This is a genomic window from Bacillus sp. EB106-06-01-XG163, from assembly GCF_058791615.1.
Window position 1 is genome coordinate 115,343 of the sequence record NZ_JBYTDS010000008.1, and the last position, 92,532, is coordinate 207,874.

Consider the following 92,532-nt stretch of genomic DNA (forward strand, 5'->3'; position numbering starts at 1 on the left):
TTGCTCCTGTTCTGTCCCCATCAATGTACGCTTCGGGTCTCTCCACTCATCAGAAGGCGGCTTATTCCCGTCGCCGTTGGCCTGATCATCTCTGTACTGTCTTGTATCAAGCACATTGAACGATGCTAAATTGCCATAAGAAAATTGCCTGTACAGCCGCATATCAGGACCGTTCGGCAATGACATGCGCCTGAGCGGCATGTGTTCATAATAAGCCTGATAAGCTGCGGCCCTCCTGAGCACAAACGCTTCAACGGATTGGCCTTTTTCAGGGATAATATTGGCATAATTGTTTTCCACCTCATGATCGTCCCACGTCACGACCCACGGAAATGCGGCGTGGGCGGCTTTCAGATTGGCATCAGAGCGGTATTGGGCATGACGGTTGCGGTAATCTGACAGTGTATACACTTCAGCGCTGCTGTGCGTCCTGACATTTCCCGTTTTTGACACATATTCGTTCGGTCCGTATTCATAAATGTAATCTCCGAGATGGAACACGAGATCAAGCTTTTCCTTCGCCATATGTTTATACGCCGTATAATAGCCGTGTTCATACTGCTGGCATGAGGCAAATGCAAACGTCATGGCGGATACGTCAGCACCGGGAGCTGGCAGCGTTTTCGTCCGGCCGACGGGACTGAGCTCATGCCCGCTTTTAAACCGGTAATAGTACACTTTATTGGGCTTGAGCCCGTCCGCCTCGACATGGACGGAGTGTCCGAGATTCGGCTTGGCCATTTCCGTTCCGCGTTTGACGATGTGACGAAAATGTTCATCAGCGGCGATTTCCCATTTTACCGGCACGGCCTGCTTCGGCATGCCGCCCCCATTCAGCGGGTCAGGGGCAAGACGCGTCCAGAGAATGACGCTGTCAGACAGTGGGTCGCCGGAAGCTACGCCGAGGGTGAACGGATAGTTTGAAAATTTCGGAGCGGCATTCACTTCAAACGCGCCGATGGATTGCGCGATCGCTAACCCGAGGGAAAGACCGGCGATTTTCCCGGCGCCCTGTATAAATGCGCGGCGGTCAAACGTATTGTTCTGAAAGCTTTTGTTCTCCAATTCCTTGATCCATTCATCTAAACGGCCGTCATGTGTCATGTCAGTTCCCCTTTCGTCTCATTGATCGCCCTTATTATAAAAAAGAAATGTTAAACCGCTATGAAGAAGTGTGAAGGGTTTGTAAGGCTGAAAAATGGACGGCGGGAGACATTTTTCACATTGTTTCGACAAACCTTGCCCCGCCGGGAGAAAACCCCCTCTGTTTCTTTTTGGCTTGTCATCCGTCAAGCGAACTTTTTTCCTATTTTTCTTCACAAGAAATTAAAAAAACACCGTTCATTCTCAGAACGGTGCGCCCGGGATTAAAATGTATTGTACACGTTTTCGCACGTCTCACCTGTCGGCTGATAGAAGCAGTGGGATTTGAATCTCGCGACAAACGGCTGATCATACCAAGTCGGCGGGCAGTTTCCCGGCGGCTTAAAATACCACAGACTGAACTTAGCCGGCCAAAACCGTTCTCCGTTAATCGTCCGGCGGGCAAGCCTCCGCTCGGATTCACGCGGTCTCTGGTAAAAGTATCCGTGAGTCACCGCTTCAAACGCGTGCGGCTGAAACACCATCTGCCTGATGGTGCGCAGGCCTTTAAAATCAGAACAATTCGCCCGCACCCGATTGATTCCCACATTGCCGACCAAAAGCATTCCCTGCTTCCCTTCGCCTTCCGCTTCCGCCCTGAGCAGCCTTGCCATTAGATCCAGATCGGCGCTCGACGCTTTTACGACTGCCATCATGACACCTCCCGTATTTTCTCCCTTCATCATATTCAGCCGCGGCCCAGTGATGACAGACAAAAGCCAGAAAACAAATGTTCACGAAAAAAGGGTTTATATTTCACGTTATGAGGAAACATACTAACATGATTTCCATAAGGAGGAATTCGCATGGAACACATTAAAGCGCTTGCCATCAAAGGCATTATGACCATCATTATTCTGTATCTGATACTCGGCTTAGGTTTTCGCTTTACATTCGGCGACGTGCTGCTGATGACCATTGTGCTGGGAGCCGTTTCTTACTTTACGGGCGACCTGTACGTGCTGCCGAGATGGAATAACATCACGGCGGCGTCCGCTGATTTCGGAATCGCGTTTCTTGTTGTCTGGCTGATGGGAATGCCGCTGTCCATGGGCATTTCCGGAGGAAGACTGGCGTTTGCCGCTCTTATTTCCGCCGTCATCATCGCCGTCGGAGAATATTTTTTCCATATCTATCTGATGAGAAAAGACTTGGGCGGGTCCCGTTTTTTAGAACCCCGGTCCGAATAACGTAAAAAAGGCCGGATAAAAGCCCCTTTAAAGGGGGCTTTTTATTTGTAAAGTATAAACGCTTTATACATCTTGATATAACTGATAAACCCTTTTCAGCCTTTCTTCGAGCTGTTCAAAATGAACAAAGCGGGCTTCTCTCAGAAACTCAGTCCCATCAATGAACAAAAGAAGCACGGGAACTGTGAAGACTGAAAATCTGCCGGCCACCTCTTCTACCTCGTCAGCATTGATATGCCCCAATTTGATATTCGGAAACTGATCCAATACTTTTCTGAGCTGCGGCAGAACAGCGTGACATACTGTACAGGCGGGTCTTGAAATGTAGATAAAACTGAATTGATGCTGTTTAATAAAATTCTCGATAGAATCTAATGAATGTAATTCTGCCATCTCTTTCAACAAAACCCTCCTCCAATCGGCTCGTCTTTCATGACCAAGCTCATCAATACGCGTACATTCACTATACACATTTATATTGAACATATCCGCTTTTTTGCTATTCAGAGCACCTGAACGTTGTGCTTAAAAATAAAAGAACAGTTACCGCTTTTCAGTAACTGTTCTTAGATAATTATATTAAAAATGCAAAGCGTACGCCCCTGAACCGATGAGTGCAACTCCGATGGAGACTGCAATCAGCACCAAGTTATATTCAAAACCGCCGGCACCGTTGGCAAATCCTTTCGCTCCATGGACTTTTACGATGGCACCTAACATAATAATCGTTATAATAGCAGCTCCGAGCGGGAGGAAAACACCTAAAATAAATAGAATTCCGCTTGCGAGTTCCCCGAGACCTGATAAAGCGGCCGCGGCATTACCTGGTTTAACTCCAATTGACTCGAACCATTGTCCGGTTCCTTTAATTCCGTATCCGCCAAACCAGCCGAATAATTTTTGTGATCCATAAAACAGAAACACCACACCAATCATGATTCGAATAAGTAATAGTCCTGCATCTTCCATTTTTATCTCTCCTTATTTTTCATATTATATGATGTCTGCAAGGCAGCTGTTTACCAACAGTCGCTTCCAGCAAACATCTGTTAAATGTATGTCTTTTTATTTTTCTTCATGCTTCACGTTCATCTATCAATCAATCTAATTCTCTCACTTCAAACGGCAGCAGCCCTTGTTCAATTTGTGCCCGGTGCGGTTCATACTGCTCAGGGAGCATCAGTTTTCCGCCCATTGTTTCTTGTGACTCATCATGGGCAAAGCCCGGCGGATCAGTTGCGATCTCAAATAAGATTTCCCCATGTTCTCTGAAGTAAACCGCATTAAAATAGTTTCTATCCTGAACAGGAGTCACACCATATCCGTGCGCAGCAATGAACCTTTGCCAATCTAATTGATCTTCGTCATCCTGAGCCCGCCAAGCGATGTGATGGACCGTGCCGGCACCCATTTGCCCGCGGCCGATAGGCGTTAACTTAAGGTCAATCACATTTCCGATATCACCGGCAGAACGATAACGAACGAAGTCTCCTTCTTTACCGACTCGCTCAAGCCCCATGATGTTTTCTAGCAATTCACCTGTTTTTTCAGGCTGTGCTGATAACAGGGTTGCACCGCCAAAGCCTTTAATGGCAACATCCGGGGTTACATCTCCGAAAGTCCACGTATTGGCCTCCCCTGCTTCTCTTTCCACGATTTCTAAATGCAGGCCATGCGGGTCATCAAATTCTATATATTGTTCTCCAAAACGCTCGATTTTTGTGTATGGAATGTTGAACTTTTCAAGTCTCTTTTCCCAAAACGCCATGGCACCCTTCGGCACGACGTAAGATGTCACGCCAACCTGTCCGTCTCCAATGATGCCTTGGCGGGCGCCCGCCCACGGAAAGAATGTGATGATTGTTCCCGGCTTCCCGCCTTCATCCCCAAAATAAAGGTGATACGTACCCGGATCATCAAAATTGACCGTTTGCTTGACCAATCGCAGCCCCAGCACTCCAGCGTAGAAATCAGCATTCTCTTGAGGGTGACCGACAATTGCTGTAATATGATGGATGCCCATCGTTTTTTTCGCCATTTTTATTTGCTCCTTTACAAATAGTTAAATATACTCCACAAACTCATTCACAGGCTTTCGGTAGCCGCGCGGCCTTCTGCTTTCTATTTTTTCTTTCCCGATTGTAATCATCATGACGACCTCAAATTGATCATCTATCTTCAAAATCTGTTTCACGGCTTCAGCATCAAACCCTATCATCGGACAGGTGTCCCAGCCTTTTTCCTTAGCACTCAGCATAAACATCATCGCAGAAAGTGAAGCATTTCTTATCGCCTCATCTCTCTTAAATGGTTCTCCTCTGTTATCATAAAACGAAACGGTGTCTTGAACCATGTGATCATACTCTTGTTTATTTAATACCCCCAGCATCTTCAATCCTTCATAGATGTCAGCCGCTTGCTGATATGCCTGCTTATCCCCTAAAACCAAAAGAACAGCTGATGAGCTAAACACTTTATATTGTCCGTTTGCGGCCTGCTTCAGCTTTTCTTTTACATCCGGGTCAAGAACCGTCACATATTTTGTGTGCTGCAAATTAAAAGCTGATGGAGCCAACGCAACCAATTCAAACATTTCGTTGAGTTCATCTCTTGTGATTGGATGTTCTGGAAGAAAGTTGCTTGCAGATCTTCTTTCATTCACTAGCTGTACAAATTCAGCCATTTCCCTCTACCCCCTTTATCTCGAATTCGAGATATTATAGTATAAAAAATCAAATAACATATGATCAAAAAACGAAACGTTCTCGTGATTCAAACGATCGGCAGGTTCTTATCCTGCACTCTAAATTATATTATCTTGAATTAAAAAATCTTGAATTCGAGATAATAATAAAAGATAAATACTCAAATGTCAACAGTTCATTTTAAAATTCAGCGCCATTTTGTCTGTGTACTGTTTAGCCCTGCTCCAACTTTTTTTCTGTCACCTTATTTATTAGTAAACAGGAAACAACCTTGCTATAGACCCACTCGAAACTGAATTGGTACGATAAGCAAAGTGATTACACAAGAAAGGATACGGAGAGCGAATCAAAAGCGCCTCTATTTTTTTGTGCAGTTTTATAGGAGGAAAAAATGACAAGTGAAAGAGAACAAATAAGCAAAAAAGTTGCTTTGATTGCATTGATAGCCAATCTGATCTTAATGGCAGGAAAGATCTTTTTTGGACTGATAGGCGATAGTGAAGCAGTTTTTGCCGACGGTATACATTCTGCAGCGGATGTCGCGGCTTCAATTGCTGTCCTGGCCGTCATCGGCATTTCTAATAAGCCGCCCGATCAAGACCATCCTTTCGGGCATGGCAAAGCTGAGGTCATCAGCGAAGCGATTGTAGGAATCATATTAGTGCTCGTTTCCGTGTATATTCTGATAGAAGCGATTTCGTCCTTTGTTGAAGGTCCAAGCATCCCGCAATACAGCGCATTGTTTGCGGCTCTGATATCCTACGCGGCTAAGCAGATCTTATATCGTTATTCGATCAAACAAGGGGAAAAATGGAACAGTAAAGCGATTATAGCGATTGCATACGATCATAAAGGCGATATCGTTGCCTCTCTTGCCGCTTTTATCGGCGTCCTATTGGCGATTATCGGGAACACACGCGGATGGTCCTATCTGTTGTACGCCGATGCAATTGCCAGTGTCATCGTGGCGTACCTTATTTTTAAGATTTCAATGGAATTAATCAGGCCGTCTGTTGACGTTCTCATGGAAAAAAGTGTTGATCCCGAACTGATAGAGGAATATAAAGCCGTTATTTTGCACTGCCCTCAAGTCAAACGGCTCGATAAAATCCGAGCAAGAGAACACGGCCACTATAAATTGCTTGATGTCCGGTTATCTTTGGATCATGATTTGACGATTAAGCAGGGACACGATATTGCCCGCGAAATCCGAAATGAAATCCAAAGACACTTTTCAGATGTTGAAGAAGTGCTCATCCATGTGAATCCTTATTTTGAAGAATGAAAAAGCAGCTTGTAGAGAAAATGATGTTTTTCTACAAGCTTTTTTGTTTTGTGCTGTTTCTTTACATATTCATTTGATTTCAGGTGCAGAAAAAGCACTCCCACATGCCTAGCCTTGCTTGGCTGGGTATGTGGCAATCTTCAACATCATTTTGAATAAGATCAGCGGATCAAGTGAGGGATGGCCTTTATTTTCGCTGCAGTAAGGTGTGACCTTTTCAACGATGAAAGAGAAGTCTATGTATTTATCAATTTTTCGAAGAAGGTGATCCTCTTCGACGAGTTGGTCAAACAGAACGAATTCGGCTGTGTTTCGAGAAAAATTTCTTGTGTGGAACATGAGAAAGACACCGTTTTTTCAGTCTTTCTTTTATTTTATGACAAGGGAAACATAAAGGCTGTCGAGATTTTCTCGACAGCCTGAAGGCCGGATAACGGCCTTTTTCGTTTGATTTCACTGATCAATATGCTTTCTGATAAAATGCAGCAGCGTGTTTCCTTGAGCGGTCAATATGACGCCCTTCGCGCCGCACTTCGGACAGGGCGTCCCTTCCTTCTCCTGGCCGGTTCCTTCACAATGCGGACACGTGAGCTCAAGATCGTCGGTTGCGATCACCATGAATATCCCTCCTTTTTTGATTGTCTGTCCGTCTCCAGTCACTTTCCATGGCCATCACCTCCTTAACAATACAAAAAAACCCCGTCCATCAAAGGACGAGGTTTTCGCGGTGCCACCTTTATTAACGGCTGATAAGTTATTCTCTCAAAAAGTACAGAAACACACGGTTTCAATACTCCTTTCTTGATAACGGGGAAGAATCCCGGCACCGCCTACTGTCATTTCAGCGCAGCAATTCAGAAGCCCATTCGGCACCGGACGGGGATCGGTTCACAGCGGCCACCGACTCTCTGAACCCCGCGCGCTGATGCGTACTTACTCTTCCTCAGCATTGTTAATCCGTTCTTTTATTTTAAAATGTATCATACGCTGTCATCCGGCGGAAGTCAATAACCTTTCGGATCGGACAGACCGAGCATGTCCCGCGCCATTTGCATATGCTCCTCTTGCCCCGTCTGAAGCGCGAACTTCGCCGTTTTGTTTCTTTTTCTCCTAATATCACTTGATAAAGGACAAAATCCTTGGCCGGATCAGCAACCTTTGCCTCCGTCCAATCGAGGAGACCCGTCACACGCTGATTTTCGCCGATCAAAATATGCGGAGGATGCAAGTCGCCATGGATCAGCACGGAAAAATCAGGCCAGTACGAGCTGTCATTTATCCACGTTTGCCATCTTTTCCAAAGCCAGCTTACCGGCTGCCTCCGCTGACAAATTTTGATCCTTCGCGTAAATCTTTCGCCTCCAAAAAGAAGACGTGAATGAATTTTTTCATATTCACTTTAACCGGAGAAAGCGGCACGGTTTCCTTAGCCTGCATTTCTTTCATTCTCTTGCTGACAGCGGGGAAATCAAAGAATTTCGAGGCGTAATATTCAAATTTGGGGTTTGAAAAATCAGTTGTGCCCAATGAAGCGAAATGGTTTAACGAATGAATGACGGCCCTTCTGATCCGCTGTTCCGAGGCTTTGATTTCCCTGTTAACCTCGGCTTGTGCCGCCGCAGGCCCCAGCTTCCGGATGGCGACGTTTGTAAACATCTGCTTTAAAGACGGGATGTTTCTTTCCGCCTGTTCATCCTCAAATAAATAGTGAAGGACGGCCATGAGGTCATGCGCCCCGCTTTCTCCCACGATGCCTAATTCCGATAAAAGAAATTTTCCTGTTTCTTTGATTGATTTCTCGTGCATCCCCCCCGGCCCGCTTTTTTTCGGCTCATTCCGCTGAATAAGACGGCTTAACGAGTGTTGGATGTCGCCGATCGAGGTTTCCAGTTCAATCCGCTCTTTTACTTTTCGCAAAACGGTGACAATCTCGATTTTGTTGATCGGTTTGTGGATAAAGTATTCGATGCCGAGAGAATAAGCTTCTCCCACCATTTCCTTTGCCTCCACCTGCGATATCATCACCGCTTTTCCGTTGTACGATCCCTGAAGATGCCGGATCGTCTCAATCCCGTCCCGACCCGGCATCAGCAGATCAATTAATAAAATATCGACTTGTTTAAAATGGAGATAATGCCCTTCAATCTGGCTTCCGTCCTCTGCCTCACCGACGACTTCGCCTAAATCCTCGTCCTCGATCATCTGTTTTAAAATGGAACGGATCGCCCGGTCATCATCAGCTATAAAAAAACGCATATTATGAGTTCATCCTTTCTGCAATCAAATGCTTCACCGGCAGTTTAATCGTAAATATGACGCCTTTTGGCTTGTTATGAAAGGAAATGTCTCCGTCAAGTTCAGTTACGATTTCCTTCACGTAAGTAAGCCCGATGCCCGTTGAAGGTGTGCCGAATTCATCGTATTTGGATGTAAACCCGGGATCATAAACGACCTCTCCGATTTTTTCCGGAATGCCGGGACCGTCATCTTCCGCCTGAAATTCAGCCTTTTCTCCTTCCGCCCTGCGCAGCGCGAGGCGGATCTCACCCCTCTCACCCATGGCTTCGACGGCATTGGCGGTCAGGTTATTTAAGATCGACAGGACGGTAAAGACGTGATAATCGGGATGCTCTCCTTCAATCACGCTCCGGAATTGAATGTCCTTGCCTAAAGATTCGGCGTATTTTTCATTGATTCGGATGACGATGCCGACCAGAGCGGCGGCATTCATGTAATCCCGGAATCTCTCATTGGAAATCAGCTTCGACAAACCGGCGAATATTCGCTGATTGTCTTTTTTCACTTCATGAATTTCTCCCGCAAGTCGCAGCATTCGGCTCCCGAGCTCCCGGTCGTTCCCGCTCATTTCCCGATATAGCTGATAGGATTCTTTCGTCACATGCTCCGTCGTTTTCAGCGTTTTTTTCAAATGAATCGTTTCTTCATATAAGTTGGACACAATCATCAGCATGTGCTCATGCTGCTTTCTCGTTTGTTTTTCCCTGACCTGAGATTCGTGCAGCTTCATCACGTTGAAAAAACTCAGCACAATAAATGTGTGAGAAACAGCGATAACCGCAATATCCGCCAGCTTGTCCGGCATCATAATCTGCCGGCCGCCGGAAAACTGAACCGTCATTTCAACGGCATCGGACGCAATTTCAATGAGAAAACCGAGAAACCCGATCATCAGCGGCCGATCCCAAAAAAGCCTGACCTTCAGCACATAAAACAAGCAGGCATATGTAAAGTAAAAAAAGAAACTGGGATATTGGCTGAAAAAAACCTCCGTAAAGCCGGCATGCTCTCCTCCCCAGCACGCCAGGCCGATCCGGAATGCCACAACGGCTGCACCTGTCAACAGCCCTGACAATACTGCCGGCACATGCCGAAGCAGCAGCAGAAAAAAGAAAAAAGCCGGGGCGCCGAAGCTGATCCGATATACCTCATTCAGGGGGTAAAATTTCAGTTCCCCCGCCAGCGGCACGGTGATCAGCATAAGGGCGAAAAGATAGCCGTCTTTTTTCAGTAAATAGTCGAGCCTGATCATAATCACTTCCTTCTTCTGTCTATTTTGAACAAGACCGATACAGTCCGCAAATTTCTTTAGACCCGAATGGCGGGACGCTCCGGCTGATTTATAAATCTATCGGCTTATTTTAAGAATGATTTTGTCGTATTTTGTATGATTCTGTAGATGTCATTATACATTAACATGGAACACGCTATTTTTGAAAACGTTTTCCAAGACCGGGTTCCGCTTCGGACAGGCTTGCAATAGAGGAGGAATGTTATGAAAGATATGGTCAGAGAGCGCCTTGAAAAAGAGGAACTGGCTTCACTTTTACAAGATTGGGTCGAGCATTACCGACCGTTTTCCGTCAATGGAAAAAGCGCAAATTATATACCCGCCCTCGGAGAAATCAACGACTCTCAGCTGGGCATTTGCATATTAGAGCCGCATGGCTCAATGATTCATGCCGGTGAATGGAATGTCCCGTTCACATTGCAGAGCATCTCAAAAGTCATCAGCTTTATTGCCGCCTGCATGAACAGAGGCATTTCTTACGTGCTGGATCGTGTGGACGTGGAACCGACGGGTGATGCGTTTAATTCTATCATCCGGCTTGAAATCCATAAACCCGGGAAGCCCTTCAACCCGATGATCAATGCCGGCGCCATTACCGTCGCCTCGCTGCTTCCGGGTGAAACGGCGCATGATAAATTAGAATATCTCTTTTCCGTTTTTGAAAAATTAATAGGAAAACGCCCTCACATTCACGAGGAGGTCTTCCGTTCTGAATGGCAGACCGCGCATCGGAACCGAGCGCTCGCCTACTATTTAAAAGAAACGAACTTTCTCGAGGCGGATGTGGAAGAAACGCTTGAAGTGTATTTAAAGCAGTGCGCCATGGAGGGTACAACCGAGGACATCGCTTTAATCGGATTGATACTTGCGCATGACGGATACCATCCGATCCGACGGGAACAGGTCATTCCGAAAGATGTCGCAAAACTCGCCAAAGCCCTGATGCTGACGTGCGGAATGTACAATGCGTCAGGAAAATATGCGGCTTTCGTCGGCGTCCCGGCCAAAAGCGGGGTATCCGGCGGCATTATGGCATTGGTTCCCCCAAGCGCCAGAAGAGAACAGCCTTTTCATAACGGCTGCGGCATCGGCATTTACGGTCCGGCCATTGATGAATACGGCAACAGCCTGACCGGCGGCATGCTGCTGAAACATATCGCACAGGAGTGGGAGCTCAGTATTTTTTAATCAAACGAACCAAGAGGTGATTGGATGCAGGAATTCCTTGAAAATGTAATCGGCTCGGCAAATGATTTTTTATGGTCAAAACTGTTAATCGTACTGCTTCTTTCTCTGGGACTGTTTTTTACGTTCAGATCAAAGGGTCTGCAAGTCCGCATGCTGAAGGAAATGATCCGGGTTTTGAAGGAAGGCGCGGCCGCCCGGACAAAAAACACCATTTCCCCGTTTCAGGCATTTTGCATCAGTATGGCGGCGCGTGTCGGAACCGGGAATATTACCGGAATCGCCATTGCGATCGCACTCGGCGGTCCGGGCGCTATTTTCTGGATGTGGATTATCGCAGTCATCGGTTCGGCTTCAAGCTTTGTTGAAAGCACGCTGGCCCAAATTTATAAAGTAAAAGATCAAAACGGATTCCGCGGAGGCCCGGCCTATTACATGGAAAAGGGCCTGAAGAAACGCTGGATGGGCGCGCTGTTCGCCGTATTAATCACACTGTCATTCGGGGTTGTTTTTAATTCCGTTCAATCCAATACGATCAGCGTCGCCTTTCAAAACGCATTCGGCACCAGCCGGCTTACATTGGGCATTATTTTAATCGTGGTTTTCGGCGGCGTAATCTTCGGCGGCGTCAAACGAATTGCGAAAATGGCGGAATACATCGTAGTCGTCTTGGCCGTTTTATATATCGGTGTCGCTTTCTTTGTCATTCTGACGAACATCACCCAATTGCCCGGCGTTCTGTCGCTAATCGTAAAAAATGCGTTCGGCATTGATCAGGCAGCGGGCGGCGCTTTAGGTGCGGCCTTGATGCAAGGTGTAAGACGCGGGATTTTCTCAAATGAAGCGGGTATGGGAAGCGCTCCGAACGCGGCGGCGACAGCTACGACGAGCCACCCGGTGAAACAGGGGCTCATTCAGGCATTCGGCGTCCTGACGGATACGCTCGTCATTTGTACAAGCACGGCGCTTATCATTTTATTTTCAGACGCGTATCACCAGCCGGGACTGAGCGGCATCGCGCTTTCTCAGGCCGCCTTGAGCGATCATGTCGGCGCATGGGCGTCAGGTTTCCTTGCCGTCTTAATGCTTTTGTTCGGCTTCAGCGCTCTGATGGGCAACTATTATTACGGAGAAACCAATATCGGATTTTTAAGCCAGAACAAAAAATGGCTGTTCATTTACCGCATCTGCGTGCTCGGAATGGTACTGTTCGGCTGTATTTCCAAAGTCCAGCTTGTGTGGGATATGGCTGACTTGTTCATGGGCTTAATGGTGGTCGTGAACTTAATCGCGATTTTCCTTCTGTCGAAAAAAGCGTTTGCCGCTTTGAGCGATTATGTCCGGCAAAAGAAAGCCGGAAAGGACCCCGCCTTTTACAGAGATGTACTCCCTGATGATGACGGGATCGACTGCTGGGAGTATTCAGACATCGCGAAAAGTGCGAAAGGCAAACACATTTCCTAAACAAAAGGTGTTCGGGCAGCGTCCTGAACACCTTTTTTCTGCCGGTTCATTGACAAAGAGAATAGCGTCCATTACCCTTTTTATATATTTTCAGTAAAGTCAGAAAGGAAGGCCTATGAATCCCATTACACAAATATTAAATGAACACCCGGTTATGATCATAGACGGCGCGATGGCAACCGAGCTTGAGCGGATGGGCTGTGATTTACATGATGATCTGTGGTCGGCCAAAATTCTTTTGGAGAGACCAGAACTGATCAAACAGGTGCATGCAGAATATTTTGCCGCCGGCGCTGATTGCGCGATCACCGCCAGTTATCAATCGACAATCGAAGGATTTGCAGCGCGCGGCATCCCGGAAACCGATGCGATACGTCTCATTCAGACATCTGTTGAACTTGCCGCACAAGCACGCGATGAATTTTGGGCGCATGAAGAAAACCGTTTACACCGGCCCAAACCTTTGGTCGCCGCTTCTATCGGGCCTTACGGCGCGAGCCTCGCTGACGGCTCAGAATATCGCGGGCATTACGGACTGACGGAGGATGAGCTGATCAGCTTTCACCGCCCCCGGATGAAAGCCCTCATAGAATCCGGCGCCGATCTTTTGGCCTGTGAGACCATTCCGTGCCTGTCAGAAGCAAAAGCGATCACAAGGCTGCTGGAGGAATTCCCCGGCACTTATGCATGGATCAGCTTCAGCGCCAAAGACGGACGGCATATCAGCGAAGGCACGCCAATTTCCGAATGCGCGGCCCTGCTTGACTCCTGCAGCCAAATCGCAGCGATCGGCATCAACTGCACACCGATTGAACATATTCCGCCGTTGATAGAAGAAATCAAACGGTCAGCATCCAAACCGATTATCGCCTATCCGAACTCCGGCGAACAATATGACCCGGTGACAAAAACCTGGAAAGGCGCAGCGTGCGAAAACCATTTCGGAAAAAGCGCGCAAGGCTGGTACGAAAACGGCGTGAGCATGATCGGAGGCTGCTGCCGGACGAAACCTGCGGACATTCAGGCCATTGCCGATTGGGCCAAGACCTTAAAAACAACTTGACTAATCGGAATAGTTTGTATATTCTATTCAAAAAGCCGGTTCGCCGGAATCTCGTGCCGTTCGCCGGCATGAGATTTTTTATTAGAACGGCCTTCGCAGAAAGTTGGAAAACAATGAACAACAAGAACGAGACGAATTTTCAGAGAAGTATGAAAAGCAGACACCTCTTTATGCTATCACTCGGAGGTGTGATCGGAACGGGGCTGTTTTTAAGCTCTGGGTATACCATTCATCAGGCGGGTCCGGCGGGCACCATTTTCGCTTACCTTTTGGGCGCGGGCATCGTCTATCTTGTCATGCTTTGCCTTGGTGAACTGTCAGTGGCCATGCCGGTGACGGGCGCATTCCACACCTATGCGAAGACCTATATCGGGCCGGCGACAGGCTTTACGGTCGCATGGCTGTACTGGCTGACGTGGGCGGTGGCGCTGGGCTCTGAATTCACGGCGGCCGGGCTTTTCATGCAGCGCTGGTTCCCGCATACTTCGGTTTGGATGTGGAGTGCGGTATTCGCTCTTTTCATCTTTTTATTAAACGCCTTCTCCGTGAAATTTTTTGCTGAATCGGAGTTTTGGTTCTCAAGTATTAAAGTCTTAGCCATCTTACTGTTTATTTTATTGGGCGGAGCGGCGATGTTCGGCATCGTCCCGATGAAAAGCGGTGAGGCCGCACCTATGCTGTCGAACTTTACGGATGGCGGCAGCCTTTTTCCAAATGGCTTTTTCCCGATACTGATGACGATGCTTTCAGTAAACTTTGCTTTTTCAGGGACGGAGTTGATCGGAATCGCCGCAGGGGAAAGCGCCGATCCGGAAAAAACCGTTCCGCGCGCCATTAAGACTACAGTCTGGCGGCTGGCGCTTTTCTTTATCGGAACGATTTTTGTGCTGTCAGGGATGATCTCCAGCAAGGAAGCCGGTGTGATTGAAAGCCCGTTCGTCACGGTATTTGACAGAGTCGGCGTGCCTTATGCGGCCGATCTGATGAATTTCGTCATTTTAACGGCGCTTCTGTCTGCGGCCAATTCAGGGCTGTACGCGTCATCACGCATGCTGTGGTCCCTGTCTAAAGAAGGGGAGCTTCATCCCGCCTTTGCCAGGCTGACCTCTAAAGGCATTCCTTTTAACGCTCTGATCTTCAGTATGATCGGCGGCATTCTGTCGTTGTTGTCAAGCGTATTTGCAGCGGATACAGTCTATCTTGTTCTCGTCTCCGTCTCAGGATTTGCGGTAGTGGCTGTGTGGATGAGCATCGCCGCATCGCAATTTTTGTTCCGAAGACGGTTTCTTACAGAAGGGCACCAGCTTTCAGACTTGAAATACAGGACGCCGGGATATCCGGCCGTACCGATAGCGGCCTTTCTCCTGTGCCTCGCCTCCTGTATCGGCATCGCTTTTGATCCGAACCAGGCCATCGCCCTTTATTGCGGAATTGCATTTATGGCCGTTTGCTACACCGCTTATTACTTGAAAAACCGGAAAAGCAGAGCCCGCGTGCAAGCCGTAAAATCCCAATAACCAAAAAAAGAACCCTGCAGCGCAAGGGTTCTTTTTTCATTTATACTTCAACCACCCATCTGAACGAATCCCGCACCTTCCCGACTTGGATGCCGGCAATCGTTTCATAGAGCCTTTCTGACACTTCACCGATCAAACCGTTATTCAGTTCAATCGTTGCTCCGTGAATGTGCAGCGCGCCGACCGGCGAGATGACGGCCGCGGTTCCTGTACCGAATACCTCTGACACCTCGCCTCTCATCGCAGCCTCATAGATGTCATCAATGGCGACCTGTTCTTCCCTGACGCGGATGCCCCAGCTTTTTAACAGCTCTATCACAGATGCGCGTGTGATGCCCCCGAGAATGCTTCCGTTTAACGCCGGCGTTACGGCCTCTCCGTTTATGATGAAAAAGATATTCATACTCCCTACCTCTTCGGCATATTTCTTTTCCACCCCATCGAGCCAAAGCACCTGATCATACCCCAGTTCTTCGGCTTTCCGCTGAGCCTGTAAGCTGGCCGCATAATTTCCGGACGTTTTGACGTCGCCCACTCCGCCGGTGACGGCACGCACATACTCATCCTCCACATAAATCCGGATCGGTTTCAGCTGATCGCCGTAATACGAACCGACAGGCGTCAGAACAACCATGAACTTGTAACGCTTTGACGGCCGGACGCCTAAAGAAGGCTCAGTCGCAATTACAAACGGACGGATATATAAAGAGGTTCCTTTTTCTATCGGTATCCATTCCTGCTCCAGCTCCACCAATTGTATCAATGCCTCCAGCGCCAGCTTCTCGTCAAGAGGCGGCATGCTCATCCGCCGTAACGATTTATTCAGCCGTTTTATATTTTGGTCAGGACGGAACATCAACACCCGTCCGTCTTCTGACCTGTAAGCCTTCAGCCCTTCAAATACGGCCTGCCCGTAATGGAAAACCGATGCGGAAGGGTCAAGGCGGACCGGTTCATAAGGGGTGATTCTCGGATCATGCCACCCTCTCTCCTCTTCGTAATCCATGACAAACATGTAATCAGTGAAGTACTTGCCAAACCCCAATGAAGCGGAGTCCGGTTTTTCTTTTCTTGCTGTGACCTTACGTCTTTCAATGAGTTGATTCAACAAAAGCACACCTTTCTTTTAATTGTTCAAATTTTCAGTCTTTTATAAGCTGCCTGTTTTCTCTGCCTGAATCGTGTATGCACAGATATATGAGGATGCAGTTGACCGTATCATATCAAATATACCACTTATAAGAGGATAATTATCAAAATTTTTGATATTTTCAAGCGAAAATCTAACTTTATTTTATTCTGCTTGATTTTTTTCAATGAGGACTTTCTGTCATATTAAATGATTGCGCTTACATAATGTAAAGCAATCCTTTCTTTCGCACAGTCAATAATGTGACAAATTTATGGCGAATAGGAAGGTGGTTGCCGCCTGCTTCACGAATTACGTATGAAATGCGCAAGTAAAAGGGGGATTCGCTTGAAAAAATTTATCGCATTCCAGATTTTGATCGCTTTAGCCATCGGAGCATTGATCGGCCACTTCTTCCCGGATTTCGGGATGGCGCTGCGGCCCGTCGGAGACGGATTTATCCGCCTGATTAAAATGATTGTCGTGCCGATCGTGTTTTCGACCATTGTTATCGGAGCCGCCGGCAGCGGCAGTATGAAAAAGATGGGCAGTCTCGGCATCAAAACGATTATTTGGTTTGAAGTGATTACGACGCTTGTTCTGGCGCTCGGTCTGTTATTGGCGAACGTGCTGAAGCCGGGAGTCGGACTTAACCTCTCTCATCTTGCTAAAAAAGATATTCACGAGCTTTCCGGCTATACGGAAAAAGTAGTCGACCTGAAACAAATGCTTCTTGATATTATCCCCGTTAACATCATTGACGTCATGGCGAAAAACGATCTTCTCGCCGTCATTTTTTTCGCGATTTTATTCGGTGTTGCCGCAGCCGGCATCGGCAAAGCCTCCGCACCTGTCATGAGTTTCTTCGAATCCACGGCAAATATTATGTTCAAGCTGACGCAAATGGTAATGGTCACCGCTCCGATCGGCGTTCTCGCCCTGATGGCCGCCTCTGTCGGGCAATTCGGAATCGCGCTTTTGCTTCCGATGCTGAAGCTGATCGGCACTGTGTTCCTCGGGCTGTTCCTGATACTCTTCGTTCTGTTTCCGATCGTGGGGCTTATCTTTAAAATCAAATACTTTGAAGTGCTGAAAATGATTTGGGATCTGTTTTTGATCGCTTTCTCCACGACAAGCACAGAAACCATTCTGCCTCAGCTGATGGATCGGATGGAGAAATACGGCTGTCCGAAGCGGGTCGTCTCCTTTGTGGTTCCGTCAGGTTTATCGCTGAACTGTGACGGCTCAAGCCTCTATTTATCGGTGTCCTGTATTTTTCTGGCGCAGGCGTTTCATGTGGAGATGCCGCTTTCTCAGCAGCTTCTGATGATGCTTGTGCTCGTCATGACAAGCAAAGGCATTGCCGCCGTCCCGTCAGGCTCACTCGTCGTGCTTCTGGCGACAGCGAATGCCGTCGGTCTCCCCGCGGAAGGCGTCGCCATCATTGCCGGTGTCGACCGCGTCATGGACATGGCGAGAACCGGCGTTAACGTGCCCGGCCATGCGGTCGCCTGCATCGTCGTGTCCAAGTGGGAAAAAGCATTCAAATATAAAGGACCCGTCACGGCAGACCAGACCGCCCGGACAGAAAGTATGTAAACACAAAAAAGACCACCTTATTGGTGGTCTTTTCTATTAATCAATCGCCGCATGATCCTCTTGTTCAATCAAAGCAAGGCGTTCATTGATTTCTTCCTGAGTCATTTCGTGCTCTTTCACATACATGTTGCGTTCGTTCGTACGGCATTCGTGACTGCAGCTGCGCATGTATTTGTATTCATTCTCAGGTGTGCAGATCATTTTTTTATTACATGCCGGATTTGCGCAGTTCACATAACGCTCGCACGGCTCGCCCGTGAAATAATCTTTTCCGATGATAACGTGCTCTACACGGTTGACCGGTACGCTGATTCTTTCGTCAAACACGTAGCACTGTCCGTCCCACAGTTGCCCTTTCACTTCAGGATCTTTACCGTAAGTGACGATACCGCCGTCAAGCTGGGACACGTCTTCAAAGCCCTTCTTCAGCAGCCAGCCGGAAAATTTTTCACAGCGTACGCCGCCTGTGCAGTACGTGAGGATTTTTTTGCCTTCAAGCATGTCTTTATGCTCTTCAATCCAGTCCGGCAGCTCACGGAACGCCTCAATATCAGGTCTGACCGCTCCGCGGAAATGACCGAGGTCATACTCATAGTCATTTCTGGCGTCGATCACGATCGTGTCAGGATCCTGCATTTGCTCATAAAAGTCTTTCGGTTTCAAATGCTTGCCCGTCGTGACATTCGGATCAACATCATCTTCGAGACGAAGCGTCACCAATTCTTTTTTATGGCGCACAAACATTTTGCGGAATGCATGTCCGTCAGCCTCGTCAATTTTGATCGGCATGTCGGCAAAGCGCGGATCAGCTTTCAGTGCATTCATGTATTGATCCGTCTGTTCAACCGTTCCGGACACCGTACCGTTAATGCCTTCCTCAGAAATCAAAATACGGCCTAACAGACCGAGCTCCTTACAAAACTTCAAATGCTGAGCCGTGAACTCCTCAGGCTCATCAATCTTTACATATTTATAATAAAGTAAAACTCTATATTGTTTTTCCATGATTTATACACCCTGTTCAATTATATTAATGATCGCACACTCTACTATATCATACAGGAAAACGGGCGAAAGATGAACATTTCCGTCCGTACTCTTTCTTCCAGTCACGCTTCGCCTTTTAAAACCTGCTGAAAATAAAACCGATACGTATTGCGCAAAAAGGTCTCAAGCGAAAGGCCGGCCGCGGTCTGATACTTGCCGATAATAAACGGAAAACGGTCACGGCCTTTTGCCCGCAAAAGATCGGCGCTGTCTTCAGCCAGTTCTGAGATGAGCGCCTCAACAACAGGCCGGCATGCGTCCCGCACGGCTTCAAGAATTTGCTGATCCCCTGTATGCTGGTACTGTTCTATCAGCTTTGCCAAATCCTTTTCTTCCATAATGTTCACTTCCTTACACCATATAAAAAAGAGGAGCAGCTTTTATAAAGCGGACGCCTCCTCCTGTGACTCCGCATAACCGATGATCTGACCGACCTGTAATTCACGGCCTTCAGTCAGGTTATCCGAAGGGGTAAACATATCTTTCTCGAATACTAAAATAACGGTCGATCCAAATGAAAAATAGCCCAGCTCTTCCCCCGTCTCAAGCCTGTTTCCGGTGTTTGTCTGAACGATCGAGTTAATATTCATCGCACCTACCGGAATCATGAGCATCTGCTGGTCAGCACGGGTCAGCTCGTACACATAACGGTAATTTTTTGAGAGCACGTCTTTCCCGTACTTTAACCCCATCGTATTAACGGGATAGGAGCGTTTCCCCAGCTCGGCCAGCTTCTGATACGTGCAGCTGACAGGAGAATGGAAGCGGTGGTAATGTCTCGGGCTCAGGTAAAGCACGGCAAAACACCCGCCGTTATACTTGTGATCGGCGCTTTTAAACCCCGTCAGTTCGGCGAACGAATAATCCTTCCCTTTTACCATGAAAGTTTGATTGGGTTTAATCATGCCAACCGTCTGAACGACACCGTCCACCGGGCTGACGATGGCGTTCTTCTCTTTTGCCACGGGGCGGAGATTTAAATTAATATCACGAATGAAAAATGACGCCAATGAATCAAAGTCAGAAGCCGTGCGTTCCGTTTCATTCCAGTTGATGCGATAGTGTTTGGAAAACAGCGGAATCATCGGCTTGCTCAGTTTCGATTCACAGAAGTTTTTAATGAGATAAGACGTCAATCGATTATTAGTCAGTTCAATCAATGAACGGTAAAGAACTTTAGCGGCAGTATTAAACATTGATTACTCCTATGAATTTTCCTATAGTAATAAAAATAAAACACCATAAAAACGCTCCGATGGCGGCGAAGCATAAGTAGGTTTTGAATTCCATTCTGCCGATTCCGGAAAAGTAGCAGGTCACGTGTCTGATGCCGGGGATGAAATAACCTAAAATAATGGTGTACGGCCCGTACTTCTTCATCCACCTGTCTACTTTCTCCATCCTCTTTTCCTTCAGGCCGACCCATTTCCCGAACTTATTAATAAACGGCCGGCCGGCTTTTCTGCCGATGAAGTAGCTGATAATCATCCCCAGGAGCGCTCCGATAAAGCTGATCAGAATGGAGAGCCCGTAATTCAGCACGTTTAAATGAGCGAAGTAGCCCACAAGCGTCATCATGACTTCATCCGGAATAGGCAATCCGATAATACCGAGTGTCAGCATAAGAAAAATCGCGATATATCCGTAATCGGATATTAATTGCTGAACTAATTCCATCTTCTGCTCTCCAGGTTTTCAGGCGCCTGTTTTTTAAAGTGCGGAAATTTAATGTTGCTGACCATTAAATAACCGAGCGCGATCGTTCCCGCCCCCAGAAGAAAAGCGTTATTGATAAAGCTCAAAATGACAAGACACATACCCGCAAACGGAATCGGCATCCCGATAAACGTCGGCAGCTTGCTTTGTTCAATATTAAATCTCGAAAGACGGATCATCCCGCAGATGCTGTAGGAAAGCGCGATTAAAATTCCGATGAACGGAATCGTATATAGTGAAACACTGTAAGCGAGCATGGACGGCGCTACGCCGAACGTCACGAGATCAGCAAAAGAGTCAAGCTCCCTTCCCATCTCCGATACCGCGTTCAGCTTACGGGCGGCCAAACCATCAAAGAAATCAAGAAACATCCCGGTGAAAATAAAGATCACCGCAGAGTGTATATTATGATACAAAAGGGAATGAATCGATAAGAGCCCGCAAATAAAATTTCCAATTGTAATCATACTAGGTATATAATTCACAGTTTACACAAACCTCCAATTAAAACCATATCAAATCGGACTGCGTATGCATAAAGGCTCCATTTTACGGAAACATAAAATGAAATTCTTTCAATGCTATCATTCAAATTCTTTTATTATACAGCATTTGGTGTTATTTGAACAATCTAATCTGGTGATTTTTGTTTTTTCGCCGTTCATATTAAGGTAAGCAATCATGGATTCCTCTATTCCGGATTACCCTGCTTCAATATTCCATGCCGCGATCCGGATTGTCCGTTCTTGATGAATGAAAAGCCGTATGATGTATTGTTATTTCCTTCTCCGTGAAATGAGAACATTACATATAACGATTGCGGACATAAAAAGTTTCATGAATTAAAAAGCCGGCACAAAACGGCCTCATACATTATCTCACAACCCCGTTTTCCAGTATATAGTCTGCCAAACAAAAAAGGCGCCTTACCATTACGGTAAAAACGCCTTTTAAGATCATTTTATGTAATTGATAAATGACTGAGTGCTTCGGCCGCTATTTCTCTGGCTTCTTCAACGGTCTCAGCTGCAGAAAGCGCAACCGCCATACGGCGTCCAACTTTCGTGACGGGTTTACCGAATACGCGGACCTGAGTGCTTTTTACCCCCAAAGCCTTCTCCAAACCTTCAACCGCATAATCAGCAAGCTCTTTTGGCGCCTTCAGCGGACGGCTTGCCCCCGGCGACAGCTGAGTGATTTCCGGAATCGGGAATCCCAATACCGCGCGGACATGCAGCGCAAACTCTGACAAATTTTGCGTTACAAGCGTAACGAGCCCCGTATCATGCGGACGGGGAGACACCTCGCTGAAATATACTTTATCTTCAGTAAGGAAAAGCTCCACCCCGAATAAACCGTATCCGCCGAGCTCGTCCGTTATGCTTTTCGCAATGTGTTTCGCCTCTTTGATCTGCTGTTCCGTCATATGATGAGGCTGCCATGATTCAATATAGTCACCGTCTTTTTGTTCATGTCCGATCGGCGCGCAAAAGGACGTACCGTTCGCCGCGCGCACTGTCAGAAGAGTGATTTCTGATTCAAACGGAATGAATTCCTCAACGATGACCCGGCCGTTTTTCACCCGGCCGCCTTCCATCGCCATGTCCCAGCAGCTTTTCAGCCCGGAAGCCGAGCGGCACACGCTTTGCCCTTTTCCGGAAGAGCTCATCAGCGGTTTTACCACGCACGGAAAGCCGATTGTTTCCGCCGCTTCTTTAAATTCTTCATATGTATTCGCGAATTCATAGCCGGCAGTCGGAAGATGAAGCGTCTCTGCCGCAAGCCGTCTGATGCCTTCACGGTCCATCGTCAGCTTTGCCGCACGCGCATTCGGAATGACGTGAAAACCTTCTTCCTCAAGCTTCAGCAGCTCATCCGTCGCAATGGCTTCCACTTCCGGCACGATCAAGTCCGGTTTTTCTTTCTCAATGACTTCTCTGACCTGCGCTTTATCAAGCATATCAATCACATAGCTTTTGTGCGCGGCCTGCATGGCGGGAGCATGCTCATAGCTGTCAACGGCTACAGTGACAACCCCGAGCCGCTGCGCTTCAATGACGACTTCTTTCCCCAGCTCGCCTGATCCTAATAACAACATCTTCTTCGCCTGATACATGTCCTTTGGCCCTCCCTTTCTATACCCCACTCATTATAACGGAAATATTCAAAAAATAAAGACAAGATAGATAACAAGCTCTATCCTGTCTTTTGCGCTGATTCGAGCGATTCAATCGCAGCTGACACGTCCTTCTCGCGATATTGCCCCATTAAGCATAACGATTCTTCCGCCCGGCAGGCGTGAGAAGCAATGCGGCGCTTGGCTTCCTCATGGTTGTCAAGGATGCCGAGATCACAGAGACTGACGGGGAAACCGAGCCGGCGGTAAAACGGAAGCAGCTCTTCAATCTCAGGTCTTCGATTCTCAAGCGCGAGCTGCACCAATATGCCGTAAGCAACCTTCTGGCCATGCAGCACCTGATGTGTCTCCTGAAGAAAACTGAGTCCGTTGTGGACCGCATGCGCCCCTGCCATCCTGCACAAACGGCCGCCATACCCGCCGACCGTCCCCGCAAGCATAATGATCGTTTCCGCCGTATGGATGAACGGCACGGACAGCTCGCCTTTCTCCATGCTTCCGACGGCCGCTTCACTGTAACTCAATAACAGATTACGGATATATTCCGCCTGTCTCAGCCCCGCCTGCGCCATCAGCGGCGCCGCCTCCTCCGTATTTCTGATGACCGCCTCGGCCTCATACCATTTCGCCAGCGTATCACCGATCCCGCTTTTCATATATTCAATGGGAGAGGAAAGCAAAAACAGCGGATCAACAAGCGTCAAATAGCTTGAACGCTTATGATAATCAACTCTGATAAAATTGCCGCTCTCATCATATATGACACTCAACGGCGTACTTGCCGCACACGTCCCCGCAATGGAAGGAACCATCACAGCTTCAATATCAAGCCGGTCTGCCGCCGCTTTTGCCAAATCCAATATCGTGCCGCCTCCGATACCGATGATCACATCCGCGTCTTCCGCCTGCTCACAGACCTTACGCACCGCCTCAGGTGAACAGTATCCTTTATGCTGAATCACATCCCAGGAAGAACCGCCGCCGTAATCGGAGAACGCCTGATAGGATTTGATTCCGGTCACAATAACGGGTTTTCTGAATGTCTCCAGCAGCCCCGGAAGTTCTTTTGCGATTCCTTCCTTGCATATGTACTGATTCGGGCCGCTTCGGACGATATCTTCAGGCTTCATTCGAATCTCTCCTTTGGCTGGAATTTATATATATTTTCCCACTTGTCAGAAAATACATCAACCGGAGGTGCTTAGCGCTTCGCTTCTTCCGCCTCCAAAAACAGCTCATCAAGCCGCTCCAAAGCCTCTGCCTTTTCAAAACTGCTGAACCACAGATCATCATAAGAATCAAGGATGCGGTAATGGTGGGAAATCAAATGCTGCTGCAAGCGGAACTCGCCTTTTTTCTCGATGGCTTTCCACCACACCTTGCCGCCCATCGTCTTCCCCTTCGGCCTGTCAATTGTGCGGTGAGCAACCGTTTCAATGACCTCCAGCGGATCATCTCCTAATACGGATTGCAGTGTTTCACTTGATCTGAAAAGCGCGCAAACCGCCACAACATGCGGCCATTCCGCAAGCGCCCGCCCTTTCTCAATCTGCACCAGCGACTTTTTAGAAAGGCCGATCACATCCGCCATTTTCTCCTGTGTGTAGCCTCTCTCCGACCGGATTTTCTTCAGCTGGACTGAGACAAGCTCAGTCATATAATCTTGATCCATCTCAACCTCCATATTTATCAATATAGCCATTTTACACCGCGGCACGCCTTTTTTATATCAGAACATTTTCAAACGAATCAAAAGAACCCGGGATTGGCTTATCATTGAAGCGATGTACCTTTCCGCATAATCCAGAATGATGCGGTGAAATACAAACGTACGCCCGAAGAGACAGGTGCGGGCTCCCTGGCGGTTGAGCTCCGGACAAAATAAAAAGCTGCCGCAGCTGCAGCAGCTAAAACTTTATAGACCGGAAAATCAGCATTATGAAGCGAATACAATCCATCTTGCACTATAATTGACACGTTTTTTCGAACCCTGATTGACCATTTTAAATCTGTATGAATCTCCTTTTTTTAACGAAGGTGTTTCAAAATAAGTCGTTCCATTTTTCTTTGCATTGGCGGTTTTGATTGTTTTCCAGGCACCTTTGCCGTTGACTTGCTTTTGGACGTATATTTTATACGTGCCCTTCCCTTTACTGTTGGATTTAAAAGTCACGGCTCTCAAGGTGTACTTTTTTGTCGTTTTAGTGAATTTAGGGTGATATGTATTGATCACATAGTTAGTGAAATACCCGCTTTTATAAGTATGAAGCCAGTCTTTAGCCTCTGCTTTTTGCGGAGAAGAAAAACCCATAAAACCAATTCCGCTGATTAAAAGAGTAAAAATAATGATGAGCGACTTAAAAATCTTTTTGCTTTTCATCGAGAAAATCCTTCCTTCCTGTAACTATTTACCCTATTTATGTTAATGACAATATAGCCAATCATAAATCCGTCCAACTAACCATTTTGACCGCAGGAAGAGATGTGAACAGCCCTTAAAATGACTATATGACTACTACTTATGATTCTTGTCATTTTTGATTAAGTGATAAAGTTACTTTAAACCGCTATTCATTTTGTTGTTTTTGTATCAATTGTCATAGCGAGGTCTTTTCCTATCAATGCCTCTCTTTCGGCGTTTGTTCTGCTGCCGTGATGGGGCGCTCCTTGGATAAACCCCTGCACCCATGACAAACTGTCATACGTTTGCCACCTATGAATGAACGCACAATACACATAATGGAGGGATTGCAATGGACGAAATGGTCCTGGAAACACAACAATGGCTGAATGAGACGTACAAAGGCAGACACGGGTACAACAAAGTGCCGGAAAACGGAAAAACGGGCTGGGATACCATTTACGGTCTGACACGGGCGCTTCAAATTGAGCTTGGTATTTCAGAACCTGCCGATAACTTCGGACCGACGACACAAAGATTGTTTAAGCCGTTGAAAAAGCAGGCTCCCGATTCTAAGCCGACAAACATGAATTACATTCTGCAGGGGGCGCTGTGGTGTAAAGGTTTTAACCCCGGCGGATTTTCAGGCGTTTTCTATGAAAATACCGAAAGCGCTGTAAAAGAGTTTCAAAAAGCGGCCGGGCTCACTAAGCAAGACGGCATCGTCACGGCACTCATTATGAAGGCCTTGCTGGATATGAGCGCTTTTCGGTTAGTAGCGGGAGGCGACAAAAAAATCCGCCAAATCCAGCAGAACCTGAACCGGGATTACAATGACTACATCGGCTTGATGCCTTGTGACGGCTTATATGCCCGCGATACAAACAAGGCTCTCATTTATGCCCTGCAAAAAGAAGAAGGCATGAGCACAAGCGTCGCCAATGGATTTTTCGGAAACGGAACGACCAGCTTATGTCCTACCCTGACTCCCGGCGATTCACGGACAGGCTTTGTTTTGATTGTTCAATACGCGCTTTACTGTAATGGGAAATCATTTGACCCCGGTGAATTCGACGGAAAATACGGCGTCGGCGTTGTATCGGCAGTGAAAGCTTTCCAAAAGTTTATGTGCCTGCCGCAGACCGGTTATGCGGACATGCCGACGATTAAAGCTTTATTATCAAGCTCAGGCGACACAACACGGGCTGCTTCAGCTTGTGACACCGCTGCCATTTTGACGGCAGATACAGCTAAAACTTTGCGTGAGAATGGCTATAAGATCGTGGGAAGATATCTGACCGGGAATGTGCGGACAAGCAGCGGACTGACATCGAAAGCGTTGACGTCAAAAGAACTTTCCGCGATTTTCAATGCCGGCTTAAGCGTGTTTCCGATTTATCAGGACGGCGGCTATGAATCTTCTTATTTTGTAAAAGACCAAGGAACGAGAGATGCGTACAGCGCTGCATCAGCCGCCCGAAGATTAGGTTTTCCGTCAGGAACGACCATTTACTTTGCGGTCGATTTCGATGCGTATGATTATGAAGTCACGGATAAAATCATCCCTTACTTTCAAGAAATCAAGTCAGCTTTTATGAAAATGCAGGCGTTCTCAACTGCGCCGAAATATGAAATCGGCGTATACGGACCGAGAAACATTTGTATCCGGACGTCAGAAGCAGGTCTGACCAAATATAGCTTTACGGCTAACATGTCGACCGGATTCAGCGGCAACCTCGGATACCCGATGCCGAAAAACTGGGCTTTTGATCAATTTTATGAAGGATCAATCGGAAGCGGAGCGGGAAAAGTCGCCATTGACAAAGACGGATACTCCGGAAAAGACTCGGGTGCAAGCAGCGTCCATCCGCCTTCTGATCCCGTGTATGATGCAAGACTGCGCACACTGACGGATATTTTAACAACCATTCCTGCTTTAGAAAATATATCGAATCTTGCGAATGCCATGTTTGAATTCGACAAGACAGAAACCATTTATGCATCACCTGAAATGGATATTCTTTTATCTACTTCACTTTTGGCAACAGTGCCAAGCGAAGGTTCTCCCAACACAGTTACCATTACAAATGGCAAACCGGGAGCTTATATTACCGGTCTGATGGGAGATTCACAAGTCTCTTTTACAGCATCACAAATTGATTCCTATCAAAACCTGCTTAACAGTCTGAGCTTGTCAGTCCGCAACGGTTATTTAGAAGTGTATGTCAATCCGGCTGCAGGATCGCTGAATATTCAATTTAAAATTTATACACCTGATATTCCGGTCGGTGACAGTGCTACAACTGGACTAACAACTACCATTACATTTAAAATAAAACAAAAGAGCTTCAGGTTGCCGGATTCCGAAGAGGTGTACTCCCCGGATTGGGATTCTGTCGTGAATACCATGGCTATTGCAGGCGCAGGAATTATTGTTATTGTAGGGATCGGTGCTTTAGTCGTTTTAGCACCTGAATTAGGAGGAGCTGCAGCCTTGTTCAGCACGGTTTTATCACTATTTCTATAATTGAACAGGCAGCTCCTTGCTCCAGGAATGCTCAATGAGTATTCTTGGAGTTATTTCTAAAGGAGGATTCGCATGAAGATTGATATGCAGACATACAAGGAAACCGTTCAAAAAATAGAAACCGATTTGATTCCGCGAAGTCAAAATGACAAAGAACTGCTTACATACTTAATGAAACAAGATTCGCTCACACTGAATCAAATGAAAATGTGTTTCACTGAACCGCCCCTCACCTTCCAACATACTGTCAAAATCGTATGTACAGTCACATTCATCACGTTATATATCTTTTTTTTCAGCACTCATTTTAATGATTTGATTGAAATGGCTCTGCAGATGGTTTTCGGCCTGGCCGGCCTTGTTTGGATTATTGCTGTATTTCCGTTTTCAAGAAAAATCCAAGTGTCTGACCGTTTCAGACAAAAATCTGAAAACACCCGTATCACCGGAATGATAGACTTCGTCCTCGAACAACGATACAAAGACATGATCAGTTAAAAACCCCTCTGCTTAAGGGGTTTTTTTATTATGCAATCCCTTCACCCCCCTTATCAAAAAGGCTCTTCCCCTTTGGAAATAACCGGAACACCCAATTTCGTTTTCAATATAATGAGGTAGTGGATCCGCAAAGAAAGAAGGGCGACATGATGGGTATCATTAATGGCAAAATGTTCATTGACCGATTAAATCAGCTTGGAAATGAGATTTGGCTCGATGGTGAAAAGATCGAGGGACAGATTTCTGAACATCCCGCATTTAAGGGCCTTCTGGAAACGAAGCGCTCTCTTTATGATTTGCAAACGAAACCGGACATGAAAGATCAAATGACTTACAGTCTTCCCGGTAAAAAAGAACGGGCCGGGCTTTCATACCTGCAGCCGAAAACGAAAGAAGACGTAAAAAGAAGAAGAAACATGTTCGAACATTGGGCCAGACACACGCACGGAATGATGGGACGAAGCCCGGATTATATGAATACCGTGCTGATGAGCTTCGCCTCCTCCGCCGCGCTTTTGAAAGACCGCGATCATTGTTTTCCGGAACATGTTCAAGCGCTGTACGAACGCGCTGCTGCACAGGATCTTTCTTTTACGCACACGTTTATCACCCCTCAGGTGAATCGTTCACAAATGGGTGTAAACGTATCGCCGACACCTATCTCGGCAAAAGTCGTCGATAAAAATGAAAAAGGCCTCATCATACACGGCGCCCGGATTTTAGCCACACAAGGCGGCCTGACGGATGAAGTGCTCGTGGTTTCTCTGCCTAAAATGTATTTTGAATCGGATGAAGCGTTCGCTTTTTCAATCCCTTCCAATACAAAGGGAGTAAAATTCATCTGCAGGGAATCTTTCGTACTCGGAAAATCATCGTTTGATTATCCGCTCAGCTCAAGATATGAAGAAATGGATTCTATCGTTGTATTTGATCACGTTTTGGTCCCTTGGGAACGCGTATTTTTTTATAATAATTACGAGGCGGCTTTTGATTTTAATATGAAAAGCTCTTTTAACGCCTTCTCATTTCATCAAGTCATCACGAGACAAATTGTAAAGACGGAGTTTCTCCTGGGCCTCGCCCAAACGCTTGTCGAAGCGATAGATGTGGGCGAATATCAGCATATTCAGGCTAAGATGGCTGAAATCATCACCGGTCTGGAAACGATGAAAGCCCTTTTGGAAAAGTCGGAGAATGATGCGGAAACAGATGAATGGGGTTATATGCGTCCGAGTGTCACTCCGCTTCGTGTGGTCAGCGCGATTTTTCCCGACATCTACCCGCGCTTCACGGAAATCATTCAGCTGATCGGGGCAAGCGGAATGGTGACTTTGCCGACTGAAAAAGCGTTCCGTTCTGACATCAGAGGAGACCTTGACCAATATTTGCAGGCGGCCGAATTGAACGCTGAGGACCGGGTAAAAGTGTTCCGCCTCGCATGGGATTTGACCATGAGCCCCTTTGGAACAAGACAGACACACTATGAGCGGTACTTCTTCGGTGACCCCGTCCGCTTAACCAGCCATCTGTACAGAAGCTATCCGAAAGAAGAACAGACCGCGGTCATCAAGGAATTCCTGCACATTCATAAATAAAACAAAGCAGAGAGCGCATCTCTGCTTATGATAGCTGGATCGGCTGCCGCCGATCCTATTTTTTATTTTGGCTGATCACCACCATCGTAATATGCGATAACGCGAAAGAGACAAGCGTATACACAACGGCCCACCCGATAAACGAGAAATTCAATACGGTAAAGGTGCATATAAGGCAAACGGCCAAAGCGGCAGCCGGCATAATGAACGCGTTTTTAAACAGGTACGTTCCGGCGACTGACAAGATGATGATACAAAGCGGCAGAACACCGAACGCAAAATCCAATTCATCAATCAACAGATGCACTCCCTTCGCTTTTCTTAGTCCGGCCTAACACATCTTATGCCTGAGTACAAAATCGAGTACTTCAAATCTTTCGCGCTCCGGCTGATTTTCCCTCCGGTTATTTATTCAAAAAAATGAAAACTTTCCTTAAAGCGTTTACATTCACGTCAGACTGTGATAATTTAAGAAAGCGCTATCATACACAAGTTAATGATTTTTGGATGGAGATGAGGAGAACCAGGAAACCCCGCCCTTTCACAAGGGTGATTTCTGGTTCTTTTTGTCATTTTCAAGGAAAGGAGTCATACATACATCATGATAGACGTTCAGCAAAGGGGAGGATATGATGTTTCAATTGTTTAAGCCGGCTCCGCATATTGAGAGATTGGATGATTCAAAGACGGATGCGGCCTATAAACGGCTCAGGCTGCAAGTATTTTTGGGGATTTTCATCGGGTATGCCGGGTATTATTTGCTTCGCAAAAACTTTGCCTTCGCTATTCCTTATTTTCAGGAACAAGGGTTTTCAAAAGGGGAACTTGGCTTGGTGCTTGCGGCCGTATCAATCGCTTACGGCTTCAGTAAATTTATTATGGGGATGGTGTCTGACCGCTGCAACCCGAGGTATTTCCTTGCGACGGGTCTGTTTTTGTCAGGTGTCGTAAACATTTTATTTGTTTCCATGCCGTGGGTCACGTCAAGCGTGACGATTATGTTTATTTTTATGTTTATTAACGGATGGTTTCAAGGAATGGGCTGGCCGCCTTGCGGACGGACGATGGCTCATTGGTTTTCCATCAGTGAACGCGGCACGAAAATGTCGATATGGAATGTCGCCCATAACATAGGCGGAGGTATTCTCGCCCCGCTCGTGACTCTCGGCATCGCCATGTTTGTTACTTGGAAAAGCGTGTTTTTCTTTCCGGCGATTATCGCCATCGTCATTTCATTTGTGATTGTTCTTCTCGTACGGGACACGCCGCAATCCTGCGGGCTTCCGCCGATTGAAGAATACCGGAATGACTATCCGAAACATGCGTTCAAAGACCAGGAAAAAGAGATGACGACCAAAGAAATTCTTTTTAAATACGTGCTGAATAATAAATTTCTGTGGTATATCGCATTTGCCAATGTCTTTGTTTACTTCGTACGGTACGGTGTCGTTGACTGGGCGCCGACTTATTTGACGGAAGCGAAAGGGTTCTCTCCTGAAGATTCCAGATGGTCTTATTTCCTTTATGAATATGCGGGAATTCCGGGAACGATTTTGTGCGGCTGGATCAGCGACCGGTTTTTCAAAAGCCGCCGCGCGCCGGCAGGCGTACTGTTCATGGCCGGCGTATTTATCGCTGTATTGGTCTACTGGCTTAACCCTGCCGGTCATCCGCTCATCGATAATATCGCGCTGATCAGCATCGGCTTCTTAATCTATGGACCTGTCATGCTGATCGGGCTTCAGGCCATTGACCTTGCGCCTAAAAAAGCGGCGGGAACGGCAGCCGGCTTAACCGGGTTTTTCGGCTACATCGGAGGCTCTGCTTTCGCCAACGCCATCATGGGTTATGTCGTAGACCGCTTTGACTGGAACGGCGGCTTTATCATGCTTATCTCCTCATGCGTGCTGTCCATCGTCTTCTTGGCTATGACGTGGAATACGGGCAAGCGGGCGGAGCATGTGTAAGAAAACAACATAAAAGATTAATATTTTTGCAGTACAGCATTTACAACGATTTTCTACACTAGAGACAGATATTGATTTTTAAGGGGGAAGAAAACATGCGGAAACATAAATTGTTTGCTTTGGTATTGCTTTCATTCGGTTTATTGTCATTCATCGTCACGCCTGTATCAGCGGCAGGAAAAGGAAACCTCTTGTCTCCTGACAGAATTTTGACCATTGCCCATCGCGGTGCTTCGGGATATGTCCCGGAGCACACGATCCTTTCTTATGAAACTGCGCAAAAAATGAAGGCTGACTATATTGAGCTGGATTTACAAATGACAAAAGACGGCAAGCTGATCGTCATGCATGATGAAAAACTGGACCGCACCACAAACGGACAAGGCTGGGTGAAGGATCATACATTAGCCGAGATTCAAAAGCTCGACGCCGGCTCTTGGTTCAATAAGGCCTATCCGGAAAAAGCAAAACCGAAATACGCCGGACTTCGCGTTCCCACACTTGATGACGTGTTAAAACGGTTCGGCAGACATGCAAACTATTATATTGAAACAAAGGCGCCCGAAACATATCCGGGTATGGAAGAAAAACTGATCGCTTCACTGAAAAAATACAAATTGGCAGGTAAGCATGCGAAACTTGGACAAGTTATCATTCAGTCTTTCAGCAGGGACAGCCTTCTGAAAATCAAACAGCTCGATCCGAAACTTCCCGCTGTCCAATTGCTTGAAGCGGAACAGATGACGTCAATGACTGACGCAGATTTAACGGACATTAAAACATATGCCGTCGGAATCGGACCGGATTACAAAGCGCTGAACGCTCAAAATGTCCGAAACATTCGCAGCCACGGCCTTCTGCTTCATCCTTACACCGTAAACAGCGAGGCGGACATGCGCCGTCTGCTGAATTGGGGCGTAACCGGTGTGTTTACCAACTATGCGGATATATTCCAAAAGGTTAAAAAAGAATACAAATCATAAAGCCACATGGGTTCGGAGATGATGCCGAGCCCATGTTTTTTGCCCGATAATGCAAACGCCATCATGGGTTATGTAGCGGGCGGAGCATATATTAAAGCTTACATTCACCTTTATATTAATTAAAGGTATCACTGTAATTGTGAATTACCTATGATACCTTACAAACAAAAGGATATAATTATTTATTTCTATTATCTATTTTCTTTCTTATACTATTTGTAATAGACGATAATACAAGTGATACTAAACCATAGACAACCACCCATCCCCAAAAGGATAGATTAAAAACAGTAAACATTAGTATGACAGAAACAACTATACTGACAAGCGGCATTATATACACTTTTTTGAAAATATAAGTGAATATAATCGATAAGACGATAATAGAAAGTGGTAAAATACCAAAAGCAATATCTAGCTCATCCATTATTATTCTCCTTTGTGAATTTAATTTCTCCCTTTAAATATACTCACTCAGCTATCTAGCGATTTAAAAAATGTATCTATCCACTCCATACTTCTTTGTTTTTCTTAATCATAAAAAAGTCATATTCAGAAACATGGGTATTGTTAATAATTTTTTCAAGTCCTCTGATAGGAGTAGATTTTAATTTTTTTCCGTTTTTATAAGAGTAAGAATTAATCACATATTTCCCACCCTTGCTTATTTCTAACAAGAAAATTTTAGATTCGTCAAAATAAGTGAATTTTGCTTGGTTTTCAAATTTTGTCGACCTATTTAACGGAATTTTTTTCCCGGCTTCATACTTTTCAAATCGAAAGTATAAAGTATTGAATTAGCTGCCAAATGATATAAAGTGTCATTTTTCACAAAAAAGTTATTAGTGGAAAGAGGAATTGCCAGTTGAGAAATTTCATCAAGGATCTTATAACTGCCTAAAGGATATGCCCCTTTAAACTTATTATGCTTTAAATCAATTTCTGCTACTTTGAATTGTACTCTGTTTGATTTATCCGTTTGGTTATATAGTATAAAAAAGGCTGAGCTTTTTTTAACTATTATTTGTGAATAAACACTCCAATTTTCTTCATTTAATATAGAAATTGTTGTTCCTTTCCCTACTGTAACTTTATCTTTATCTATTTTAATACCCTGAAAAGTCGGTGTTTTAATTGAAGAATCTTCATTTATCACGTAAATATATTCACCGTCATTACCAGTACTTGTATAGAAACCCGGAATAATCTTTTCATGAAATCCACTGCCGTTACCCCATCTAATTAAACTATTATAATGGTTTTCACCGACTCCTTGATTATTCAAAAAATAAAAGATATGTTCTTTTATTAAATGGCCTGATGATTGCCCATAACTTGTATGTACTTGATGCTGCATCGGGAATTTTTTAAAGTTATCGCCTATCATATAAACTTCTTTTTTGTCCTGTCTAACTATGTTTTTTTCATCTTGTGCAATGGTTCCAACCTCAATAGCATCTCCTTTTACAGCTGTTGCTGCTCCTTTTTCATCAATGTATACAGTATAACTCCCATCTTTAGGATAATCTATTGTAGCTGAATAATATATAGCTGCAATTTTATCATTCAAGAAATACTTTTCCTTTTCTTTTTCAGTTTGTTTAACGTCAGAAACTGAATTAGTATATTTAAAAGTTCCAATACATATAAATATACCTATTAATACTATGACCGCAATTATAATAAGCCACTTAATCTTGTTCAAATATAATCTCTCTCCTTAAAATAATATGACTTCCTAAATAAACTTAGGGAGTGAAAATAATTCATCTAAATGTTTTAATAGTTTTTGTATAACTGGAATCTCTGATGTCTCTTGGATAGACGCCCATACCTTTATCTTTATCCATATCTATACCAGCCTTTAGCTTAAAAGCTGACCATAATAGTTTTGAACAGTTTTTATCACCATAATGACTCGATTTTCTATTTGTTGCAAAATTATATGAATAACCATCCTTCCCAACCCTGCTGTAACCCCAATTTACTGAATTATTTTTTTTAGAACTAGAAACTTTCACATTTTGAATTACAGCGTTTTTTTCGACCTTACGTTTCGATGAAGCTATTGCACGAACACCTTTTTTAGGGACCGATTCGACAATTTGATTTCCCTTATAGTACATACCGACATGTCCATGCGGAAGCCCAAAAGTAGATGCAGGTGTATAGTAAACATTACCTTTAGAGCTTGATCCTATAATTTTCGGCCCGCTATTCTTGCCCATTGTGCTCATTCTATTACTTTTATCTTCTTTATCTAGCTTTTCTTGCTTCTTTAATTCAGTTTTAATTTCCTCTAAGATCTCATTAGATGTTTTATTATCTTGTTTAACTAGATTATTAACGGATTCAATTAATTCTTTTTTCGACAGATTCGGATTCATTTTCAATATGTAGTTTACTGTTTCTGAATTATACGAGTCCACAGCCTTAACACTCGTAAAACCTCCAAATACTAAGGGAGTAACGATGTATAATGTTGCAAAAAAATCTTCGCATTTTCATACTTATTATCCCCAACTATTTACTTTCCTATATTTTAATTTATTATACAATTATTGTAAGCACAACTTACGTACTGTATTTTCTCTATGGTTAATTATTTGTTTTGTCGCTAAAACTTTGACTTGAAGTACAGGAAAACGGATGAAGTTACGGAGAAGAAAGAAGTTGCCCAACATATCTTTTACATTCATTGTTTAATATGGAAGACAGTTATTGATAAGGCGGAGAAATCATGAGAAAAAAAGAATACTGTCCGTGGTTGCCTGTCGTTAGGCTTTCTCATTCATCGTCACGTCTGTATCGAGCCAGCATGGGTTCGGAGATGATGCCGAACCCATGTTTTTTGCCCGATCAAAAAACCTTGCGGTAACGTTCCCGCAAGGTTTTTATCAATCATTATTCTTTTCCGGCAGCGGCTTCAGCCTGTCCGCCTTTTAATTGATCGTTAATTGCTTTGGCGTCTTTCAAATACTCAGTCTTGAAGCCGCTCTTCAGCGCCCACGCATAGAAGGCAAGGGCAACGATTGCGATCAGCCCCATATCCCATCCGTACGGAATGATGTTCAGACCGCCGAATTTTTCACTTCCGAGCCATGAAATGACCATCATGCCGAGCAGATAGAAAACCATCCAGACGCCGCCTTTAAAGTTTCTGCGGAATCCTTTCCACTTCGCTTTCGCTTGGTAGTAGAAATAAATCGGAAGGCCGATCAAAATGATAAACAGCACCTGCCCTGTTAACGGCCAGCGCGCCCAATACAGCACGAGAGACGCGAACACGAAGCCGAGCGGTGCAACCACGCTGAGGCCTTTCAGACGGAGAGGCCGGTACAAATCCGCCGCCGTCCGCCGCAGCGTCATCACCGTCACAGGACCCGTGATATAAGAAATCAGCGTCGCAACGGAAATGATTTCAGCAAGCACGCCCCATCCTCTGAATAAAAACAGAAAGATAAACGATACAATCAGGTTGAAAATCATCGCTTGGCGCGGCACGCCGTACAGCGGATGAAGCTTTCCGAAAATGCTCGGCATATATTTATTTTTTTCCATGCCGTAAATCATGCGTGACGTCGTAGCGGTATAAGTGATACCCGTTCCTGACGGAGATACGAACGCATCCGCATAAAGAATAATGACAAGCCAGTTGATATTCAATGCGATCGCCAAATCGGCAAATGGAGAGTTGAAGTTCAGGTGACTCCAGCCGTGAACAATCATGGAAGGTTCAACCGCACCGATAAATGCGATTTGCAATAGGACGTAAATGACGGTTGCGACCAGCAGCGAACCGACAACCGCAATCGGAATCGATTTGCCGGGATTTTTTGCTTCTCCGGCCATATTAATCGGGCTTTGAAACCCGTTAAACGCAAATACGATACCTGATGTGGCCACCGCCGTCAGCACGCTCGCCCAGCCGTTCGGCGCAATGCTTGAACCGGATGTGAAGTTTCCGCCGTGAAAACCGGTAAACAGCAGCGCTCCGATTGTCAGCCCCGGAATAATGATTTTAAAGATGGTAATCAATGAATTCGCTTTTGAAAATAAGTTAACTGTCCAATAATTCAGTAAAAAGTAAATAATCAGTAATACGGATGCGAAGCCGAGCCCCTCTCCCGTAAGAGTGCCGTTGTGAACGAGATTGCTTGTCCATTTTGCCCATTCCCACGGCCATGAGCTCATGTATTGAACAGACGCAACCGCTTCCACCGGAATAACGGAAACAATCGCAATCCAGTTTGCCCATCCTGCGATAAATCCAATAAATGATCCATGAGAATATTGAGTATATTTTACCATTCCCCCGGCTTCCGGGAACATTGAACCCAATTCACTGTAAGAAAGTGCGATAAACAAAATAACGATCATACCGATAATCCAGGAAATAATTGCGGCAGGTCCCGCAATCTGAGCCGCCCGCCACGCCCCGAATAACCAGCCGGAGCCAATCATCGACCCAAGTCCGACCATCATGAGTGCAAACGTTCCCATTCTGCGATGTAATTGATTCATAAAGTTAACACCTTTCAATTAAAATATGACTCCAGCGCTATCATATATTTATAATATTATTCTGAAAATAGTTTTGTCAATCTTTATCGCATTAAAGCAGAAAGCCAAAATTACCCTTCCGATGTTTAAACAGCCGTTAAGCGGGAATAACTACTGCAAGCCAGAAATAGAAAGGAGTTTTTATCGTGAAACAAAAACTGCTCATTTCAGGACTTGCCGTGTCGACTGTCGGAGTGACTTCCTACCTGCTCAAAGATAAATCCAACCGCCAAAAGGTGATGAACTTTATCCGCAATATGAAAACATCGCTCTCCGGGAAGCAGGATATTGAATCATTCCCCGTCAACAAAGCAGGCAACCCGCATCCCGAAGATATTGAAGATAACAAAATGGTATCCGAAGGCTCCATGTACCCGGTTCAATATTATGATGACAAGAAGAAATAGTCTGTTCCCGGGCTGCCCGGCCGTATCAAACGGCGGCAGCTTTTTTTATGCAGACGGCGTTTGATAGATCCGCCAATATTGGCGCGATCCTTTCTCCCGCACGGTAATGCCCAGTTTGGATATTTCCGCTTTCAGCTCTTTCGCATCAGCCTTTTCCTCCTCTTTCAGCGCCTTTTCTCTCGCTTTAAAAAGAGCATTTGCCCCTGGCTCCAAATCCGGCGTGTCCGGCACCCACCGTTTGTATTCTTCTTTAAAAGGATCTTCCGTCCCCAGCCAGACATACCCATGCGCGCGAAACGCATCAGCCGCTTTTTCAACCGCGGGCTCAAGCTTCTCCCGAAAAAGCTCCTGCCCTTCAGTCCCCAATAAGACAAGATGCTTTTCATCCGTAAACACACCGGAAATGCTGTCTTTCGAAAACACGCTTTCTTCATTATATATGGTTAAGGACACCTCGCTGTCCGTCACGACCGCCGTAAGACATTCTTTAAAAACAGTCCGCGTCAGCCACATTCCCCCGATTAAGCCGATAACGGCGGTTGCAGCCGCAGCCTTCCATCCGTGAAAAGAAGCGATCATTTCCAGCGGCCCGATAACAGGCAGCCAATCCAATGTTACGGCCCACTTCGCAATGACCGGCAGAAACCATCCGATGACCAGCCCCAATAATGGCGGCACCAGAAAAACCAAAGCTTTTTCAACCGATGACAACTCAAGAACCGTCTGTTTTTTTATTTCGTTCATGTTTCTCCTCCGTCTGTGTTTTTCACAACTATCCATTATACAAAGGGTTGGATGATTCTGTAAACTGTTTCCGAAACAATAAAAAGCCTCCCGGCCGCCGGGAGGCTTTTTAAAACAGGAGCTCATATACTTCATTCAATTCCATCGTGCGCTTCTCATCCTGCTCATTCTCAGCATATTTGATTTCCTTTTCAAGCACCTGATTCAGCGCATCCATTTCCAGATCATTAAGATCTTTCACGAACTCGCCCTCATTTTCATAATGCTTCACCTGAAGCTTTTTATAAATCCCTCGGCACACGTCATGCTCCAAGTGGTTCGAAAGCGACTCGCGCAAATATCCGAGTGTCCTGTCCATCATGTAAGCCCTCCCTTTTCTATAGGAATAGCTTCCCGGAAAGAGAGAAAAACTATACATGAAAGCACCGGGCGGCTATTTTAACTCTGTACCTGAATGGAGAAAAATCCGCTGCTTAACGGCGTGTACGGCCCGTTCAGCCCCGTTGCGGAGAAAGAGAACGTTCCTGAACTGACATAAGAAAGAGGAACACTGTAATATTTAATGTAGCCTGTAACGATATTGCCGTTTTTCGTATATTCATCTTCCAGCGCTTTTGACGTAAGATTTGTAATATTCGTTCCGTTGTTAAACGCCTGGATCGTGTTATTGTTCGGATACCCTTGGAAATATACGGCTAAATAACCCGTTGTACCCTTCATCGGTTTTGATGCGCTGATTTGGTTCGGCCCGATATTTTCCCATTGGTAACTCTGACCGTCAGACGTCACACCGATAATACGGATTTGTGTTAAAGCAGGAGCCGGCGCCGCAGACGCTGATGGAGCCCACAACCCGCTCACAAGCAACAAAACAGCGGCGGCCGCCGCGAATAGCATAACGAGTCTCTTTTTCATGTTTCTTCCCCCTCTTATTCTTTTCGTAGAATCCTATACTATTTTACACGATTCACAAGGAAAAAGATTACATTTTATAAAAGAGTCCGGAACACTTTGTGAACTAGATATGAAACGCTCTTGAAACACCGTTGATCATGAGAAAGATGCCGCAGATTCTTAACACGACTCTCGAACTTCTGTCATCTTTACCGAAAAAGGTTTTTCCGAGCCGCCCGATCCATACGTTCATTGCGGCTCCCGCGAGCAATTCTATGATTCCGATCATTTCTGCCATATACAAAGCAGCCACCCTTCTAACCGTTTTTTTTCATATGACGGCTTATCATATAAAGTGATAAGACCAATGATGCTGCACCGGCAGCAAGAAACAGGCTCAGCGGCACGATCTGCATGCTGCCTCCGCCATTGTGTTGAAACGCGCCAATCGCCCATTTTTCAGGAGTAAACAACGACAGCATCTGCATGTACTCTGGAGCCGCGTCTAATGTGAAGAAAGCCCCTCCCAATAAACCCGTGACAGCTATAAAAACCGAAGCAAGCGACGTGAATTGCTTTTGGCTCTTCATGAACGGTATCACGGCCATCGTTACAGCAGTCAGCGCAAACGAGCAGGCCGCAAGCACCGCTCCCGCAGCAAAAACATGATCAGCAAAACGGATATGCAGCATGAATGTTCCGGCAGCGAGGATCACGATAATATGGAGAAGACCGAAAAGATACGCCGCCGCAAACTTAGAGATTGCATATGCCGTATAGGAAACGGGCGTGCTCAGCAATCTGTCATATGTATGATTTTCTTGTTCATCTATAAATGATCGCAGGCTTTGGACTGCAACGAACCAGATAAACATCACTAAAAATCCGATAAGTCTGTCGGCTGCCTGTCCGCCTTCATAAACGTGATGGCGGTCAACATTAACGGCGGAATGACCCTGAATATCCTTCAAGAGATCAGCTGCCGCCTGCTTCCCGTCGGTGTGCAGCGTGCGGGATATCACTTTTGCATCGCGGACTATTTTTTTCAGCGCGCCCGCCTGCTGCGCAATCAGCTGCTCTGTCAAAACAGCATCACCCTTTTCTTCATTCTGAATAAATGAAACGTTCAATTCATCTCCGGAAAATAATGTCTCTTCAAAATGAGAGCCGATCAGCAATCCAAAGGATATATCCTGATGATGAACCTTTGTTTTTAATACGTCCTCCGTGACCTTCGTGACTTTTATATGGCCGGCTTTCTGAATCATTTTCATAAATTGCGCTGAATAGGCGCTCTGATCCTCATCAGCTACATATACTTCCTTCTGCTGACTGCCATCCGCAGAAAAGGAAAAGAAATATGTGAGAAGGAGCGGGGCGGAAATCGTCGCAAAGATGGCAGCCCGATTTTGCAGCATCAGTTTCAGCTGATGTCTGATCATGAATAACAGCTGCGTCATGAAACAGCCTCCTTCCGTTTAAACACCCAGATGGTCAAACATAAAAACACGGCGCCGATGGCGGCAAGCTCTGCCAAATCCGTCGAAATACCGCTCAGACCGGCATGCTGCGTGACACTGACATAGCTGTTGATCGCTTTGCCGTTCGGTATCAGCTCCTGCACGATTTTCAAACTGTCAGGCAAGCCGTCTTTTGCGATAAAGCTTCCGCCTAAAAAACTGAATCCGTATAAAATGGGAGCCGCCATGCTTGAGACGGTCTCGTGGTTTTTTGCAGTAAACCCCCAAAGAAGCACGATACTGCCGATCGCAAATGAATAAACAATCGTAACCAGCAATATTTCAAACAAATTGCCCCATTTTACCTGATACAAGATGCTGCTTGCGATGATGACGGCAGCCATTTGCATAAGGATGGCAAGCATGATTCCCAAAAGCTTACCCGCCACATACTGGATACGTAAAACAGGCATTGATTTGATTCTGAATAACGTGTGCTGCTGTCTCTCTTCCACTATCCCGTGAATGAGCGCAAACGCGGTCATAATGGAGAACATGACGACCATTGCGATTGAATAATACTGCATCGCATCAATCGGAGCCGCATGATTGCCGGCCGACTGTTTCGGAATGGTGACAGCCTGTCCACGTTCACCCGAAAGGCCGCTAATGATTTTGCGGGCATCTCCCTTTGACAGATGTCCCGACTGCTTCAGCACCGCTTTTTCTTCACTGATCTCCGCTTTTACTCTGGTGACAAACGAATCGGCCATCATTTCCACAATGTCTCCGTTTACAGAGCCTTGTTGGTCCGAGATGACTTTGATACTTGTTTTTTCATTGTGTTCCGCCGCTTTTGCAAAGCCTTTCGGCACGTATACAAAAACGGAGACTTTGCCGCTTTCGACAAGCTGTTTCCCTTCTTGGAAACTGCCTATGTCTTTTACACGGATGAGATCAGTTTGTTTCAGCACGTCATTCTTTAATACGTCGCCCAAAGAACTCTCCGCGTGATCCGCATTATAAAACGCGGTCTGAAACGGCTTCACTTTCGAATCGCCGTGAAAAACCGTTCCTAAAATAAAAATCATCAGTGCCGGAAACAGAATCAGTTTTATATAGAAAGACTTTGCTCCGGCCAATAACCGAAAATCTAATAAGATCAGCCTGAATAATATTTTCATGACGCCCCCTATGAATCCCGCAGCGTTTTGCCGGTGAGCCGGAGGAAAATGCTTTCCAGATTGGCTTCCTCGAAATGAATGCCTTTAATGGTGATACCGGTTTTCCTGATATCATCCGCAATATCAAGGATATTGCGATCTGCCGCAGAGACGAGCATCGTAATGGTCTGCTGGCTGACAGCAGCCTTGGCAACACCGGGAATGCGGCGGATTTTTTTAACGGCATCATCATTCAGCCCCTCTGCATTCACGATCAGGGTATCAGAGGCTTTAGCTGACTGCTTCAATTCATCTTTCGTCCCGCAGGCAATGATTGAGCCGTGATCCATGATCGCCGCTTTTTCACAGAGGTATTCGACCTCTTCCATGTAATGACTCGTGTAGATGACGGTCATCCCTTTTTCTTGATTTAACGTCTTCACGGTTTCAAGAATGTGGTGTCTGGATTGCGGATCAATTCCGACGGTCGGTTCATCTAAAATGAATAGTTTCGGTTCATTCATTAGCGCGGCCCCGATATTCACCCGTCTTTTCATGCCGCCTGAAAACTCAGATATCCTTTGATTTCGCTGTTCCTGTAATTCGATAATGTCCAGCACTTCATCAACCCGTTTACAAAGTTCCTTACCGGAAAGTCCGTACAGACTCCCGAAAAAAGCCAAATTATCCTTTGCGCTTAACGCTTGATATAAAGCGATTTCCTGCGGGACGACTCCCATCACTTTTTTTATGGCCGCAGGCTGCTCCTGTAATGAGGTTCCGTCAATGCAGATTGTTCCGCCCGTCGGCGGGAGCACGGTGCTGATCATCGACACCGTTGTTGATTTACCGGCGCCGTTTGGTCCCAGGAGACCGAATATCTCTCCTTTTTCGACGCGCAGTGATATATGATTGACAGCGGTAAAATCGCCGTACTTCTTTGTCAAATCCGTTAATTCGAGCATTCGTGCAGCACTCCTTGTGTCATGTCTGCACTTATTCTACTCTTGGCGATCCTTGTTTTCTATTCACTTTCGTACTCGATATGGGTATTACTTTCGTCATATGTTTAGTGATAAAAAGGGAGAGAGGAGGGTGAAGCGGGGTTATAGCAATTTTTGCAAATATAAGGTAAGCTCGGTTCTGTTTGACACTTCAAGTTTATCGAGGATTCTGGATACATAGTTTTTCACAGTGCCTTCAGTTAGAAATAAGTCTGCGGCAATGCGTTTATTGCTTTTGCCTTCCATAATGTGTTTCGCCACATCAAGCTCTCTCGGCGTGAGAATCTCCTTCAGCTTTGTCCGCGGCTCTTCCTGCACCGCAGGGATCTCCATATTGTTCAGCGCTTTTACAACGGAAACCGTGATTTTGGGATTCAGCATCATCTTGCCTTCATAAACGGCTTGAAGGGAGGCGATCATTTCATCTGAATCAGCATCCTTCAAGAGATAGCCGTCGGCTCCGCTTTTCAGCCCGGCAAAAATATAGTGATCATCCTCAAACGTTGTCAGAATGATGACTTTTACGGACGGATATCGCGCTTTTACCGCTTTTGTCGTTTCGATTCCGTCCATACCGGGCATTCTGATATCCATCAAAATCACATCGGTTTCGGTTTGAGAAAGCAGCCGGAGAACCTCTTCGCCGCAAGAAGCCTCTCCCGATATTTGAATTCCTTCATGAAGACTCAGAATCATTTTCAGCCCCTCTCTCACAATGGACTGGTCGTCTGCAATCATGACATTCACTTGATTATTCCTCCTTGCATGGAATCCTTATTTTCACGTCAAAACCCATTTTCTTCCCAGACGAGAAAACAGCCTCTCCGCCAAGTGCGGCTGCTCTTTTCTCAATTCCTTTCAGACCATTTGATTTTATGATCGTTCCGCAGGCTGAGCCGTTATTATGAATATGCGCCAATATCATGTTTCGGTTTTTTTGAATCCGGACAGAAACATATGAAGCATGCCCATGTTTTATCGCATTCGTAATCGTTTCCTGAACGGATTGATAAAGACATTGCTTCACATCCGGCTGTTCCGCTTCTATGGCCGCGTCCGTCTCCAGCTCGAAGCGTATGCCTCCCGCCTCTTGAAAATGGCTGAAAATGTCACGGAGCTCTTGCTCAAATCCCCGCCCCGGCAAAGAGCCCTGCAGCAGCATAACGGCCTGGCGAAGCTTTAAAATGGATTCTTTCGTAAGATCATGCGCCTTATGAATGATCTGCTTCACTTTGTCCGGCTGATGCCCGGCTGTCTTCCCGGCAAATTCCAAATTCATTTTCAGAGCAGCCAGATAATGACCGAGAGAATCATGCAGCTCCTGCGCAATTCTAGTTCTTTCTTTCGTAACGGCCAGTTCCTCAATCCGGTCTGAATATTCCTTCAGTGTGTCATTAGCGATCTTCAGCTCTCGGTTCAGCAATTCAACCTTCGACTTCTCCTGCAGGTTTTTCCGATATAAATAAATCACCGCAAACATGATGAAGTATGGCGGCACGATATCACTGACACCCGCTCCGCCGGCGTATAAAGCTGCGGCAAATGCGGCGGCATTCATCGTTAACAAAACAGCCGAAATCTGCTTATCAGTAATAAGCACCTCCGCCAATAAAAGCACCATTACGGCCTGTGCCCCCACACTATAGACATTGTACAAAAGAACTCCCGCGATAACGCTGCTCAGGAGAAAAGAGACTTGATATACAGCCGGCCTTCTCTTCATATATAGCGGCCGCAGGCAGTCATTAGCCGTCAGCATAATCACGAGCACAGACAAAAAAACCTTCAGCTCCCCCCGGCCGGGAGGAAGCTGAAGAATCGCATGAAAGATTGATAGTAATGCAAAACCCCTGATCAGTAACTTCGTATGTGCAATCTTCATCGAATTCTCCTTACAAATGAGCGGCGGCTTTCCGCTCCACGTTCAGCACATCATACAGCTCATCAAGCGAATGAATCTCGTACGTCGGGATGATTCCGGATTCATTTGCTTTCTTTCCGGGATTAAACCAGCACGTATCAATTCCCGCCATCTGACCGCCTTTTATGTCCGCGCTCAGTGAATCGCCGATAATAAGTCCGCCCTCGGCAGAAAAACCGGGAATTCTCGCAAACACGTAATCAAAGTATTCCTTCATCGGCTTTTGAAAACCCGTGTCCTCAGATACAAACACATCTTTAAAGAACGGATACAGACCGGAGTCGCCCAGCCGCTTATATTGTGATCTTGAGACGCCGTTCGTCACGATGTATAAATCAAATAAAGGACTCAGCCGTTCAATCAGCTCATAAGCTCCGTCTATCATCTGGTGCCCTTCTTCTAAGTATTGGCGGTACGCCTGATTCATCAGCACGCCGTCGGCTTCGAGGCCGTATTCTTTAAACAAAAGGGCAAACCGTGTATTCACCACTTCATCGCGGGTCATTTCCCCCTCTTCAAATGCCTTCCACAGCCCTTGATTTAACGCTTTATAACGGGCTTCCACCTCTGCCATCAGCTCCAGCTTTGAACCTTGAAACAATTTTTGAAGAGCATCGGTTTCTGAAGCGGTAAAATCCAGCAGCGTATTGTCTATATCAAATAATAACGTACGGTAATGACTCATCGATGTTTCCCCCGGTTCTGCTTTTTTTAACCAGTATACCACTCGCGGACAAGCCGAAAAAGACACCCCTGTAAGAGAGGTGTCTTTTTGAATTATACAGCGTCTTCTATTTTCGATTTTTCACCAGGCATGCGCTTGCCGATACCGAACGCATAATAGCTGACCGTCACAATCGCCAGGAAAATCACCCCGACAACCAAAGAAATCCGCGTATCTTTGTTAAACCACATGCCGATCAACACCATGAGTAAGAAAGCGATCGTCAAATAGTTTGTAAACGGCGCAAAAGGCATCTTAAACGGATGCTTATCAAGCTCAGCGCCCTTCGCTCTTCTGAAACCGAGATGGCTGATTAAAATGACGAACCACGGAATCATTCCCGGCAGCACACTCGCGCTGTACACATAGACAAAGATTTTCGGAGGCGCGATGTAGTTCAGCACGACACCGATCACAAGTCCGATTAATACGGCAAACGTACCGAATATCGGCACACCGCTCGAAGAAACTTTCTTAAAGAATTTCGGGGCCTGTCCGTTCACGCCCAATGTATAAAGCATGCGTCCCGCACTGAATATCCCGCTGTTGCATCCGGACATCGCAGCGGTAATCACAACAAAGTTAATCAAACCGGCCGCCGCCGTAATCCCGACTTTCGCAAATGTCGAAACAAACGGACTGCCGAGTGAGTGAAGCTCATTCCACGGATATACGGTAACGATTACGAAAATCGCACCGATGTAGAAAATTAAAATCCGCCAAATAATACTCTGAATCGCGCTTCGCAGCGTTTTTTGCGGGTCCTTCGCTTCCCCTGCCGTAATCCCGATCAGTTCGACCCCTTGATAGGCCGCAACGACCAAAGACAAGGCAAAGAAAAATCCTGAAAAACCATTCGTAAAGAAACCGCCGTGCGACCATAAATTAGATAATCCGATCGCATGCCCTCCGTTACCGAAACCGAAGAAAATAATTCCGATTCCGGCCACAATCATCAGAATAATGGTGACGATTTTGATCATGGCAAACCAAAATTCAAACTCACCGAAAGATTTTACCGAAATTAAATTCGCCGCACCGAGAATGGCCATGGCGATAATGCCGGGAATCCATGCCGGCAGATCAGGAAACCAATATTTCATATACGAACCGACGGCGATAATTTCAGACATCCCGACGATCACCCATTGAAACCAGTTGCTCCACGCCGTCATATAGCCGGCTAACGGATGTATATACTTATGGCCGAACGTCGCAAACGACCCTGTACTCGGCTCTACATAGAGCATTTCGCCCATCGCACGCATGATAAAAAAGATAAAGATACCCGAGATCGCATAAGCCAGCAGGACAGACGGCCCGGTCCATCCGATCGTGCTGGATGACCCCATGAATAAACCGACACCGATCGTGCCGCCCAGCGCAATCATCTGTATATGACGCGCGCCTAAGCCTCTCTTTAATTCTTTGTTTGCCACTTCGCTTCCTCCTCTTAACAGCTCTGATATATGTGAAATAATGAAGCAGAAGGTGCACCTGTTGAACCTAACTCACTCTTCATTTCCCGCAATATTAGAAATATTCTATCTTTCTATTGTTATATAATCTCCAATTTCCTTATTTCATCATAATAAATTTCCGTGGAAAATACAATTGTTTTTTTCAGGTAAACACCTTGCACCCTAAATCAACAAACTAAAAATAAAGCGCTTTCATTTTTGTTGAATTATGAATATTGAGATAATAAATGCTGCAGCCTCCGAGAAACAGGATGTCCCTGGAGAAACATGTTCCGCCCCCTATTCAATATTATTTTTGCTAAGCAGAATGGCGTAAAGTCTTACTCTCTTCCATTCTCCCTTGTATACGCCATAATCCTGCTTAACCGGCAAAAATCATGCATTAATCGATAAATGCCTCATTCAGCCGCAGCAAAAGCCGGCCGAACATTTCTTTTTCATCGCCTGACCAATCGTCAAGCATATGTCGGTATCGATCAAGACGCATCTTTTTATCAGTTTTTAACCTCTGTTTGCCAAGCTTCGTAATCGCAAACAGACTGACCCGCCCGTCAGAAGGATCGGAAAAACGCTGGATCAGCTCTTTCGACTCCAAGGCCGCGGCCTGGCGTGACAATGTGGAAATATCCAGCTTAAAAGATTCGGCTAATTCCTTTACACGCGCCGGTCCGAATTCATCCAGCTGCCGTAATAACAAATACGCAGCCCTTTCCAGATGTCCGATTTTACGGTCGGAGTTATCAAGATAAACAGCTCTCCTGATAAAAGTGGTGAGCTCATATTCAATTAATTCAATCGGATCTTGTTTTGACAACAGCCTCACTCCTTACAATTGACAACAGCAATATTAGTTGTATAATACAAACATATGCACATTTACTAAGAAAACATATAGAAAGATTTTGCATACATATATTTGTATAGTACAAATATATGCACAAAAAGTAAAGAAACATATCGAAGCATCAAGAAAGGGGGAAGCTGCTCTTCTCCAAAGAACAGCATTGTCGTGAAAGTCATACGCATCATCTTGCAAATCATTATTTTATTCGCATTTTCCTTTATCGGGGGAGCCGTTCAGCAGTTCTTTCACCTGCCCATTCCCGGAAGCATCATCGGTTTGATCCTGCTCATCATATGTTTATCGGTTAAGATCATTCCCGTCAAAATGATTGAAGACGGAGCCGGATTTTTGCTGTCTTTTCTTCCGCTGTTATTCATTCCGGCCATGACGGGCGTCATCAATTACCCGTCACTGTTTTCCGCCAGCGGGGCTGCTCTGTTTCTGATCATCGTGCTGAGCACCATCGTCACAATGATCGCCGCAGGGTACGCCAGCCAGCTGTTAGAGCACAAAGCCAATCAGAGAAAGGAGAAAAAGAAGTGCAGCAAGCATGTATCGCAATCCTTATAATTTTGTTCACGGCCGCCGCCTATCTGGCTATGGTGAAGTTATATGTGCGCTTTCCATATCCCTTTCTCATACCGGTTTTGACGACTACGATTTTCATTATCGCCGTGCTGCTTGTTTTTCATATTTCGTATAAAGACTATATGATCGGCGGCCAATGGATCAATTCACTGCTCGGACCCGCCGTGGTGGCTTTGGCATACCCGCTTTATAAGCAGCGCCGGGTATTAATCAAGTATATGTTTCCGATCATCGGCGGCGTGTTGGCCGGTTTATTCTCCGGAATGGTCAGCGGCCTGCTATTTGCAGAGCTGTTCGGCATCAGCCGGAGTTTGATTTTGTCAATTATCCCAAAATCAATTACGACGCCTGTCGCCATACAGATTGCGTCCGGTATCGGCGGTGTCCCTTCCATGACAGTCGTGTTCGTCATGATCGCAGGGTTTTCCGGCGTTATCTTAGGACCGCTGCTTCTCAAGTGGATCCGCATCCGCAGCTCACTCGGGAAAGGAATTGCATTCGGGAGCGCTTCTCATGCGCTCGGCACCTCAAAAGCAATGGAGTACGGAGAATTAACGGTCTCCATGAGCTCTGTTTCCATGACGCTCTGCGCCGTGTTAGGGTCGGTCTTCGGCCCCGTCGTAGCATGGATGTTTCAAATTTAAAGCTGGCGGTTCTCCGTCAGCTTTTTTCATGTGCGGATCATCTCATTTCCTTCCACTATTATGTTTCATTTGTAAAAATAATGGTAAAGTAGAAAACAAGGAGGGATTTAATGATGACTGGAGCAATTCCGCAAAAGAAACTGCTGGATGGGACAAGCATTCCCGCGATCGGCTTCGGTACATACGCTCTTAATGGAAACAACGGCGTTCATGCCATTACCAGCGCCATTGATATCGGCTACCGTCTGATTGACACCGCTTATAACTATGAAAATGAAGGGACGGTCGGAGAAGCCATCCGCAGAAGCTCTGTTCCGAGAGAACAGCTATACGTGACGTCCAAGCTGCCCGGGCGCTACCATGACTATGACAAAGCTGTACAAACCATCCAAGAATCTTTATACCGCGCCGGTCTGGACTACTATGACCTGTATCTCGTCCATTGGCCGAATCCGAAACAAGACCGCTACACGGAAGCATGGCAGGCACTGATTGATGCGAAAAAATGGGGCCTGATCCGATCCATCGGCGTCTGCAATTTCCTGCCTGAGCATATCGAACGGCTCGAACGTGAAACCGGCGTAAAGCCAGGCATCAACCAAATTGAACTGCATCCCGCTTTTAATCAGCAGCAGCAGCGCCAATGGCACGAAGAACAGGGCATCGTGACAGAATCATGGAGTCCGTTATCCCGGGCCGGCGAAGTATTGAACGATCAAAAACTCGGACAGATTGCGGACAAATACGGCAAAACCATTTCTCAAGTCATTTTACGCTGGCATATCCAGCTGGGCGCCATCCCGATTCCAAAATCAGCATCGCCCGAGCGCCAGCTTGAAAACATCTCCGTTTTTGATTTCTCCCTTGATGAAAACGACATGAACATCATCGACTCGCTTACCCGCCCCGACGGACGCATAAACGGCCAAGATCCGGCGGAGTATGAGGAGTTTTAAGTAAACGCATAAAGAAAAGCTGACGGCATCATTTGTCAGCTTTTTTCTCATTTTATATACGCACACCCAGCTCCCGTTTCCATTCAGAAAGCCAGTCTGTATCCCCAGATCCGTATTGCCTGCTTTGGCCGACATCACGCAGAGATCCGTTTTTATACTCAATGGACAGCACCAAATCAGGAATGGCGTCATAACCAGTTCTCGCAAGCTTCGTGAGCCCCTGTCCGTAATGGGCGGCCGCTTCTGCGGCCGTATGTCTCAACAAAGGATCGTGCTGCAGCGCTTCCTTATAGACGTCTAACTAAATAACCAGCCGCCGGTCATATCACCGACAGCTGACTTCGAAAAGTGTTCTGATCCCTGTTCCAAAAACATCAATAAATTTATTTAAATTATTATATCATCTTTCAATGTTTTTTCACGCTTTTGCATTTTTGATTTTTTAAAATTAAATATTTCATATACGCATGGTATCACTATTAAGGTAAGCATGGTTGCTACTGCCAAACCGCCAATCACAACAACTGCTAAGCTTTGTGAAACAAGATTGACCGACTCTGATTTCTTCACTAATATACGAAGATAACTGACTACTCCCCAGGCTATTATAATAATGGATGTTAACGTAATAGCAGCTTTATTAGCAAAGGACCATTTAGTTAACCATGACATATGAAATCTCCTCTCTCTTTATAAATTTACTGGACAATCCTTCTCATTTTTTTACTGCTCTTCATATACCAATTTGGTATAGTTTTTACAGAGTCCTATATAAAAAGCAACCATTATAAAAACAAATAATCCGATGCCGCATAGAATTGGAATGGTGAATTTTACATTCATAATCTGTTCCAGCATATTCATTGCTACAATGCTATGAAGGGCCCCCACAATCACAGGCAGTAAAAATGCAATTCCAACTTGCAGATAGACAGACCTCTGCACTTCCTTTTTACTCATACCAATTTTTTTCAACATTGAATATTGTTCCCTATCAGTGAATGCATCACTTAAAATTTTAAAGTAAATTGTACTAAAGGTCGCTAGTATGAATACTAGGGACATAATCAGGCCTAAAAAGAAAAATTGACCTAAAGCATAATACTCCCATGTAAAGCTTTGATTTTTTCCATTTACATTCAAATCTCCACCTGGTACAACTTCCTTGATTCTATTAACCACTTCCCTACTTTCTTTTTCATCTGTAATTCGCACACCATTTAATACAATCTCTTGGTTTTTCTTTCTTAATTCTTTATAATCATTGTCATTTAAAACATAAATGTTTTTGTCACCATATTTTTTAATTTTCCCTGTAAAAGGGAGCTGTGTATGTTTAGAAACTAGGAAATTATTATTATTAATGCTCACTTTATTACCATCAACATAAATAGGTGAAGCTATCGAATCAGCATTTAGAATAAAAGAAATTTCATGAATTTCTGGTTTAATTTGATTCAAAATACTTGCTTTATTACTATAATCCAAAAATATTAATGTTTTCTTTATTTGTGAGTAACTAGTGATAATAGCTTTGTTATTCGGATCAATATTTTGCTTATTATCGTCGTATTGGACATTACCAATAAAAAAGTGAATCTTATTGATTCCGATTAAGTCATGCTTTGACTCTCGAATCACTTCTTTGACTTTATCTTTGACATCTTCAGAATTGCTTTCAAAACTTAAACTGTATGGGGAGGCTGTGATGTCATAATTTGCTTCAAACTGTTTGAACGAAATGCTTACATTGAATGCAGTTACGGTAGCTGCTGTTAAAATAGCCGTCATCGCTAAACTTCTATAATTAACTTTTTGTCTAAAGAAAGTATTGCTTATACTGACTAACCTTACATCTTTATAAATAATTTTTTTTGAATTTGTTAACTTCCCTAAAATTATAGTCAGAGAACTTCCAAAAAACAGATAAGTCCCCGTGCTGACCAAAATCAAGATTCCCATCGCAGAAAGCAATAAATCCAAATCCCATTGCTTAAAGTTTAGTGCAACTATATAGCCTGCAACAATTAATACTAAACCTGTAAAACCCTTTGTATAATTATATTTTGGAGGTGAGGGCTTTGCTTTCGAAGCATTCAACATATTAATTAGTTGTGTTTTTTTCACAACTCTATAGTTTTTCATTCCCAGCATTACAAAGATGATCCCGAACACAATAATAAGCTGAATGATGGCTTGTGCAGATATACTAAAAGGAATTTCACCACCCAGTGTCATGGACTTACTTAATAACATTAAGAACAATTTCGAGAATAATATCCCGATCAATAAACCCATTAATAGAGACAAACTGCCTATTAGAATACTTTCAATTGCGAATACTCTTCCAATTTTAGACGTACTTATTCCCATTAGCATGTATAACCCGGTTTCTTTTTGACGTTGCTTTAAAAAGAATCCATTGGCATGCCACATAAAAAAGACCACTGTGCAAATTAGAACAAAGCCAGATGTTGCACTTGCCACTACAGCTGATTGAAATCTTTCAGTTAATTGGACAAACACTTCATTGTACTGTATAGCAGTAAAATTGTAGTAAGTTGCCACAGTTACAACTAAAACCACAAAATATAATCCATATATTTTTAAATTGTTCTTCAAAAGCTTAAACGCAATTTTAAAGGAGTTCATTTTCCGATCCTCCCATTACGGCAAGCATGTTTAACACTTTCTTAAATAATTCCTTTTTATCTCCGCTGCTGTCTAGTCTTCCGTGTAATTTACCGTCCTTTAAGAACATAACCCTATTACAATAACTTGCTGCGTTTGCATCATGGGTTACCATGATGATGGTTGTTCCTATGGTTTTGTTAATATTTTTAAAACATTCTAGAACCTCTGAGGATGACTTAGAGTCAAGGGCCCCTGTTGGTTCGTCTGCAAAAATAACCTTTGGAGAGGTAATTAACGCACGACAAATAGCTACTCTTTGCTTTTGACCGCCTGACAATTCATATGGATACTTATCTAACTGATTTGAAATTCCTAAGAGCTCAGTTAGTTCATCAATTTTTTTTAGGATGATTTTGTGTTTTACATTGTTTAGTGCAAGAGGCAGAGCAATGTTATCTCTAATTGTCATATTGTCTAATAAATTAAAAGCTTGGAAGACAAATCCGATTGTGTCTCTCCTGAATTTTGCAAGGTCCTCATCCTTGTAATCATCTATTCTTTTACCATCGATTAAAACTTCTCCTAAAGTAGCTTTGTCAATAGTGGACATAATATTTAACAATGTTGTCTTACCTGAGCCTGAAGGGCCCATTATCCCAACAAATTCACCTTTGTTGATATTTAAGCTTACCTCTTTAAGCGCTCGAAAGGTACTGCCAATTTCACCATACTCCTTTATTACATTTGATACCTCTACGATCTTATTCATCTATAAACCCCCATAAAATCTGATCATGTGTAGGACATTGATTCTTATAGTTGTATTATAATTTAGAGCAAAAAACGCTACTATCGATTTAGGTTACATTTCTAAAAGTGAATGTGACATTCATGTTAGGTTGGGGTGATGGGTTAGAGGACTTTTGTACAAAACCATGGATATTCAGCATGTGAGGTTTTTAAGCAGATATAAGGAGCGGCACCGCTCCTTATATAACAAGGCGGATTGTTTTTCACCTTGTATTACCAATCGAATTTACTTACTGAGTGATTAGTCTGTTTGTTCCTTTTTTTCAAAATATACTGATAAAAATGCAGACAGAATTATACCCAACGAATTGACGACTTTAATCATTTCCAAAGTAAACATGAACTATGTTTCCAAGGTTAAATAAATTAGAGGAACCCATAGGTCATAAACCTTTTTTAATCAACTCATAATAACTAAACACTGTTACTTTCTGATTCATTATTTTTTAATGCATTTAACGTCTCATTGATTTTTTACTACTTGTTCGGTATATTCATTTATAAGAAATATCATCTTATTAATACGAAAATTTAACATCTCTTTCGGGTTACTTTTCTCCAAAAAGATAATTCTTCAAAATCAACAGTCTTATCGTCTACTCCATAAAAAACAGAAAAATTGGAGTCCAGTAAATTGTTTTTAGGATTAAATTCATAGGTTTCTATTGACTTAAACTCAGTTCTCAAAATCGGCAAGAAAATATCTTCTAACTCCTTGTTCTTAAAAATAAATTATCTGTACCATCTAATTTTAAAATCTCAGAAATAAATTCATGTTTTGGCAAGCTGTGTATTAGTTGTTTTCTTCTCAATTGAGGAGCTTTTCAACGGAGACAAATATGCACGAGGGCAGGATTTCCTTCATTTTGAAGTTTGTGACAAAGCTCATATGTAAGCAGTCCACGCATACTATGTTCGAAAATAGCAAAAGGTTCAGTTATATTATTCTTAATAGAATTATATATATCCTCAACCATTTCTTCCATATTGTCTATTGAGGGTCATTCAATCTTCTTCCCCTGCCAGCCAACTCTACTTCATTTACCTCAACAAGTGGATCCATGAATTTTTTCCACTTAGAATAAACTATCGATGACCCCCTGCAAATGGAATACAAAATATTTTAGCTTTTCTTCTCATTAGATTACCCCCTGTTTTTAACTAATTATTTATTGCCTCATTTGCCACTTTATAATAATCGGATAGTTTATAAAATATAATGTGAAATTCAGTATATTCACCCTCTACGCTGTCTACCTTAATTCCTATACTTAGTTTATCAGCCATTTTTTTAGCATAATATAAACCCATCCCTGTAGATTTCGTTCCTACCCTACCATTTTTACCTGAAAAGCCTTTATTGAATATCCTAGATAAATCCTCTTTTGAAATGCCAATTCCATTATCTTTAATAACTATATAATAGGCTTGTTTATCTTCTTTAGTTGTAATAGTCAGCGTTCCCCCCTCAGGTGTATATTTACTGCTATTATTAAGAATTTGACCAAAAATATAATAGATCCAACGTTCATCACTGATAACACTAAATGGTTTTAAATTAGTCTCAATCTCAATGTTTTTATTAATAAAAAAAAGAGCATTTTCTTTTATTGCACTTCTTAAAATATGACATACATCTACTACTCCCGTTAAAATGTCTTGATCGTAGTGATTAGCTCTTGTCACATGTAAAATGTGATTAATCCTAAATTTAATTTGTTCAATTTGATTACGCAGCTCTCTGCTGCTTTCTAAGTTAATCTCATCCAGCAGCAGTTCACACACAGCTATATTAACTTTTATGTCATGAACCCATTGAGTAGTATAGTCTTGAATTTCGTTAATACCGTTTTTATAATCTTCTTCTGCTTTCAAAAATTTATTTTGTTGCTTTTTGGAGACTTTTATAAGCATATCTATAAAATAATCATTTCTAACTTTGTTTCTTTCTAAAGTTTCGATAGAACTATTAAACACAACTTCGTATTTCTTTTTTGCCTTGATGAATCCATAGAAAATGTTGATCAGCAGAATAAAGACAATCAACAAATCCATATAAAAAATGTCTATATAACCTTGATGAATAGAGGTACTCGCAAACAAAATCCCATTGATTACAACCAGAATAAGTGCACTGCATAAAATCCATAATATATGATTTTTCACATAATCAATTAATTTCATTGAATTATATATCCCATTCCTTTTTTTGTCAAAATAAAGTCATCAACATTAATCCCCTCTAATCTATTCCTTAATCTATTTATATTTACTGTCAACGTATTTTCGTTTACGTAAATATCATCATTCCAAAGCTGTCTCATTAAATTATCCCGCGAAACAACTTTTCCTTTGTTTTCCATTAACGTTTTTAGAATTTTAAATTCATTCTTTGTAAGCTCTAAACTCTGATCTTGGAAATATATTTTTGCATCGTTAAGGTTTAATATCACATTATTAGATTCGATTAGATGAGATTCTGCTGTTATGTACTCATAAGTTCTTCTTATAATTGCTTGTAATTTCGCCACCAATACATGGCTGTCAAATGGTTTTTGAATATAATCATCCCCGCCATTGTTAATAGCCATGACAATATCCATATTACTGTTTCTAGAAGAGCAAAAAATAATTGGGACACTTGAAATTTCTCTTATTTTCTTACACCAATAAAAACCATCAAATGAAGGAATATTAATGTCCAATAATATGATGTGAGGCTCTTCTTTTTCATATATTGACAAAATATTATCAAAGTCTCCGCATATAACGGTCTCAAAATTCCATTTAACAAGTAAATTTTGTAACGCCTTAGCCATATCCTTATCGTCTTCTATAATCAGCAATTTATATATATTATCCATTTTCTCACCTTCTTATAAAAATAGCTCACCATTCTCTCAAGGATTATTTAAAAATAAAACAGGAAGGAAGAAAAAATCAATTCCCTCCTGTGTTAAATGTTACATTCCTTTATAAGGTAATGAATGTTCTTCTGTTTTTTTAAATATATCAGTAATTAATGCCGTATTTCCTGATAAATAACCCTTTGAAAGCATTTCACCATGTTCCCCGAATCCATTATAATAATGCACTGCTCTCTCAGTAAAGTCTTCCCAATTATATAAAAGGAATTGATCATTATCTTTTTTCTCTTTATTTCCTGCTGCCTTAATAAGATGAAGATTTGCAGCAATTTTGTGTTTATGTGTAATGCTGTTTAAAAATCGAGTATAGGCTTTTATTTTATCAATTACTTTTTCTCTAAAGTACTCAGTTTCAAGATACTCTTGGAACATTGGTTCCTTTTTTGCTCCTTCGACTATATTTTTATACAAATTGTCTGAATAAGTTGACTGACTCTGTTTATTTTCTTTGGCTAACACCAAAGCCTCTTTAATGCTTGGATGGCTCAATAATTTTCGATCAATTTCTTCTGTCTCTATTCTGAATCCCCGAATCTAGACTTGATGATCCGCTCTGCCGGCAAATTCAATGTTACCGTCTCTGCGCCATCTGGCGATGTCTCCGCTTTTATATAATTTCCCCCCGAAGAACGGGCTTTGTATAAATTTCTCCTTGGTTAATTCAGGCTGATTTAAATAGCCTCTTGCCACGCCATCTCCGCCTAAATATAGTTCCCCATAGATGCCTATCGGGAGTAAGTTTCCATATCGGTCCACTATATAAGCACTTGAATTGCTTATAGGCTTACCGATTGGAATAGCGCCTTCATATTCATTGCCATCTCTTGTTTTTCGAAATACCCAGAATTTTTCTCCAGATATTGATGATATAGCATGTTGCCTTCCATAAAAGCCCCCCCATTTTTATATCTAAATATTAACCCTCAAGGTCACAAAGTTCTTTATATGCAAAGACAACACCTTATCCTGTTATAACTTGATCAGCATAAAATCAATACACACGCTGCTAAAATTCTTTTTTATGATATATAGCTGTGGCAATGAAAAATGAAATGATATATAAGATAACGCCGATCATGAGATATATAATCGGAACATATAAAGAAGGATTTATGTGCAAAAATGACAGCGGTACTTGTTCTGCTACATACCCAACGACACTTTGCAATCCAAAGGTAGCAAAAAGTCCCCCCATTGCACCTCCAATCACGATAGCATCGGATTTTTCCGGGCCTATCATGTAGAGAAGAGGATAAACGATTGCACCGGCAAAGAGAACGATGAACGTTCCAAAAGAGACAATATTAAATATGCTGTCAATCGGTTCATCAGATCCCAGGCTGTATACAAAGAAAACACCATAAGATAGTACGGCTCCGATCACAACAATCAAAAGATAAAAGAAATAGTGACTTTGAACAATATTTGTTCTGCTGACCGGTAAAGTCAGGACATACCTGTCATAGCCAGACTTGCTCTCATACTTTATAACCTCAAGTGCGGGCATAACGACAAACAAAATAATCAGCATAGCAACAAAACGATGCATTGAAGCATCCCCAAAATAAAAAATGACTGCTGATACCAATATGGCCAACCCCGTGTATGCAAAGAAACTCCGATAAACCAAGTAATAGTTAGTCAGTAACAGACCTCTCAATGTTTTCACTCCTCGTTAAAAAGACGCTGATTTCTTCTATGGAAATGGTGTTGGCCGATACGCCATTCGGCAACTTCTGTTGATCCGATACAAGCACACTCCAATAAGATCCATGATTCCTTTTTGCTAGAACGATTTCTTCGTCAAGCTCAGCCAATTGACCTTCATCAACGTCTATAACGGTATAGCTTTCAAGAACCTTATCTTTCTCTTCATTTAATAAAATTTCTCCATCTTTCATAATAACGATATGGCTGGCTATCTTCTCGACATCAGTCATAATGTGCGATGAAAGTAAAATACCGCCGTTGCTTTTATCCACAAAGCTTTTTAATTCATTTAACAGATCATCTCTTGAAGAGGGATCAAGCCCTCCCGTTGCTTCATCCAGGAGTAATAATTTTGCATTATGCGACAAAGCAACAGCTACGGATAACTTCATTGACATGCCGCGCGAGAGTGTATTCACTTTTTTGTCCATAGGCAAAGAGAAAGAATGAACCAACCGGTAAAAATGATCTTGGTCCCAAGCACCGAATAGTTTCTTAAATACATGATTCAGCTGCTTTATCGTAAGGTGCGCAGGAAGATTCATCGCATCAAATACGACCCCAATATCTTCTTTGAACTTTATATGTTTATCCAGATTCTCTTTACCAAAGATTTTCACTTTACCTCTATCCTGAGAGATTAATCCTAATATCGTTTTAAATGTTGTTGACTTGCCTGCGCCGTTATCACCGATAAAACCGACAATTGATCCGGCAGGCACATTGAATGTAACATCCTTTAAAACAGCTTTATGGCCAAAAGATTTGCTGATGTTTCTGATTTCTAAAAGGTTTGACATCATTCCACTCCTATCAGTGTTGTCAGGACTTTTTTTGAGAATTGAACCGGATTATTGTAAAAATGTTGTTATTTTTATATCTGGTCGAGGAATTCATAATGAAGCAAGAGTCGGCAAACACAAAAGAGATTTTAAAGTCTTAGCATAATGTGGAAGTGCAATCGATTGATTACGTTTATATAATGGAAATTCATGATGAAAAATTGCTGGAGGTGATTACTTTCCGATGAGACATACACAAAACAATTTACTAATGATTACATTTATGGATGTTAACCGAAATGCATCTCGTATTATAAAGCAGGTGTTATTTCTTTTCAATATAAATAGGGGTTTCTTTACAAATATAAAAACCTTCCGGTCAATCGAAAAGGTGTGCACTTCTAATTCTTCATGAAAAACCCCTCTGGTTTATAATAAGAGGGGCTAATTTTACGCTTATAGTAAATTTAATATATTATTAATCATTTAAAATTTCTTTGCATAAAGCTTACCAAAAATATCTTCGTATTTTTCAAATGGCAGATTCCTAAGTTTTTTTTCAAATAAGCTATATATACATTCTTTCATTCCTTTATTATTCATTAAAGATTCTACCTCTTCTTCCTTTAGATATGAAAGTAAATCTATATCAGTTAATTTAAGATTCTTCGTATTAAAAACTAAATCGAAATAATCTGAGTAACCACCAAAAACATCCACAAACTCTTCTAACTCTTCTTTTTTAAGCTTATTTCTCCTATATAAATCTGTTAATATATTCAGGTTTCTTTCAATAGGATCCGGATGTATTTTAACAGCCTTATTTTCATTCCTAATTTTAACAACTGTATCTTCTACTATTTTTTTATTAATATCTTTGTCCGCAGTAATAACATCGTTAATTGAAATCATATAATAAAAATTTAACTCATTAAATTGCAATAATCCTTCATTTCTTTTAATTTTTTCTACTAAACTTTCAATTACCTTAATTATAATATTCTTGTATTCTTCAGATATAGCCTTTAGTATCGGAACTATTAAATTTTCAAAAACAGTATACAAAATATCATATTCTTTTTCCTCATAGGATTTCTTTATTAAAATTACATAACTAGAGATTATATCCTTATTTATAGGATGCTCATTGTAATCTACATATATATTAGTTAAATTATTATACAGTCCATTGTTATCAAATTCAATTATCCTGCTATTTCGCATGTATGTTTCTAAATACTTTTCTAAATAATCCAATACTGTACTTTGAGCTAAAATTTCTTTGTTTGCTACTGCTACTATAAATTTATTTATATATTTAAATTCATTTAAATATATTCTTTCGTTAAGGAGTAATAACAACTTACCTGCAATAAGATTTGCCTGTTCAAAGTCTAGATTTGTTTTTGAAGTTAGTACTAATAAATTATAAAAATAATGTTCACTTGTTTTCTTATTGTGATTATTTAGAATATTATCAATCACTTTGTCCAAAACCTTCATAATATACTCAAAAGCTGAATTCTCAAGTTTTAATTCTCTAAGATTATACTCTACCAAAACATTTTCAAAGTCACTAGTTTTTAATTTTGTTATTATTATATATACTTCATATAGATCTAGTTTTTCTATTTTATTTAAGGATACTTTGTTAAAAAAACTCTTCGAATTATTTGATTGGGTACTGTAGCTCGCAAAAATGCCTTCTACAAAACTTAAATACAGGCTTTGAATCTCTTTGTATTTATTTATACATAGATAATTCGATTCTACGAAAAGCCAAATATTGCTAATCATATGAAAATTTTTATTGAGTGAGCTATTAAAAGAAAATCCTCCATTTTCCACAGTACGTTTTGTTTCCTTTAATGTGTCCACTTCTTTATTCAATTTATTTTGTACTTTATATATTAAATTGAAATCTTGAAGCTCTTTTAAAAATTCTATGCTCTTTCTTTCTCCATTGGGGAGATTTGCATAAATATTTTCAAGATCTAGTTCTTTAAGTTCCATTTCAATATTGTTATTCACATTATAAAATCCATTTACTAAGAACTTCCCTACATGCTTCCTGTTAAATTCCGAAATATAATAAATCAAAAACTCCTTATCTTGAAAAGCTTTCAATGAAATCGTCTTATAATATTTATAGGCATCGTAAAACTTATCACATTCACAATAAGCAAATGCCTGTTTTAACATGAGAAAATAATCTTCTCCCCCTATAAGGCTTGTAAAACTATTTATATCTATAGGATCTATTAAACTATCTTGATCTATTATTTTAGCCCTCAAATTATCTAGGTAATTATCTTGATTATCAATACTGAATATTATTTGTTTTTCCCTAGACACGCCCTGTATATTTGCTTTTTTAAATATCATTATAATTTTCTGAAAAATCCAATTATCTTTATATGTGTCATGGTTAGAAAATACCCTTGATAAACTATTCTCTCCATTGAGAATAGTTAAAGTTCTATCACCAAATAAATCATATCCTACTGATTTTAACCCTAAGTTCTTTACAATTTGCTCAGGCATTATAAAATTTAACTTTTCAAAACAACTAATTTTATTATAGATAATTTCTAAGTCACTCATTTTCGTCATCTTATCAAAAGAATTAAAATAACTTAATACATCAAATAATCTATTACCTCTCCAATTAGATATATCAAAAATATTATTATTCGGCATATTACTTATCTCATCATAATATAAAATGTTAATCCCGCGATTTTTATAGTATGCATGTTCCATCCGTGAGTACTTCTTACTACTCTCAATTAGATATGCTGGTTGAAAATGATTTCTTAAAATATTTTTAACCCATTGAAAAATCAAATTGAAATTTGAATCATTTATCGAATATCCTATAAATAAAACTGTATTTGTGGCAATCAAAGCTTTAATATAACTTTCAATCAACGTGAAATTAGAAGAATAATTCAAATAGTCATCTTCCTTTAGTACAATGTTTCTGTTTTCAAAATCGCCATGCATTTTAATAATAGTTTTATTAAAATTATCATATGGAAGATCTAAATCGTGTTTTACAGTATGAAAAAACTGTCCTTCTTCAATAGCTGCTTCTTCCAGCAAAGTATCATAGTTAGTTGTAATAATATGAGTTGGTTTAAGTTTAAAAATCTCCTTATGTATAGGATTAGGTTTATATTTCTTTTTTGAAAAAACTTCATTCATTTTTTCGAAATATTCTTTTTCTCCTCTTTCATTAAAATAATATTGAGGAATTTTCATATATAAATCTGGAGATCTGTCTACATCAAATTCACCCAAATCTTGTGCAAATTCTTTAATTAATTCATTCCAAGTTGGAATTCCTGAATTTGCTGAAACCCCCGCACCTACGAATACCACTAATTTATTGTTTTCGCTTGCCTCTTGGATTTTTGTTATACTCGTATCTAAAAAATAGTCACTCAATTTATCTTCCTCCTCAACTTAAAATTCGATTCTAATCTAACTTTCCTTTCATATGAATCTTGATCTACATATTTTAAGTTTTTAAAATTAAATGTCTACATAACCGGAAAGTAATGACTTCGGTTCTTTCAAATTAATACGATTGATATGAATCTACTTTTTCAGTTAAATTCAAGGCACTGACCATTCTTTCAGCAATTTTTCATATTTTCTTTCCTTATTGGCCCAAATAGGATTGTCCAGTACTGTGACTATTCCCCAAAGGTCAGGGTTCTTTAAATCTCCAAATCTTGAAACAGAAATCATTACTAGTTTTTTCAACATTACACAATTGTCGCCTATTTATATGAACAAAACCATTCTTATAAGCAAGCTACTGTTACCTTATAATTCATCTCCAAATCATTAGCATTTTTAATAGTGAAGGGAAAGCTTATACTATAAAAGTAAGCAAAGTAGAGACTTCCCACTCTAAAAGTACTGTACTTAGATTAAGATGTGCTTATAGGGTTAAACCTACAGTTATAGCTCCTTTTATTAGCGCAAGCTTATTAGCACTAAAAATTTGAATAGGCCTATATATAGGACTCACATCTATAATATGTAACTATTGGCATGATTGTTATATTCAATCCCCGTTGATATTCTCCTAAACAAAAACATCCGTTCGCTTATTCTAATTATAAGCGAACGGATGTAAATCATTCAAATATTTAAACAGCTATATTATCCGCTAAAGCTGTTTACCATGAATTATTTATCCCTACTCCACAGTCACACTCTTCGCAAGGTTGCGCGGTTTATCAACGTCACAGCCGCGGTGCAGTGCCGCGTAGTAAGCGATCAGCTGCAATGGCACAACAGATACCAGCGGAGCAAGCGCAGGGTTGACTTCCGGCAGGATGAATCTGTCGTCTGCGTCTTCTAAGCCTTTCAGCGAGATGATGCAAGTGTTGGCGCCGCGGGCTGCGACTTCCTTCACGTTTCCGCGGATGCTCAGGTTGACGTGTTCTTGTGTCGCCAGCGCAAAGACCGGTGTTCCTTCTTCAATAAGAGCGATTGTTCCGTGCTTCAGCTCGCCGCCGGCGAAGCCTTCCGCCTGGATGTAAGAAATCTCTTTCAGCTTCAGGGCGCCTTCGACACATACGAAGTAGTCAAGGCCGCGGCCGATGAAGAAAGCATTTCTTGAAACAGTCAGGTACTCACGCGCGATCATTTCCATTTCGTCCTTCTGGTCGCAGAGGGCTTCCATGGCGTTTGCCGCAATACCTAATTCTTTGACTAAATCAAAACCGATATCAACGCCGTTGCGTTCTGCTGCAACGGACGCAAGGATCGCAAGCACGGCAATCTGAGCCGTATACGCTTTTGTTGATGCAACCGCGATCTCAGGGCCTGCGTGCAGAAGCAATGTGTAATCCGCTTCACGGGAAAGCGTTGATCCCGGAACGTTTGTGATCGTCAGCGCTTTGTGACCCAGCGCTTTGACTTGAACAAGCACGGCGCGGCTGTCCGCTGTTTCTCCGCTTTGAGAAAGGAAGATAAAGAGCGGCTTCTTAGACAGAAGCGGCATGTTGTAGGAGAATTCACTCGCTACATGCACTTCAACCGGGACGTTTGCCCACATTTCAATATATTGTTTCCCGACAAGACCGGCATGGTAGCTCGTTCCGCAAGCCACGATATAAATACGGTCCGCTTCCGCCACGGCGTCAGCGACATCGCCGGCCACGGCCAGTCTGCCATTTTCGTCTTGATACGTTTGGATGATTTTGCGCATAACAAGCGGCTGCTCATCCGTTTCTTTTAACATGTAGTGAGGGTATGTGCCTTTTTCGATATCACTGGCGTCAAGCTCAGCGATATAAGACGCACGTGTCATGACTTCACCGTCAAGGTTTTTAATCACGGCTTCGTCTTTTGTCACGATCACCATTTCTTTGTCCAAAAGCTCAACGTATTCATTCGTTACTTGAAGCATAGCCATCGCGTCAGATGCCACGACGTTAAACGTATCTCCAAGGCCGATTAACAGAGGGCTTTTGTTTTTTGCAACGTAAATGGTGTCTGTGTTTTCACCGTCAAATAATGCAATTGCGTAAGAGCCTTTTAACAGAGTCAGTGTTTTGCGGAACGCTTCTTCTGTGCTAAGTCCTCCCGCCACAAATTGCTCGATCATTTGAACGACTACTTCAGTGTCCGTGTCGCTTTTCAGTTCAACGTTTTCAAGATATTCGCGCTTCAGCTGAACATAGTTCTCGATCACACCGTTGTGAACAAGTGTAAAGCGGCCGAGTGCGCTTTGATGCGGGTGAGCGTTCAGGAAGCTTGGTTCGCCGTGAGTCGCCCAGCGTGTATGGCCGATTCCCGCTTGAGATTCAACCGTGTGATCCACCACTTCACGAAGGTCGGCGATGCGGCCTTTTTCTTTGTACACATGCACGCCCTGCTCATTCGCCACAGCGATACCGGCAGAGTCATAACCGCGGTACTCAAGCTTCTCTAATCCTTTTAACAAAATCTCTTTCGCATCAAGCTGACCGATGTAACCTACAATTCCACACATATTTTCTTCCTCCTAAAGGTGCAAAAGGAGACGAAGAAAGTCAAATTACAAGGGGACTTTCAATCGTCCCCTCCCACATGTTTTTTTGGAAGATCATGTGATTTCTCTTTGTTCGGAGAGTCGCCCCTCCGGTTTGAAGAAATCCTTACGGCTGTGATCTAAATGAATCAGCCGGGAGGCATCCGCCGAAAATTCGATAACCTCCATCCTCGTCAACTAAGCCGTTTTTCGGGCGCTTAGTTCGGGCGCTGTAATTATAAAAGATGCAAACAATCCCGCCTTTCCTGCAAGTGAAAAACAAAGGCTGAACAAGCTTGATTTTACAGCATGTGCCAAGGACGGTCAATTATTTTTTGCCGCCCCGGCATCATGTTTACTATCATATTATGCTGATCGCACTTGTCTTGTTCGCTCTCTGCTTATAAACTTCGCTACTCCGCTCCCATTTCTGTCCGCACGACATCCACGATTTTTGTGACATATTCGTCACAAAGCTCTTTTGTTCTCGCTTCGGCCATCACTCGGACGAGCGGTTCGGTGCCTGACGGGCGCACTAAAATCCGGCCGTCTCCGTTCATTTCTTTTTCCACTTCAGAAATAACGGCCTTCACCTTAGCGTTTTCTTCTACCTTATATTTATCCGTCACTTTCACGTTCACTAAGAGCTGCGGGAATTTTTTCATTTCATCCGCAAGTTCTGAAAGGGTTTTGCCGGACGCCTTCAGCGTATTCACAAGCATGATCGCGGACAAAAGACCGTCGCCGGTAGTGTTGTAATCAAGGAAAATAAGGTGCCCTGACTGCTCGCCGCCGACATTATAGCCGTCTTTTTTCATCGCTTCTACGACATAGCGGTCGCCGACTGCCGTTTGAACGCTTTTGATTTCTTCTTTTTCAAGCGCTTTGTAGAAACCGAGGTTGCTCATCACAGTCGATACGACGGTATCATCCTTCAGACGGCCCTCTGATTTCAAATACTTCGCGCATATGTACATAATCTGATCACCGTCGACGATGTTTCCTTTTTCATCAACAGCAATGAGGCGGTCGCCGTCTCCGTCAAACGCAAGGCCGATATCGGCGTTTTTTTCTTTGACGAAAGCACTCAGCGCTTCCGGGTGTGTAGACCCGACGCCATCATTAATGTTTAATCCGTTCGGAGACGTCCCCATTGTAGACACGTCAGCATCGAGATCGGCAAAAAGGTGCGTCGCAATGGATGATGTCGCACCATGGGCGCAGTCAAGCGCTACATGAATGCCTGTGAAATCTTCGTCCGCCGTCTGCTTTAAAAATTGCAGATACTTTTGAACGCCTTCAAAATAATCGTTCACAAGCCCGAGGTCCGCGCCTGTCGGTCTCGGCAGCTTATCTTCCGGTTCATCCATAAGACGTTCAATCTCGGCCTCCTGCTCATCAGAAAGCTTAAAGCCGTCCCCTCCGAAAAATTTAATTCCGTTATCCTGTACGGGGTTGTGAGAAGCGGAGATCATGACGCCCGCCTCAGCATCCATGGCTTTCGTTAAATAGGATACCCCCGGCGTAGAAATAACGCCGAGGCGCATCACTTCAGCTCCGATCGATAAAAGTCCGGCGACAAGGGCTCCCTCCAGCATATGTCCGGAGATACGTGTATCGCGGCCGATCAGCACTTTCGGGCGCTGCTTATCTTTGGTCAGGACATAACCGCCAAAACGCCCAACTTTAAAGGCCAGCTCTGGCGTAAGCTCGCTGTTGGCAACACCTCTTACACCATCTGTTCCAAAATACTTGCCCATTTTGTATCGCTCCTTTTTCATTCTGTTGAAGAAGAATCAGCGCTTGATCCGTCTTCATCCTGGTCTTGATTTTGATACTGGTTTTGACTTTTATTCTGATCGCTGTCAGTGTCGTCTTCCCGGTTCTTGTTCTTGTCTTTGTCTGCGTCTCCGCTTGTGCCGTTCTTATTGCCGGAATCAGCGGAACCGCCGTTATTTTTATTTGAACTTGAGTTTTTCTTAGAAGTCAGCTTGATCTTAACCGTGTCTTTTGACAGGGACCATGTGACGTTTTGCGGGCCGTTTACTTCTAGCTTTACAGAGTGCTCTCCGTCATCCAAGTCCGAGACATTGGCATACAGTTCAATGTCCGACTTTTTCAGCGCCTTAATGTTGGCGGGGGAGCCTTTGGCCGTAATATTTATCGCCTGCGATTCAGGATCGAGAAACTCAATCTGCTGTGAGCCTCCCAGTCCGACCGTCTTGATTCCGACATTGTCAAAATCCTTTTTGTCTTCACTGTCCACTTTAACATGAAGCGTAATTTTTTCCGGTGATACCTTAGTGACACCCTTAGGAAGCGGGATATCGGCATTGATATCGGTATCTTTATCAATTTTGCCTAAATCAAGAGATACGCCGTCAATAAATTCAAGTGAATCCAGCACATCCTGCGGGCCGTAAACCGTCACCTCACTCGGATTCGAGTCAATGCTCGCAACGCTCACCCCGTCCGGAAGACTTCCCTTCCTTTCGATTTTGAAAGGAAGCTTTTTGCTCGGACTGGCTACGGGAACCGTCACTTTAATGACTGACGGTTCAACATCAACAGGAAGTGCGTTGCCGTCTTTGTCATAGACGGTCACCTTCACTTCCTTTTCAATGGTCTCATTTGCATTTTCAAGGTTCACGGATGCTTTGACAAGTGAAATGTTATCAATCACATTTTTCGAACCTGTAATCTGCACGTTTTTCGGGCTGATAATCGGCTGCTGAGGGGTGTATCCCTTTTTCATTTTGCTTTTATTGTAGTATTCAACTTCCACGGGAAAACTCTCAGCCGTTTTTTCCTGAATCGTAACCGTCGTGACTGACGGGTTAATGGAGATCGTCAGTCCGTCCGATACGTTTTTCGCCTTCAATTCGACCTTATGAGTCCCGGTCTTCAGCTTATTCATATCGGCGTATATCTCAAAATTCTTCGTCTGTCTCGCCTTTTTCACCGCGCTTGTCGAGCCTTTAATCGTGACATTTACGGTCTGGGGCACGCCGGTGACGACATAGTTCGCTTCATCATAGTATGCTTTTACAGGAATATCAGTAAGCGTAGCCTCGTCAGTCGTTGATGTCGGAAAAAAGGATTCCCCCGGCTTTTTCGGAGTCGGCGCCTGGTTGTTGTTAACCGCAACGTAAAGCAGCAGCGCAAAGAGCAGTGCAATGATCTTTACAGCCCAGCGGTTGTTTAAGAATTTATCCATTTTTCTTGCCCCTCCAGTACCAGCGGTTAGAAGAAGTATCTCTGGCGTTTTTCTTAAACTCGGCTTCAAGCATTTCTTTCAGTGCTTCTTCCGTCAATTCTCTGTGAAGGTCTCCGTTTTTGGCCACACTGATGGCGCCCGTCTCTTCAGATACAATAATGGTTAAGCTGTCCGTCACTTCACTGATGCCGACAGCCGCTCTGTGACGCGTCCCCAGCTCCTTTGAAATAAACGGGCTTTCAGAAAGCGGCAGATAACAGGCAGCCGCCGCAATCTCGTTATTTTTCATAATGACCGCTCCATCATGCAGCGGTGTATTCGGGATGAAGATATTAATCAAAAGCTCCGAGCTGACCTGTGCATTAAGCGGGATGCCCGTCTCAATATAATCGCCCATTCCCGTATCGCGCTCAATCGCGATGAGTGCGCCGATGCGGCGTTTCGCCATGTAGCTGATCGATTTTGTAATCGCTTCAATTGTCTTATGCTGCGCTTCCTCCACGGGGGTTCCGCTCCTGGAAAAGAACCGGCCCCGTCCGAGCTGTTCAAGCGCCCGTCTCAGCTCAGGCTGGAATATAATGATGATCGCTAAAAATCCCCATGTTATCGCTTGGTCCATCAGCCACTGAAGCGTGCTGAGTCCCAAATATGAACTGGCCATCCGGACCAATACGATGACGACGATTCCTTTTAAAAGCTGAACCGCCTTCGTCCCGCGTATGACCATGATTAATTTATATATCACATACCAAACAAGGAGAATATCAACGGCATTGCCGAGGTATTGCAAAAATGGGATGTCCTCAAAAGCCATTTCCTCGTCCTCCAAGAATTCAGTCATTTCGTTTTTCTGTTATGAATTGTGCTGCATGAGCAATATGTACATCATATAGCGTGCTCATTATACCACATTTTGATTTCTCAAGTGAAATGAGCCAGAGCGGCGATGCACAAAAAAAGAGTAAAGCGATTATACGCTTTACTCATCTTCACTCGGGTCCAAAGCGCTCACGACGCCCTGGCCCGCCGATTTCAGTTCGTACCAGACCCAGTCAAACAATTGGTTAATCTCTTCAATCTGCCCGGTGACTTGTCCGGCTGAGGCCATGTATTTTTCTCCGTTGACGACGGTCACATTGCCGTCGACTTTTCCTTCAATGAACAGCTTGCCGTTTTTTACTGTGACATCGCCCTTTACGGTCTCGCCTTCAGGGACGGTGACCGTGTGATTCTGCACGACAAGGTTCGGCTGTTTGGACACACTGAAATTGTGGTCATTATGCCAGCTGTTGAAAAAACCGCCGCCCATTAAAATCACAAAAACTGCTGCGGCTGCAATCATCGGATGAGTTTTGATCCATCGTTTTACAGAAGCGCGTTTTTTCTCTTTTGGAAGATTCGCCATAACTTTGGCAGTAAAATCAGCAGGGGCCGTGACATGCGATGTGCTTCGGACGAGTGCTACGGATTTCTCCATTTCATGAAAATGCCGTTTGCAATTCCCGCATGACTGCAAATGTTGTTTTAATACGTTTTCATCTTCAGGAAGGATATCTCCATCAAGATGCTTATGCATAAGCTGCACAATCTGTTCAGGACAGCTCATTTCATCACCCCACTTAAAGATCCCTTAATTGTTTTCTAAGAGCCTCTCTGCCTCTGTGTATCCTTGTCTTGACGGTGCCGACAGGGATATTCAGAATCTCCCCGATTTCAATTAAAGAGAGTTCGTCAATATACTTTAATACAATAACCGTTCTGTACTTGTCAGGCAGCTTTAAAATCTTTTTCTGAATTGTGTCCGACAGCTCCAATGACAATACGGCGTCTTCAGGGAGAACCCCGTCCGCGGCGATCTGCGAATACATCGTCAGCCCTTCTGCTCCCGCTACTTCTGCGTCCAGATAGTAATCAGGCTTTTTCTTGCGGATGCGGTCAATGGTCAGGTTGGTCGCAATTCTGTAAAGCCACGTCGAAAACTTTCTGTTGATATCGAAACTGTCGATATTGACATACGCTCTGATAAAAGCTTCCTGCGCAATATCTTCCGCTTCGTGAACATTGCCGAGCATGCGGTAGCAAAGCTGGTAAATCTTATCTTTATAAAGGTCAACGATTTCTGCAAACGCATTTTGATCGCCTTTTTTGACTTGCTTGATTCTTTTTTTAATCAGGTTTTCCATGTTTTATCTTACCTCTGCCCTTCACCGGTCTGTATCTATACGTTGATTGTTTTAAAAGGTTTCATTTTTTTTATTACATTTATTTTACCAAATTTCAGGCAGGGTGTAGATGGAAAATACAGAATATACTGCCTTAACAGCAGCTTAAAAATAGTATATCTGATGAACAATCAGAAATCGAAACAAAATGCTGATAAAAAAAAGACACCTTTATGCAAAAGGTGTCTGAGACTGGGCTAGCTGGATTCGAACCAACGCATGACGGAGTCAAAGTCCGTTGCCTTACCGCTTGGCTATAGCCCAAAAATGGTGGAGGGGGGCAGATTCGAACTGCCGAACCCTGAGGGAGCGGATTTACAGTCCGCCGCGTTTAGCCACTTCGCTACCCCTCCGTATTTTTTTGAAAAACAGTGCCGGCCAGAGGACTTGAACCCCCAACCTACTGATTACAAGTCAGTTGCTCTACCAATTGAGCTAGGCCGGCAAATATGGTGGAGGATGACGGGCTCGAACCGCCGACCCTCTGCTTGTAAGGCAGATGCTCTCCCAGCTGAGCTAATCCTCCATATGACCCGTACGGGATTCGAACCCGTGTTACCGCCGTGAAAGGGCGGTGTCTTAACCGCTTGACCAACGGGCCGTTGTGTCCGCGTCGAGCTGACAAAAGTTATTATATACAGGTTGTACCCCATTTGTAAAGAGGAAAATTATTTTTTTTATTTTCAAACTTTTTTACCCGTTTTTTAACTGAAAAACTCATCCCTCCTCTCTTATTTCATTTATGATGAAAGTATCAAAATATTGAAGGGAATGGACACAGATGATCTTAGTCAGCTCTTGTCTCGGCGGTATCGAATGCAGGTATAACGGCTCTCACGCCGCTTCGGAAAAAATCCGCAGACTCGTAGAAGAAAAGAAAGCTGTTATGGTCTGCCCCGAACTTTTGGGCGGCTTCACCACTCCCCGCGAACCGGCGGAAATCATCGGCGGCACGGGCGAAGACGTGCTGAACGGAACGGCAAGAATCGTAACGGCATCAGGCGAAGACGTTACGGCTTTATATATGGACGGCGCGGAAAAAACATTAGCATACGCAAAAGAAATAGGCGCCGCCACGGTCATCCTTAAAGAAAACAGCCCGTCCTGCGGCAGCAGCTTCATCTATGACGGCACTTTTTCGGGGAAAAAAATAATCGGAGACGGCATCACTTCCGCTCTTTTAAAACGGGCAGGCTGCCGTGTTCTATCAGAAGATGAATTGGATCAATTATAAAAAAGGAGAGTAGATATCATGGATGTAGCCCTGTCCTTTTATAAACCGGAGCATGCAGACGGGCTGAACGGGTTTGTGCTGAGTGAAGAAGATAAAAAGTTCACAGCTCTGCCGATAGATGTACTGCCGCAGGCTCTTGTCATCCGGGATCGCTACCCGACAGTCATTTTAAAAGAAGACCGCCCCGTCGGTTTCTTTATTTTACATACCTCAAAAGAAACCATTGCCCCGTATTCGAACAATGTGTCTGCCATTTTGCTGAGTGCGCTGTCCTTACATGCGCCGCATCAGGGAAAAGGTTATGCCAAACAAGCGATGCTGCAGCTCCCCGCTTTTGTCGCAAATTACTTTCCTTGGTGTGATGAAATCGTGCTTGCTGTAAACCATCGCAATCATCGTGCAAAGAACCTGTACCGGTCTTCCGGTTTTATTGATAAAGGTCGTCGCAGGATCGGCCCGATCGGTGAACAGCACATTCTGCATCATTTTTTGTGAAAGCGCTTGATTATTCATCTCATCCCTGCCGATTTTTCTTGAAACATCTATTCAGAAGCCCATATACTTCAAGTATTAACGACTTGGGAGGGTACAATCATGACAGACCGGCTTAACATTCACAGATTGACCACAGAAACCAGAAATCCGCAGACCGCTTCAATCCATCAAGCAGACACGATGGAAATTCTCCGCATCATTAACGAAGAGGATTTCAAAGTGGCTGAAGCCGTTCAGCAGGTGCTGCCCGATATTCAGATTGCCGTTCAATTCGCCCATCAATCATTACGGCGAAACGGCAGGCTGATTTATGCGGGAGCGGGCACAAGCGGCAGACTCGGTGTACTGGATGCGGTTGAATGCCCGCCTACATACAGCGTAAGTCCCGACACCGTCATCGGTCTGATGGCCGGAGGAGCAGACGCCTTTTTGCAAGCGGCTGAAGGTATAGAAGACAGCGAGGAAACCGGCGCTCTCGATCTCAAAACGATCGGGCTTACCGCAGAAGACACCGTGATCGCCATCGCGGCAAGCGGGCGCACGCCGTATGCGGCCGGTGCGCTGAAATACGCAAAAACAATCGGCGCCAAAACCGTCGCGCTCACATGCAATAAACACTCATTGATCAGCACTTATGCCGATCACAGCATTGAAGTCGTCGTCGGCCCCGAAGTGATTACAGGGTCAACACGAATGAAAGCGGCGACGGCACATAAAATGATTCTGAACATGATTTCCACGGCCTTGATGATCAAAAGCGGCAAAGTGTACGAAAATTTAATGGTGGACGTTCATGTCAGCAACGAAAAATTGAAAGAACGCGCAATCGGCATTATCCAAAGCATCACGGGCGTTCCGTACGACAAGGCAAAAGAAACGCTTGAGGCCGCAGGCAGCCATGTCAAAACGGCAATCGTCATGCTGAAGACGAATTCAGACGAAACACACGCGAAGGCACTGCTCAAAGAAGCAGACGGCTTCATTGACAAAGCCATTGAACAGCACGTTTCAAAAGAAAAAGAACGCTGATCGTTCTTTGGTGAAAAATAATGTGCTTTTATGAGCCCGCGCCGTTTTCATGATCGGCGCAGGCGCTTTTAGGACGCGTTTCAGGCACAGCTCCCCGGGAAAAATCGCACGGAAAAAGGAGGATCTCCATGAGCAAAGAGGCATTTTATCAGTCACTGGCCAAAGACATCCTGGACAATTGCGGCGGTTCATCGAATATTTCAGGCTTTACCCACTGTATGACACGCCTGAGGATTACACCTTTAGATCGGGACAAAACGGATATTGAAGCGCTGAAACGGCTTGACGGGGTAATAGGCGTCGTCGAAGCCGAAACACTGCAGATCATTCTCGGCACGGGTGTCGTCAATCATGTCGCCGACGCTTTCGCAAAACTTATGTCATCCGGAAAAAACATTGATTTAAAAGAAGCCGCCTCACGGAAAAAAGCCGATCTCAACAGAAAAAACACCACACCCATCAGACTGTTTCTGAGAAAAATATCAAGCATCTTCATTCCCCTTATTCCCGCACTCATTGCATCAGGTTTAATCACCGGTATTACGAAAGCCGTCATTCAGGCCGGCTGGCTCCCGAAAGAATCCCAAATCGCACTTATTTTAACGGTTATCGGTTCAGGCTTATTCGCTTACCTCGGCGTCCTTGTCGGCATCAATGCGGCGAAGGAATTCGGCGGGACACCCGCGATGGGCGGCCTTGCGGGCATATTGATCCTTAACCCTGAGATCGCCAATATCAGTTTGTTCGGAGAGAATCTGCTCCCTGGCAGGGGAGGATTAATCGGCGTTCTTTTCGCTGCGGTTTTTATCGCTTATACCGAACGGTTTATCAGAAAGTACGTCCATCAATCCATCGACATTATCGTCACGCCTACATTGTCTTTACTTATCACCGGGCTGGTGACATATGTCGTTTTTATCCCTGCAGGCGGTTTTATTTCTGATCTCATTACATCAGGTTTATTGTCGCTGCTGAATGTCGGGGGAGTGCTCTCAGGGTTTGTACTGGGAGCCGCCTTCCTGCCGCTTGTCGTCACCGGCCTGCATCAGGGCTTGACTCCCGTACATTTGGAATTAATCCGATCAATCGGAGATGACCCGCTTCTTCCGATTCTCGCGATGGGAGGCGCGGGTCAAGTAGGGGCGGCCTTCGCCATCTTTATGAAAACAAAAAAAGCCTCATTGAAAAGAGCGATCGGCGGCGGACTTCCATCCGGTCTGCTCGGAATCGGAGAGCCGCTCATCTTCGGCGTCACGCTCCCGCTCGGCCGGCCGTTTTTGACGGCGTGTTTAGGGGCGGGAATCGGCGGCGCCTTTCAAGCCCATTTTCAGGTGGCTACTTTTTCAATCGGTGTCTCCGGCCTTCCGCTCTCGTTTCTCGTACAGCCGGCTCAAATCGTTTTGTATATCATCGGTCTCTTCATCTCTTACGCGGCGGGCTTTGTCTTCACTTATGCGTTCGGATTTAAGGATGACATGGCTGCTGAATTTGAATAAACCGGGAGGGATCAGAATATGAAAACACTGACAGCCGCCATACTCACAATGGTCATCAGCCTCTCTTTTCTGCCGCAGCACAAAGCCGAAGCCCAATCCAAATTATACGACGCAGCAAAGCTTAGAAAGGTTGATCAAATGATTGAAAAAGACATCGCAGCAGGATTCCCCGGAGCCGTCCTCGTCGTCGTAAAGGACGGACGGGTGATCAAAAAGAAAGCATACGGCTACAGCAAAAAATATGACGGGAACGTCCTTTTATCGCGTCCGAAAAAAATGAAAACATCAACCATGTTTGATCTAGCTTCCAATACAAAAATGTACGCGGCGAATTTTGCATTACAGCGACTCGTCAGCCAGGGAAAGCTTGATGTGTATCAAAAAGTCTCGGCTTACCTTCCTGATTTCAAAGACAGAAAAAGCGATCCGATTCAAGAAAAAGACCGCATTCGCGTCATCGATGTGCTCCAGCATCAATCCGGTCTGCCGGCAAGCTTTTATTTCTATCAGCCGGACACCGCAGGCCCTTTGTATTCACAAGAACGGGATAAAACGATCCGTTTTCTCACTCAAATCCCGCTTGCATACAAACCTGGAACAAAACACGTATACAGCGATATCGGTTACATGCTTCTCGGCTGCATCATTGAAAACATAACCGGAAAAACCCTTGATGCCTATGCGGAACAAGAACTGTACAAACCGCTGAAACTGACGCACACACTGTTCAATCCGCTGCAAAAAGGCTTTAAAGAAAAATCATTCGCAGCTACTGAACGTTTAGGCAACACACGTGACGGAGTCATCCGTTTCCCTCACATCAGGACGTATACGCTGCAGGGGGAAGTTCACGATGAAAAAGCATTTTACTCAATGGGAGGGGTGTCCGGTCACGCCGGGCTGTTTTCCAGAGCTGATGACATGGCCGTCCTTCTTCAAGTCATGCTGAACGGAGGCAGTTATAAACACGTTTCTCTCTTCAATAAAAGAACGGCCGATTTGTTCACCACGGCGGCATCCTCTGATCCGACTTTCGCTCTCGGCTGGCGGAAAAACGGCAGCCCGGATATGGAGTGGATGTTCGGCCCTTATGCAAGCAGGCAGGCATATGGCCATACGGGATGGACCGGCACCGTCACGATTATTGATCCCGCTTATAAGCTGGGGATCGCACTTTTGACCAATAAAAAGCATTCCCCCGTCGTCAGTCCCGGTGAAAACCCGAATGTTTTTGAAGGGGATCTTTTTCCGACCGGAAGCTACGGCAGCATCATAAAAACGATTTATGAAGCCATTGAATGACAACCCATGTCTTTTGTCCAAACTATGACGGCAGGAGGGCACCATCATGAAACTTGTTATCTCAGCTGTATTACTGTTGTTCATTGTTTTCGGCACGCATCATGTATCGACAAAACCGGACATTCCGTCACAGGCGGAACAAGCGGTATCCCGTATGACATTAGATGAAAAATTAGGGCAGATGCTCATGCCTGATTTTCGCAATTGGCAAAAAAAGGGGCAGTCATCACCTGAGGCTCTTACCCAAATGAATAAAGAAGTCGCAGGGCTTATTCAAAAGTACCGGTTCGGCGGCGTTATTTTATTTTCAGAAAATGTAAAAAACACTGAACAAACGGTACGCCTGACAGATGCCTTTCAAAAGGCGAGCCCTGACATTCCGCTATTATTAAGCATTGATCAGGAGGGCGGCATCGTAACTAGACTTGGTGAGGGCACTCATTTCCCAGGCAATATGGCGCTCGGAGCCGCTAGAAAAACAGCCTACGCGTCCCAGACCGGCGCCATTATCGGGAAAGAACTGAAAGCACTGGGCATTAATACGAACTTCGCTCCCGTTCTCGATATCAATAATAATCCCGGAAATCCTGTCATCGGCGTCAGGTCCTTCAGTTCAGACCGAGATCTGACAGCTTCACTCGGTCTTGCCTCAATGAAGGCTCAGCAAAAGCAGGATGTCGCTGCCGCCGTCAAACATTTCCCGGGACACGGCGACACGGATGTCGACAGCCACTACGGCCTTCCGCTTGTCACCCACAATCAAGAAAGGCTGCGTCAGATTGAACTTTATCCGTTCCGGAAGGCCATTCAGGCCGGAGCTGATATGATCATGACAGCCCATGTGCAATTTCCCGCGTTTGACGATACAACCTATAAAAGCAAGCTGGACGGTTCAGACATCCTCGTACCCGCCACGCTCTCGAAAAAAGTGATGACTCATCTTCTCCGTGAGGAAATGGGCTTTAACGGCGTCATCGTCACGGATGCATTAAATATGAAAGCCATTGCCGATCATTTCGGCCAGGAAGAGGCGGTCGTCATGGCCGTAAAAGCAGGAGTCGATATTGCCCTGATGCCGGCCCAAGTGACATCGCTGCAAACAGAAAACCGCTTTGCCCGGGTTCATTCCGCATTAAAAAAGGCGGTACAAAAAGGGGATATTCCGCTGCAGCAAATTAACAAATCGGCGGAACGCATCATTTCCCTGAAAATAAAACGAGGGATATATCCCGCACCGAAAGAGACAAATCTGAAAAAGAAGATTGCAAAAGCAAAGAAAACCGTCGGCAGCAAAAATCACCTGAAAGCTGAAAAACAAATCGCGGAAAGGTCCGTCACCGTCTTACAAAACAAAAACCGCACGCTCCCATTCAAACCGAAAAAGAACAGCCGCGTTCTCATTGCCGCTCCATATGAAGATCAAACAGCGTCAATGGAACAAACCATTCGGCAGCTCATCAAGAAGAAAAAAATCCGGCCGGTAACCATCAGTAAAATGAACTTCGCCGAGCGCACATTTCATGATGAACACAAAAAGCAGATAACTGACGCTGATTATGTGATTACAGGCTCATATGTTGTGAAAAATGATCCTGTCGTAAACGACGGCGTGATTGACGATTCCGTCACAGATCCCGGCAAGTGGACGACTGCATTTCCGCGGGCAGTCATGAAAGCCGCACAATCGAACCAAAAACCCTTTGTGCTGATGAGCCTGCGTAATCCATATGACGCCGCGAACTTTGAAGAAGCTGAAGCCCTTATCGCAGTCTACGGCTTTAAAGGATATACAGACGGACAATTTCTCCAGCCAAACATTCCGGCAGGCGTTGAAGCGATATTCGGACAGACAACACCGCAAGGCAGGCTGCCCGCTGACATTCCTTCCGTCACGCATCCGGGAACGACACTGTATCCTTATGGTTTCGGTATCAATCTGAAGACCGGAAAACCGCTTTAAACAGGAGGACTGATCATGAAAACACAAACGGCTGCGCTTCTTGCCGGATTAGTCGTCATCAGTGCTATGACGGCAGTCTCGGCGGCTTCTGACAGAAACCTTCATACCGCCAAGAAACCAAGCATCCAAACAGGCATCGACCGCCTGCTGAAAGATTATAAACAGGAACTGAAGGGAAAAAGGGTCGGGCTGATCACCAACCCGACCGGTGTGAACAATTCATTGAAAAGCAGCGTTGACGTGCTGTATGAGGCACCAGACATCCACTTGACGGCATTATTCGGACCGGAGCACGGTGTCCGCGGCGATGCTCAGGCCGGAGACAAAGTCACATCGTATATAGACGAAAAAACAGGGCTTCCCGTCTACAGCCTGTACGGGGAAACGAGGAAACCGACGCCTGACATGCTGAAAGATACAGATGTGCTGATTTTCGATATTCAGGATGTCGGAACGCGATACTACACCTACATTTATACAATGGCCTATGCCATGGAAGCGGCCAAAGAAAAAGGCATTCCTTTTTATGTATTGGACCGGCCGAATCCGCAAGGCGGACGAAATCCGGACGGCCCGGTTCTTGAACCGGATTACGCTTCATTTGTCGGACTGTATCCGATCCCGCTGAAGCACGGCATGACGATCGGTGAGCTTGCTCTTTTATTCAATAAAGAGTTTCATATTGGCGCCGACCTAACCGTCGTAAAAATGAAGCGCTGGAAGCGGACGATGACGATTGAAGATACCGGTCTGCCGTTCGTCCTCCCTTCGCCTAATATCCCGACCCCGGACAGCATATTCGCATATTCGGCGACAGGACTAATCGAAGGCACAAACGTATCCGAAGGAAGGGGCACGACAAAGCCGTTTGAACTGATCGGCGCGCCTTATATGAAAAACACCGAGCTCGAAGAACGCCTGAACAGTCTCAAGCTTCCGGGCGTCACCTTCAGAGCCGCATCATTTATCCCCAGCTTCTCCAAGCACCAGGGCAAACTGTGCCACGGCGTACAAGTCTACGTAACAAACAGAAATACATTTGAAGCGGCAAAAACAGGGCTTTCCATTCTGAAAACCATGCATGACTTATATCCGAATGACTTTTCATTCTTGCCGACAGGCTCTTTTGACAAGCTGATCGGTAACGGCTGGGTACGCAAAAAAATAGAAAAAGGCGCTTCCATTGAAGACATCACCAGCACATATCAACGCCGGCTGGACCAATTCAAAACTATAAGAAAACAATACCTCATATACTGACAACATTCGTGTTACACGTGTAACATTTTGACGCATTTCACATTTCCGCTTTTTATAGGAAAACATTCATTTATTTGGTACAATTTAAATGATAACAGTTATCATTTAAATGAATGTTTCCTAAAAGGTGGTTTCTCATGAAAAACACATTATTCTTTCAGCCCATTGATATCATCTCCGTAAAAAAAACAGCCGACCTTCTGTCAGAGCATCAGCTCACTGATTCCCCCGTATTGATCTTTCATGTGAAAGGCGAGGGACAAATTGATATCGGAACAGACAGCTTTCCGCTGCAGAAGGAAACGCTCTACATCTGTCCTTGTGATGAGACATTCAATATTGCCCCTATACCGTCAGGCGGCATCCATTTGTATATCGTCAGACTCCGTGTTTTCTCCTATTCATCAGATGATGAAGCGATGCTTCCGGATAACGGGGAAGACATCTTCCACGGACTTCAGCAAATGAATTTACAAACGGTTGATCATTTGACAAGCCGGCTTCAGTCACTTTCTGAAAACGTGCGATCGGCGGATGCATTGCAGAAAATGAAATATACAGCCGACTTTCAGCAGCTGATGTACGACCTATATGCCGCAAAAGTATGCCATCAAAATAATACGAAAGCGGCGATCGAACAGACAAAACAATTCATACATGCTCAGTCCGACACAAAAATCACGCTCACCCAGCTCGCTCATATGGCGGGAATCAGTCCCAAGCATTACAGTGAAACCTTTAAAAAACTATACGGACAGAGCGTAACTGAATATATCACAGACATCCGCATAACCAATGCGAAAAAACTGATGGCCAAGGCAAACTGCAAACTGCGGGAAATCGCTCATCAAATCGGCTACCAAGACGAATTTTATTTCAGCCGCATCTTTAAAAAACATACCGGCAGCTCACCTACAAGCTATATGAAAAAAAGGCGCACAAAAATGGCCGCGTACGGAAAAGAAACGATGGGGCATCTGATTCCTCTGCATCACGTGCCTTATGCTGCGGCGCTGCACCCGAAATGGACGGCCTATTATTACAAACAATTCTCTTCCGATATTCCGGTTCACCTGAGTGCTTACCGCTATAATGCAAATTGGGAAGAGAACCTGCACACGCTTTCCCAAGCTGCCCCGGACATCATTTTCAGTCTTGATTCTGTCAGTGAAGAAGAAAAACAGCGCCTGAATGACATCACTGACGTTTTTTACCTTCCGGCTCAAGAGAATTGGAGAGACCAGTTTCTTCGCACCGCCGCATATTTGAATGAAGAGCAGGAAGCGCGGCACTGGCTTAAAGCTTATCAAAGTCTCGCCCATTCAGCGAAAGATGCTCTTAAACACGTGCGGCATCAGCGGTTCTTATTTGTCCGTGTATATAAAGAAAATATGTACATCGCCCATAACAACAGTATTGAGGATGTCTTCTTCGGTGATTTAGGCTTTGCCTCCGCAAAACCGGAATCTTTTGCTCCTGACGAAAAGATTTCCTTGGACATGCTGGCGGATTGCCAGGCTGACTGCATCATGCTTTTCACTTGTAAAGAACCGGAAACGCTTCGTTATTTTCAGCGGATTCAGCAGACCGGGATATGGCAGAACCTTAGAGCCGTCAGCAATAAACGCGTGTTTCCCATATCATCTGACCCGTGGATTGAATATTCTCCAAGCGGACATCAGCGGATGATCGAGCAAAGCATTTCCATTTTATCCGAAGATCGTCCATGGTAATACCGGAAATTATCCATGGTCTTATCCCTGTTCATTCTCTATAATTCCAATTGATAATAGTTATCAATTGAACAGGAGGAACAATAGATGAAGAAATTGGCATTCGCTTTCATGATTTTGCTTTTGGCTTTCACGGCCGCGGCTTGCGGAAGCTCAGAACCATCTGATACAGCAAGTAAAGGAAAGGACGCTTCTTCAGATAAAAAGAAAATCGAATATCTCGGAAAAACATATGAAGTCAAAGCGCCGACTGACAAAATCGCCATTACAGGCAGCGTAGAATCAATGGAAGACGCCAAATTGCTTGACGTTCATCCGGCAGGGGCAATTTCTTTCTCCGGCAAATTCCCGGAACTGTTTAAAGATATTACAGATAAATCCGTATCTACGGGAGAAAAAATGCAGCCGAATATGGAAAAAATTCTTGAGCTACAGCCGGACGTCATTCTGGCATCAACCAAATTCCCAGAAAAAACGTTGAAAAAATTGAGCGGCACCGCTGAAACGATCCCTGTCTCTCATATCTCATCAAACTGGAAAGAAAACATGATGCTGCTCGCCCAGCTTACAGATAAAGAGAAAAAAGCGAAAAAAATCATCGCAGATTACGAACAGGACCTGAAAAAGACAAAAACAAAGATCAACAGCAAAGCGAAACAGTCAAACGCGCTGGTCATCAGAATCAGACAAGGCAATATTTATATTTATCCTGAACAAGTATATTTCAACTCCACGCTTTACGGTGATTTAGGCCTGAAGGCGCCGGACGAAGTCAAAGCGGCGAAAGCGCAGGAACTGATTTCTCTTGAAAAATTAAGCGAAATGAACCCTGACCATATCTTCGTACAATTCTCTGATGACGAAAACGCAGATAAGCCGGACGCTTTGAAAGACTTAGAGAAAAATCCGATCTGGAAGAGCCTGAAGGCAGTCAAAAAAGACCATGTATACGTCAATACGATTGATCCATTAGCCCAAGGCGGAACCGCGTGGAGTAAAATCAGCTTCTTACAGGTTGCGGCTGACAAATTGACTCAAGACTAATAAAGAGTAGGTTTTTCACATGTATGCAAAACGGCGGACACACATGATTATCATTGCTTCACCGATTGCCATTGTTCTGTCACTGCTGCTTTCCGTTTTATACGGCGCAAAGCAGCTTGACATCCATACCGTGTTCTCCGCATTGCTGCACTTTAATCCGGAGAATACCGACCATCAGATCATATGGCATTCAAGAATCCCGAGGGCTGCCGGCGCTATGTTTATCGGCGCCGCCCTTGCTGTTTCCGGAGCGCTCATGCAGGGAATCACACGGAACTATCTGGCCTCGCCTTCGATCATGGGTGTGTCGGACGGCTCCGCTTTTATCATCACCCTTTGCATGGTATTGCTCCCTCAATCGACATCCATTGAAATGATCATATACTCGTTTATCGGTTCCGCATTCGGCGCCGCTCTTGTTTTCGGGCTGGCCTCCATTCTTCCCGGCGGTTTTACCCCGGTGCAGCTTGCCATCATCGGAACGGTGACAAGTATGCTTCTCAGCAGTCTGTCGGCTGCGCTTTCGATTTATTTTCAAATTTCGCAGGATCTCAGTTTTTGGTACAGTGCGAGACTTCATCAAATGAACCCTGATTTTTTGAAACTGGCCGTCCCGTTTTTTGCGATCGGAATCATCACGGCCATGATTCTCAGCAAAAAGGTCACTGCCGTATCATTAGGAGACGACATTTCAAAAAGTCTGGGACAGCAGAAAAGAACCATCAAACTCATGGCGATGGCGGCCGTTGTCATATTGACCGGAAGCTCGGTGGCACTCGCCGGAAAAATTGCCTTTGTCGGTTTGGTCGTTCCGCACATCACACGTTTTCTCGTCGGATCGGACTACAGCAGGCTGATCCCATGCGCGTGCATCATCGGCGGCGTCTTCCTGACCCTTTGCGACCTTGCCAGCCGATTCATCAATTATCCGTTTGAGACGCCTATTGAAGTTGTCACTTCTATCATCGGTGTTCCTTTCTTTCTTTATTTGATTAAAAGAAAAGGAGGGGATCAGCGTGGTGCGTAAAATGGCCGGAATTTATATCATTCTGATTGCTCTCATATTGCTCGTAAGCTATTTCAGCATGACAAGCGGTTCTTTTTCCGCAAAGCCGGGTGAACTGCTCAATACGCTTTTCCGCATCCATCCGAATCCGCAATATGACATTTTGCTGTTTCAGCTGAGGCTGCCGCGCATTGTCATGGCTGCTGCCATCGGACTCGGATTAGGGATAGCCGGAGCCGTTATTCAGGCCATTACCAAAAACGGTCTTGCCGATCCCGGTATTTTGGGCATTAATGCAGGAGCCGGAGCGGGAATCGTCACGTTTATGCTTCTGTTTCAGGGACAATCTGAAGCGACGGCACTTGCCTCTGCGATGGGTATGCCTGTCTTCGGCCTCATCGGAGGATTGATGGCGGCCGTGCTGATCTATATTTTCGCCTGGCACCGGGGGCATCTGGAATCGGGCAGAATTATTCTCGTCGGGATCGCCATGAATTCCGGATTCAGCGCGCTGTCTTTATTTCTTTCATTAAAAATGGACCCGCAGGATTATGAGATGGCGATGGTTTGGAAAAACGGCAGCATCTGGTCGGCAAACTGGATGACCATTACGGCAATTCTTCCGTGGCTGATCTTGTTCATTCCTCTTCTTATGGCGAAAACATCATTGCTGGATACCATTCGTTTCGATGAGGACACGGTGAAAAGCCTCGGTGTTTCAACCAATAAAGAAAAAACCATTTTACTCATTGCCTGCATCGCTTTGATCAGCGCATGTGTAACCGCAGCGGGCAGCATGGCATTTGTCGGACTGATCGCGCCCCATATTTCCCGCAGGCTCGCCGGCATTGAGCACAGATACTCATTACCGGTCAGCGGATTGGTCGGTATGCTTCTCGTCATATCCGCCGACTTTGCGGGCAAATTGTTCTTTCAGCCTTCAGAAGTGCCAGCGGGAATTATTCTTGCGATTCTCGGCGTTCCTTATTTCTTTTTTCTTCTGTTTAAGCAAAAGAAGGGGCTGGATGCATGAGAGGCACCCTTACAGAACACCGGATAAACGGAAAGGAATGCACTGTGTATCTTCCTCCCTCCTATTCGGTTCAAACAGGGGCTTTACCCTGTGTGTACGTACTTGACGGGGGTTCTTTGTTTTTAGAACAAATGGATAAGCTTGAATCCCAAATTGCGAACGGAACACTTCCCGAATTGATTTTCATCGGCATCAAACCGGCTGACAGACTCGATGAGTACACACCGTGGCCGGCGCCTTCCCTGAGCCCTGCGTTTCATGATTTCGGCGGCAAAGGGAGGCTCTTTCTTGAGGAGCTGATAAATGTCATCATTCCAACTGTAGAAGATATGCATCACATTTCTGCACATCCGGAAACGAGAGGACTGATCGGCGCATCATTAGGCGGACTGTTTTCGATGTACGCGATGCTGCAAAAGCCTGAAATATTCGGCAGAATCGGCTGTATTTCCGGTTCCTTCTGGTATGAAAAATCAGCAGATTATGTCCGCTCCGCACCTTTGCGGCCGGCACGGCGGCGTATCTATATGTCTGTCGGCAGCCGTGAAGCAGCACAAAAACGTAACATCCAAAACGCCATGATCCGACTAAATAAAGACGTGTACGAAAACCTGAGGCAAAAAGGCTTTTCTCAAGCTCAGCTCTTATTCACGATCGAAGAGGGCGCCGTGCACCATCAAGAAGCGTTCAAACGACAATTCAATGCAGCACTAAGCTGGCTGTACGGAAAAAACCGCTCACGTGGCTGAGCGGTTTTTTTCATACTTGATCACGACCGGCTTAAGTTCAAAGCGTCTCAGCAAATAGCCGAACAAAGCGGCAAGGATTTGCTGAAAGAGCATCCCGATGACGACCGGAACCGCCACTTGAGACGGAAAAAAAGAAACGGCAAGAACGGCTCCGGCGCTGATATTGCGCATGCCTCCTGTATAAATCAGAGACACGATTTCATCCTGGCTCCGCTTCATCAGTCTTCCGATCAGCCAAGCCACGGCATAACCCGTCATGGCAATAAAAAATACCATGCCTGCGATGCCCGCAAATTTGATATCCACGTGCGTGACATACGGCGCGATTTCCGAACTGTTAATGGCAATGACAATCATCAGACAGATTTTTGAAAAAGGAGACAGCGACCGGCTTATTGCCTGAGTCCTTACCGGCGGGGAAAACTGGTTGACTATCATCCCTGCGATGGATGGAATCACCACCATCTCCGCCAGCCCTTTCATCATTCCCCACACATCCATCTGAACATTCGCCCCGGCCAGGACAGACAGGCTTAACGGTACGATAAAAGGAGAAAGCACGGTATCAACCAGGATAATAGACAGCGTCAATCCGACATTCCCCTTATACATCGCAGCCCAAATCAAACTCGTAATTCCGGTCGGAATCACCACACCCATAATCAGCCCCGTCACAGTTAAAGGGTCACCGCTGAAAATCAGATGGCCGCTTCCCCATGCAAAAACAGGCATGAAAATATGCAGAACAAACAATGCCATGATCATCGGGAGCGGCTTCTCGATACTGCGCTTCAGCGAATGAAAATTGGCACTCAGACTGCCCGTAAATGTAATAAATGCAAATATCCACGGCACAGCGCCGGCCATCCAGCTGATATGCTGAGATAACAGCACACCCGCCGCCACACTTGACGGAGTCAAAAGCGGCATGATTCTCCCCAACACTTGGTTCAACTTCTGAAGCCACATCATATGCAAGTCTCCTATATACGGTTTTCAAGTCTCATTCATTATAACAATGCACCCCGGCAAATTTAACCGAAAAAAAGCCCGGATATATTCATCCGGACTTCACAAATTCTATGCCATTTGTTTCATTAAATCTCGGCTTTTCTGATTTAATCCCTTTAATTCAGCCTCAATTCCGTATTCTTTACATTTGGCGACAATTTTCTCAAGAGCCGCCGCTCCCGAATCATCCCACACGTGGGCGTCGGTCAAATCAATGACAATCCGTTTCACGTCTTCATCATAAACGATGGCATTCATGAGCTCAGACACGGAAGCAAAAAAGATCTGTCCCGTTACCTTATAAGTTCTGACATCTTTCTGTTCGGAATGTGACACAATCTTCAGCTTAGAAATTTTCGCCGTAAAAAAGATCGCGCTTAGCAGCACACCCGCGAAGACACCCTTTGATAAATCATTTGTCAGGACGACCGTCATGACGGTAATAACCATAACGATCGAATCAGTAAGGGGCGCTTTCCGCAAACCTTTAATCGATGACCAGTCGAACGTGCCGATGGACACCATAACCATCACGGCCACCAGCGCAGCCATCGGAATTTTCACGACGATACCGCTTAATACGGCAATTAAAAACATTAAAAACGCGCCGGCGGTAAAAGCCGATAATCGGCCGCGTCCGCCGGCTTTCGTATTAATGACAGACTGGCCGATCATGGCGCACCCGGCCATGCCTCCGAAAAATCCGTTCACAATATTGGCGATGCCTTGTCCGCGGCTTTCTTTGTTCTTATCACTATCCGTATCCGTCATTTCATCAATGATCTGGGCTGTCAGCAATGACTCGAGCAATCCGACGAAAGCAAGCGCCAGAGAATACGGGAAAATAATCCGCAATGTCTCAAACGTCCACGGAACATCCGGTATCAAGAAATGCGGAAGTGAACTTGTGATCCCGCCCATATCACCGACCGTGCGGACATCCGCATGGAAGACCACCGCAATGATCGTCATGACAATAATCGCCACCAGCGGAGACGGCACAGCCGTCGTAACCTTCGGCAATAGATATATGATAGCCAGTGATCCGGCAAGCATGGCGTACATGACCCATGAAGCTCCTTTAAACTGCGGCAGCTGCGCAGAAAAAATCAAGATCGCCAAAGCATTCACAAATCCGATCATGACCGAACGCGGAATAAATTTCATCAATTTCGCTATCTTACTGATACCAAGAATAAATTGAATAATACCTGTCAAAATGGTTGCCGCAAACAAATACTGCAGCCCGTAATCAGCCACCAATGTCACCATGACAACCGCCATTGAACCCGTAGCGGCTGAAATCATTCCCGGTCTGCCGCCGAAGATAGAAATAATAATCGCGATACAAAATGATGCATAAAGGCCGACCATCGGATCAACACCTGCAATAATTGAAAATCCGATCGCCTCAGGGATCAGAGCGAGAGCAACCAGAATACCGGCCAGAATGTCTTTACGGACATTCCCGAACCATTGCTGCTGTAACGTATAATCTTTCAAATGATAACGACTCCTTTTCACTATAAAAATCCGCACCCTATCAGTTGGAAACATTGATTTTCATCTGGGGAATATGAGGAAATCTTACGGGGAAAAAGAGGACACGCTCAGAGTATAATGTCGTTGAGGAAAGGAATTGTTAACAAAGAGTATCATATTAAACTTTAAAGAAATGTGCAAGACCGAATAAATAAGAAAAGAAAACGACTCTCACTGGAGCCGTTTCCGCTTTTATAAAAGTTCCGGATCAGACACAAGAATCGTTTTTATTGCGCTGATATCCTTTCTTTCTTTTGTCACCGGGTCGATGCCCATGAGATGATCAATGGCTTCTTCATAATTCTTCAGTTCCGTCTTTTCCGTAATAAAATCATAGAGCTGCGGAAGGTCGGACGCGCATGCTAACGCGGCTTCCATGATCTGGCGGGCTTCACCTGTGCCCACAATCGTTACGCCGTTTGACAGCAGCTGGTACGGCCTGACCGTCATCTCATACGTATCATCAAAGCCCATCGGCACGATTCTGCCTCCCTTTTCAATAAAAGGATAAGCCCAATCAAGCTGATTGCCGATCGCGTCAAAAATCACATCAAATTTTCTTCCTTGATTAATCCGTTTCACTTCATCCACGGTTAATGCTTCAGGGTGGTAGACATAATCAGATATCCGGCTTGCCGCCTCGCTTCGGAAACTGCCTATTTCAGTCGCAACCGTCAATCGCGCCAGTTTTTTCACCATCATTTGCACAAGCAGTCCGATCGGTCCGGATCCCAAAACCAAGACCGCGTCCTCCGGCTGAATCGAAGCCTTGTCCACAACATTCAGCACACAGGAGAGAGGCTCAACCAATGTGGCCCGCTCCCATTCCATTGAATCCGGAATTCTGTACATGAACCTGTCTTCCCCCACGTAATATTCCGCAAACGTTCCGTGCGCCCCGATTCCGAGCTGCCAATCCTCGAAGGTTTCGCAATAACACGTCAGCCCTCTCCGGCAATAATGACATTTCCCGCAAAACTGCGTAGGATCTATCACGACCCGGTCTCCGACTTTTACATTTGTCACGTCCGGTCCGATTTCCACGACCGCCCCCACCGATTCATGCCCCATAATCATATGATGGGTTGCATTCATTTTTCCTTTCAGCACATTTAAGTCCGTTCCGCAGATACCGGTGCCGAAAATTTTCACTTTCACATCATTGGATTTCCGAATTTGAGGCTCGTCCACTTCTTGATATTCAAGCTTGTCATTAGGAGTCCAGACCAACGCCTTCATATTTCTCTTCCTTTCTGCCCCAGCGGATTTGGTCTAACAATGTTTGATGAAGCTCCTTCGTTGATGCCGCAATACACGATTGCTGATTCTGATAACTTAAATCTGTCAGAAGTGTTTCGTCCAAGGACCGGCCGTATGCATCCGTAATAATCACTCCCGCTTTCTTCGCCAAAAAGACGCTTGCGGCAATATCATAAGGAAATAAATGCAGCACCTCTCCGTTCCCGACCTGCTGAAAATCTGAAAGCAGCTTCGGATCATCTTTCAGCAGACGATTGCCGATATCCACATAAGCATCCATCTGCCCCGTAATAATTCGTGAAATCGAATAAGAAGCGCTGTTGAAAACAAAAACCCCGCCGTTATTGGCCGACTGATCAATCAGATGGCCGTATGCGTCCGTCATCAGCTGCGCCGGATGCCCGTTAAATTCAAGGCTCCAAAACATATTTTTAATATCCCGCACTCCGCTCAAATTCGGCAATTCTCCATGATACCCTTCAAAATGAATGGCATCGCTGTATATATCACCGTACATATAAGCGCCTGATTTCAATTCAAGTAAAAAAGCAAATTCGATATCCTTAATCTTTGCGTTTGGCCTATATGAAGCAAGCGCAATCGAAATACACGACATTTCAAGCCCCGCGGCGGCCGGGCGCGTTCCGTCTATCGGATCTACAATTAAAATATATTGCGGATCTTCTCCAATCAGCTTCAGGCCGCCATCCTCCGTGTAAAAAGCAACCGGATGGCCCTTTTCTTGAATATAATCCAGCACCGCCTCCTCAGCAGCGGCGTCTATGTTAAATTGGGCGTCGCCTCCCGGAGAATAGCCGTTTACGAGCCGGTTTTTCAGCGTGCCTTTTTGATTTTTCACCTTTTGATAAACAAATTGTCCAAGCTCAATGATATAGTCTCTCACTTGATTTCCTCCAATAGCTTGCGAAGTCTGTAGCAGAGCACTTCGGCTTCACTAAGTGTTATGGTTAAAGGCGGACGGATTTTAAAGACATTTCCGAATCCGTAACGGGATGTCCGGAGAATCAGCCCGTAATCCATTGCCCGTTTTGCAATATAATTGGTCAGCTCCACATCCGGTTCATTGTTCTCTTTAACAATCTCCACACCGATCATAAGACCGACGCCTCTTACCTCAGAAATAAAAGCGAAATCCTCTTTCATCGTTTCTAAGCGATCCATAATATAATGACCGACCGTCGTTACATTTTCCAAAAATCCCGGTCGCTGCATGATATCTATGGTTTTACAAGCGGCAGCGGCGGCCATCACATTTGAGCCGTACGTGAAGGAGTGCGTATACCCCGGAAGCCCGGTATACTTGTCCTCCGTCAGAGTGGCGGCGACTTGAAAGCCTGTGCCCCCGAGCCCTTTTGCTACCGTCATCATATTAGGTTTCACATCGAAGTGGTCCGCGGCAAACATTTTACCCGTCCGTCCGAACCCGGTCTGAATTTCATCAAAAATCAGAGCGATATCATGTTCATCACAAAGCTTTCTCAGCTGTTTAAAATACTCTTTAGGCGGAACGACATTTCCACCGTTTCCGGATATCGGTTCAATAATCATGGCGGCAATTTTCCCATTGCTCGCATACTCAATAAAATCATTAATTCTTTCTACGCACAGCATACCGCATGAATCAGGTTTCTGATTATAAAAACAGCGGCTGCAATAGGGATCGGGGACTTGCAGGCCAAAAGAAATTTGCGGCGGGAAAGGTTCTTTTCTGAATGAGTTGCCGGACAAAGCGGAAGTCATATACGTTTGTCCGAGGTGGCTTCGAAATAAGGAGATGACATCGGTTTTTCCGGAGTAATACTGAGCCATTTTAATAGCTCCTTCATTTGCACCGGAACCGCTGCTGACTTTAGGGTGTACTTTTGTGAGATTATCGGGGGCGATTTCTACTAGTTTTTCTGCCAGTTTATTTACGGCGTCTGTTTGAAAAGATGATGTTACATGGATGAGCTTATCGGCTTGTTCTTTAACCGTATCAATAACCTCTTTGTTACCGTATCCTAAATTCAAGTTAAACGTGGCAGAAGCGCAATCAATGTACTCATTTCCCTCTTGATCGTACAGGTAAATCCCTTCTCCGCGCTCCATTACTACATCGTCAACACTGTAATACAAGCTGTCTGGATTCGTGATTTCCTTCGTTCCCACAAATACCACCCCTATGAAATTATTAGAATTTCGCTTTTTATCGTATAAATTATTGAAAATAATGTCAACGATCTTTCTTGTAAAAAATGTTAACAATTTGTTAACGTTACCATAATGGATGTACGAGAAAAAGTTATGTGATATAGTAACAATACTTGGATTTTTTGTAAAAACATCATGTCATACGAGTAGAGAGAAATATGATTTTACCAATAAGGAGATAAAATGATGAAAACTCGTCTGCTGTGGATAAGCTGTTTTTCTTATGGATCGATTGCTTTTACACTTGTTATTCTGGGAGCCGTACTGCCTGAGTTACTCACACATTATTCACAAAGCTACAGTAATGGCGGAGTATTGGTATTCTCTCAGTTCATGGGCTTTCTCATCGGTGTCATCGGAATGCCATACATGGTGAAAAAGCTTGGGCGCAAAAACGTCGTTATCTTTGGCCTGGCACTCATCAGCTGTGAAATGTTCATCACCTTCCTGCCGCCCTGGCCGCTGCTCTTTCTTCTCGTCAGCATCGCAGGGCTTGGCGCCGGATTGGTGGAATCCTGTGTAGGCACGATCATCCTCACCGCTATTAAAGAAAGACAGGCTGTGGCCATGAGCAAGATGGAAGTGGCCTACGGATTAGGTGCGCTGTTCATGCCTCTGCTCTCAGGCTTTCTTATCAACAACCACATGTGGACAATTGCTTTTTTAGTATTAGGGTTATCCAGTTTTGCACTCTTAATCGCATGGAAGCAGATGAGTTTCGGCAGTATTGATCAGCTTCTCATCCGCAAAGAGGTCTCTTCCGATGACACTAAAAAACAAAGCACCGGTTATCGGTCACACGGATTGCTGTTTATTGCCTTGGCGGGTGCTTACTTCTTCTTTTACGGCGGCAGTGAAGTTTCCATTGTACATTTTATCCCCTCCATCTTCGCTGAGAAATGGGATATCCCCAACTCTTTGGCAACGATAACAGTTACTGTGTATTGGACGGGGATGATCATCGGAAGATTATTAACAGGCCCGGTATCAGAAAAGCTGACATATCACCGTTATCTCCGTCTCATAAGCATTGGCGGTCTGGCTGCACTTACTGTATTAGCATTAAGCAAAAACGTATGGTTCGGTTTTGCCCTTTGCTTCTTTTTAGGGCTGTTCATGGCAGGCATGTTTGCAATAGCCCTAATCATCACGAATCATTTTTATCCCGGAAAGACAGAAACGACTACCAGTATTCTGCTCGCTTCAAACGGATTAGGAGGTTCACTCCTTCCGATCGCCGTCGGCTGGAGCTTAGATGAATATCCCGTACAAACTGCGTTCTGGCTGTTTACTGCACTGATGCTCCTTATGCTGCTGATTGTGTTCAGTTTAAGAATGCTCGAGACAATAAAATCAAACAATCTTCAACATCACAACAGCAAAGCAAAATCAATGTAAACAAAAAAGCTAATGCCTTTCAAAGGCATTAGCTTTATATATCTATGTGATCTTTCATATAAAAAACCAAGTTCATCATGAACTTGGTTAAGATAGCTTGGCGGCGTCCTACTCTCACAGGGGGAAACCCCCGACTACCATCGGCGCTGAAGAGCTTAACTTCCGTGTTCGGCATGGGAACGGGTGTGACCTCTTCGCTATCGCCACCAAACCATTGAGAGTGTTCTCTCAAAACTAGATAACAGTAAGCATACATTCAAATTGGTTAAGTCCTCGATCGATTAGTATCTGTCAGCTCCA

General features: G+C 44.4%; 87 protein-coding genes, 5 tRNA genes, 1 rRNA gene, 4 pseudogenes and 1 other annotated feature (1 of these 98 running past the window's edge). Of the genes and pseudogenes, 29 read left to right on the forward strand and 68 right to left on the reverse strand.

All coding sequences use genetic code 11. The annotated features are described in order from the left end of the window. Positions 1 to 1,104, reverse strand: partial view of an alkaline phosphatase PhoD gene (gene phoD / locus AC3WTF_RS11610; protein WP_021495297.1) — the 5' portion only. 648 nt of this gene lie to the left of the window's left edge; only the first 1,104 of its 1,752 coding nucleotides appear in the window; the start codon lies at positions 1,102 to 1,104; the stop codon falls past the left edge of the window. Positions 1,105 to 1,367: 263 nt separating this feature from the next. Next, the gene (locus tag AC3WTF_RS11615) at positions 1,368 to 1,796 is read right to left on the reverse strand and encodes a cell wall hydrolase (protein WP_011996267.1); all 429 of its coding nucleotides are present in this window, start codon (positions 1,794 to 1,796) and stop codon (positions 1,368 to 1,370) included. 153 nt (positions 1,797 to 1,949) lie between these two features. Between AC3WTF_RS11615 and AC3WTF_RS11620 the strand changes: the two genes are divergently transcribed. Continuing rightward, a complete protein-coding gene (locus AC3WTF_RS11620) occupies positions 1,950 to 2,333 on the forward strand; it encodes a DUF2512 family protein (protein ID WP_003156684.1) in 384 nt (127 codons plus the stop codon). Between the two features lie 63 nt (positions 2,334 to 2,396). Here AC3WTF_RS11620 and AC3WTF_RS11625 read toward each other — a convergent pair whose 3' ends face one another. The 4 genes from AC3WTF_RS11625 to AC3WTF_RS11640 all read right to left on the reverse strand — a co-directional run bounded on the left by AC3WTF_RS11625 (position 2,397) and on the right by AC3WTF_RS11640 (position 5,016). Next, positions 2,397 to 2,735 (reverse strand): thioredoxin family protein, encoded by a 339-nt coding sequence (locus AC3WTF_RS11625; protein ID WP_007409022.1) that lies wholly within the window; start codon positions 2,733 to 2,735, stop codon positions 2,397 to 2,399. A 177-nt stretch (positions 2,736 to 2,912) separates the two neighbouring features. Then, a complete protein-coding gene (locus tag AC3WTF_RS11630) occupies positions 2,913 to 3,302 on the reverse strand; it encodes a DoxX family protein (protein WP_007609195.1) in 390 nt (129 codons plus the stop codon). Positions 3,303 to 3,432: 130 nt separating this feature from the next. Beyond that, on the reverse strand, positions 3,433 to 4,371 hold the full coding sequence (locus AC3WTF_RS11635) for a ring-cleaving dioxygenase (protein WP_047935162.1): 939 nt from the start codon (positions 4,369 to 4,371) through the stop codon (positions 3,433 to 3,435). 24 nt (positions 4,372 to 4,395) lie between these two features. After that, the gene (locus AC3WTF_RS11640) at positions 4,396 to 5,016 is read right to left on the reverse strand and encodes a nitroreductase family protein (RefSeq protein ID WP_047935161.1); all 621 of its coding nucleotides are present in this window, start codon (positions 5,014 to 5,016) and stop codon (positions 4,396 to 4,398) included. Between the two features lie 413 nt (positions 5,017 to 5,429). Here AC3WTF_RS11640 and AC3WTF_RS11645 point away from each other — a divergent pair, with 413 nt between their 5' ends. Then, positions 5,430 to 6,323 (forward strand): cation diffusion facilitator family transporter, encoded by an 894-nt coding sequence (locus AC3WTF_RS11645; protein WP_007409018.1) that lies wholly within the window; start codon positions 5,430 to 5,432, stop codon positions 6,321 to 6,323. Between the two features lie 144 nt (positions 6,324 to 6,467). Here AC3WTF_RS11645 and AC3WTF_RS11650 read toward each other — a convergent pair. From AC3WTF_RS11650 to glnK, 5 genes and pseudogenes are all read right to left on the reverse strand, one after another. Next, positions 6,468 to 6,662, reverse strand: a pseudogene (locus AC3WTF_RS11650) (transposase); the annotation flags it as partial. A gap of 114 nt (positions 6,663 to 6,776) precedes the next feature. Beyond that, positions 6,777 to 6,941 (reverse strand): anti-TRAP protein, encoded by a 165-nt coding sequence (rtpA, locus tag AC3WTF_RS11655; RefSeq protein WP_032872714.1) that lies wholly within the window; start codon positions 6,939 to 6,941, stop codon positions 6,777 to 6,779. 88 nt (positions 6,942 to 7,029) lie between these two features. Continuing rightward, positions 7,030 to 7,279: a binding site (T-box leader), on the reverse strand. 48 nt (positions 7,280 to 7,327) lie between these two features. Then, positions 7,328 to 7,626: pseudogene (locus AC3WTF_RS11660) on the reverse strand (phosphotransferase); the annotation flags it as partial. A gap of 5 nt (positions 7,627 to 7,631) precedes the next feature. Beyond that, on the reverse strand, positions 7,632 to 8,579 hold the full coding sequence (gene glnL, locus AC3WTF_RS11665; protein ID WP_007409014.1) for a glutamine utilization two-component system response regulator GlnL: 948 nt from the start codon (positions 8,577 to 8,579) through the stop codon (positions 7,632 to 7,634). 1 nt (position 8,580) lies between these two features. Further along, complete coding sequence (gene glnK / locus AC3WTF_RS11670) at positions 8,581 to 9,873, reverse strand: two-component system sensor histidine kinase GlnK (protein ID WP_047935159.1); 1,293 nt, start codon at positions 9,871 to 9,873, stop codon at positions 8,581 to 8,583. 243 nt (positions 9,874 to 10,116) lie between these two features. Here glnK and AC3WTF_RS11675 point away from each other — a divergent pair, with 243 nt between their 5' ends. The 4 genes from AC3WTF_RS11675 (at position 10,117) to AC3WTF_RS11690 (ending at position 15,141) form a co-directional block, all read left to right on the forward strand. Then, positions 10,117 to 11,100, forward strand: a complete 984-nt coding sequence (locus AC3WTF_RS11675; RefSeq protein WP_047935158.1) for a glutaminase — start codon at positions 10,117 to 10,119, stop codon at positions 11,098 to 11,100. A 24-nt stretch (positions 11,101 to 11,124) separates the two neighbouring features. Beyond that, positions 11,125 to 12,561: an alanine/glycine:cation symporter family protein gene (locus AC3WTF_RS11680; protein WP_047935157.1), complete on the forward strand. Its 1,437-nt coding sequence runs from the start codon at positions 11,125 to 11,127 to the stop codon at positions 12,559 to 12,561. A gap of 115 nt (positions 12,562 to 12,676) precedes the next feature. After that, positions 12,677 to 13,624, forward strand: coding sequence for a homocysteine S-methyltransferase (mmuM, locus tag AC3WTF_RS11685; protein WP_047935156.1), 948 nt, complete (start codon positions 12,677 to 12,679; stop codon positions 13,622 to 13,624). A 113-nt stretch (positions 13,625 to 13,737) separates the two neighbouring features. After that, positions 13,738 to 15,141 carry an amino acid permease gene (locus tag AC3WTF_RS11690; protein WP_162782339.1) on the forward strand — a complete coding sequence of 468 codons (1,404 nt, stop codon included), beginning with the start codon at positions 13,738 to 13,740 and terminating at the stop codon, positions 15,139 to 15,141. 40 nt (positions 15,142 to 15,181) lie between these two features. Here AC3WTF_RS11690 and AC3WTF_RS11695 read toward each other — a convergent pair whose 3' ends face one another. Further along, a complete protein-coding gene (locus AC3WTF_RS11695) occupies positions 15,182 to 16,249 on the reverse strand; it encodes a branched-chain amino acid aminotransferase (protein WP_032870220.1) in 1,068 nt (355 codons plus the stop codon). 369 nt (positions 16,250 to 16,618) lie between these two features. Here AC3WTF_RS11695 and gltP point away from each other — a divergent pair, with 369 nt between their 5' ends. Further along, positions 16,619 to 17,869, forward strand: a complete 1,251-nt coding sequence (gltP, locus tag AC3WTF_RS11700) for a glutamate-aspartate/proton symporter GltP (protein WP_007409006.1) — start codon at positions 16,619 to 16,621, stop codon at positions 17,867 to 17,869. A 36-nt stretch (positions 17,870 to 17,905) separates the two neighbouring features. Here the strand turns inward: gltP and trhO are convergent, their stop codons facing one another. From trhO to AC3WTF_RS11745, 9 genes are all read right to left on the reverse strand, one after another. Continuing rightward, positions 17,906 to 18,874: an oxygen-dependent tRNA uridine(34) hydroxylase TrhO gene (gene trhO, locus AC3WTF_RS11705; protein ID WP_047935154.1), complete on the reverse strand. Its 969-nt coding sequence runs from the start codon at positions 18,872 to 18,874 to the stop codon at positions 17,906 to 17,908. 104 nt (positions 18,875 to 18,978) lie between these two features. Beyond that, positions 18,979 to 19,254, reverse strand: a complete 276-nt coding sequence (locus tag AC3WTF_RS11710) for a hypothetical protein (protein WP_007409004.1) — start codon at positions 19,252 to 19,254, stop codon at positions 18,979 to 18,981. Between the two features lie 42 nt (positions 19,255 to 19,296). Next, a complete protein-coding gene (locus AC3WTF_RS11715; protein ID WP_007409003.1) occupies positions 19,297 to 20,112 on the reverse strand; it encodes a phosphatidylserine decarboxylase in 816 nt (271 codons plus the stop codon). Continuing rightward, the gene (locus AC3WTF_RS11720) at positions 20,105 to 20,593 is read right to left on the reverse strand and encodes a DedA family protein (RefSeq protein WP_003156711.1); all 489 of its coding nucleotides are present in this window, start codon (positions 20,591 to 20,593) and stop codon (positions 20,105 to 20,107) included. The genes AC3WTF_RS11715 and AC3WTF_RS11720 overlap by 8 nt, the downstream gene beginning before the upstream one ends. Beyond that, complete coding sequence (gene pssA / locus AC3WTF_RS11725; RefSeq protein ID WP_007409002.1) at positions 20,584 to 21,117, reverse strand: CDP-diacylglycerol--serine O-phosphatidyltransferase; 534 nt, start codon at positions 21,115 to 21,117, stop codon at positions 20,584 to 20,586. The genes AC3WTF_RS11720 and pssA overlap by 10 nt, the downstream gene beginning before the upstream one ends. A gap of 476 nt (positions 21,118 to 21,593) precedes the next feature. Further along, a complete protein-coding gene (gene purT, locus AC3WTF_RS11730) occupies positions 21,594 to 22,748 on the reverse strand; it encodes a phosphoribosylglycinamide formyltransferase 2 (protein ID WP_047935152.1) in 1,155 nt (384 codons plus the stop codon). A gap of 80 nt (positions 22,749 to 22,828) precedes the next feature. Then, complete coding sequence (locus tag AC3WTF_RS11735; protein ID WP_047935151.1) at positions 22,829 to 23,899, reverse strand: iron-containing alcohol dehydrogenase family protein; 1,071 nt, start codon at positions 23,897 to 23,899, stop codon at positions 22,829 to 22,831. A gap of 71 nt (positions 23,900 to 23,970) precedes the next feature. Further along, on the reverse strand, positions 23,971 to 24,441 hold the full coding sequence (locus AC3WTF_RS11740) for a helix-turn-helix transcriptional regulator (protein ID WP_003156718.1): 471 nt from the start codon (positions 24,439 to 24,441) through the stop codon (positions 23,971 to 23,973). Positions 24,442 to 24,705: 264 nt separating this feature from the next. Next, on the reverse strand, positions 24,706 to 25,149 hold the full coding sequence (locus AC3WTF_RS11745) for a Ser-Thr-rich GPI-anchored membrane family protein (protein ID WP_007408999.1): 444 nt from the start codon (positions 25,147 to 25,149) through the stop codon (positions 24,706 to 24,708). 373 nt (positions 25,150 to 25,522) lie between these two features. Between AC3WTF_RS11745 and AC3WTF_RS11750 the strand changes: the two genes are divergently transcribed. The 3 genes from AC3WTF_RS11750 (at position 25,523) to hpaB (ending at position 29,790) form a co-directional block, all read left to right on the forward strand. Then, entirely contained in the window at positions 25,523 to 27,697 is a 2,175-nt protein-coding gene (locus tag AC3WTF_RS11750) for a glycoside hydrolase domain-containing protein (RefSeq protein WP_020955257.1), read from the forward strand. A 72-nt stretch (positions 27,698 to 27,769) separates the two neighbouring features. Then, positions 27,770 to 28,195, forward strand: coding sequence for a hypothetical protein (locus tag AC3WTF_RS11755; protein ID WP_023356680.1), 426 nt, complete (start codon positions 27,770 to 27,772; stop codon positions 28,193 to 28,195). A 149-nt stretch (positions 28,196 to 28,344) separates the two neighbouring features. Next, positions 28,345 to 29,790, forward strand: a complete 1,446-nt coding sequence (gene hpaB, locus AC3WTF_RS11760) for a 4-hydroxyphenylacetate 3-monooxygenase, oxygenase component (RefSeq protein WP_039062517.1) — start codon at positions 28,345 to 28,347, stop codon at positions 29,788 to 29,790. A 55-nt stretch (positions 29,791 to 29,845) separates the two neighbouring features. Here the strand turns inward: hpaB and AC3WTF_RS11765 are convergent, their stop codons facing one another. Continuing rightward, the gene (locus AC3WTF_RS11765; protein WP_007408994.1) at positions 29,846 to 30,088 is read right to left on the reverse strand and encodes a DUF2651 family protein; all 243 of its coding nucleotides are present in this window, start codon (positions 30,086 to 30,088) and stop codon (positions 29,846 to 29,848) included. A 334-nt stretch (positions 30,089 to 30,422) separates the two neighbouring features. On the opposite strand from AC3WTF_RS11765, the gene glpT reads away from it, so the two are divergent. Together glpT and AC3WTF_RS11775 are read left to right on the forward strand one after the other, a co-directional pair. Continuing rightward, positions 30,423 to 31,757, forward strand: a complete 1,335-nt coding sequence (gene glpT, locus AC3WTF_RS11770; RefSeq protein WP_003156725.1) for a glycerol-3-phosphate transporter — start codon at positions 30,423 to 30,425, stop codon at positions 31,755 to 31,757. A gap of 95 nt (positions 31,758 to 31,852) precedes the next feature. Continuing rightward, complete coding sequence (locus tag AC3WTF_RS11775) at positions 31,853 to 32,740, forward strand: glycerophosphodiester phosphodiesterase (RefSeq protein WP_129003517.1); 888 nt, start codon at positions 31,853 to 31,855, stop codon at positions 32,738 to 32,740. A gap of 178 nt (positions 32,741 to 32,918) precedes the next feature. On the opposite strand, the gene AC3WTF_RS11780 is transcribed toward AC3WTF_RS11775, so the two are convergent. The 4 genes and pseudogenes from AC3WTF_RS11780 to aimA all read right to left on the reverse strand — a co-directional run bounded on the left by AC3WTF_RS11780 (position 32,919) and on the right by aimA (position 37,264). Continuing rightward, positions 32,919 to 33,167 (reverse strand): DUF2651 family protein, encoded by a 249-nt coding sequence (locus AC3WTF_RS11780; RefSeq protein ID WP_020955256.1) that lies wholly within the window; start codon positions 33,165 to 33,167, stop codon positions 32,919 to 32,921. 76 nt (positions 33,168 to 33,243) lie between these two features. Then, positions 33,244 to 34,445, reverse strand: a pseudogene (locus AC3WTF_RS11785) (YycP family beta-propeller protein). A gap of 61 nt (positions 34,446 to 34,506) precedes the next feature. Next, positions 34,507 to 35,169 carry a hypothetical protein gene (locus AC3WTF_RS11790; protein WP_020955254.1) on the reverse strand — a complete coding sequence of 221 codons (663 nt, stop codon included), beginning with the start codon at positions 35,167 to 35,169 and terminating at the stop codon, positions 34,507 to 34,509. A 475-nt stretch (positions 35,170 to 35,644) separates the two neighbouring features. Then, positions 35,645 to 37,264, reverse strand: a complete 1,620-nt coding sequence (gene aimA, locus AC3WTF_RS11795) for a glutamate/serine transporter AimA (RefSeq protein WP_129003519.1) — start codon at positions 37,262 to 37,264, stop codon at positions 35,645 to 35,647. 185 nt (positions 37,265 to 37,449) lie between these two features. Between aimA and AC3WTF_RS11800 the strand changes: the two genes are divergently transcribed. Continuing rightward, on the forward strand, positions 37,450 to 37,710 hold the full coding sequence (locus AC3WTF_RS11800; protein ID WP_003156732.1) for a YbyB family protein: 261 nt from the start codon (positions 37,450 to 37,452) through the stop codon (positions 37,708 to 37,710). 45 nt (positions 37,711 to 37,755) lie between these two features. On the opposite strand, the gene AC3WTF_RS11805 is transcribed toward AC3WTF_RS11800, so the two are convergent. The 12 genes from AC3WTF_RS11805 to AC3WTF_RS11860 form a co-directional block, all read right to left on the reverse strand. Then, the gene (locus tag AC3WTF_RS11805) at positions 37,756 to 38,454 is read right to left on the reverse strand and encodes a YqeB family protein (RefSeq protein ID WP_072588748.1); all 699 of its coding nucleotides are present in this window, start codon (positions 38,452 to 38,454) and stop codon (positions 37,756 to 37,758) included. Positions 38,455 to 38,563: 109 nt separating this feature from the next. Then, complete coding sequence (locus AC3WTF_RS11810; protein WP_029974790.1) at positions 38,564 to 38,812, reverse strand: sigma-G-dependent sporulation-specific acid-soluble spore protein CsgA; 249 nt, start codon at positions 38,810 to 38,812, stop codon at positions 38,564 to 38,566. 80 nt (positions 38,813 to 38,892) lie between these two features. Continuing rightward, the gene (locus tag AC3WTF_RS11815) at positions 38,893 to 39,369 is read right to left on the reverse strand and encodes a DUF4879 domain-containing protein (protein WP_007408988.1); all 477 of its coding nucleotides are present in this window, start codon (positions 39,367 to 39,369) and stop codon (positions 38,893 to 38,895) included. A 103-nt stretch (positions 39,370 to 39,472) separates the two neighbouring features. Continuing rightward, entirely contained in the window at positions 39,473 to 39,652 is a 180-nt protein-coding gene (locus AC3WTF_RS11820; protein ID WP_011996242.1) for a hypothetical protein, read from the reverse strand. A gap of 13 nt (positions 39,653 to 39,665) precedes the next feature. Beyond that, positions 39,666 to 40,808, reverse strand: coding sequence for an ABC transporter permease (locus AC3WTF_RS11825; protein WP_129003521.1), 1,143 nt, complete (start codon positions 40,806 to 40,808; stop codon positions 39,666 to 39,668). After that, positions 40,805 to 41,992 (reverse strand): ABC transporter permease, encoded by a 1,188-nt coding sequence (locus AC3WTF_RS11830; RefSeq protein WP_326244799.1) that lies wholly within the window; start codon positions 41,990 to 41,992, stop codon positions 40,805 to 40,807. Before AC3WTF_RS11830 ends, AC3WTF_RS11825 begins: the two co-directional genes overlap by 4 nt. Positions 41,993 to 42,000: 8 nt before the next feature. Next, positions 42,001 to 42,936 carry an ABC transporter ATP-binding protein gene (locus AC3WTF_RS11835; protein ID WP_032867266.1) on the reverse strand — a complete coding sequence of 312 codons (936 nt, stop codon included), beginning with the start codon at positions 42,934 to 42,936 and terminating at the stop codon, positions 42,001 to 42,003. Positions 42,937 to 43,077: 141 nt separating this feature from the next. Further along, on the reverse strand, positions 43,078 to 43,722 hold the full coding sequence (locus AC3WTF_RS11840; RefSeq protein WP_020955251.1) for a response regulator: 645 nt from the start codon (positions 43,720 to 43,722) through the stop codon (positions 43,078 to 43,080). 4 nt (positions 43,723 to 43,726) lie between these two features. Further along, a complete protein-coding gene (locus AC3WTF_RS11845) occupies positions 43,727 to 44,857 on the reverse strand; it encodes a sensor histidine kinase (RefSeq protein WP_020955250.1) in 1,131 nt (376 codons plus the stop codon). A 10-nt stretch (positions 44,858 to 44,867) separates the two neighbouring features. Further along, positions 44,868 to 45,581 (reverse strand): YjjG family noncanonical pyrimidine nucleotidase, encoded by a 714-nt coding sequence (locus AC3WTF_RS11850; protein WP_129004027.1) that lies wholly within the window; start codon positions 45,579 to 45,581, stop codon positions 44,868 to 44,870. A 92-nt stretch (positions 45,582 to 45,673) separates the two neighbouring features. Continuing rightward, a complete protein-coding gene (locus AC3WTF_RS11855) occupies positions 45,674 to 47,059 on the reverse strand; it encodes an amino acid permease (protein WP_015416703.1) in 1,386 nt (461 codons plus the stop codon). A 424-nt stretch (positions 47,060 to 47,483) separates the two neighbouring features. Next, positions 47,484 to 47,915, reverse strand: a complete 432-nt coding sequence (locus AC3WTF_RS11860; RefSeq protein ID WP_095284747.1) for a MarR family winged helix-turn-helix transcriptional regulator — start codon at positions 47,913 to 47,915, stop codon at positions 47,484 to 47,486. 195 nt (positions 47,916 to 48,110) lie between these two features. Here AC3WTF_RS11860 and AC3WTF_RS11865 point away from each other — a divergent pair, with 195 nt between their 5' ends. From AC3WTF_RS11865 to AC3WTF_RS11875, 3 genes are all read left to right on the forward strand, one after another. Next, a complete protein-coding gene (locus AC3WTF_RS11865; protein ID WP_003156751.1) occupies positions 48,111 to 48,515 on the forward strand; it encodes a CidA/LrgA family holin-like protein in 405 nt (134 codons plus the stop codon). Then, entirely contained in the window at positions 48,485 to 49,177 is a 693-nt protein-coding gene (locus AC3WTF_RS11870) for an LrgB family protein (protein WP_007408978.1), read from the forward strand. Before AC3WTF_RS11865 ends, AC3WTF_RS11870 begins: the two co-directional genes overlap by 31 nt. Before the next feature lie 110 nt (positions 49,178 to 49,287). Continuing rightward, positions 49,288 to 50,133 carry an aldo/keto reductase gene (locus AC3WTF_RS11875; RefSeq protein WP_014416784.1) on the forward strand — a complete coding sequence of 282 codons (846 nt, stop codon included), beginning with the start codon at positions 49,288 to 49,290 and terminating at the stop codon, positions 50,131 to 50,133. Between the two features lie 52 nt (positions 50,134 to 50,185). On the opposite strand, the pseudogene AC3WTF_RS11880 reads toward AC3WTF_RS11875, so the two are convergent. The 24 genes and pseudogenes from AC3WTF_RS11880 to AC3WTF_RS11995 all read right to left on the reverse strand — a co-directional run. Then, positions 50,186 to 50,434, reverse strand: a pseudogene (locus tag AC3WTF_RS11880) (DUF4885 family protein); the annotation flags it as partial. 86 nt (positions 50,435 to 50,520) lie between these two features. Further along, entirely contained in the window at positions 50,521 to 50,805 is a 285-nt protein-coding gene (locus AC3WTF_RS11885) for a hypothetical protein (RefSeq protein WP_205649984.1), read from the reverse strand. Between the two features lie 51 nt (positions 50,806 to 50,856). Continuing rightward, on the reverse strand, positions 50,857 to 52,785 hold the full coding sequence (locus tag AC3WTF_RS11890) for an FtsX-like permease family protein (protein WP_129004023.1): 1,929 nt from the start codon (positions 52,783 to 52,785) through the stop codon (positions 50,857 to 50,859). After that, positions 52,772 to 53,536, reverse strand: coding sequence for an ABC transporter ATP-binding protein (locus tag AC3WTF_RS11895; RefSeq protein ID WP_011996231.1), 765 nt, complete (start codon positions 53,534 to 53,536; stop codon positions 52,772 to 52,774). Before AC3WTF_RS11895 ends, AC3WTF_RS11890 begins: the two co-directional genes overlap by 14 nt. A gap of 865 nt (positions 53,537 to 54,401) precedes the next feature. Further along, positions 54,402 to 54,563 (reverse strand): thioesterase domain-containing protein, encoded by a 162-nt coding sequence (locus AC3WTF_RS11900; protein ID WP_129004022.1) that lies wholly within the window; start codon positions 54,561 to 54,563, stop codon positions 54,402 to 54,404. A gap of 175 nt (positions 54,564 to 54,738) precedes the next feature. Next, positions 54,739 to 55,761 carry a sensor histidine kinase gene (locus AC3WTF_RS11905; protein WP_129004019.1) on the reverse strand — a complete coding sequence of 341 codons (1,023 nt, stop codon included), beginning with the start codon at positions 55,759 to 55,761 and terminating at the stop codon, positions 54,739 to 54,741. Further along, positions 55,758 to 56,441: a response regulator transcription factor gene (locus AC3WTF_RS11910; RefSeq protein WP_007408971.1), complete on the reverse strand. Its 684-nt coding sequence runs from the start codon at positions 56,439 to 56,441 to the stop codon at positions 55,758 to 55,760. The genes AC3WTF_RS11905 and AC3WTF_RS11910 overlap by 4 nt, the downstream gene beginning before the upstream one ends. A 99-nt stretch (positions 56,442 to 56,540) precedes the next feature. Beyond that, on the reverse strand, positions 56,541 to 56,963 hold the full coding sequence (locus tag AC3WTF_RS11915; RefSeq protein WP_129004017.1) for a hypothetical protein: 423 nt from the start codon (positions 56,961 to 56,963) through the stop codon (positions 56,541 to 56,543). A 75-nt stretch (positions 56,964 to 57,038) separates the two neighbouring features. Further along, positions 57,039 to 57,374: an AMP-binding protein gene (locus AC3WTF_RS11920; protein WP_129004015.1), complete on the reverse strand. Its 336-nt coding sequence runs from the start codon at positions 57,372 to 57,374 to the stop codon at positions 57,039 to 57,041. A gap of 136 nt (positions 57,375 to 57,510) precedes the next feature. After that, entirely contained in the window at positions 57,511 to 58,164 is a 654-nt protein-coding gene (locus AC3WTF_RS11925; RefSeq protein WP_020955243.1) for an ABC-2 transporter permease, read from the reverse strand. After that, on the reverse strand, positions 58,142 to 59,014 hold the full coding sequence (locus tag AC3WTF_RS11930) for an ABC transporter ATP-binding protein (protein ID WP_129004013.1): 873 nt from the start codon (positions 59,012 to 59,014) through the stop codon (positions 58,142 to 58,144). Before AC3WTF_RS11930 ends, AC3WTF_RS11925 begins: the two co-directional genes overlap by 23 nt. 468 nt (positions 59,015 to 59,482) lie before the next feature. After that, complete coding sequence (locus AC3WTF_RS11935; RefSeq protein ID WP_129004011.1) at positions 59,483 to 62,446, reverse strand: SIR2 family protein; 2,964 nt, start codon at positions 62,444 to 62,446, stop codon at positions 59,483 to 59,485. 171 nt (positions 62,447 to 62,617) lie between these two features. Further along, entirely contained in the window at positions 62,618 to 62,770 is a 153-nt protein-coding gene (locus AC3WTF_RS11940) for a hypothetical protein (RefSeq protein WP_164969224.1), read from the reverse strand. A 439-nt stretch (positions 62,771 to 63,209) separates the two neighbouring features. Beyond that, the gene (glmS, locus tag AC3WTF_RS11945; protein ID WP_003156758.1) at positions 63,210 to 65,012 is read right to left on the reverse strand and encodes a glutamine--fructose-6-phosphate transaminase (isomerizing); all 1,803 of its coding nucleotides are present in this window, start codon (positions 65,010 to 65,012) and stop codon (positions 63,210 to 63,212) included. Positions 65,013 to 65,443: 431 nt separating this feature from the next. Further along, on the reverse strand, positions 65,444 to 66,790 hold the full coding sequence (gene glmM, locus AC3WTF_RS11950) for a phosphoglucosamine mutase (protein ID WP_007408011.1): 1,347 nt from the start codon (positions 66,788 to 66,790) through the stop codon (positions 65,444 to 65,446). A gap of 17 nt (positions 66,791 to 66,807) precedes the next feature. Next, positions 66,808 to 68,247 (reverse strand): CdaA regulatory protein CdaR, encoded by a 1,440-nt coding sequence (gene cdaR, locus AC3WTF_RS11955; protein ID WP_492314264.1) that lies wholly within the window; start codon positions 68,245 to 68,247, stop codon positions 66,808 to 66,810. Further along, positions 68,240 to 69,061: a diadenylate cyclase CdaA gene (gene cdaA, locus AC3WTF_RS11960; protein ID WP_003156763.1), complete on the reverse strand. Its 822-nt coding sequence runs from the start codon at positions 69,059 to 69,061 to the stop codon at positions 68,240 to 68,242. Before cdaA ends, cdaR begins: the two co-directional genes overlap by 8 nt. Before the next feature lie 165 nt (positions 69,062 to 69,226). Continuing rightward, the gene (gene rsiW, locus AC3WTF_RS11965) at positions 69,227 to 69,853 is read right to left on the reverse strand and encodes an anti-sigma-W factor RsiW (protein WP_011996220.1); all 627 of its coding nucleotides are present in this window, start codon (positions 69,851 to 69,853) and stop codon (positions 69,227 to 69,229) included. A gap of 13 nt (positions 69,854 to 69,866) precedes the next feature. Further along, positions 69,867 to 70,430, reverse strand: coding sequence for an RNA polymerase sigma factor SigW (gene sigW, locus AC3WTF_RS11970; protein WP_003156766.1), 564 nt, complete (start codon positions 70,428 to 70,430; stop codon positions 69,867 to 69,869). A 231-nt stretch (positions 70,431 to 70,661) separates the two neighbouring features. Continuing rightward, positions 70,662 to 70,733 (reverse strand) — tRNA-Gln (locus tag AC3WTF_RS11975). Positions 70,734 to 70,737: 4 nt separating this feature from the next. Continuing rightward, a tRNA-Tyr gene (locus tag AC3WTF_RS11980) sits at positions 70,738 to 70,822 on the reverse strand. A 19-nt stretch (positions 70,823 to 70,841) separates the two neighbouring features. After that, positions 70,842 to 70,914: transfer RNA gene (locus AC3WTF_RS11985), tRNA-Thr, on the reverse strand. A gap of 5 nt (positions 70,915 to 70,919) precedes the next feature. Continuing rightward, a tRNA-Val gene (locus tag AC3WTF_RS11990) sits at positions 70,920 to 70,995 on the reverse strand. Positions 70,996 to 70,998: 3 nt separating this feature from the next. Then, positions 70,999 to 71,070: transfer RNA gene (locus AC3WTF_RS11995), tRNA-Glu, on the reverse strand. Positions 71,071 to 71,250: 180 nt separating this feature from the next. Between AC3WTF_RS11995 and AC3WTF_RS12000 the strand changes: the two genes are divergently transcribed. The 12 genes from AC3WTF_RS12000 (at position 71,251) to AC3WTF_RS12055 (ending at position 84,810) form a co-directional block, all read left to right on the forward strand. Then, on the forward strand, positions 71,251 to 71,703 hold the full coding sequence (locus AC3WTF_RS12000; RefSeq protein WP_007408014.1) for a 2-thiouracil desulfurase family protein: 453 nt from the start codon (positions 71,251 to 71,253) through the stop codon (positions 71,701 to 71,703). Positions 71,704 to 71,721: 18 nt separating this feature from the next. Further along, positions 71,722 to 72,198 carry a GNAT family N-acetyltransferase gene (locus AC3WTF_RS12005; RefSeq protein ID WP_007408015.1) on the forward strand — a complete coding sequence of 159 codons (477 nt, stop codon included), beginning with the start codon at positions 71,722 to 71,724 and terminating at the stop codon, positions 72,196 to 72,198. Between the two features lie 99 nt (positions 72,199 to 72,297). Beyond that, complete coding sequence (murQ, locus tag AC3WTF_RS12010; RefSeq protein ID WP_136803756.1) at positions 72,298 to 73,227, forward strand: N-acetylmuramic acid 6-phosphate etherase; 930 nt, start codon at positions 72,298 to 72,300, stop codon at positions 73,225 to 73,227. Positions 73,228 to 73,355: 128 nt separating this feature from the next. After that, positions 73,356 to 74,723 (forward strand): PTS transporter subunit EIIC, encoded by a 1,368-nt coding sequence (locus tag AC3WTF_RS12015; protein WP_032870181.1) that lies wholly within the window; start codon positions 73,356 to 73,358, stop codon positions 74,721 to 74,723. Positions 74,724 to 74,741: 18 nt separating this feature from the next. After that, positions 74,742 to 76,025 (forward strand): penicillin binding protein PBP4B, encoded by a 1,284-nt coding sequence (gene pbp4b, locus AC3WTF_RS12020; protein WP_042634753.1) that lies wholly within the window; start codon positions 74,742 to 74,744, stop codon positions 76,023 to 76,025. A 46-nt stretch (positions 76,026 to 76,071) separates the two neighbouring features. Next, positions 76,072 to 77,985: a glycoside hydrolase family 3 protein gene (locus AC3WTF_RS12025; RefSeq protein ID WP_042634752.1), complete on the forward strand. Its 1,914-nt coding sequence runs from the start codon at positions 76,072 to 76,074 to the stop codon at positions 77,983 to 77,985. A gap of 15 nt (positions 77,986 to 78,000) precedes the next feature. Then, a complete protein-coding gene (locus AC3WTF_RS12030; RefSeq protein ID WP_053104622.1) occupies positions 78,001 to 79,245 on the forward strand; it encodes an exo-beta-N-acetylmuramidase NamZ family protein in 1,245 nt (414 codons plus the stop codon). A gap of 137 nt (positions 79,246 to 79,382) precedes the next feature. Beyond that, positions 79,383 to 80,978, forward strand: a complete 1,596-nt coding sequence (btr, locus tag AC3WTF_RS12035; RefSeq protein ID WP_020955235.1) for a bacillibactin transport transcriptional regulator Btr — start codon at positions 79,383 to 79,385, stop codon at positions 80,976 to 80,978. 87 nt (positions 80,979 to 81,065) lie between these two features. Continuing rightward, on the forward strand, positions 81,066 to 82,022 hold the full coding sequence (locus AC3WTF_RS12040) for an ABC transporter substrate-binding protein (protein WP_032867245.1): 957 nt from the start codon (positions 81,066 to 81,068) through the stop codon (positions 82,020 to 82,022). A gap of 19 nt (positions 82,023 to 82,041) precedes the next feature. Then, positions 82,042 to 83,049: a FecCD family ABC transporter permease gene (locus AC3WTF_RS12045; protein WP_007408022.1), complete on the forward strand. Its 1,008-nt coding sequence runs from the start codon at positions 82,042 to 82,044 to the stop codon at positions 83,047 to 83,049. Between the two features lies 1 nt (position 83,050). Next, complete coding sequence (gene feuC, locus AC3WTF_RS12050) at positions 83,051 to 84,061, forward strand: iron ABC transporter permease FeuC (RefSeq protein ID WP_047936379.1); 1,011 nt, start codon at positions 83,051 to 83,053, stop codon at positions 84,059 to 84,061. Next, positions 84,058 to 84,810: an alpha/beta hydrolase gene (locus AC3WTF_RS12055; RefSeq protein ID WP_047935130.1), complete on the forward strand. Its 753-nt coding sequence runs from the start codon at positions 84,058 to 84,060 to the stop codon at positions 84,808 to 84,810. Before feuC ends, AC3WTF_RS12055 begins: the two co-directional genes overlap by 4 nt. Here the strand turns inward: AC3WTF_RS12055 and AC3WTF_RS12060 are convergent. The 5 genes from AC3WTF_RS12060 to AC3WTF_RS12080 all read right to left on the reverse strand — a co-directional run bounded on the left by AC3WTF_RS12060 (position 84,799) and on the right by AC3WTF_RS12080 (position 90,792). Continuing rightward, entirely contained in the window at positions 84,799 to 85,740 is a 942-nt protein-coding gene (locus tag AC3WTF_RS12060) for a bile acid:sodium symporter family protein (RefSeq protein ID WP_096335148.1), read from the reverse strand. The genes AC3WTF_RS12055 and AC3WTF_RS12060 overlap by 12 nt on opposite strands. Before the next feature lie 150 nt (positions 85,741 to 85,890). Further along, a complete protein-coding gene (locus AC3WTF_RS12065) occupies positions 85,891 to 87,324 on the reverse strand; it encodes a SulP family inorganic anion transporter (protein WP_047935128.1) in 1,434 nt (477 codons plus the stop codon). A 231-nt stretch (positions 87,325 to 87,555) separates the two neighbouring features. Then, complete coding sequence (locus AC3WTF_RS12070) at positions 87,556 to 88,602, reverse strand: zinc-dependent alcohol dehydrogenase (RefSeq protein ID WP_047935127.1); 1,047 nt, start codon at positions 88,600 to 88,602, stop codon at positions 87,556 to 87,558. Continuing rightward, positions 88,577 to 89,527, reverse strand: coding sequence for an inositol monophosphatase family protein (locus AC3WTF_RS12075; protein ID WP_047935126.1), 951 nt, complete (start codon positions 89,525 to 89,527; stop codon positions 88,577 to 88,579). Before AC3WTF_RS12075 ends, AC3WTF_RS12070 begins: the two co-directional genes overlap by 26 nt. After that, the gene (locus tag AC3WTF_RS12080) at positions 89,524 to 90,792 is read right to left on the reverse strand and encodes an aspartate aminotransferase family protein (protein WP_007408029.1); all 1,269 of its coding nucleotides are present in this window, start codon (positions 90,790 to 90,792) and stop codon (positions 89,524 to 89,526) included. The genes AC3WTF_RS12075 and AC3WTF_RS12080 overlap by 4 nt, the downstream gene beginning before the upstream one ends. 228 nt (positions 90,793 to 91,020) lie before the next feature. Here AC3WTF_RS12080 and AC3WTF_RS12085 point away from each other — a divergent pair, with 228 nt between their 5' ends. Continuing rightward, the gene (locus tag AC3WTF_RS12085; protein WP_173549402.1) at positions 91,021 to 92,232 is read left to right on the forward strand and encodes an MFS transporter; all 1,212 of its coding nucleotides are present in this window, start codon (positions 91,021 to 91,023) and stop codon (positions 92,230 to 92,232) included. Between the two features lie 95 nt (positions 92,233 to 92,327). Here AC3WTF_RS12085 and rrf read toward each other — a convergent pair. After that, a 5S ribosomal RNA gene (gene rrf / locus AC3WTF_RS12090) occupies positions 92,328 to 92,443 on the reverse strand. Between the last annotated feature and the right edge of the window lie 89 nt (positions 92,444 to 92,532).

Excerpts from the sequence above, each read along its gene's own strand:
- AC3WTF_RS11675 (WP_047935158.1), top strand. The coding sequence starts at position 10,117 with ATGAAAGATATGGTCAGAGAGCGCCTTGAAAAAGAGGAACTGGCTTCA.
- glmS (WP_003156758.1), bottom strand. The coding sequence starts at position 65,012 with ATGTGTGGAATTGTAGGTTACATCGGTCAGCTTGATGCGAAAGAGATT.
- AC3WTF_RS11710 (WP_007409004.1), bottom strand. The coding sequence starts at position 19,254 with ATGGAAGAAAAGGATTTGGCAAAGCTGATAGAACAGTACCAGCATACA.
- AC3WTF_RS12085 (WP_173549402.1), top strand. The coding sequence starts at position 91,021 with ATGAAAACTCGTCTGCTGTGGATAAGCTGTTTTTCTTATGGATCGATT.
- AC3WTF_RS11740 (WP_003156718.1), bottom strand. The coding sequence starts at position 24,441 with ATGGATCAAGATTATATGACTGAGCTTGTCTCAGTCCAGCTGAAGAAA.
- AC3WTF_RS12000 (WP_007408014.1), top strand. The coding sequence starts at position 71,251 with ATGATCTTAGTCAGCTCTTGTCTCGGCGGTATCGAATGCAGGTATAAC.
- AC3WTF_RS11910 (WP_007408971.1), bottom strand. The coding sequence starts at position 56,441 with ATGGATAATATATATAAATTGCTGATTATAGAAGACGATAAGGATATG.
- purT (WP_047935152.1), bottom strand. The coding sequence starts at position 22,748 with ATGTATCAGGCGAAGAAGATGTTGTTATTAGGATCAGGCGAGCTGGGG.
- AC3WTF_RS11805 (WP_072588748.1), bottom strand. The coding sequence starts at position 38,454 with ATGAACGAAATAAAAAAACAGACGGTTCTTGAGTTGTCATCGGTTGAA.
- AC3WTF_RS12040 (WP_032867245.1), top strand. The coding sequence starts at position 81,066 with ATGAAGAAATTGGCATTCGCTTTCATGATTTTGCTTTTGGCTTTCACG.
- AC3WTF_RS11630 (WP_007609195.1), bottom strand. The coding sequence starts at position 3,302 with ATGGAAGATGCAGGACTATTACTTATTCGAATCATGATTGGTGTGGTG.
- AC3WTF_RS11750 (WP_020955257.1), top strand. The coding sequence starts at position 25,523 with ATGGACGAAATGGTCCTGGAAACACAACAATGGCTGAATGAGACGTAC.
- aimA (WP_129003519.1), bottom strand. The coding sequence starts at position 37,264 with ATGAATCAATTACATCGCAGAATGGGAACGTTTGCACTCATGATGGTC.
- AC3WTF_RS12055 (WP_047935130.1), top strand. The coding sequence starts at position 84,058 with ATGAGAGGCACCCTTACAGAACACCGGATAAACGGAAAGGAATGCACT.
- AC3WTF_RS12015 (WP_032870181.1), top strand. The coding sequence starts at position 73,356 with ATGAGCAAAGAGGCATTTTATCAGTCACTGGCCAAAGACATCCTGGAC.
- AC3WTF_RS12060 (WP_096335148.1), bottom strand. The coding sequence starts at position 85,740 with ATGCCGCTTTTGACTCCGTCAAGTGTGGCGGCGGGTGTGCTGTTATCT.
- sigW (WP_003156766.1), bottom strand. The coding sequence starts at position 70,430 with ATGGAAAACCTGATTAAAAAAAGAATCAAGCAAGTCAAAAAAGGCGAT.
- AC3WTF_RS11720 (WP_003156711.1), bottom strand. The coding sequence starts at position 20,593 with ATGGAATTAGTTCAGCAATTAATATCCGATTACGGATATATCGCGATT.
- AC3WTF_RS12070 (WP_047935127.1), bottom strand. The coding sequence starts at position 88,602 with ATGAAGGCGTTGGTCTGGACTCCTAATGACAAGCTTGAATATCAAGAA.
- AC3WTF_RS12005 (WP_007408015.1), top strand. The coding sequence starts at position 71,722 with ATGGATGTAGCCCTGTCCTTTTATAAACCGGAGCATGCAGACGGGCTG.
- AC3WTF_RS11635 (WP_047935162.1), bottom strand. The coding sequence starts at position 4,371 with ATGGCGAAAAAAACGATGGGCATCCATCATATTACAGCAATTGTCGGT.
- AC3WTF_RS11620 (WP_003156684.1), top strand. The coding sequence starts at position 1,950 with ATGGAACACATTAAAGCGCTTGCCATCAAAGGCATTATGACCATCATT.
- AC3WTF_RS11830 (WP_326244799.1), bottom strand. The coding sequence starts at position 41,992 with ATGAAAATATTATTCAGGCTGATCTTATTAGATTTTCGGTTATTGGCC.
- glmM (WP_007408011.1), bottom strand. The coding sequence starts at position 66,790 with ATGGGCAAGTATTTTGGAACAGATGGTGTAAGAGGTGTTGCCAACAGC.
- cdaR (WP_492314264.1), bottom strand. The coding sequence starts at position 68,247 with ATGGATAAATTCTTAAACAACCGCTGGGCTGTAAAGATCATTGCACTG.
- mmuM (WP_047935156.1), top strand. The coding sequence starts at position 12,677 with ATGAATCCCATTACACAAATATTAAATGAACACCCGGTTATGATCATA.
- AC3WTF_RS11755 (WP_023356680.1), top strand. The coding sequence starts at position 27,770 with ATGAAGATTGATATGCAGACATACAAGGAAACCGTTCAAAAAATAGAA.
- AC3WTF_RS11835 (WP_032867266.1), bottom strand. The coding sequence starts at position 42,936 with ATGCTCGAATTAACGGATTTGACAAAGAAGTACGGCGATTTTACCGCT.
- AC3WTF_RS11735 (WP_047935151.1), bottom strand. The coding sequence starts at position 23,899 with ATGAAGCCTGAAGATATCGTCCGAAGCGGCCCGAATCAGTACATATGC.
- glnL (WP_007409014.1), bottom strand. The coding sequence starts at position 8,579 with ATGCGTTTTTTTATAGCTGATGATGACCGGGCGATCCGTTCCATTTTA.
- AC3WTF_RS11690 (WP_162782339.1), top strand. The coding sequence starts at position 13,738 with ATGAACAACAAGAACGAGACGAATTTTCAGAGAAGTATGAAAAGCAGA.
- AC3WTF_RS11885 (WP_205649984.1), bottom strand. The coding sequence starts at position 50,805 with ATGTCATGGTTAACTAAATGGTCCTTTGCTAATAAAGCTGCTATTACG.
- AC3WTF_RS11810 (WP_029974790.1), bottom strand. The coding sequence starts at position 38,812 with ATGGACAGGACACTCGGATATTTGCGCGAGTCGCTTTCGAACCACTTG.
- AC3WTF_RS11875 (WP_014416784.1), top strand. The coding sequence starts at position 49,288 with ATGATGACTGGAGCAATTCCGCAAAAGAAACTGCTGGATGGGACAAGC.
- AC3WTF_RS11815 (WP_007408988.1), bottom strand. The coding sequence starts at position 39,369 with ATGAAAAAGAGACTCGTTATGCTATTCGCGGCGGCCGCCGCTGTTTTG.
- rsiW (WP_011996220.1), bottom strand. The coding sequence starts at position 69,853 with ATGAGCTGTCCTGAACAGATTGTGCAGCTTATGCATAAGCATCTTGAT.
- AC3WTF_RS11900 (WP_129004022.1), bottom strand. The coding sequence starts at position 54,563 with ATGGAAGAAATGGTTGAGGATATATATAATTCTATTAAGAATAATATA.
- AC3WTF_RS12025 (WP_042634752.1), top strand. The coding sequence starts at position 76,072 with ATGAAACTTGTTATCTCAGCTGTATTACTGTTGTTCATTGTTTTCGGC.
- AC3WTF_RS11640 (WP_047935161.1), bottom strand. The coding sequence starts at position 5,016 with ATGGCTGAATTTGTACAGCTAGTGAATGAAAGAAGATCTGCAAGCAAC.
- btr (WP_020955235.1), top strand. The coding sequence starts at position 79,383 with ATGAAAAACACATTATTCTTTCAGCCCATTGATATCATCTCCGTAAAA.
- AC3WTF_RS11645 (WP_007409018.1), top strand. The coding sequence starts at position 5,430 with ATGACAAGTGAAAGAGAACAAATAAGCAAAAAAGTTGCTTTGATTGCA.
- AC3WTF_RS11715 (WP_007409003.1), bottom strand. The coding sequence starts at position 20,112 with ATGTTTAATACTGCCGCTAAAGTTCTTTACCGTTCATTGATTGAACTG.
- pbp4b (WP_042634753.1), top strand. The coding sequence starts at position 74,742 with ATGAAAACACTGACAGCCGCCATACTCACAATGGTCATCAGCCTCTCT.
- hpaB (WP_039062517.1), top strand. The coding sequence starts at position 28,345 with ATGGGTATCATTAATGGCAAAATGTTCATTGACCGATTAAATCAGCTT.
- feuC (WP_047936379.1), top strand. The coding sequence starts at position 83,051 with ATGGCCGGAATTTATATCATTCTGATTGCTCTCATATTGCTCGTAAGC.
- AC3WTF_RS11850 (WP_129004027.1), bottom strand. The coding sequence starts at position 45,581 with ATGAGTCATTACCGTACGTTATTATTTGATATAGACAATACGCTGCTG.
- AC3WTF_RS11745 (WP_007408999.1), bottom strand. The coding sequence starts at position 25,149 with ATGAAAAGCAAAAAGATTTTTAAGTCGCTCATCATTATTTTTACTCTT.
- AC3WTF_RS11680 (WP_047935157.1), top strand. The coding sequence starts at position 11,125 with ATGCAGGAATTCCTTGAAAATGTAATCGGCTCGGCAAATGATTTTTTA.
- rtpA (WP_032872714.1), bottom strand. The coding sequence starts at position 6,941 with ATGGTGATCGCAACCGACGATCTTGAGCTCACGTGTCCGCATTGTGAA.
- AC3WTF_RS11615 (WP_011996267.1), bottom strand. The coding sequence starts at position 1,796 with ATGGCAGTCGTAAAAGCGTCGAGCGCCGATCTGGATCTAATGGCAAGG.
- AC3WTF_RS11845 (WP_020955250.1), bottom strand. The coding sequence starts at position 44,857 with ATGAAGATTGCACATACGAAGTTACTGATCAGGGGTTTTGCATTACTA.
- AC3WTF_RS12045 (WP_007408022.1), top strand. The coding sequence starts at position 82,042 with ATGTATGCAAAACGGCGGACACACATGATTATCATTGCTTCACCGATT.
- AC3WTF_RS11940 (WP_164969224.1), bottom strand. The coding sequence starts at position 62,770 with ATGTTGAAAAAACTAGTAATGATTTCTGTTTCAAGATTTGGAGATTTA.
- glpT (WP_003156725.1), top strand. The coding sequence starts at position 30,423 with ATGTTTCAATTGTTTAAGCCGGCTCCGCATATTGAGAGATTGGATGAT.
- AC3WTF_RS11890 (WP_129004023.1), bottom strand. The coding sequence starts at position 52,785 with ATGAACTCCTTTAAAATTGCGTTTAAGCTTTTGAAGAACAATTTAAAA.
- AC3WTF_RS11895 (WP_011996231.1), bottom strand. The coding sequence starts at position 53,536 with ATGAATAAGATCGTAGAGGTATCAAATGTAATAAAGGAGTATGGTGAA.
- trhO (WP_047935154.1), bottom strand. The coding sequence starts at position 18,874 with ATGGAAAAACAATATAGAGTTTTACTTTATTATAAATATGTAAAGATT.
- AC3WTF_RS11780 (WP_020955256.1), bottom strand. The coding sequence starts at position 33,167 with ATGGATGAGCTAGATATTGCTTTTGGTATTTTACCACTTTCTATTATC.
- glnK (WP_047935159.1), bottom strand. The coding sequence starts at position 9,873 with ATGATCAGGCTCGACTATTTACTGAAAAAAGACGGCTATCTTTTCGCC.
- cdaA (WP_003156763.1), bottom strand. The coding sequence starts at position 69,061 with ATGGCTTTTGAGGACATCCCATTTTTGCAATACCTCGGCAATGCCGTT.
- AC3WTF_RS11825 (WP_129003521.1), bottom strand. The coding sequence starts at position 40,808 with ATGACGCAGCTGTTATTCATGATCAGACATCAGCTGAAACTGATGCTG.
- AC3WTF_RS11930 (WP_129004013.1), bottom strand. The coding sequence starts at position 59,014 with ATGTCAAACCTTTTAGAAATCAGAAACATCAGCAAATCTTTTGGCCAT.
- murQ (WP_136803756.1), top strand. The coding sequence starts at position 72,298 with ATGACAGACCGGCTTAACATTCACAGATTGACCACAGAAACCAGAAAT.
- AC3WTF_RS11905 (WP_129004019.1), bottom strand. The coding sequence starts at position 55,761 with ATGAAATTAATTGATTATGTGAAAAATCATATATTATGGATTTTATGC.
- AC3WTF_RS11775 (WP_129003517.1), top strand. The coding sequence starts at position 31,853 with ATGCGGAAACATAAATTGTTTGCTTTGGTATTGCTTTCATTCGGTTTA.
- AC3WTF_RS12030 (WP_053104622.1), top strand. The coding sequence starts at position 78,001 with ATGAAAACACAAACGGCTGCGCTTCTTGCCGGATTAGTCGTCATCAGT.